We start from the raw sequence: 113,595 nt of genomic DNA on the forward strand, positions 1-113,595 counted from the left end.
GCGTTCCTTCGCGTCATAGATGGGTGATTCCTTCCAGGCGCAGATCAGGTTGATCCACTGTTCGCCAAGACCGTCATGGCGGGCTTCCTTGACGTGCATGTCGACGCAGTAGGCACAGCCGTTGATCTGGGAGGCGCGCAGCTTGATGAGGTGGATGAAGCGGCGTTCGAGGCCTGCGCCCTGGACATATTCTTCCAGGGCGGCAACCGCCTTGTAGGCTTCCGGCGAGGCTTTTGCGAAGTTGAAACGTGCCTGCATGATGGGTTTCTCCTTTAAGGTTAGGGCTCAGCGAGCCGTTTTGCGCTCGTGGGTCTCAAGAAATGCGCAGCCGCGTGCGGCGATGCCGCCATCATCTGCGGCCGACAACTCGCTCAGGACGTCGGCGATACTGATCCTTGCAAGTTCGGTTCGGTAGGCGCGCTCGGCCTTCTGCATAGCAGCGCTGATCTGGCAGGGCTTGGTGAAATAGCGCTGCGGCAGCGGGTTTGGCCCGCGCTGGCGGATTTCTGCACAGCGGAAAGCTGGTGCGGGTCCTTCGACGGCAAGCACGATATCGAGCAGGGAAATGTCCTTTGGCATTTTCGCAAGCCTGTATCCGCCCTTCGGCCCCGGTACCGTGTCGAGAATGCCCGCGCCGGACAACGCCTGCAGGTGCTTCAGCAGGTAACTCGTCGAGACACCATGAAACTCCGCGAGCGCAGCCGCCGACAGCACGCCGCCTTGCGAAAGTCCGGAAAGCATCGCGACGCTGTGGATCGCCTGTTCGACGCCGTCACCCAATTTCATGCCTGGTCCTCTCTATTCGTGGATAATATATATCCATGATTATCCGATATGTCAACAGCCAGTCGAAATCCCGCTTGCCAAGCCTGAACGGCTGGATAGAACAACCGAAAACACCAAGGGGAAAACGATGGCAGAAAAAGCCGCTCTCGCCGGACTTGTGAACTCTTCGTCGGACAGACACTCGCTTTTCGATGACGCACAGGGACTTGTGGCGGGCAGCATGCTTGCTGTGCTCGGCGTCTCGCTTCTCTCCAGCGCCGGCCTTCTGGCAGGCGGCACGGCGGGCATGGCATTCTTGCTGCACTATGCGACAGGCTGGAGCTTCGGCCTCTGCTTTTTTGCGGTGAACCTGCCGTTCTATTATCTCGCCTTCCGCCGCCTCGGTCCCGCCTTTACAGTCAAGACTTTTGTAGCGATCGTTCTTACATCCGTGCTTTCGGACATCGCGCCGCGATTCATCGGGCTCTCGCATGTCGATCCTGTCGCCGGCGCTCTCTTCGGCGGCCTTGTCATCGGCGCGGGCATGCTGGCGCTTTTCCGCCACCGCGCAACGCTTGGCGGCATCGGCATCCTGGCGCTTTATATCCAGGATCGATTCGGCTGGCGCGCAGGCTTCGTTCAGCTTGGTTTCGATGGCCTCGTCCTGGCGCTCTCCTTCTTCGTCGCCAGCCCCTTCATCATCGCCTGCTCGGTGCTCGGCGCCCTGGTGCTCAACCTCACGCTCGCCATCAACCATCGCAAGGACCGCTATATCGCCATGTGAAGCGCGGCCGCTCTTCTATTTCGCGTCGATTTTACTAGTTTTGTCCCGTGGACCAGACCGATTCCGAAGCCCGCGCCGCCTTGCCCGCCCCCTTCATCCGCTGGTTTGCGGAAAAGGGTTGGCGCCCGCGCGCTCATCAGCTGGAATTGCTGGCCCGCGCCGAAGCAGGCCACAGCACGCTGCTGATCGCGCCGACCGGCGCCGGCAAGACGCTCGCCGGTTTCCTGCCGGCGCTGACTGATCTCACCCGCCGCGGCAAGCGGGAGCAAGGCGGTGCCTTCAAAGGCATCCACACGCTCTATGTTTCGCCGCTGAAGGCACTTGCCGTCGATATAGAGCGCAACCTCATGAAGCCGGTGGGGGAGATGGGCCTGCCTGTTGTCGTCGAGAACCGCACCGGCGATACGCCGAACGCCAAGCGACAGCGTCAGAAGCTCAACCCACCCGACATCCTGCTGACGACGCCGGAGCAGGTAGCGCTTTTGCTTGCCAGCAAGGAATCTCAACGTTTCTTCAAAGACCTGAAATATGTCGTCTTCGACGAGCTCCATTCCCTGGTCACGTCGAAGCGGGGCCACATGCTGTCCCTGGGTCTTGCCCGGCTGCGCCGCCTTGCACCACGCCTCAGCACCATCGGCCTCTCCGCCACGGTTGCCGAACCGATCGAGCTGCAGAAATGGCTGGTTGCGCAGGAGGAGGGCAGGCAACGGCACGCTGGTCTCGTGACGGTCGAAGGCGGAGCCAAACCGGACATCTCGATCCTTTCCACGGATGAGCACATCCCCTGGGCCGGCCATTCCGCCAGGTACGCGATTGCCGACATCTACAGGCAACTGACCGAGCATCAAACGACGCTGCTTTTCGTCAACACGCGATCGCAGGCCGAAATGCTCTTCCAGGAACTCTGGACGGTCAACGAGGAAAACCTGCCGATCGCTTTGCATCACGGCTCGCTCGATGTCGCCCAGCGCCGCAAGGTGGAGGCAGCGATGGCGGCCAACAGGCTGCGCGCTGTCGTCGCCACCTCGACGCTCGATCTGGGAATCGACTGGGGTGATGTCGACCTCGTCATCCATGTCGGTGCGCCGAAGGGTGCCTCGCGACTTGCTCAGCGCATCGGCCGTGCCAATCACCGCATGGACGAGCCCTCCAAGGCGATCCTCGTTCCCGCCAACCGTTTCGAGGTCATGGAATGCCAGGCAGCGCTCGATGCGAATTATATCGGGGCGCAGGACACCCCGCCCGTCGGCCGCGGCGCACTCGATGCGCTTGCCCAGCACGTGCTCGGCATGGCCTGCGCCGAACCCTTCGATATGCTGGAACTCTACGATGAGGTAAGGAGCGCCTCGCCCTATGCCGATCTCTCCTGGGAAACCTTCGAGCAGATCGTCGATTTCGTCGCGACCGGCGGCTATGCGCTGCGCACCTACGAACGATATGCGCGCATCCGCAAGACGAAGGAGGGCCTCTGGCGTGTTTCCAATCCGCAGGTTGCCCAGCAGTATCGCTTGAATCTGGGCACCATCGTCGAAAGCCCGATGCTGAACGTCCGGATGGTGAAGCGCGGCCAGACAGGCAAGATTGGCCGCGGCGGCGGCACCCTCGGCAAGGTCGAAGAATATTTCCTCGAACAGCTTTCTGCGGGTGACACCTTCATCTTCTCCGGCAAGGTGCTCCGTTTCGAAGGCATCCGCGAAAACGAGGCGCTTGTCTCCCAGGCTTTCTCCTTTGACCCGAAAATCCCATCCTATGCCGGCGGCAAGTTTCCGCTCTCGACCTATCTTGCCGATCAGGTGCGATCGATGCTCGCCGATCCTGAGCGTTGGCACCATCTGCCGGATCAGGTCCGCGACTGGCTGTCGTTGCAGAAGGACAAGTCGATGCTCCCGAAGCGCGACGAACTGTTGATCGAGACTTTCTTGCGCGGCAGCCGCGCCTACATGGTTGCCTATCCATTCGAGGGCCGCCTGGCGCATCAGACGCTCGGCATGCTGCTCACCCGGCGCCTGGAGCGGGCCGGGGCCAAGCCGCTTGGCTTCGTTGCGACAGACTATTCGCTCGGTATCTGGGGACTTGAAGACATGGGCCTGATGATCCGCGACGGCCGTCTCGGCCTTTCCGATCTCTTCGACGAGGATATGCTGGGTGACGATCTCGAAGCCTGGCTCGAGGAATCGTTTCTGCTGAAGCGCACCTTCCGCAATTGTGCCGTGATTGCAGGCTTGATCGAGCGCCGTCACCCTGGCAAGGAAAAGACCGGGCGGCAGGTCACGGTGTCGGCCGACCTGATCTACGACGTGCTGCGCAGCCACGAGCCGGACCATATCTTGCTACAGGCGACGCGGCAGGATGCAGCGAGCGGGCTTTTGGATATTTCCCGGCTTGGCGATATGCTGAGACGAATCAAGGGGCACATTACGCATCGCGCGCTGGATCATATTTCCCCGCTCGCAGTGCCGGTGATGCTGGAGATCGGCAAGGAGCCAGTTCACGGCGAGGCCCACGATGCCGTGCTCGCCGAAGCGGCCGAGGATCTGATCGCCGAAGCTATGGCTTGAAATTTGCAGGACGGACAAAATTGATGAACCGGCTGGCGCTTGCGCGTGAATTGAACGGATTGGTCCCGATGCCGGGCGTCGAAACCAGTGTTCATGGCGTTGCAGCCGTCTGCGATCCGCTCGGCGCGCTCTACCTGCCGGATGCCGCCATCCTGATTGTTTCCGACCTGCATCTCGAAAAGAGCGCCGCCTTTGCCCGCCGCGGCATGCTGCTGCCGCCCTATGACACGCTGGCGACGCTGACCGTGCTCTGCGCCGTCATCGCCCGCTACAATCCGAAACTCGTCGTCTCCCTCGGCGACAATTTCCACGACCGCGTCGGCTCGCGGCATCTACCGGATGCCTTCCGCTCCCTGATCGAGAACATGGCCCGAGGGCGCGAATGGATCTGGATCAACGGCAACCACGACCCTGACGGCACCATCGATCTGCCCGGCTCTTCGGTCGATGAAATGCACTATGCAGGCCTGACCTTTCGTCACGAGCCGAAAGGTGGACTGCAGAGCGGTGAAATCGCCGGTCACCTGCACCCTTCGGCCACGGTCCGCCGCCGCGAAAAAGCCGTCCGCCGCCCCTGCTTCGCCACCGACGGTGCCCGCCTCCTCATGCCAGCCTTCGGCGTCATGACCGGCGGACTGGATCTCGGCCACAAGGCGATGACGGGCCTGTTCGACAGGCCGTCGCTTGTCGCTCATCTTCTGGGACGGGATCGGATTTATTCGGTGAGGTACGGGAACTTGCGTAGCTGAAGTCGAGCGACCCCTTCGAGGCGCTTGCGGGCGGCCCGTCGTCTGCAAATTTAAACCTTTGACGGCCGCAGCGTCACGGTCCTTGCAAGCTGGCATTGGCCGGCTCCGCGCAAAGGGATGGAATCATCGAAGGGGAATAAAGAACGCAACGGGTCGGCTTCCTCCTGCGAAAGCTCGATGCGGAACCCGCCCCGATGCTCCTTGCGTTCATCCTGGGGCCGATGATGGAGGAATTCCTGCGCCGCACACTGCTCTTGTCCAAAGGTGATCCGAGTGTTTTTCTGACGCGACCGCTGAGCGCCGTCCTTCTCGGTATCGCTGCGATACTGCTCGTACTGGTCGTCCTGCCCGCCGTTCGCAGGCGCAGAGACGAAGCGTTTCAGGAGGAGTGAAGGACGACCACAGGCGCCGCATTGCCGAGCCCGGACCTGTCATTTTCGAAGAGGAGATGATCGGGATTGGGAAGAAATTCCGCTGCTCTGCTCCCTTGAAATCTGCCACGAAGTGCTTTCATGAAGCCGGGGCCGGCCCTGTCGTTTGGAGCCACTATTTCGAGGACACGGATCTTTAATCCCGTGAGGGAGCCTGGCTGCAAACCAGCTAACAGGCCCTGACGTTCCTTGGGCCAATGCGCTCCTCGTCCTGAGGTGCAAAGCCCGCAGGCAAAGCCTCGAAAGTCGAGCATGCCGCCGCGCCATGGAAATCGGAGCTCAATTACACCCTTGCAACTGCTGCTGATAGGTCGATGCCATGTTGGCGAACCTGCGTGCCGTCTTCTGCAACTGCGCATTCGAGCGCCAGTCGCCGCGCTTGTACCCTTTCGGCCCTGAATAGTAGGCGATGTAGAGGCTGTAGGCGTCGTTGAGCTGGATGCCGGTCGCCTGGCTGTTGCTGTAGTGGTACCAGCCGATGAAATCGATCGCATCGGCGAAATTGGTGCGGCGCGCAGCCCAATTGCCGGTTGCCGACTGATAGTGGTCCCAGGTGCCGTCGAGCGCTTGCGAATAGCCGTAGGCAGTCGACGGACGAGTCCAGGGAATGAAGCCGAAAAGCTTCGTGCGTGGCGGGCGGGCGTTCGGCTGGAAACCGGATTCCACATACATCGTCGCCATCAGGATCGGCACCGGCACGCCGTACTCCTTTTCGGCGCGCTCGGCCTCGTGCTGCCAGTTGCTGAAGAAGCCGTTGCGCTGTTCGAAGACGGCGCAGATGTTCCTGGTTTGACGGGGCGCCGTGGCGCAGCCGGCAACGAGCGCCAGCAGCACCAGGGCGAGAAGAGTACGGGTACGCAAAACAGAACCTCTCGTTTTCGAGAGATTACTAACTCGTAAATCTTAATACTCGGTTTTTAGTCAAAGGCGACTTCATGTACAACGCACTCCTGCTTGCCCGGCTGCCGCAAGCTCTGGTCAAATCAGCGGTAAACCAGAACCGGGGTCTTGGAATGGGCGAGCACCTTCATCGTCACGCTTCCGACCATGATTGCGGTGAAGCCTTCGCGTCCGTGCGATGCCATGGCGATCAGGTCGCAGCCGCGCTGCGCTGCCGTGTCGATGATTGCCTTGGCGGGTTCGTGGCTGGTCACCTGGGCCGTATCGCAATCGATGCCGCGCGTTCTGGCCCGCGCAGCGGCATCCGCCAGGATCCGGTCTGCCGCTTGATGGCTGTGCCGGTCATATTCTTCGCGCGTGGATTCCAGCTGATCGATATTCGTGGAAAAGATATGGAACGGTTCAATGACGGTCAGGGCCGTTGCCCTGGCGCCGATCTCCTTTGCAAAGGCAAGCGCCTTTTCGAGCGCATCGGTGGAAAGCTGCGAACCTTCGGTCGGGATGAGAATGTGTTTGTACATGGCTGGCTCCTCCTTCAACGCTCGCATATTGCCGGAGGAACCAGCCTAACACCTTGATCTGCATCAAACTGTCGCGAATGTCGCCATCACGCTGACCCGGCCGGTTCATAACGCAAGATTACCGCGCCGGTCTTCAACGGTTTGGCTTCCAGCAGCTTCAGCGGTAGCTGCGCCGTCGCCGTCTTGAAGTGCGGATTGCCCGCGCCGAGAACCACCGGCACCAGGCAGATGCGGATCTCGTCGACGAGTGCGGCCTTCAGCATCGCGTCGCAGAGTTCGGCGCTGCCGAAGATGAAGATGGTCTTGCCATCCTGCGTCTTGAGCTTTTGAAGCTCGCTAACGGGATCGCTGACGATGCGGGCATTGTTCCAGCCCGGCTCTTTCATCGTCCGAGACACGGCGATCTTTGCGATGTTGTTCATGTATTGCTTGGTCTTGTCGTCCTCTTTCGCCGTCGGCCAATAGGCGGCCATGCCCTCGTAGGTCTTCCGGCCGAAGACGAGCAGGTCGCCTTCCTCGCCCAATTGTTCGGAGTATTTCTGCAGTTCCGGCCCCCAGACCAGATTATGGAAGTCGATGTCCCACGGCTTTATGCCTTCGAAGTAGCCGTCGAGTGTCATCAGATTCCACATAACAAGCCTTCTCATGTCGGTTTCCTCCATGTCACGACAGAACTGGTTTCAATAAGCAACCGGTTGAAAGCTAGATAAACCGATGGCAAAATGCAAGCAGATTTTTGGAGAACAGAAAATGGACGAGCTTCACCGCTCCGGCTGCCCGATCAACCTGACGCTGGAAATCCTCGGTGACCGATGGAGCCTGATCGTCATCCGCGACATCATGTTCGGCAATCGCCGTCACTTCCGCGAACTGCTGCAGAATTCGCAGGAAGGCATCGCTTCCAACATCCTTGCCGACCGCCTGCGCCGCCTCGTGGACAAGGGCTTGCTGACCAGAAACGACGATCCCACGCACAAGCAGAAAGCCATCTACAGTCTTACCGAGATGGCGATCGACCTCGTGCCGCTCTTTGCCCATATGGGCGCCTGGGGCCGCAGACATCTGCCGGTGTCCGAAGAGCTCTCCATTCGCGCCGAGTTGCTGGAAAATGGCGGCCTGCGGCTTTGGGAAGACTTCATGGATGAATTGCGGGCAAAACACCTGGGCAAAGATCTGCAGCCGGGAACGCCCTCGGTGCTCGACCGCCTCACCGAGGCCTATCTTGAGGTCGTTGCAAAAAAGAAAAAGTCCGCCTGATCAATCCTTGCGGAAGACGATGCTTGCGCCCCAGCCGGTCACGATCGCCAGGAACACGGCGAAAATGCCGTAGGGAATGGGCTGTTCATGAGCCGCATCGGTAAGCATCTGCTCGATGCCGGTCTTGATGACGCGCAGCGGCACCGATTTTTGCGTCACGAACACCCCGCTCTTGAAGAGATAGGCACGCACCGTGTGCACGCCGTTCGGAATGTTGGCCGGCAGGCGAAGGCTTGCCTTGAAAAGATTGGAACTGACGAAGCGTACGCCGGTCGGGTCGCGCTCGTAGAGCCCGCCGGTCTGCTGCAACCGCCGGAAGGCGGTGCGGAACTCGCCGAGGCTGCTGCCGTCTCCGACGAAGCCGACGGGCGTCAGCGGGATATGGTCGATGCCGATCCCCTGATCGGTGAGGTTGAGCGGTGTCACCACGTCGTCGATCGAGCGTGAGCTCGACATCGAATAGGAATGCGGTACGCCTTCGAAGGTCATGGAGTCGGTATTGATCCAGATGCCGAAGACGCGTTCCTTCTTGCGCACCGTCGCATCTTCGCGCGGGCCCTCCAAAACAACGACGACGTCGTACTGGCCGACGGCAAGCAAAAGGTTGTCGGTATTGGTCAGCGCTCCGAAGATCGTCAGGTCGGCGCCGCGGAAATCGGAGGTGATGGCGATTTCGCTGCTGGACGTGCCGATCTCCAGCCCCTCGCGCCCTTCTTCGGAATTCTGGCCCGGCAGCAGCATCTGCGCTGCGGCAATTTCCGGCAAGAGGCAGAAGAGAGCGAAAAGACAAAGGCGAATCCGCTTCATCAGTACGGTCCCATCACGACGGAATAGATGTCCGCGGGCGTCACGACCAGCGCCACCGCCAGGCGGATGCCGACGGCGAGAACGAGCAGCCCGAGCAGCGCCCGCAATTGTTCGCCGCGCAGTTTCTGGCCGACGCGCACGCCGTATTGCGCGCCGACGACGCCGGCCACCATCAAGATGAAGGCAAGCACGATATCGACGGAATAGTTGGTCGCAGCCTGCACCACGGTTGTGTAGGCGGTGACGAAGATGATCTGGAACAGTGATGTTCCGACGACGACATTGGTGGGGATGCGCAGCAGGTAGATCATCGCCGGCACCATGATGAAGCCGCCGCCGACGCCCATGATGGAGGTCAGGATGCCGATCCCAAAGCCGAGCGCGACGATCGGGATGACGCTGAGGAAGATCTTCGATTTCTTGAACCGCACCTTCAGCGGCAGGCGGTGGACCCAGTGGTGATGTCCGGGCCTGCGCGGTGTCGGCGGCACGTTCTTGGCCGCGCGGCGCATGGCGTTGATGCTTTCGAGCAGCATCAGACCGCCGACAGTGCCGAGAAAGATGACGTACATCAGCGAGATGATGAGATCGAGCTGACCGACCCGCCTCAACAGCGAGAAGATCCAGATGCCGATCGTCGCGCCCGTAAGGCCGCCGACTAGCAGGACGGTCCCGAGCTTCACGTCCAGCGTCCCGCGCCTGAAATGCGTGATCGCGCCGGAGATCGAGGAAGCGACCACCTGGTTTGCGCCGGTGGCGACGGCTACCACGGGCGGGATGTTATAGAAGATGAGCAGCGGCGTGATCAGAAAGCCGCCGCCGACGCCGAACATGCCGGACAGGAAGCCGACGGCCGCACCCATGCCGAGGATGATGAAGATGTTCACCGACAATTCTGCGATGGGCAGATAGATTGTCACAGCCGACCCCGAATTATACTGCCCCCGCCGGGCAGGTGTCTTTGCGTCCCGTTCGAATGGCGCATCATACGGCGAAATCGTTGCCAGAGGCTTTCGATAAACGACATGCGATCCGCCCATTACGCGAGCGATAAGTTCCGATTAATTGGGCTTTTTTCAGATTTTGTGACGACGGCGGGCGAGCAGTCGACGAAGCGTGGCTCTTGGGCAGCGCACTTTGGCAGGCCTTACGCGACAGGCTCGACAATTCGCCACCGCTGCGTCGGGCAAGAAACGATCGAAATGACCAAATCAAGGCGTGATATCAGCGGCCATGAGGGGCTCCTGGCCGGCGCGAGGGCACCAACGCGGCCCACGTCAGCACAAGGACAGCGCCGAAGAGCAGCATGCCCGTCGAATTTGGCCTCGACGATTGCTGGGGCACGGTTACCGAACAGCTTGCAAGTAAAGTCGAGAAGGGGCGCCTGAGGCTATCTCATCGTCACTGCCCGGCCCGTGCCAGCCCGTGCGCCACGAGCCGGTCGATGACTTCGGCATAACTCACGCCGCTTGCCGCCATTGCCTTGGAATACATGCTGATATCGGTGAAGCCGGGGATGGTATTGATCTCGTTGACCAGGAATTGCATGTCCGGTGTCAGGAAAAAGTCGACGCGCGCCATGCTGTCGCAGCCGACGGCCCTGAAAGCCCTTGCGGCCATATCCCGCATGCCGGCCTCGATGTTCGGCGGCAATTCTGCCGGTATTTTCAGCGCCGCACCGTTCTCGTCGATATATTTTGCATTGTAGCTGTAGAAGCCATGGCTCTCGGCCGGAACGATCTCGCCGGGCCGTGAAACGAAGAGCTTGCCTGCCTTGTCCTCGAGCACGCTGAATTCGATCTCGCGCCCACGAACGAATTCCTCCGCCAGCAGCTTGCGGTCGTGCCGGAAGCCTTCCGCAAGCGCACCGTCGAATTCCTGGCTGGCATGGACCTTTCTGACGCCGACCGACGAGCCCTGCCGCGCCGGCTTGATGAAGAGCGGCAGGCCGAGTTCGTCTTCCAGCGCAAGAAAGGAAGGCTGTGCGCCCTCGTGAAAAGTCACCGAGCGCGCCACCGGCACCCCGGCTGCCTTCAGGAGCTGCTTTGCGATATCCTTGTCGAGTGCGGTCGCAGATCCGAGAATGCCGCAGCCGGCAAGCGGCACTCGGGCAACCTCCGCAAGGCCCTGCACGGAGCCGTCCTCGCCATGCAGGCCGTGAAGGACCGGAAAGAGAATATCGATCGTTGGCAGTTCGTAAGCCGGTCCGCCAGCGGGAATTGCAAACAAGCGTCCGCGTCCGCCCGGTAGGAGGCAGACCTCGGCTCCGGTATCCGGTTTCGCAAGCGTTCCATCCTCGAAGCTGCTCAACAGCCATTGTCCTTGGCGGGTGACGAACACCGGAACGGCGTCGTATTTTTGAGGCTCCAGCGCACGCATCACATTGGTAGCCGAAAGCACCGATACATCGTGCTCGGTCGATCGTCCGCCGAAGAGCACGGCAATGCGCAGTCTGGTTGATGCATCGGTCATGTAATGTCTCCGGAATGACTTGGTGAAAGGACCTAGAAGCCGACGGCGATGCCTCGGTTGGCGAAGAAGCGATCGAAGACTGAAAGCGGCAGCGTCACATGCGCCTGGCTTTCCAGATTGTGTCCTGATGGATTGTGGAAGCGGATGGTTTCGGGTGAGGCCGCCGTCACCAGCACCAGGTGGCCGCCCTTCGACGGCGGCTCACGCTCTGGCCAGCGGATTGCGTGATGCACCGAGGCAATGAAAAACTGCCACTTGGAAAGAAGTTCGGGAATGGCGGCCGTATCGACATTCGTCATTGTCTGCGCGCCCAGCCCGAACCGTTCGGTGACGAACTTGACGAAAGGCGCATAGATCAGCCCCTTGATCGAGGCATCGGCGTCATTGACGACATAGCCGCCATAGGCCGCACAGCCGCGGGCAAGATCGAGCGTCGGATAAAGCTCGCCGCGCGTGGCAAGGATCATCTTGAGGCAGGCCATACCGCAGACATTGACGGCCCAGCGGGCATATTCCTCGATCGTCTGGGCACCGGAATGCCGCCACAGCGGATCGCGCAGGAGCGCAGCAGAGCCATTTGCCACGACTGGCAGCGTCATCTCGGGCGTTTCCCATTGGCTGAAATAGGGCACGTCCGCCCGCCGTATATTCACGAATCCCCCATCGGTGATCAAATCACGCCGGGAAATTCCACAAGCAAAGCGACCCTTTTGCGGCGAACAGAACGGATCCTTCAAAATTGCGGTATGGGCAAGTGCCGCAAGAGCAGGGGTTTTTCGCCTATCTTGGAACGCAGTCCTGTGACCGCCAGGTGGCTGTCGTTTCGGCCTGCCGCAATGCATGCTCGCCGGCGGGTTCGTCTGGACGACGTCTGGAAGCCCAAAGGCGCAGATGATCTCAACAGCCGGTCAAGGAACACCGTCTTCGACCTCGACTGCTGCGCCCCCTCTTGGAGGCACAGGGGACGGTCATCGTCGGTGCCAGAACATTCCGGGCGAACTCTTGAAAAAACAAGCGAAGTCCGAGCGACCAACCCGATCTCAAGCGATCTCGCTTGCTGGCGATTGCTTGCAATCGATGTGAGTTGAGGGAAAAAAGCAGCAATCGGCCCAGGTCAGTTCGACGCTTTCGTTGTCCTTCCGTCAAGCCTTTGTCGTGTTCTTGGCGTTGCGCTCCAGGAGCGCCTTTACCGTGTCGTCGTTGATCCTGCCGCTCGGGTCCTGGCCGACCGACTTCTGGAAGCTCTTGATCGCGGCGGTCGTCTTTGCGCCCATCTCGCCGTCCGCCGGCCCGGCGTCGAAGCCGTTGTTGTTGAGGATCGCCTGAATGTTGCGGATCGCCTTCTTCATATCGATTGTCGAGGTCTTCGTGCCGTTGCTCGCCCAGCCGTCCGGGATTTCGATGCCGTTGGCCTTGTTGTCAAGCGGTTGCGGCTTCCAGGCTTCCGTTGCAGCCCGCGCCTTTTCAAGGTCGGCGGGCTTCATCGCCTTTGCCACTTCGTCGCGCTTGGCACCGGCGTCCTTGTCGCCGCCCTTTGCAGCGATTGCGAACCACTTGTAGCTTTCGCCGAGGTCCTGCGCTACTCCGTTGCCGCGGGCCCAAAGGATCGCCAGGTTGAACTGGCTGTCGGTGATGCCGAGGTCGGCCGCCCTGGTGAACCAGTTTGCGGCTGCCGTGTAATCCTGCTCGCCCAGCGCACCGGAGGCGTAGAGCACGGCCAGATTGTGCATGGCGCTGGCATTGCCCTGATTGGCAGCCTGCTCGTAGAAGGCCTTGGCCCTGCCGATATCGCGTGCGACGCCGGTCCCCTTCTCGTACATGCTGCCGAGACGGTATTGCGCCGGAGCAAAGCCTTTGTCGGCGGCAAGCTGATACCAGCTTGCTGCCTGAGCCTGGTCGGCCGCCAGTCCGTTGCGGCCTTCGGTATAGCGTGCGCCGATCTCGAAGAGGGCGAGCGGGTCGCCGTTGCGGGCGGCCTGTGCCAGCGCCTGCGGCTGGATCGTGTCCGGCACGGATATGGAAGACGGCGCGGGCGAGGCATTCGTCGAAACTGGAACGTCCTTGGGCGAGAACGTTGCGGCATCCTGTGCCGGCGCGCCTGGCGTCAGCGTCGAAGCACCTTCGCCGTCAAGCGGGACGGCGTCGGTCAGGTGACCGGCCGGTGCGGTCTGCATGGCGTCCGGCTCGGTCTGTGCCGTGTCTGCGGAGGGCGATGCTGCGGCCTCGGGGTCTGCAGATTCCATCGGCGTGACGGCTGCGGTCGCTTCCAAGCTCTGTTCCGGCATGGCCGAGTTATTGGCTGCAACGGGGTTCTGCGCGGCGTCCGAAAGCAGCGAGACTTCGTCCCGCGGGGCCTGTTCGCCGCTCGTCAGCGTCCGGGCAAGAGGGAAGGCCATGATGGCGAGCAGCACGGCGCCGGCAGCAAGCAGAAGTGGACGACGGAAGCGGCTGAAGGCGCTGGCGCCGCCGGCAGGCTTTGGTGCCTTGGATTTCTTCTCGGCCTTGACCGGCTGGGCCCTTGGATCGGCTTCCATGGCGGCGGCCTGGGCTGCGCGGCGGGCGGCGGCGATATAGTCGGCGCGTTCGTTTTCGGTTGCCGGCTTTGGATTGTTGCGCGCCGCCGCCTGGCTGGCGCGTACCCGCTCCAGGATCTTCTTCACATCCGGCGCGCCCGAGCCCGGCTCCAGCGGCTCGTTCGATGCTTCCTCGCCAGGCATCAGGTCGACCGGATCGATCGACGGCGCGGGATCGATGACGGTGCGCTCGACAGCCTTCGCCTTTTCGGTCTTCTTGCCCGGAATCAGCCGCTTGCCGAGTGCTGAAAGCAGGCTGCCCTTTGGGGGCGTGGCGGCTCCGGCGGGATTGGTTGCTGCTTCGATCGCGCTCGCGCTCGTATCGGCTGTGGGCGGAAAAGGCGCAGGCACGACAGGCTCGCTGATCGTCTCGGCCGTTCGCAAAAGCGGCGAGCCGCCCTTTTGACCGAAGACGGCCGGTGTCTCGCTTTCCTCGCCACCAGCAGGGACCAGTGCGTAGGGATCGATCTCGAAATCGGCATCTGCGGCGGGCATCCTTGCCGCCGGCCGGTTGCGGCTTTCCATGTCGTCCAGCCGGTCGGCGATCTGCACCAGCGTCTCGTGCAGTGCCTGGAACGTCTTGTGCGTGCGTTCATCGCTGCTGCGGCTGAGCTCTTCCAGATGCCGCAGATCTTCGGCGAGCGCGTTAAGCGCCGACATGTCGGCGGCCGGAACTGCGCCGGCCTGGAGACCGCCGTTGCGGGAATAGGCCTCGACGACGGCTTCGGCCGCCTGGCGGGCGGCCTCGATGATGTATTCGTCGCTGGTTGCCATGTAGTCTTCGATGGCGCCCATGCGGCGGTCGAGCTCGACCGGAATGGCGTCACCGCCGGCGCGCGGCGAGTTCATCAGCGCAGAAAGACCGGCAATCTGGTCTTCGAGGTTCTTCAGGGCACGCGCATCCGTCGGCGGCGCCGCAGTGCTTTCCTCGAGGCGTGCCGCGATATCGCTGAGGCGCCCCTCGATGCGCCGAAATGCAACGTCATCGGTAGCCGCGCCATGCGCAGGCTGCACGTCCATCTGGTCGATGCGGCGCGCAAGATAGTCCAGCCGTTCCGCCAGCACGTCATTGACTGCGCCGCTTTCCAGCGCGTCGATCTTGCGGGAGATATCGGCAAGCGTGCCGTTCAGATCGGCCTGCGGAACCGTCTTTTGAGCACGCTCGAGCATGAAGGAAAGCTGCTCGAGCCGCTCGTCGAGGCGTGCCGTCGCTTTGGTATTGGCGAGTTCCTCGACGCGTCGCGTCAGCATTTCCAGCCGGTCGGCAAGGCCTTCGGCGGGCAGTGCGCGGCTTTCCGCACTGCGGCCCACCATATCGATCTGCTCGGCCAGCGCATTCAGCCGACCTTCGAGGCGATGCATCAGCGCCGGGTCGCCGCTTGCCGCGCTGCGCCCGCTTGCCGCGATTGCACGGCTGATCTCGTCAAGGCGCATATCCATTGCGGCAAACTGCTCGGCCATTGCGCGGTCATGCGGCCGGATCATGCTGCCGAACTGTTCCATCGCGGTGGCGATCGCAATCAGCTTGTCTTCGAGCGCGCGCACCGCCGGGCTCTCGCCCATGCCGCCGATATGGCGCTTGATATCGTCGAGCCGGTAGGCAAGCGACACCAGCTCTTCCTGCAGGCCCGCCGTGTCCAGCGCATGCAGCTGGGTTTCGAAGCCGTCCCAGCGGCGTTCCATGTGGCGGATGGAATCTTCGCGGGCAAGCCCGTCCATCAGTGAGCGCAGCTCTTCGAATTCGCTTCGCAGGTCCGCAGCCTCCGGACCGGCAGAACGGCTGGAGAGCTGGTTTATGCTCTGGGCGAGCCGGCCCATGTCTTGGCGGATGTCGTCGGCGAAATGCGGGTCCTGCGCGCTCGTCTTGATCTCGCGCAACTCCGTTCGCAACGCATCCATCTCGCGCGCCACGCCGTCTGAAATATCGCGCTTCAGGTCCTGGCGCAGGTTGACGAGCGCCTGGGCAATCTCGGTCATCGTGTCGGGCGAGGCACCATAAGCAGGCGCGGCCTGCGGTGCCGGCATGCGCGGGGCAGATGCCGGCTCGCGGTAGGCGGCACGTTCGGCGGCTGCGCGTTCACGACCGGCGTCGAGCGTGCGCTGGCGCTCGCGGATTTCTGCGAGCGGATCAGGCCGGGCTTCCGGTCTCGTATAAGCCGGTTCGTAAGGTCTGCCAAAGCTCTCGCGCTCCGCTGCAGCTGGCTGCGGCCTCGGTTCGCGGCTCGACTTGCCCATCAGGCCTTCGATGCGTGCCTCAAGCCCCTCGATCGTGCGGTTCAGCGCATCGAGCGATGCTCTGTCGGAATGCCGGGGGATATTGGATCGCGATCCGTTCATCTTCCTGCTCGCTTCGTCTGCTCGGGACCCCCGTCAGGGCCAGGCCATTGGCTTGAGAGACCGTTCACCGGAGAAGAGCTTATTAGACTTTTCTCAACTTGAACGGCGTAGCGGCACTCCAAGTAAACGCGAGACTTGAAAAAGGAATGCGGATCACCACTGCTTACCCCGCACCTTTCACGAGACGTGGTAAACAAGCCGTTAACTTCAGTGAGAATTTTTTAATGTTTCGGTAAATCGGCACAGATTTTGAGCTAGATGCGCCGCTCCTTGATGGTGTTCATCACAAAGCTGGTCTCGATCGTATCGACGCATTTCAACCGCGCGATCTTCTCCTTGATGAAGCGCTCGTATTGATCCAGCCCAGCGCTCATCACCTTCAGGACATAGTCGCGCGAACCGGTGACGAGATGGCACTCGAGCACTTCGTCCCAACTGCGTACGGCAGTCTCGAACATCTGGATCTCGTCCTCGTGCTGGCGGCTGAGCCTTACGCAGGCGATTGCCGTCATCGTCCAGCCTTGTGCGATCGGATCGACCAGCGTCGTGTAGCCCTTTATGACGCCCGTCTCCTCCAGCCGCCGCAGCCTTCGAAGGCATGCCGAAGCAGAAAGCCCCACGCGCTCGGCAAGCTCGTTGTTGGTGATGCGCGCATCGGCCGTCAGTTCCTTCAGGATTCGCCGGTCGGTCTCATCAGCAATTTTCTGCGCCATATTTCAGATTGCTCCGCAGGAAGTTGCTTCCAAAGACCTCCTCCTGCGCCAAATAGCAAGAACGTGCCTCCGAATTTGATCTAATTTGCTGTTTGTCCCAATCCATCGGCCTGAGGAGACCGTCAATGACCGCGCCGCACCCTTCGAGAACCCATATCGGCAATCACGCGCTGCATCCGGAAACGCTGATGCTGAACTACGGGTACGATCCGGAGCTTTCCGAAGGCGCGGTCAAGCCGCCGGTCTTCCTGACCTCGACCTTCGTCTTCAACACCGCCGAGGATGGCCGCGATTTCTTCGACTACGTGTCGGGCCGCCGCGAGCCACCGGCAGGCAAGGGTGCCGGCCTCGTCTATTCGCGCTTCAACCACCCGAACAGCGAGATCGTCGAAGACAGGCTCGCCGTCTATGAGCGGGCGGAAAGCGGTGCGGTCTTCTCCTCCGGCATGGCGGCGATCGCAACCACGCTGCTTGCCTTTGTCCGGCCCGGCGATGCGATCCTTCATTCGCAGCCGCTCTATGGCGGCACCGAGACGCTGCTGGCCAAGACGTTCCTCAATCTTGGCGTTTCTGCCGTCGGCTTTGCCGATGGCGTCAGCGAGGCTTCGGTAAGGGCGGCGGCAGAAGACGCTATGTCGAAAGGCCGGGTCTCGGTCATCCTCGTCGAAACGCCCGCCAATCCCACCAACAGCCTCGTCGATGTCGCCATGATCCGTCGCATCGCCGATGCGATTGGAAAAACGCAGGACCACACGCCGATCGTCGTCTGCGACAACACGCTGCTCGGCCCGGTCTTCCAGCGCCCGATCGAACATGGTGCTGATATCTCGCTCTATTCGCTGACCAAATATGTCGGCGGCCATTCGGACCTCATTGCCGGCGCCGTCCTCGGCCCCAAAGCGGTGATCAAACAGGTGAAGGCGCTTCGCGGCTCGATCGGCACGCAGCTCGACCCGCATTCCTGCTGGATGCTCGGGCGCTCGTTGGAAACGCTGCAGATCCGCATGGAGCGGGCCAACAGCAACGCGCGCGCCGTCGCCGATTTCCTCCGCGACCATCCGAAGGTCGAGAATATTCACTATCTTCCCTACCACGATCCGCAATCGCCGGTCGGCCGCACCTTTGCCGCACAGTGCACGGGCGCCGGCTCCACCTTCTCCTTTGACATCAAGGGCGGCCAGCCGGCTTCCTTCAAGTTCCTGAACGCGCTGAAGATCTTCAAGCTTGCTGTCAGCCTCGGCGGCACGGAATCGCTTGCCAGCCATCCGGCTGCGATGACCCATTCCGGCGTCCCGGCAGATGTGCGCCAGCGCATCGGCGTCCTGGAATCGACCATCCGGCTGTCGATCGGCATCGAGCATCCGGACGATCTGATCGCCGATCTGGCGCTGGCACTGGACGAAGCGTAAGGGCAGGCGGCGTCAGGCCGCCGCCGTCTCGCGCACATCATCGAGCAGGAAATGCGCGACGATGTAATTCGTCTTGTAGAGCCTGCCGCTATCGGAGGTGTTCTCGATACTGCCGCCGTCAGCCGGGTGCCAGGCATGGTAATGCGGATTGGTGGTGATCAGCGTGATCGCCTTGCCGGCGAATTTTCCGCCGAGCCGGTAGCGGGCCTCCGCCAATGGCCAGATGCGCTCGTAATCTTCCATCGGAATGCAAACTTTCAGAGCCCGCCTGCTGATTGCCTCGCTCCGCGATCCGTCCTCATGGACGACCGCCGGCAGCGCCAGCGTCACTTCCTCTGCGCCGTCCAGGATGGAATTGAACTCCTCAGGCCACATTCGTCTCATGAAATCGCTCCTCCCAGGGCTCTCTTCGATTGCCAGCGAAATGTAGCGTGTTCGCCCGCAGAAGCAAACGCTGCTTTCAGTCAGCGGCTGCCACTCAAGAGGCCAGGCTGCGCACCGCCTTCTTCAACGCCCTTTCCAGCGAGAGGAATATCCTCGGATCATCCGACTGGGCGACATTGAAGCGAAGGAAGCCGCGTGCTGTCTGCGACAGACTGAAGGCATTGCCCGGCGCTAAGACGACGTTGTCGCCAAGGCAGGCCTGCGCGATATCGGCAGCGTCTATGCCGTCCGGCAACTTGCACCAGACAAACATGCCCGCCTGCGGCCTTATCCATGGCGTGATGCCGAGCGGCGCAAGCCGGGCTGCCGTCTCGTCCATCGCTCTTGAGAGGCGAACGCGCAGTGCGTCCAGATGTTTGCGGTAGCTGCCATCCTTCAAAAGCAGCAGGATCAGTTCGGACGACAGCCGCCCGCCGCCGATGCTGGTCGCCATCTTGAGGTCGGTGAGCGGCTCGATCCAGTCCGCTCTCGCGGCTATGAAGCCGCAACGGACAGAGGCAGAAAGCGTCTTGGAAAAGCTGCCGATATGGACCACACGCTCCAGCCCGTCGAATGCGGCGAGGCGAGGAGCCGGTTCATGCTCGAGATCGGCGAAGATATCGTCTTCGATGATTGTCAGGCCGGCGCGCTCGGCAAGTTTCAATAGGCGGTGTGCCACAACAGGCGAGCACGTGGCGCCTGTCGGGTTATGGATTGACGAGTTGGTGATGTAGAGCCGCGGCCGGTGCTCATCGATCGCCCGCTCGAATGCCTCGATATCCGGGCCGCCGGGCGTCATCGCAACTCCGATGGCGTTCGCCCGGTGAGCGCGCAACAGTGCATGAAAATTGAAGTAGCACGGGTCGTCCACCAACACGCGATCACCTGGCTCGATCAGAAAGCGGCACAGGAGGTCGATTGCCTGCGTGCCAGATTCAGTCAGGATGATGTGGTCCGGAGCTGCTGCGATGCCGCGCTCGCTCATGCGGCGCGAGAGCAGTTGCCTTAGCTGCGGCAGCCCAAGCGGCGTTCCATAATCTGCAAGCACTCGCCCTTCGCCGCGCGAGATTGAACGAAGCGCCTTGCGTATTGCGGCCTGCGGCATCCAGCTTGCCGGCAGCCAGCCGCATCCGGGCTTCAGCAGTTCGGGCGCGTCTTCCAGCGACTGCCGGTAGACCCACAATGGATCGATCGCCCGCTCCAGCTTCGGCCCGATCTTAGAAAGCGTAAGCGGCGCAAGCGGGCTCGAAACGTAGAAGCCGGAACCTGGTCGCGAACGGATCAGGCCTTCGGCGGCCAGCCTTTCATAGGCCTCCACGACAGTCGAAGGCGAAACCTGCATCGTCTTCGCGAAGGCGCGCACAGAGGGCAGGCGGGACCCCTGCACGAGCCCGCGAGATGCGATCCGGCTGCGGATTTCCGCCATGACGCCTTCTATGCGCTTGCCGCCGCGCTCGCGCTCCGCCGACCGTTGATCCATCTGTACTGCATCCGTATCCATAACAGTTTGTGCTTATTGTATAGCACTGTCACTGGCGGTTCCAGCCCGTGCGGCCGATAGCGATGAAAACGCAGGAGCATGGGCGATGGACAGGACCGGCGGCTGGATCAACGGTTTTCTGGGGGTGCTGATCTTCAGCGGATCGCTTCCGGCGACGCGCGTTGCGGTCGCAAATTTCGATCCGCTGTTCCTGACCGTCGCCCGCGCCGCGATCGCTGGATTGCTTGCCTTGTGCTTGCTGCTCGCCTTTCGCCAGAAGCGCCCTGGCCGCGCCGATCTACTCTCGCTGCTTGTGGTGTCGCTGGGCGTGGTCATTGGCTTTCCGCTGCTCACCGCATTTGCACTGAAGCAGATCACGTCGGCTCATTCGACAGTTTTCATCGGCCTTCTGCCGCTGGCGACCGCCGTCTTTGGCGTGCTGCGCGGCGGCGAGCGTCCACGTCCGGTCTTCTGGCTGTTTTCCTGCCTCGGCAGCGCGATCGTCGCCAGTTTTGCACTGATGCGCGAGGATGCCGCATCCCTTGTCGGCGACCTCTTGATGCTCGCAGCGATCATCGTGTGCGGGCTGGGATATGCCGAAGGGGGCCGGCTGTCACGCAAGCTGGGCGGCTGGCAGGTTATTTCCTGGGCGCTGGTTCTTTCGCTGCCGGTCATGCTCGTTCTGTCCCTCGTCGTCATGCCGCCGTCCTTCCCGGATGCGGCAAGCACGTCATGGATCGGTCTTGCCTATGTCTCTCTCTTCAGCATGCTGATCGGCTTCATATTCTGGTATCGCGGCCTTGCGCTCGGCGGTATCGCAGTCGTCGGCCAGCTGCAATTGCTGCAGCCCTTCTTCAGTCTGGCGCTCGCAGCCGTGCTGCTTCATGAGAAGGTGAGCCTGGGCATGTTTGCCGTCACGCTGGCCGTGGTGGCCTGCGTTGCAGGCGCCAAGAAATTCGCGCGATAGATTGGCAGGCGGAACGACGGCGCCGCCTGAACCATCTGGCATCGCGCTAGCTGCGGAATGCCGCTTCAAGCTTGGCGATATCGAGCTTGACCATCTGCAGCATGGCTTCGGTCATGCGTCGCGCCTTGGCGCGGTCCGGGTCGGCCATCATCTCGCCGAGCAGGCGCGGCACGACCTGCCAGGAAACCCCCCAGCGGTCCTTAAGCCAGCCGCATGCCTCCTCCACGCCGCCATTCTGCAGGAAGCCATCCCAGAGCCGGTCAATCTCTGCCTGCGTCTCGCATGCGACGATGATCGAAAAGGAATGATTGAGCGGATCGAGCGGCCCGGCCTCCAGCGCGGTAAACTCCTGATCGCCAAGCCTGAACTCGATCACCTTGCAGCTGCCTTCCGGCCCGCTCGGCGTGTCGGCTGGAACCACGGTCGTGCGCCGGATGGAAGAATTGGGCACCATCGAGACGTAGAATTGGACGGCTTCACTTGCGTCCTTTTCGAACCAGATATTCGTGCTGACCTTGGCCATTGGACAGTGTCCTCTTCTATTTGCTGACAATCGTTGGCAGCCCAAGGACGTTTTAGGGGGAAGTCATCCGACAGCGTGGAGATCTTTCCTAAATTTTGCCCGGATGAAGGATTTGACGTTTACGCAAACGTCAATATTTTGTATGAGACTCTCAGATGCCGGTCCGTCCGGTTGCCGAATTGGAGGAATTCGAACAATGCCAGTCTACAAGGCTCCGGTTAACGACACGCTCTTCGTGCTGAACGACGTGCTGGGCATCGAGCGCTACAACAATCTGCCTGGTTTTGCCGATGCGACGCCGGATATGATCGAGGCCATTCTGGGCGAGGCGGCAAAGGTGGCGGAGGAGGTGCTCTTCCCGCTGAATTATCCAGGCGATCAGCAAGGCTGCAGGCGGGCCGACGACGGCTCGGTCACGACGCCGAAGGGCTTCAAGGAAGCTTACAGGACCTATTGCGAAGGCGGCTGGACCGGTCTTGCCGTGCCCGAGGAATTCGGTGGCCAGGGCCTTCCCTATACGCTGCATGCCGCAGTCGGCGAATATACCTCTGCGGCGAACATGTCGCTGATGATGTATCCCGGGCTGACGCAGGGCGCGATTGCCGCGATCCTCGTTCACGGGTCGGACGAGCAGAAGCAGACCTATCTGCCAAAGATGGTTGCCGGCGAATGGTCGGGCACCATGAACCTTACCGAACCGCATTGCGGCACCGACCTCGGCCTGCTCCGTACCAAAGCAGTGCCGCAGCGTGACGGCAGCTACAGGATCTCCGGCCAGAAGATCTTCATTTCCGCCGGCGAGCACGACATGACCGACAATATCGTCCATCTGGTGCTTGCCCGCATCGAGGGTGCGCCGGAAGGCACCAAGGGCATCTCGCTCTTCATCGTGCCGAAGTTCCTGGTCAAAGCCGACGGCACGCCGGGTGAGCGCAACGCCGTCTCCTGCGGCGCCATCGAGCACAAGATGGGCATTCACGGCAATGCCACCTGCGTCATGAACTATGATGAGGCGACCGGCTTCCTGATCGGCGCGGAAAACCGCGGCCTGAACGCCATGTTCGTGATGATGAACGAGGCGCGCCTCGGCGTCGGACTGCAGGGACTCTCGATCTCGGAAATTGCCTATCAGAACGCCGTCAACTACGCCCGCGAACGCATCCAGGGCCGTTCGCTCTCCGGTCCGAAGGCTCCGGACAAGAAGGCCGATCCGATCATCGTCCATCCGGATATCCGCCGCACGCTGATGACCATCCGCGCCTTCAACGAGGCCGGCCGGGCGTTCCTCCTCTGGACAGCGCTGAAATCCGACATCGCCCACCGCTCGGCGAGCGATGCCGAGCGCCAGACCGCGGATGACATCCTCGGCCTCGTCACCCCGATCCTCAAGGGCGTGATGACCGACAAGGGCTTCGACCACGCCGTCATGGCCCAGCAGATCTTCGGCGGTCACGGTTATATCGAAGAGCATGGCATGAGCCAGTACGTGCGCGACGCCCGCATCGCGATGATCTACGAAGGCGCCAACGGCATCCAGGCGCTCGATCTTGTCGGCCGCAAGCTGGGTCTCAATGGCGGCCGCGCCGTCATGGCGCTCTTCAAGGAGATCGGCGATTTCTGCGAGGAGAACCGCAACGACGAGAAGATGACCTTCTTCACCAAGAACCTGAAGAAGGGCTTGAACGACGTGCAGGCGGCGACCATGTGGTTCATGCAGCATGCAATGGCAAAGCCCGACAATGCCGGCGCCGGATCGACGGATTACATGCATCTCTTCGGCCTCGTCGTTCTCGGCTATATGTGGGCGAAGATGGCGAAAGCCGCAGAAGATGGTCTTGCGGGCGGCGATACGCCGCGCGAAAGCTATCTCAGGAACAAGCTTGTGACCGCCCGCTTCTTCATGGAGCGCATCATGCCGGAAACCGCACTGCGCAGGGCCCGCATCGAGACAGGCGCCGAGACGATGATGACCTTGCCCGCCGAGGCGTTTTGATTGAGTTGCCTTTCTCCCTGCCGGGAGAAGGGAGCCCGAAGGGCCGACGAGGGGCGCGCTGCAGGCGTGGCTTTCTTCTGGCTCCGGCCTTGCCGGAGACCTCGTCGCCCTGTTTTGTTCGGCATTTCTCCCCGCTGGGGGAAGGCAGACACGGAATTCAACGGCCACATGGCCGATAGGGAGATGAGACAATGACCGAGGTTTTCATTTACGATCACGTCCGCACGCCGCGCGGCCGCGGCAAGAAGGATGGTTCGCTGCACGAAGTGCCCTCCGTCCGCCTCGCCGCCAAGACGCTCGAGGCGATCCGCGACCGCAACGGGCTCGATACGAAGACGGTCGACGACATCATCATGGGCTGCGTCGATCCGGTGATGGATGCCGGCGCCGTCATTCCCAAGGCCGCAGCCTTCGAGGCAGGCTATTCGACGCGCACCCCGGGCATCCAGATCTCCCGCTTCTGTGCCTCCGGCCTCGATGCGGTAAACCTTGCGGCCGGCAAGATTTCGCAAGGGGCCGATGACATCGTGATTTCGGGCGGCGTCGAAAGCATGTCGCGCGTCGGCCTCGGCATGTCCGGTGGCGCCTGGTTCATGGACCCGTCGGTCAACTTCCCCGCCTATTTCATGCCGCAGGGCGTCTCGGCCGATCTCATCGCCACCAAATACGGCTTCTCGCGCGACGACGTCGACGCCTATGCCGTCGAAAGCCAAAAGCGAGCCGCCAATGCCTGGGAAAAGGGCTACTTCAAGAACTCCGTCATTCCGGTGAAGGACCAGAACGGCCTGACGATCCTTGCCCATGACGAGCACATGCGCCCCGGCACCGACATGCAGGCGCTGGCCTCACTCAACCCGTCCTTCCAGATGCCCGGCGAAATGGGCGGCTTCGAAGCTGTCGGGATCCAGGCCCATCCGGAGGTCGAGCGCATCAACTACGTCCATCACGCCGGCAATTCCTCGGGCATCGTCGATGGCGCCGCTGCCGTGCTTCTGGGCTCCAGGGCCGGCGGTGAATCGATGGGCCTCAAACCGCGGGGCCGCATCAGGGCCTTCGCCAATATCGGCTCCGACCCGGCGCTGATGCTGACCGGCCCCGTCGACGTCACGCAAAAGCTGCTGAAGCGCACCGGCATGCAGCTTTCCGACATCGATCTCTTCGAACTCAACGAAGCCTTCGCCGCCGTCGTGCTTCGCTACATGCAGGCTTTCGACATCTCGCACGACCGGATCAACGTCAACGGCGGCGCCATCGCCATGGGCCACCCTCTCGGCGCCACCGGCGCGATGATCCTCGGCACCGCTTTGGACGAGCTCGAACGCCGCGATCTCAATACCGCGCTCGTCACACTTTGCATCGGCGCCGGCATGGGAACGGCGACGGTGATCGAGAGAGTGTAGTCGCCGAAGGGCTTCGGGGCTGCCCGCTCGCTTACGTCCGTCGCCCTCGGGCTTGACCCGAGGATCCATCGCCTGAGGGCTGGACGGTCGGTCAATTCCGACTGTGACGGAGGAGAAGGACCCCCAAAAGGTCGCACTGCTTAAAGAGATTGCAAGGGAGAGGAGTCCCGCCATGAACACCTACAAGAACTTCACCGTCAGAACCGACGCCGACGGCATTGCGCTCGTCACCTGGGATATGCCCGGCAAGTCCATGAACGTCTTCACCGAAGAGGTGATGGACGAGCTGAACGCCATCGTCGACGCCACGGTTGCCGATACCGCCGTCAAGGGCGTCGTCATCACCTCCGGCAAGTCCACCTTCTCCGGGGGGGCGGACCTGTCGATGATCAAGTCGATGTTCACCCTCTACCAACAGGAGAAGGCAGCAAACCCGGAAAGTGCCGCACAAAGACTCTTCGATCTCGTCGGCCGCATGACCGGCCTCTTCCGCAAGCTCGAAACCTGCGGCAAGCCCTGGGTCTCGGCGATCAACGGCACCTGCATGGGCGGCGCCTTCGAAATGTCGCTTGCCTGCCATGGCCGCGTCGTCTCCAATGCCAAGTCGGTGAAGATTGCGCTGCCCGAGGTCAAGGTCGGCATCTTCCCGGGGGCCGGCGGCACGCAGCGTGTCGCGCGCCTGGCCGATGCCCAATCCGCCCTGCAGATGATGACGACCGGCCAGTCGCTGTCTGCCACCCGCGCCAAGGCGATGAATCTCGTGCATCAGGTGGTCGAGCCGGACCAGCTCATCCCGGCTGCCAAGCAGATGATCAAAGACGGCCTGAAGCCCGTCGCTCCCTGGGATGAAAAAGGCTTCAAGGCTCCCGGCGGCGGCATCTGGACCCCTGCTTCCGCACAACTCTGGCCGGCTGCTCCCGCGATCCTGCGCCGCGAAACCGCCGGCAATTATCCGGGCGCGCTTGCAATTCTCAAATGCGTTTATGAAGGGCTGCAGGTGCCGTTTGACACGGCACTGAAGATCGAGCAGCGCTATTTTACGCAGGTGCTGCAAACCACCGAAGCCTTCTCGATGATCCGCTCGCTCTTCATCTCCATGCAGGAGCTCGCAAAGGGGGCTCGCCGCCCGGCAGGCGTGCCCAAGGCCGAGCTGAAGAAAGTCGGCGTCGTCGGCGCCGGCTTCATGGGCGCCTCGATCGCCTATGTCACGGCGGCCGCCGGCATCGACGTCATCCTGATCGATCGCGATATCGACGCGGCCAACAAGGGCAAGGCAACCGGCGAAGGCCTGGTGAAGGACTCCATTGGTAAGGGACGACTTACGCAGGACGAGGGTTCCGCCATCCTCTCCCGCATCACCCCGTCTGCCGATTACGCCGATTTGAAGGGCGCTGATCTCGTCATCGAAGCGGTCTTCGAAGATCGCGAGGTCAAGAAAGACGTCATCGAAGCCGTCGAGGAAGTGCTCTCCGATGGGGCGATCTTCGCCTCCAACACCTCGACCCTGCCGATTACCGGCCTGGCGAAAAATTCCAAACGAGCGGAAAATTTCATCGGCGTCCACTTCTTCTCGCCGGTCGAAAAGATGATGCTGACCGAAGTCATCCTCGGCAAGGAAACAGGCGACAAGGCGCTCGCCGTGGCGCTCGATTATGTCGCCGCCATCAAGAAGACGCCGATCGTCGTCAACGATACCCGCGGCTTCTTCGTCAATCGCTGCGTGCTGCGCTACATGGCCGAAAGCTATGACATGCTCATCGAAGGCGTGCCGCCGGCGATGATCGAAAACGCCGCCAAGATGGCCGGCATGCCGGTCGGCCCCCTGGCGTTGAATGACGAGGTCGCAATCGACCTGTCGCTGAAGATCCTCAAGGCGACAGTCGCAGACATGGGCGAAAAGGCGATCGACCCCCGCCACATGGAGCTCGTCTCCCGCATGGTGGAAAAGGAAGGCCGCCTCGGCCGCAAGAACTCCAAGGGCTTCTACGACTATCCTCCGAAGCCCGCCAAGAAGTCGCTTTGGCCCGAACTCAAATCCTTCTACCCGCAGAAGAAGGCAGAGGACGTGGACGTCAACACCCTCAAGCAGCGCTTCCTGGTCACGATCGCGCTCGAAGCCGCCCGCACGGTCGAAGAAGGCATCGTCACCGACCCCCGCGAAGCCGACGTCGGCTCGATCCTCGGCTTCGGCTTCGCGCCCTATACCGGCGGCGCTCTCAGCTACATCGACGGCATGGGCGCAAAGAAGTTCGTCGAATTGTGCGAAACGTTAGCCTCCACTTACGGCGTTCATTTCAGGCCGACGTCGCTGCTGAAGGATATGGCTGCCAAGGGCGAGACGTTTTATGGGCGTTTTGATCCGTATGCGAAGGAGAGGGCGGCGTGATCCGCCTGACAAGCGATGGGCAACTGCCCGGGAGACTTCCATGGCAACGATAGCCGAAATCGTCGTCGAAGCTGAAACCCCCTCGCGCCTTGCTGCCTTTTGGGCGGCAATTCTCGACGGCTATCAGGTCCGTGGCTATGACGAGGCCGAAATCGGCCGGCTGGCCAAGCTTGGGTTCACGCCGGAAACGGATCCGACGGTGATGGTGGACGGTCCCGGCCCGTCGCTCTGTTTCCAGCGCGTCCTTCTGCGCAATTACGACAACAACCGGGTCCATCTGGATATTGCCGTCGATGATGTTCAAGCCGCCGTCGAACGCATTACTGCGCTTGGCGGCAGCCTGCAGCGAAGGGAACCAGGCTATACGGTGATGAAGGACCCGGAAGGCAACCAGTTCTGCATCGTGCCTGGTACTTAATTCGAGCCGTGCAGCGGAACGAGGCTTCGATCTCAAGGAAAGGGATGGCCCGACGAGCGCCGCAGGCACTGCAAATGCGCAGCCACAGTATAGAATGCGAGGCGCTTGCGCGGTCCTGCGCACGTCAAAAGCCGTCGGCGCGATGCCAAGGACGAGGAAGCCTGCTTGCCGGACGGGCGATGAGCATCGATACCGGAGGATTTGTGCCTGAGGAATGAAAAATTGCGTAAGCCTTCGTTCCGCCTTGCGCTGGCGACAATTTTCACGTAGAAGCCCCCACATCGATCTTGCTAGATGGACTTTGTTTCGGCCATTGGTGCCGTTCCTGGCGAACTTCCTCCAAAATCGGTCTTCATCGCGCGTCGGCTTTGGCCGGTGCGTTATCTTCTACGTACGATTTTAAAGGATATCGTCATGAACACAGGTACCGTTAAGTGGTTCAACGCAACCAAGGGCTTCGGCTTCATTCAGCCGGATGACGGCGCAGCCGACGTTTTCGTCCACATCTCCGCTGTCGAGCGCGCCGGAATGCGTGACCTCCAGGAAGGTCAGAAGCTTTCCTACGAGCTCGTTTCCGACAAGCGCTCGGGCAAGATGTCGGCAGACCGCCTCCAGGCGGCCTGAGCCTCGCAGGCTTTGAGAATATCATCTCCGGAACGTGACCACGGATGTACTGGCACGTTTCGTCGAGATGGCAGGAAGGTCGGGTTAGCCCGGCCTTTTTTTGTTTGCGCAAGCGCGATGGATTTCACTCCGCCGCGGCGCGCTTCAGCCCCGAAATCTGCGTGATGAAGGCGCGAAGGGCGGCCGGGCGCACCGGCTTGTGCTGGATGGCGATGCCGTGGCGTTCCGCCTCTACCCTGACCTCGGGCGTCCGGTCGGCGGTCACCAGCAACGCCGGGAGATCGGTCCCGAAGCGCTCCCGCAAATTCAAGATCGCGGAAATTCCGGTCCCGTCGCCAAGATGATAGTCCGCGATGATGAGATCGGGCGCGGGCTGACCCGTGTCGAAACCCGAGGCCGCGGCCAATGAGTGGCTGGTCTCGACCTCGCAACCCCAGCCGGAAATCAAAAGCCGCATGCCTTCGAGGATCTTTGGCTCGTTGTCGATGCAAAGGATCCTCAACCCCTTGAGCGGCTGCGGCAAACGATCGGTCGGCGCTGCGGAGGGGGAAGCAGCGCCGGCCTTGGAAACATCGAGCGGCATGACGATGCGGAAATCCGTGCCCTTGCCGTGCGTCGAATGCAGCTCGACCGGATGGTTGAGGACGCGCGCGATGCGGTCGACGATCGAAAGGCCGAGGCCGAGGCCGGAGGCCGTTTTCGCGCCTTCGTCGAGCCGCGCGAATTCCTTAAAGACGGTGCGGAACTTGGAGGGCGGGATGCCGATGCCCGAATCCATCACCTGGATCACCACCTGGTTTCCCCGCCGCCTTGCGCCGACCAGCACTTTTCCGGTCAGCGTATATTTGATGGCGTTGGACACAAGGTTCTGCACGAGGCGGCGCAGCAGGTTGGGGTCGGAGCGGACCCGCAGCGATGTCGGCATCACGACAAGCTTCAGCTTCTTGGCCCTGGCAATCGGCGCAAAATCCGTCTCGATCCGCTCCAGCAGGCCGGCCAGCGGCACGGATGTCAGGCGCGGCCGCATCGCACCCGTATCAAGCCGGGAGATGTCGAGAACGGCCCCCAGAATGGTTTCGACCGATTCCAGTGCGGAATCGATATTGCGCACGATCGGCCCGTTTTCGGACTGTGCGATACGCTCGACGAGAGCGGAGGAGTAAAGCCGCGCCGCATTCAGCGGCTGCAGGATATCGTGGCCGGCGGCGGCAAAGAAGCGGGTCTTGCCGATGTTCGCTTCATCGGCGGCCGCGCGCGCCTCGCCGAGTTCGTGGTTCACGCGCGTCAGCTCCGCTGTTCGCTCGGCAACGCGCTGCTCCAGCGTCTCGTTTGCCTGCTTCAGCGCCCGGTCGGCCGCAACACGCTGGGTAATATCGGTAAAGGTTGCCACGATCCCCTTGTCCGGCATGGCGTTGGACCGCACTTCGATGATCCGTTCGCCGCCGCCGAGAACGAGCGAGAAGGGCTTGTCGAGTGTCAGGAAATGCCGCACCGTCTGGCCGCGTTCGCCGGCCGGAACGTCACCGCGCTGGCTCAAGATCGCCACGATCTCCGACAGCGGAAAGCCGACACGGCCGACATCCTCCGGCAGGTCGAGAAGCTGGCGGAAGCGCCGGTTCCAGATCGTCAGCTGGTTGGAGCTGTCGAAGACGGCAATGCCCTGGTCCATCTGCGAAAGCGCCGTTTGCAGCATGTCCTGGTTATATTGCAGCGCCTCGCTTGCCTGGTCGAGGAGCCATGCCGTGTCGGCAGAAGCGTCCTCGGTCTTCTGCAGGATCAGCGAAAGCACCAACCGCGCGGAGGAGGATCCGATGGCGCTGCCGAGCAGTTGTTCGGTAAAGTGGATGAGCGCCATGTCGGCCGGCTGGTCGTCCTCCAGCTTGCGGCCGGAACTCTGCTCGTATGTCGCAAGCGATCTCTGCATGCGTTCTTCACCGAGATAGCGCGAGATTGCCGTTTTCAGGTCGCCGACGCTGATGCGGGTCTTCCATCCGCGGGTCGCAAATTGCGAGCGCGACTGCCCCTTCACGAAGATGCCTGCCTGGATGCGCTCCAGCGGACGGGCGTTGCGTGTCATCGAGCCGACGATGAAAAAGCCCGTATTGATAAGAAGGCTCATCGCTGTGGCGTTGACCAGAGGATCGGCATCCGCTGCTGCAAAAAGCGCCGTGCCCGGAAAGATGAAGCTGAGGAAGGCGGTTGCGACATAGGAATAATCCGGTCCGCCGAGCGAGGGCAGAAAGAGCAGGTAGAACCAGACGACGAAACCCGACGTAAGGCCGAGAATGGCGCCGCGTGCATTCGCCCGCCGCCAGACAAGACCGCCGAAGAAGGCGGGTGCGATCTGTGCGATCGCGGCGAAGGACAAAAGGCCGATCGAGGCAAGGCCGGCCGTGCTGTCGGTCGAGCGGTAATAGGCATAGCCAAGCAGCAGGACGGCGAAGATCGCGCTGCGGCGGATGTTGAGCAGGCTTTTGGCGAAATCATCGCGCTGGCCGGCGCGCCCGGCAAGCTTCCGGCGCAGGAAGATCGGCATGATGATGTCGTTCGACACCATGATCGAAAGCGCAACGGAATCGACGATGACCATTGCTGTCGCCGCCGAAAAGCCGCCGATGAAGGTGATCAGCGATACGATCTGCATCTGTCCTGCAAGCGGCAGGGACAGCACGTAAAAGTCGGCATTGCCAGCGCCGCCGAAGGTCAGCAGGCCGCCGATTGCAACTGGCAGCACGAAGAGGTTGATGGCGATGAGATAGAGCGGAAAGAGATAGCCGGCGAGCCGCAGCTGTTTTGCCGAGCGGTTTTCGACGACGGTGACGTGAAACTGGCGCGGAAGCATGATGATTGCAATGGCCGACAGCAGTATCAGCGTAATCCAGCGGCTGATCGGCGTCCGGTAGTCGAGGGTCGCGTTGACCAGCGGGTTGTCCACGCTTTTGCGCCAAAGGTCGGCAGGCCCATCGAACAGAAACCAGATGACGCAGATGCCGGCGGTCAGGAAGGCGACGAGCTTGACCAGCGATTCCATCGAAACGGCGAGGATCAGGCCGTCTTGGTGCTCGGTCGCATCGGTATGCCGCGTGCCGAACATGACGGCGAAGCAGGCAAGCACCAGGGTTGCGATCAGCGGCAGGTCGAGGAAGTAGAGGTTGCCGCTGCCGATGCCATAGTCCGAGGGATTGACCATCGCGGTCACGGTGCTGCTGATCGCCTTCAGCTGCAGTGCGATATAGGGAATTGTACCAACCAGCGAGATCAGAGCCACGATCGTTGCGACCGTCGGATTCTTTCCATAGCGGGCGGCGAGGAAATCCGCGACGGAGGTAAGCTTTTCGGCCTTGGCAAGTTCGATGATCCGCCGCAGCACCGGCATGCCAAGCGTGAAGACGAGGATGGGGCCGATATAGATTCCGGCAAATTCGAGACCGCGCTGCGAGGCGAGTCCGACGCCGCCGAAATAGGTCCAGGAGGTGCAGTAGATAGCAAGGCTCAGCGCATAGACGATCGGCCAGCCGCCGTCCGGTATGCCCAGCTTCTGGCTTCTACGGTCGCCATAGCTTGCGACCGCAAACAGCAGCAGCAGATAGCCGAAGGCAAACGCGATGATGACCCAGCCCTGAAGCATTGAACCTCCACCGGTGCGCTATGCGCCGGCTCTCCGAAAAGACCTCAAGACTAAGGGAAATCGCCTGTCTTGGAAATTGCGATGATCTAGGCATTAAGTCCAAGGCGCAGGAAGGATTTGGTTGTTTGAATTTTGCAATTGAATAATCAATCAAGAGATGTAGCTAATGAAAACAACGGACTGTCCGTGAGAGCGCATCAGAGGGAGACAGATCGGATGCTCAATGAGTTCAAGGCCTTTATCGCCCGAGGCAACGTCATGGACCTTGCCGTCGGTGTCATCATCGGCGGTGCTTTCGGCGGCATCGTCAAGTCGCTTGTCGACGATATCATCATGCCGATCGTCGGTGCCCTTTTCGGCGGTTTTGATTTTTCCAACTATTTTGTCGGTCTTTCGTCTGCGGTCAACGCGCCGACGCTTGCCGCAGCCCGCGCGCAGGGTGCTGTCTTCGCCTATGGCAATTTCATCACCGTGATCATCAATTTCCTGATCCTTGCCTGGATCATCTTCCTGATGATCAAGGGCGTGAACTTGCTGCGCAGGCAGGTCGAGCGCAACGAGCAAAAGGCAGCGGAAGAGGCGCCGCCGCCAGCCGATGTCGCGCTCCTCACAGAAATCCGCGATCTGCTGGCCAAGCGTCCGGCGGTCTGATCGAGGCGTTCGCAGCCCCGGTATCATGCGAGGTTGATTCATAACGAAAATCGATATGGCATCACGCATTCTCATGGGATTTGCGCCGGATTTTGTTTTAAGAAAGCCAAAACCGGAGATCTGCATGTCGATCATGAACAGCCTCAGCCCGCGCGCCGTTTCGGCGCCAGAAAGCGGGATCGTCGAAGTCGTCAATTATGCACGCGGCCGCGACGGCCTGCTGCCGCTGTGGGTCGGTGAGGGTGATCTTCCGACACCGGGTTTCATTAGCCGGGCGGCCATGGACGCGCTGGCAGCAGGAGAGACCTTCTATACCTGGCAGCGCGGCATTCCGGAGCTTCGTCAGGCGCTATCGGATTATTACGGCCGGCATTTCGGCATCGGCCTGTCGGCAGAGCATTTCTATGTTACCGGCTCAGGCATGCAGGCGATCCAGATTGCGGTGCAGGCATTGACGTCGCCGGGCGACGAACTGGTCTATCTGACGCCCGCCTGGCCGAACATCGCCGCTGCGCTGGAAATCGCCGGTGCCCGCTCGGTCGGGGTTGAGCTTCAGTTTGAGGGCGGCAAGTGGGCGGTCGATCTCAACCGTATCGAAGCAGCAATCACTCCGAAGACGAGAGCGCTGTTCATCAATACGCCATCCAATCCGACAGGGTGGACCGCGACGGAGAAGGATCTCGCCGATATCCTTGAACTTGCCCGCAAGCGTGATCTATGGATCATGGCAGATGAAATTTATGCCCGCTATTTCTACGCCGGCACCCGTGCGCCGTCTTTCCTTGACATCATGGCACCGGGCGACAAGGTCATGTTCGTCAATTCCTTCTCGAAGAACTGGGCAATGACCGGCTGGCGTGTCGGCTGGATCGTGTCGCCGCCGGAAACCGGGCAGGTGCTCGAGAACCTGATCCAATATTCGACCTCGGGCGTTGCGCAATTCATGCAGAAGGGTGCGGTGGCAGCCCTCAACGAGGGCGATGGGTTCGTCGAGGCCAATATCGCAAAGGCGGCTCTTGCGCGCGACATCCTCTGCGATGCGCTGATTGCCACAAACCGCGTCGAGACGTTGAAGCCGGACGGTGCACTTTACGCCTTTCTGAAGATCGACGGCGTCACCGACAGCCGCAAAGCAGCGCTGGATATCGTCGACAAGACGGGCGTCGGCCTGGCGCCTGGAACCGCCTTCGGTGCAGGCGGCGAGCTTTTCCTGCGAGCCTGTTTCCTGCGCGATCCGCAACAGGTCAAGGCAGCAGCCGACAAGCTGTGCGATTACATTCTGAAGCTCTGACGCGCAAGGCGTGGCCGTCGCAGCCCGGCCATCTTCAAGGCAAACGGCCATTTGCTAAAATTGTAGCAAAGGCCGAAATCAGCCTCTAACCACATCAGCAAACTTACCGGTTCAAAGGCGTCCGATCGGGCGCCTGATAACAAAATCTGAAAGGAAAAGCCGTGTCAGATGCCTCTGTCGATTAAACAGGGAACAGGGCATGGCAATTTTGGTGACAGGCGGGGCCGGCTACATCGGCAGCCACATGGTCTGGGCACTGCTCGATGCAGGCGAGAACGTCGTCGTGCTCGATCGTCTTTCCACCGGCTTTCGCTGGGCGGTCGCGCCTGCTGCGCGCTTCTATCTTGGGGATATCGCCGATGCCGAGGTGCTGAAGACGATCTTCATCGAGAACGATATCGAGGCGATCATCCATTTTGCAGGATCCGCTGTCGTTCCGGCTTCGGTTGCCGATCCGCTTTTCTATTACGACAACAATTCCGGCAAGACGCGTGCACTGCTGAGCGCGGCGATCGCTGCCGGTGTGCGCCATTTCGTCTTTTCGTCGACGGCGGCAGTCTACGGTCCCCAGAAGACTTCCGACCCGGTCAGGGAAACAGCGCCGCTCAACCCGGAAAATCCTTACGGCCAGTCGAAGCTGATGACGGAATTCATGCTGCGCGACGCTGCTGCCGCCTATGATTTCGACTATGTGGCGCTGCGCTACTTCAATGTTGCTGGTGCCGATCCGCACGGCCGCGCCGGACAATCCACGAGCGGCGCGACGCACCTCATCAAGGTCGCCTGCGAGGCAGCCCTCGGCAAGCGCGACAGCGTGCATGTCTACGGCATCGACTATCCGACGCATGACGGCACCGGCGTGCGCGACTACATCCATGTCACTGATCTTGTCGAGGCTCACCTCAAGGCACTGCAGCATCTGCGCAAGGGCAAGGGATCGTTGGTCGCCAATTGCGGCTATGGCTCTGGTTATACGGTGCTCGACGTGCTGAACATGGTGGTGCGCCTGCACGGCCACGCGTTCAGGATTCATATGGCGCCACGCCGCCCCGGCGATGCCGCAAGTGTCGTGGCCGACGCCACGTTGGCCCATCGCGTGCTGGACTGGACGCCGAAATACGATTCCCTGGAGACGATCGTTCGCAGCGCACTGGACTGGGAGCTGGCGCTGATCAACCGGAGTGTCGGGGAGCTGCAGGGAGTGCACCGCGCCCTTGCCGCGGCTTCCTTCTGAACGCAACTACGCCTGTTTTTCGACGAAAGGCCCACTGGAACGAAGCGCTCCCTCTGTTTATTGATGGGAGGTCAATCGAGGGTGGACGGCGGACATGCAGCACGATCACGAACGGGAAGTCATTATCGAGCGGCGCGGTACTGCGGGGATCATCCGCCTCAATCGGCCAAAGGCGCTGAACAGCCTGACGCTCGGCATGGTGCGGATGATCGATGCGGCACTCGACGAATTCGCGGATGATGACGGCGTTGCAAGCGTGGTGGTGACGGGCGAGGGCGAGCGCGGCTTCTGCGCTGGCGGCGATATTCGTGTACTCCACGAAAGCGGGCGTGAGGGTTCCGATCTTGCAGAGACGTTCTGGCGCGAGGAATTCACACTCAACCACCGCATCGCAAGCTACGCTAAACCCTATGTCGCCCTGATGGATGGCATCACCATGGGCGGCGGCGTGGGCCTGTCCGCGCACGGGCGGCACCGCATCGTGACGGAGCGGACGAGGCTTGCGATGCCGGAAACCGGCATCGGCTATTTCCCGGATGTGGGAGCGACCTGGCTGCTGCCGCGCATGCCCGGCGAGACGGGAACATGGGCAGGATTGACCGGCCAGGAGCTGAATGCGGCGGATGCCATCTATACCGGCCTTGCTGATTTCGAGATCCCGTCGTCGCGGCTCCCGGATGTCATCGACGCGTTGGCGCGGCTTCCTGCCGGGTCCTCGCCGGTTGCCTGCGATGCTCTGCTGAAGCATCTTTCCGGCAAGGCGACCAAAAGCCGCCTGCGGGCCGTTCGGCCGTTGATCGACCATGCCTTCTGTTTCGATCGCGTCGAAGAGGTTCTGGAAGCGCTCGCCGCTGACGAAAGCGAATTCGCCGCCAAGACACGCAAGACGCTGCACACGCGCTCGCCGACGAGCCTGAAGTTGACTCTGCGTCTGCTGAGGGAAGGAAGGCAGAGCGTCAGTCTCGCCGCCTGCCTGAAGCGTGAGCTTGGGGCCTGTATGCAGATATTGAAATCCGCGGACTTTTACGAGGGCGTGCGCGCGGCGGTGATCGACAAGGATCGAAATCCCAAATGGTCGCCTTCGACCATCGAGGAGGTGGACGCAGACGTGCTCGCGCCATTCTTCAAACCGGCCGATCGCCCTCTTGCCCTCTAGCGCCACATACCGCGCATGCGGGCGCCGACATCGATGCGGACTTGGCGCGCCTGTTGCGCAGCGACGCTCTCGCTCTTGACCTGCGGCCAGCCGCAGACCTCGAAAAATTGCAGCAGCGTCGCCGGGATGAAGCGGGTGCGCGAGGCATAAACGTGCCGGTCGCCCTGCATATTTTGCCCGTGCGTGAAGAAGCGCTGCGGGACGACGAGATCGAGACCGTCCCTGGCTCGCGTCATCGCGACATAAAGCAGGCGCCGCTCCTCCTCTATTTCCGCGCTGGTGCCAACGCCGAGATCCGACGGGATGCAGCCGTCGACAACGTTCAGCATGAAGACCTGGGTCCACTCCTGACCCTTGGCCGAATGGATCGTCGAAAGGATCAGATAGTCCTCATCGAGCAACGGCACGCCCGCCTGGTCGCTGGTCGCATCCGGCGGGTCGAGCGTCAGTTCGGTCAGGAAGCGTTCGCGCGACGGATAGCCGCCGGCGATTTGCTCGAGCTGCAGGAGATCGGCCTGACGCGTTGCGGCATCCTCGTGCAGCCGCTCGAGGTGCGGCTGATACCATTCCCGGACAAGGCCGATTTCGGCGGGCCAGCCGGCTTTACCGGATTTCAGCTCCTGCATGACCGAGACGAAAAAGGTCCAATCCTGGCCGGCGCGCGGCGGGGCAGGCATGGCGGCGAGCGCCTGCAGGGGGCTTGGATCCTCCGCCATCTGGTCGAGTGCCCGCTGGGCAGTCGAAGGCCCGACGCCCGGCAGGATCTGCATCAGCCGGAAGCCGGCGACACGGTCGCGCGGATTGAGAGCAAAGCGCAGCGCCGCCAGCATGTCCTTGACATGTGCGCTGTCGAGAAATTTCAGGCCGCCGAATTTCACGAAGGGAATGTTGCGGCGGGTAAGCTCGACTTCCAGCGCGCCGCTGTGGTGCGAGGCGCGGAACAGCACCGCCTGGTTCTTCAGCCGCGTGCCCTCTTCGCGGTTCTCCAGCACCTTTTCGGCAACATACCGGGCCTGTTCGGCCTCGTCGCGCACGGTAACGAGGCGCGGGCGCTCGCCCGATTGCCGCTCCGTCCATAGGTTCTTGGTGAAGCGTTCCGAGGCAAGATCAATAACGGCATTTGCCGCGGCGAGAATGGGTTGCGTCGAACGATAGTTGCGATCGAGCGTGACGATGTCGGCCGGCGGGGAGAACGAGGCCGGGAAATCGAGGATGTTGCGGACTGAGGCGGCGCGGAAGGAATAGATCGACTGCGCATCGTCCCCGACGACGGTCAGCCCATGCCCCTCAGGCTTCAAAGCAAGCAGGATGGAGGCCTGCAGGCGGTTCGTATCCTGATATTCGTCGACGAGCACGTGATCGAAGCGGCCGCCGATATCCTCGGCGATCAGCGGTTCGGCAACCATCTGCGCCCAGTAGAGGAGCAGGTCGTCATAATCGAGGACGTTCTGGGCCTGCTTTGCCTCGACATAGGCGGCAAAAAGTTCGCGGAGCTGCTTTTCCCAAGCAGCACACCAGGGGAAGGCATCACGCAGGACCAGAGGCAGTTCCGTCTCCGAATTCACGGCCCGGGAATAGATCGCAAGGCAGGTGCCCTTGGTCGGGAAGCGGCTCTCCATTTTCGAGAAGCCGAGCTCGTGACGAATGATGTTCATCAGGTCGGCGCTGTCTTCCCGGTCATGGATGGTGAAGGCGGGGTCAACTCCGATCTGCTCGGCATAATCGCGAAGCAGCCGCGCGCCGATCCCATGGAAGGTGCCGCTCCAGGCCAGGGCATCGGCCATGATGCCGGAATTGCTGCCAATGACTTCAGCGCAAATCCGCTCGACGCGGCGTGCCATCTCGGAGGCCGCCCGACGGGAGAAGGTCATCAGCAGGATGCGGCGCGGATCGGCGCCCTTGACGATGAGATGCGCGACGCGGTGCGCGAGCGTATTGGTCTTGCCCGAACCCGCGCCGGCGATCACCAGAAGCGGACCTGCAACATGGCTGCCGGCGGCAAGCGTGCCGTGTTCGACCGCCATGCGCTGCTGTGGATTGAGCTTTTCGAGATACATCCAGCCATCCGTTTGGCCCGCGTGCAACACGGCGCGGGCAGATTAGGCGTTCCTTGAATGTTCTCGATAATGATTCCTGTCAAGCACAAGCTTTAATGAAGGGCAGACACCGCTTCGTTGCTGATGAGTTTCAAGCTCCGATCCGGCTGGCGAATGTAGGTTTCCCCGCACCCGGTTGCCGCTTGAATTGTAGAAGCTGTTGCAAAGGGTTGCCGACGGGGTGATTTCGTCGGTTTGGTTCGCGGCCGCCCGCCATAGGTCAAGATGCCGGCAATGGCCGTGGGCTCAGCGAGGACGAACAAGCGGAGAGCAGAAAGGCCGCGAGAACTGCCGAAACAATCACTTTCATCGGACGCCCCCGGCCGTCGATCCGGATGGGCAACCTCTGCCGCACGCCAAGGGGGGTTGAAAGACAATCTATGATTCCCCCTGAACTGGGCGTGCCCGTATGCAACGGAAGACGGTCTTGGGGTGAAGCCACTGCTGCGGTGGCGCGTGGTCATTTTGGTTCTGGCCGTTGAATTGTCTCTGGTACCGTGTCGTCTTTTCCCCCGCCCTGGTTGAAAGGTTTGACGACCAGGATACTGAGAATGGAGGCGACCATCGCTGCGATAATGACAAGCATCAGTATTCTCATGACAATTTCTACTTAAGCTCACGCGGTTTGGTACAATTCAATTAAACTTCTTCGAGTGAAAGAAAAGTTACAGAAGATTCTCGCGAGAACGAACAAGAAAAAAACGGGAACAAAAACTGCATCTCGCGTGTTTTGGTCGTCTGAATTCAACGCCGGAGACTGTTATGAGGACGACATTCCATCTGGGCGCTGCCGCCCTTCTTGTTGCATCCGCCGCGTTTGCCACACCTGCATCCGCATCACTCGAAACGGATATCGATTATTATTCGGCGTTGCCGCAGGACCAGATTGCCCTCAATGAATATAGCCGCGCGCCTGCCTGTGAGCCGGTCGAGGCGCAATATCTGCCATCCTTCATCCGTACTCCGGACGGCACTATTATCGGCGTTGGCTATCTCGAGATAGAAAGCGAAAGCAGTTGCTGAGGAGCAAGATCAGGAAGATTTGCCCGGACGAGGCTCGCCTGCGCATGACCGAGCGAACGAGCCTCTGACCACCATCATGACGGCTGTGGGGTTTTTATGGGTCCTCAGCATCGGCGAGCAACGCCTTGAAACGAATTTTCCCGCCTGTCTTGCTTCAACAGTTAAACGAACTGAACCGCCGTCTCTGAACGGCACAGGACAATCATTCCAATTACAGTCAGCCGTGGCGCACCCGTCAGTGCAGCTTCAGCTTGGCTTCTTCCGCCGCCGCAAGAAACTCGCAGCGCGCCTCTTCGGCGGTCTTGCGTCCATCGAGCGCCGCGCGGCACGCGCTGCGGGCCTTGAGGTAACGAAGCCCGCGATTTGCGGGCCAAAGATCGGTGAGGCATTTCAGTGCGTCAAACGGGCCGTTCACGGTTCGCGCGTCGGCGTTTTCGAAACCGACCTTGACCGGATTGCCCCATCTTTCTGTCGCCATAGGCGTATTCCTCCGATGTTTACGCCAAAACGCGCATCCAGCCCCTTGCGTTCCCCTCGCTGGGACCGTGCACATGGGTATATTAGCGGGATATTTGTTGTCGGCAATCGGGTTTACTCGCGTCAGACGCGACGGAGGATTGGATTTCTGGCAGAAACGATGCCGCCGGGCAGGTCAAGCTTGTAAGGCGGCCACTTTTGCAATGGCGCGCATGAAGCCAGATTGGCGTCTCACGATCCTATCGAGGAAGCGGCGGGCAGCCGAGCCCGGAGGTTCCGCTTGCCGCGTCATCCTGCTGCCCGGTGGCATTCGTGCAAGCAGGCGATGACGGGATCGCAGGATTGATGCCGCTTGGGTTGATCGTGCTGCCGCTCCTGTTTAGATCGACGGTACCGGGATTGACGGTGCTGTTGGTGATGCCGGGATCCGTGCGGGTCGTGCCTGCGCCGGTACTGTTCAGATTGGGGGCAATGGTCGTGCCGCCGCCGGACCCTCCCTGGCTGCCGGTCGTTTGTGCGAAAGCACTGGTCGCGACCGCCACCACGACGATCGAACTCGCGATGAAGCGAATAAACATGAGAGCATCCTCCATTTTCTGTTGAAAGAACCGCAGTCCGCAGGAGATGGTTCGATCACAAGGAGTTGAGCAGGGCCAATGGCCAGGCGTCACTCTATCGCAGGGGAATAGCAAACGACGCCAACTGAGTTTGATCCCCAGCGCCGACGCCGCCTTCAGAGCTCTATTCGACGAGGGGTTTATGAGGCCGGCCGCTCGCAAGGGGTTGTTCGCGTAGGCCCCCTGCTCGACGGTTACGCCGAAGCGGTTCGAATGGCCCATATTCCGGCCCACATGCTCGCTCGCTCCATCCGGCTGTTTTCCGGTGTTCGCGGGGGGTGCCGGCCAACGCCTAGCGCGCGTCTGGGGTCATCTGCGTTCAATTGTACTTATTCAAGTACCATGCCTGCAAACAGCATAACCATGAACATCATAAACATGGTCAAAGTGAATACGCGAAGGAAGTTTACGAGGGGAGAAGTTTTGATCCGAGAAAGCTGATTGACAGGCACTCCGCGCGGCTTTGTCACCAGCAGTCCCAGCCAGCCGAAAAACGTGAAAACCAGAAACATGGCCATGTAAGGCTCCATCCAATCAGGGACCCTTATGTGAAGACGGCCACGCGCGAATGCTTCGTTGACCGAAAGCAGCGTCAAAGAGGCAAAGAAGCAAACTAATTTCGCGCCCTTAGAAAGATTCATGGTTCCCCCGTGGTCAGAACACTCTCCAGAGCTGCAGAGTGGCAGAATACACGCGGAAATCAAATCTGTTCAAAGGGAGTAGGGCGGCTGGTCGCCGAGATCGACCGGCTAACAAACAAAAGGCCGGGCAACCCGACCTCTCGTCGTCACCGCTGCTAGTACATCCGTGGTCAACAGCGAGAGGGACCGTCTGGATTCAAAGGAGGGGCCGATTTGACAGGGGAGCAAGCCGCCCACCAGCCTCTGTTCAAGAAAAGCAGCCCTCAGGCGTCATCGCCTCCACCTTTGCGATCTGACCATCCGATAGAGGTGTTCCATGAACGTGTCGCCGATCTGCATGATCGGGCGATGTGGGTAGAGTTCGTTGCAGCGCGACGAGCGGCTTCAGCCTCGGCTTCCCATTGCCTATCCCTAAATTGGGTATCTCGAGATCCATAAGCAACAAGAAAGGCGAAGGTCCCGACCTTGCTCCTATCACCCCTATTCCGAAACCCCTTATTTCTTTGGGGAAATCTGGTGCTGCCGAGTGGGATTGAACCACCGACCTCACCCTTACCAAGGGTGTGCTCTACCACTGAGCTACGGCAGCAGGACCAGGACGCATGAGCCGGACGGCTGCAATGCGTGAACGGGGGGCCTATTGCCACAGCTTCTCGACAAGCGCAAGCCGCAAATTCCAACTTCGCATGTATTAAGGCCAGGGCCCTTTTTGCGCGGCGCGGAATCCGCTAAATGTCAACTATGGACGACAAGTTGGAAAATGCTGCAAAGGGCCGCAAGGCGGTGATCGAAGAGCAAGCGAAACTGCGCCGCGAACGCGCTGCCGAAAAGCTTCGCGAAAATCTCGCGCGCCGCAAGCAGCAGACACGGGCGCGCCGCTCCGGCCAGGCGGACGAGACAAGTGGGCTTCCTGCCGCAAAAATGGACGAATCGTAATGTTCGGTTCACGGCGAATTGAAGCATGCCCTGAATTCGTCTAAAGACCCCCATCCCTTTTAAAGGCAGAACTTTCAGAAAGGCGGGCACAGCCCGTAAACCCATATGGATCGTATCAGAATTGTCGGCGGTAATGAGCTCAATGGCATCATTCCGATTTCCGGCGCCAAGAATGCTGCCTTGCCGCTGATGATCGCCTCGCTTTTGACCAGCGACACCTTGACGCTTGAAAACGTCCCTCATCTTGCAGATGTCGAGCTTTTGATGCGCATCCTCGGCAATCATGGTGTCGACGTTGCCGTCAACGGCCGCCGCGAGCGCCAGGAAGACTCCTACGCACGCACGATCCATTTCACCTGCCGCACCATCGTCGATACGACCGCGCCCTATGAGCTGGTCTCCAAGATGCGCGCTTCCTTCTGGGTCATCGGACCGCTGCTGGCGCGCGAAGGCCATTGCCGCGTTTCTTTGCCGGGCGGCTGCGCCATCGGCACCCGTCCGGTGGATCTGTTTCTCGAAGGACTTGCAGCGCTCGGGGCAAACCTTGAAATCGACGGCGGCTACATCAACGCGACGGCACCGAACGGAGGTCTGATCGGCACGCGCTACACTTTCCCGAAAGTTTCCGTCGGTGCGACCCATGTAATGATGATGGCGGCAACGCTCGCGCGCGGCACCACGGTCATCGGCAATGCCGCCCGCGAACCGGAAGTCGCTGACCTCGCCAACTGCCTGAACGCCATGGGCGCGAAGATTTCCGGCCACGGCACCTCGACGATCACCATCGAAGGCGTGCAGTCGCTTTCGGGCGCGCGCCACCGTGTCCTGCCGGATCGTATCGAGACTGGCACCTATGCCATGGCCGTCGCGATGACCGGTGGCGACGTGGTTCTGGAAAACACCGATGCAGCTCTGCTCGAAACCGCATTCGAGACGCTTCGCCGTGCCGGGGCGGAAATCTCGCCGACCAACAACGGCGTGCGCGTCAGGCGCAATGGTGCCGGCATCAGGCCGGTCGATGTCGTGACCGATCCGTTCCCCGGCTTTCCGACGGACCTGCAGGCGCAATTCATGGCGCTGATGACGCGCTCCTCCGGCATTTCGCATGTGACGGAAACCATCTTCGAAAACCGCTTCATGCATGTGCAGGAGCTTGCCCGCCTCGGCGCGAAAATCTCGCTTTCCGGCCAGACGGCGAAGATTGAGGGCGTGCCGCGGCTGAAGGGCGCTCCGGTGATGGCAACGGACCTGCGTGCTTCCGTTTCGCTGGTGATCGCCGGTCTTGCCGCCGAAGGCGAGACCGTGGTGTCGCGCGTCTATCACCTCGATCGCGGCTTCGAGAGGCTGGAAGAAAAGCTCACCCGCTGTGGTGCGATCGTCGAGCGCGTCAGCGAGTAGGGAAGGGCGGCTTTGCGCCCTTTATTCCGGTTGCGCATTTAGCCGCGGCATCCTATTTCCCTTGTCAAACGCATCGCCATTCCGGCGGTGAGCGACAGCCGGGGGTTTTGCCTGCATGACCGATTTGAAGCTTCTTGCGCTCGATAGTGAAGACCTTGCCGTGGTCTCCGCACATATGCAGGACAGCGTCTTCAAGGTCGGGGACATGGCCTGGTCGCCACGGGACGGGCAGTTTTCGATAGCCGCCAACCGCTTTGTCTGGGAAGATGCCCTGAACAAGCGCAAGGGTTTCGAGCGCCACCGGGCAGCGCTGATCTTCAAGCGCGTCCTGGCAGTCCGCTCCACCGGGATCGACCGCAAGCGGCGGGACGATGTACTGTCCCTGCTGTCGGTCGGTTTCGAACAGAAGGGCGAGGGCCCGGATGGCACGATCGAGCTGACGCTTGCCGGGGCGGCCGAGATCGTCCTCGACGTCGAATGCATTGAAGTGCAGCTTGCCGATATTGGTGGGGCATGGGAAACCGCCTCCAAGCCCCGTCACCCGGGTGCGTAAAGACTTCCCCGTGTCGAATTGAGAAGGAACATCTGCTTGGCGATATGGCTGGATCAGGCATCGGACGATTTCGAGCAGCGCTTTGCCGCGTTTTTGACAACCAAGCGTGAAGCTTCGGAAGACGTGAACGCGGCCGTGCGGGCGATCATCGACGACGTGCGCGCCCGCGGCGACGCGGCGCTTGCCGAATATTGCAAGAAGTTCGACGGCATCGATTTTGCCGACGTGCCGATGCGCGTGAGCGAAGCGGAAATCGATGCCGCGGTAAAAGCAGTGCCTTCCGAAGTGCTCGGCGCGCTGAAGGTTGCAGCCGTCCGCATCGAATCCCACCATCGCCGCCAGCTGCCAAAGGACGATATCTACGAGGACGCCATGGGCGTCGGGCTCGGCTCGCGCTGGACGGCGATCGAGGCGGTCGGCCTCTACGTGCCGGGCGGCACGGCAAGCTATCCGAGCTCGGTGCTGATGAATGCGGTGCCGGCAAAGGTCGCAGGCGTCGAGCGCATCGTCATTGCAGTGCCGGCAACGGGCGGTGCGGTCAATCCGGCCGTACTTGCTGCAGCCAAGCTTGCCGGTGTTTCAGAGATCTACCGTATCAGCGGTGCGCAGGCTATTGCTGCGCTTGCTTACGGCACGGAGACGATCGCACCGGTCGCAAAGATCACCGGCCCGGGCAATGCCTATGTTGCCGCCGCCAAACGCCAGGTCTTCGGCACGGTCGGCATCGATATGATCGCCGGCCCGTCTGAAGTGCTGGTGATCGCAGACAGGGATAACAACCCCGACTGGATCGCCGCCGACCTTCTGGCCCAGGCCGAACATGATGCAAGCGCCCAGGCGATCCTGGTCACCGATGACGCCGAACTCGGCAAGGCCGTCGAAGTCGCGGTCGAGCGGCAGCTGAAGACTTTGAACCGTGCGGAAACCGCCGCCCGCAGCTGGCGGGATTTCGGTGCTGTCATCCTGGTGAAGGACCTGAAGGATGCGATACCGCTTGCTAACCGCATCGCCGCAGAGCATCTGGAGCTTGTGGTTGCCGATCCGGATGCACTGCTCGACGGGATCCGCAATGCCGGCGCGATCTTCATCGGCGCCCATACGCCGGAAGTGATCGGCGATTATGTCGGTGGCTCGAACCATGTGCTGCCGACTGCGCGCTCTGCCCGCTTCTCCTCCGGCCTTTCCGTCCTCGACTTCGTCAAGCGCACATCGATCCTCCGGCTCGGTCCACAGCAACTTCGCGATCTCGGTCCGGCAGCGATCGCACTCGCGGTCTGCGAGGGCCTCGACGCCCATGCGCGATCGGTGGCGATCCGTCTCAATCTCGAAAGGTGAGGCATGGCGAAGGGCGACTTCCGGCTCTCAGATATCGTCCTTGACGATACGATCGGCCGTTCGACGCCCGATGTCGAGCACGAGCGCGCCGTCGCGATCTTCGATCTCATCGAAGAAAACAGCTTCGAGCCAGTCGGCCACAGCGGCGGGCCCTACCGGCTGAAGATTTCTCTGGTCGATTCCAAGCTCGTCTTTGCGATCGCTACAGAAGAGGGACTTGATGTTGCGACCCATATCCTGTCGCTGACCCCCTTCCGCCGCCTCGTGAAGGACTATTTCATGATCTGCGAAAGCTATTACGAGGCGATCCGTTCTGCCTCGCCGAGCCGCATCGAGGCGATCGACATGGGCCGGCGCGGCATCCACAACGAGGGGTCGCAGACATTGAAGGACAGGCTTGCCGGCAAGATAGAGGTCGATTTCGACACGGCTCGCCGCATCTTCACGCTCGTCTGCGTGCTCTACTGGCGCGGATGACGGCGATGGCGCCGGCCCCGACCACGGCAGAAGGAAAGGCGCCTGGTGCGATTCTCTTCATGTGCGGACTTAACGCCATCCGCTCGCCGATAGCCGAAGCGATCGCCCGTAGCATCCTGCCCAGGAATACCTATATACGTTCGGCAGGCGTTCGCGCCGGCGAGCGCGATCCCTTTGTCGACGTCGTGCTTGATGAAATCGGCCTGTCGCTCGGGCGTCGCCAGCCACAGACGCTTGACGAACTCGAGGATGATTATTTCGATCTCATCATCACGCTCTCTCCGCAGGCCCATCACGCCGCACTGGAACTGACGCGGTCGAGCGCCGTCGACGTAATCTATTGGCCGACCATGGATCCGACGGTTACAACCGGTACCCGCGAGCAGATTCTTGACGCCTACCGTGAGGTGCGTGATCACCTTGAGATGCTCATCGAAACCCGGCTCGTCAGGAGAAATGGCATTGCGGCGCAATCGGCATGAAACAAAAGGAAGAAAGCCCGATCAACAAGGTTCACAAATGACCCCTGATTGTGTAGTTTCCGCGAAAATTTTGGGGCGGCCCACGCCGCCATCTCAACCGACAGGAAGAAAACCTTTATATGCCTAAAGAAGAAGTCCTCGAATTCCCGGGTATTGTGACCGAACTTCTGCCGAACGCGACCTTTCGCGTGAAGCTCGAAAACGAGCACGAAATCATCGCCCACACGGCAGGCCGCATGCGCAAGAACCGCATCCGCGTTCTCGCCGGCGACAAGGTCCTTGTGGAAATGACGCCTTACGATCTCACGAAGGGCCGCATCACCTATCGTTTCAAATAGGTTTGGCCCGGAAGCCTCAAGGGCTTCCGTTTCCGGTCGAGGGTCCATGGCGCTCACATACAAGCTCATTCTGGCTTCCGGCTCGCCGCGCCGTGTGGACCTGCTCAATCAGGCAGGCATCGAGCCCTCGCGCCTGATGCCGATGGATATCGATGAGACGCCGAGAAAATCAGAGCATCCGCGTTCGCTCGCCCGGCGCCTGTCGACGGAAAAGGCCGAAGCGGCATTAGCCGCGATCAAGGGCGACATGGCCTGGAAGGGCAGCTATATCCTTGCTGCCGACACTGTCGTTGCCGTCGGCCGCCGCATTCTCGGCAAGGCCGAATTCGCCGATGAGGCTTCCGCCTCGCTGCATCTGCTTTCCGGCCGCAGCCACTGGGTCTATACCGGCGTCTGCCTGGTAACGCCCGACCGCAAGATCCGCCAGAAGATTGCCGAGACGAAGGTGCGGTTCAAACGACTTTCCGGTTTCGAGATCGAGAACTATCTCGCTTCTGGCCAGTGGCGCGGCAAGGCGGGTGCCTATGGCATCCAGGGGCTGGCCGGCAGCTTCGTGCAGAAGATGGTGGGCTCCTACACCAATGTCGTCGGCCTGCCGCTTTATGAAACAATCCTGCTGCTGACCGGCGAAGGCTTCGACGTGCATAGCCGGTGGCCTGAGGGCTGAGCCCGGAGGAGGATCACCATGCCCGAAGAGAAAAGCAACGCCAAGGTCGCACCGCTGCGCAAGACGCGCCCTTGTCCGGAATGCGGCAAGCCCTCCCACCGCGACCACTACCCTTTCTGTTCGAACCGCTGTCGCGAGGCCGACCTCTCCCGCTGGCTGAACGGCGCCTATGCCATTCCGGTTGCCGAAGACGAGAAGAAGGCGGACTACGACGACGAAGAGTAGTGCGAGATCCACAGCGAACCCCTTCAATTTGCTTGTGAATCCGCAAAATATCCCCGGCTGGCAAAAAACTGCCATTTGATGCTTGCCATGGCCGGACAAGATGCTATAACCCCGCTCGCTTCCGGGGCGAACCAAGGCCCTGCACTTCTTGCACAGAAGAATGTTCTGCGAAGCATGGATGCCCAGATAGCTCAGTTGGTAGAGCAGCGGATTGAAAATCCGCGTGTCGCTGGTTCGATTCCGGCTCTGGGCACCATTAATAATCTAAAGAAAACAGTGCTTTATCGGCCTCCCTGTTCCCCTTGGTCGCTGATTTCATGTTGCATATGTTGCAATAAATTTCCCTTTATTTTCAACGATTGTCATACGCTCCCGGCAGCTCCACTTGACATGCGCGCGACATATAAACTCACCTAAACCCAACCGTTACCTCTCTTTTCCGGCAATAGGCTTTCTGGCCTTCTCCGCGACATGCCCGCGCCCTCCAAAAGAAAGCCCGAGCCGATCCGCACCGCACCCTGCGAGCCGTCACCGTTGACAATCCCTTCTTTAGCCGCGCCCATGCCGGTGATGCGACCAACCCGAAGCACATCCCGGCGGTCGTGAACATCCGGGAAAGCGCGATCACCATGCTCGCCTCCCGCAATAAGATCGATGCCGCGCAAGTCGCCGCCGCCAGCAAGTTCCGCGCGTTGTGGGAAGCCATGGGAGGGAAAGGCGCCTCCGCCATTGATTACGGCCGGGAGTAATGTCGACGGAGGCAAGGCCCGCGATCCGATCGCCGAGCGGCAGATGAATGCCGCCGATGAATTGCGCCGCGCTCACCGCGTCCTCGGTGACCAAGGCTATTGGCTTGTGTGCCGGATACGCCAGAGCGGGCCATCGCTTCGACGAAGCGCCGCGCCATTGTCGAGGGCTCATGCGCCGGTCGGCCTTTTGATCGTGTTGATTTTCTCATCACAGTGGAAAAATAATCGCTTTTCGGCCAGAGGCCCAGGCTACAGCGCATTTTCCTCTCGGCCGCTTCCCCCGCTGGAAAGTTGTAATCCGATATCGCTATTCGACTTCAAGGGGGGCCGTCTTTATCATTCGAATTCTCAATGGAGGGGGTTTGAGATGAAGGGTTCAACAAAGGCTTTGCTCCTGTCAGCTGCGAGCAGTGGCGTCGTTACGGGCGGTCTGTACGGGTTCGGCCTTAACGCCGGATTTTCTCTGACCATCTGGGCCATTGCCACTCTGTCCATCTACCCAAAGGTATTGCAGGACATGGCAAACGAGAAAATCCTCGATCATGATTGGCCGACGAGGGACGGCGCAGATAAGCGTTAGAGCCGCTGTTTTTCCTGGGCAAAAAAATTCCGCGCGTGAGGGGGGCGCGGGTCCCGTGATCACGCTGCCTCTCAAGTTTCACCCGCCCCCTTGCGTTCCTGCGCTCCTATATGCCTTTTCGGTGACCTGCCGCTATGGTCGGAAGGGCAGAGTTATTCGGTCAGGAGAGATTCGTGTCGACTTTTGCAATTGAGCTCAAGGGTTTCGCCGCAAGCGCGTGGTGCCAAGTCCTTTATCCGCCCCATGACCCCTACATCGAAACCGTCAACTGCAACGGTGAACAAAAGTATATCCTGCATTCAAAAGAATTCGACGGGTGCATTGATGCAGGTCAGGTGCTCCAAATTGCTATCCCGTTCGTACGTCTGCTGAGCGCCTTCATGGACATGCACTTTCAAGGCATTGAGCCACTCACAATTGGTGAATTCGTCCAGGAGCGCAATGACGAGGGCGAGATTTCATGATGCATCGCGGTAAGCGACTGCCGTTCATAGAGACTTATCCCGACCAGGAATCTCCTTCTGCTGTTCAGGCGGCTTTGGCAAAAGCATCAACAGCTCCGCGATCGGTGATCGACGCGATTGAGCATTTTAGTTCCATGCCAGTCATCGATGTTGGCGTGGGACACACGGCAAAGCTCGATAATTGGCATGACCTCTACAAAGCATATGAAGCGCTGGGCAAGGTCTCCGGCTTGGCAAAATACGGTATTCAGAGAAGCCAAGCCGAAAGAGTCAGAAACCAAGCGCAACATTTTCGGCACAACAAGACAACTGCACCGTATGCAGGAATGTCTCTGGATGAGGCGAAGGCCCTTATCATTTTCGGCCTTAAAAAACGCTCTCTCCTTGGTGCTTTAGGTCCTATTCACAGTCATAGCGGGCGGAGGATCGCTGTCCCTGCCTGCCGCTCATTGGGTTTGTTGGCGAAATCGCCGGGGTCGGCCTCCGTTCCTTCGCCCGGAAGTCGTCTTCCGCTTTGCCTTCCCAAGCATGCTCCTCCGCATTACCCTAGCGATATGGCGACAAAATTCTTATACATGGATGAGCAGTACTAAACCCTAACACCCACCGCAACGGGCAGACGTCACGGCGCAAAAAGTGTGTATCGCTGACCGGTGTGCTAATTCCGACCGATCACTTCGGCGAACATAATAGCCATGACGAGCGCGACAAAGATCATTCCCCACATCTCAAGCGTATGGCCTTGAGCGTGCTTCTTTGCCGCTATGAATATGCAAGTGCCACATAGGGTAAGCCAAGCCAGCCCTATCAGCCTCTCAATTGGCAATTCCCAATCCATATTAGGGAGCCATTATGTGCGCCTTCGGTGCGACCGATAGGAGCGCGTTACCGTCACCCGGCTCGCTCTTGCCATATCCAGCGATCGCTAGGCCGATGAATGCCACGACGAATAGAATGGATAGGACGCCGATCCAATCCGCCCGGAGCGTTACGCCAGCGCTTGCCCTTTGAGTGTCGGCTATGTCTGTCATTCCTTAACCCCTTGGCCTTCCCTCCCATGGCGCTAAGATAGATGGTCAGCTGCACCTAATGAACGCGCCAGAATGACGCCGACGGAACATCTAGCGGGCAATCGCCAGCCAATCGCCGCGTCATTTTTGACACTATGTCAGTGAGAGCTTGCCTATGGGAGCCGAAGCGCGTTCAGGATTTGGGACCGTAAGCCGTGTCGTGCCGGTCCTTCGCGTTCATGTATCCAGCCATGGCACTTGCAAGGCCAATCGATAAGCGAACTTGAACTGCGTCCTCCCAGACCGCGACCTGATCGCTTCTTCGATGATCTATGATACGGTAGGTTCCGTTGTTTTCCCGTTCAATTTCGTATCTCATCGCCGCGCCTATCTTGAGCTTCAGCCGACATTAAAGCCGCATTCTAGCTGATTCGCCATTTTGTGACATTATGTCAGTTAGCAGAGACTAATAAACTATCCCCTTTAGTTCACTCTTGGTTGCTTCTAGGTTTCCTTCATACTTCTTTTGGTTGATCTTAACGGTCCCCTAGCGCTGCACTGAACGGCAGTCGGATCAAGTCTTCAATGCCTCTTGATAGCACCAGCCCCGCCCGGATCGCGCGACGCAGCCTCCTGTAATGTGCAAAAACCGTTGCACGGCTGCGCGGAGCGCCATTCCTAGCGCCCCAAATGATCGCCTCGATCCTTCCATAGCATCCGCAATGGTCAGCCCATCGCCATTGAGCCGATTCCGATGACGGCAAGCGCCCCAATCCCTATCAACTTCCAACGCTTGACGTCATAATCCGCTTGTCTAATTGGGCCATAGCCCGCACGGAGACCGCGCCTGACCAGACGCATCAACGCGTGCCCTCCCAAAAGACCATTGGAAGGCTCTGCTCCAGCGGGGAGTAAGCCGCTCGGCATGCACAGTGGTAGTTTGAAAATCCGCGTGTCGCTGGTTCGATTGGCTGGAGAAAGAATGTTTCATGCTGCTTTAGGCGTTTCACCGCGATCGGGGCGACCTCATTGACCAATTTGAGGGGCGGTCCTGAGTGGTCCGCCGCTGGTGGCATCAGACCGCAGGATAGCTATCGGCCCCAACGGCCTCGATTCATTGTACGATTTTTATTCGCCCCTTCATATTCGGATGAAATCGGCAGTAGTAGTCGACAGTGTCACTTGCAGCGACGAGATGGCTTGCCACTTTACCGGGCGGGATAAGGACCTCCCAGCCGCCCTCGACGGTAGCAGTGTGGGCGAAGGGATCCTTATTGATCCATTCGATGATCTCGCCGGCATTGACCTCGATGTCGGCGGGCAGGAAGGCAAGTTTCTCGATCACGACATGGACCGTGCCGTTGTGGGCGCGGGCAAGCGCGCTGCCCGTGAGCACCGCGGCGCCCGTCACGAGAAGCTGCCGGCGGTTGAGAAGGCCAGCCGTCATTTCAGGCCTGCGGCGACATGCTCGGCATGCTGCTGATGGCCCTGGAAAAGTTTCAGTCCGGTTTCCAGCAGACTTTTCAGTTCAGCATTCTGTGTCGAGGGGATGAGCAGGGTTTCGAGCGCGCCATTGACCTGCTTATGGTAGGCAACTTCGCTCTCGATATAAGCCCTGTCGAAGGCGGCGCCATCGAGCTTGCTGAGTTCGGCGCGCTTCCCCTCAGCCGCCTTGGCAAGCGTCTGGCTGGTGGCGTTATCCTCCGGTGTCACGTTCAGCTTCTTAACGAGTACCAGTGCCATCTCGTTGACGGTCTCGTGGTCCTTCTGCATCGACTCGGCGAAGGATTTAACGTCCGGATTCGTCGTCTTCGAGAGGGCGAGCTTGGCGGCTTCCACGTCGATGACGCCGGCACTGTAGGCGATATGGGCGATCTGCGGATCAGTCGGCTTGTCGGCCGCTGTCGCAAGAGGGGCGGTGAGGGCAAGGCAGGCTGCGCCGAGCGCGGCAATCAGGGTTTTCATCGGAGTCTCCTTGGCGCCGCGGTTGGCCGGCGCCTGTTACGGTTGACGCAGCATTAGATGCCGGCCCGCCGCGGAGGTTCCCGTTATTGTGGTAATCCAAGTCTCGCGACAACGGCGCCCGTCAACCGGTCGCAGCGCGCGCCGGCAAAGGGGAAGGCGTCGATGAGCACGGGTCCGATTTTTGCCTCGAGTTGGGTGCGGATGAGCTTGCGAGCGCGGTGGAGCCGCGTCTTCACCGTTGCCGCGGGTATCTCCAGCAGCGCCGCTGTCTCCTCGACGCTCAGGCCCTCGATGGCGCGGGCGACGAAGACAAGGCGAAAGGTTTCAGGAAGCGCATCGGTCGCCTCCTCGACGAGGTGAAGAAGCTGTCGCTGTGCAGTGACGCGCTCCGGATCGGCGGCCGGAGAGGCAAGCGGAAACTGGACGATCTCCGCTTCCGATCGCCCGATCTCGCTGCCGGCGCGTTTCAACCGCTTCTGTGCCCGAAGCCTCATCAAGGCTGAATTGAGCGCAATGCGTGACAGCCAGGTCGACAGCAAGGAATCTCCTTGAAAAGTGTCGAGGCTGGCGAACGCGCGCAGATAAGCCTCCTGCAACACATCTTCGGCATCCGAATTACTGCGCACCACCGCGCGCACGAGCCGGTAGAGGCGCTGGTTGTTGGCCCTGATGATCTGCCGGATGGCCTCCACCTCGCCGCCGGCCGCACGGCGAACGAGGCGTGCTTCCTCTTCGGCGACGGCAGGAAGAGAAACATTCTGTAAAGCTGGCATCGGTATGCTCCTTTCGGGATTCATTTGATGCCTATTTCGCCGGAAGGTTCCCTACCGAGAGTCTGCGGCCGCAGGATCGTCCTGCCAAACATCGGAGGCGGTTTTGTGGTGGCGGCGGCCATAGCTGGAGCAACCCTGCCGCTGGGATCAATGCCTTGGGCCGCATCTTCAGACACCTCAAGCATGCAGGCGGTCGAAACCCGATAACCCAGAAGGAACGGTCGCTCCGCATGCGCTGCGATCACCCGCTTTACTTCGCGGACCACGGCGAGCGGGAACCGCATCCGGTTTTCGAACGTGACGCCCCATGCGTCGTCACGTTGACTGTAATGAGGCGAGAAGAATTTCTGGATCAAGATGCCATGAGCCCCGTGGAGTTTGATGACAAACATTGATCAGGCGCTACAATCTGCATGAAGTCAGAAATGGAATTGATAAATGCGTCATGGTGATTTCAGCGAACTTGCAGCCTTCATTGCCGTTGCCGAGGCTGGCAGTTTCACGCGCGCCGCTGCCAAGCTCGGGCTTTCCCAATCCGCTGTCAGCTACTCGGTCAGAATGCTGGAGCAGAAGCTGGGGGTGCGGCTGATCTCCCGCACCACCCGAAGTCTATCGCTGACGGATGCCGGGCAACGCATGTTGCGAAACCTCCGTCCAGCGTTCGATCACATCGAAAGCGAGATCGCAGCCGTCACCGCACTTCGGGATAAGCCGGCGGGTAGGATCCGCGTCACGACGTTTCGATATGCCGCCACAAGCGTGCTCTGGCCCGTCGTCACCAAGTTCCTGGCGGAATATCCGGATATCGAAATGGAAATCATCCTCGATGAGGGCCTCACCGATATTGTGGCTGACCGGTTCGACGCGGGCATCCGCGTTGGCGAGCAGGTCCAGAAAGACATGGTGGCCGTCAGGATCGGTCCGGACCTGCGCATGGCCGTCGTCGGGTCGCCATCCTACTTCGCCAACCATAACATCCCGCAAACGCCGCGCGAACTCGGGGAACACCGGGGTGTCAGCTACCGACAGATGACCGGAGGCGGATTGTACGCTTGGGAGTTCGATCGCGACGGAGAAGAACTCCAAGTCAGAATGAATGGACCACTCATTCTGAATGATGGTCTCATGCTGGAAGCCGCCGCCTTGGACGGGCTCGCGCTTGCCTACACTTTCGAAGATCAGGTCTCGAAACATATCGCAGACGGCCGACTGATTCGAGTCCTGGAAGAATGGTGCCCGCCATTCCCTGGCTATCACCTCTACTATCCGAGCAGACGTCAGCATACGGCAGCGTTTGCTCTGTTCGTCGAAGCGCTTCGTTTTAAAGGCTAAGGCAGGCGTGGTGCGATGCGTCTGGTCCCGTGCGCGCGCTGTTCGCTTTGCGGCGCGGGGGACCAGATCAGCTCATCATGTGTTGGTCTAGGCAAGACTAAAAGGCATCTGCCGCACCGGCTTGCCTGTCAGGCGCGAGATGGCATTGGCGAATGCCGGGGCCAAAGGCGGCAGGCCCGGTTCGCCCATGCCTGTCGGGGCTTCGGCGCTTGGTACAATGTGGACGTCGAACTCCGGCACGTCAGTGATCCTTGCCACCGTGTATTCGCTGAAGTTGCTTTGCTCCACAACACCATCCTTGAGCGTGATTTCAGAGCCCGCAAGGCAGGCTGAAAGGCCCATGATGGCCGCCCCCTGCACCTGTGCTTCCACTGACCGGGGGTTGATAGCCAGATTGCAGTGAACTCCGGCGGTAACCCGATGCAGCTTCGGCTGTCCATCGACGACGGAGGCTTCCACCACGTAGGCCACCACGGACGAAAAGGATTCATGCACGGCCACGCCCCAGGCCCTGCCTTCCGCCAAGGTCTTGGTTCCATAGCCGCTTTTGTCCACGGCGAGCTGAAGCGCATCGCGATGACGAACGTGCTCCTCGCCAAACATGTTCATGCGGTAAGCGACCGGGTCCTGGTCGGTGGCTCGCGCTATATCGTCAAGCAAGGTCTCCATCACGAAAGCCGTATGGGTGGAGCCAACGCTGCGCCACCAGAGAACGGGCACGTTGGCAACGGGATGATGTACGGTCAGACGCATGGGAAGAGGGTAAGGGTTGCGCATCCCCTCGGTCGTGGCGGCATCGATGCCGTTCTTCACCTGGAATTGCTCGAACACCGTTCCCGTCAATATGGACTGGCCGACGATGGTATGATCCCAGGCGAGCACGTTGCCCTGCTTGTCAAATCCGATGCGCGCACGATGAAGGTGCGTTGGGCGATAGTAGCCACCCTTCATATCGTCCTCGCGGCTCCAGAGCATGCGCACCGGTGCGTCGATCCCTGCCGCTCTGGCGGCCTTGGCTATCTGACAGGCTTCCATCGCCGTGTCGCTGCTGCTCGAGAAGCGTCGGCCAAAGCCCCCACCGGATGTCAGCACGTTTACCACGACCTGATCCGGCTTGAGGTCGAGCACGTTCGCGGCAACACCTGCATCGAGCCCGGCACTTTGGCTTCCCATCCATATTTCGGCACGATTGTCGGAAAGCCGCACCGTACAGTTCAGCGGCTCCATTGCCGCATGAGCGAGGTACGGGAATACGAACTCGGCATCCAAGGTGAGCGGTGCTGTCTCCAGCGGTGCCATATCCGCGTCGAAATGGAGGGGGCCGGGTTTGGTGGCCATTTCGCGAAACTGGGCAAGCTGCTTTTCGCTATCGACCTTCTCAACGACCGATGTGTCCCATTCTACCTTCAGTGCATCACGACCCTGGCTGGCCTGCCAGTATCCGTCGGCGATAACGGTCACGCCCTCGGCACCACGGTCCAACGGAATACGCAAAACAGCTCTCACGCCCTTTATCGAACGTGCTGCACTGTCATCCAGGGAGGCGATCTTCGCGCCGAACACCGGTGGGCGAGCGACAACCGCCGTCAATTGTCCCGGCAGCTTGAAATCGATGCCAAAACTTTGCTGGCCGCTGCTCTTGGCTTTCGCGTCGAGACGCTGAGTTGGCTTGCCGATAATGCGGAAATCCTTTGGATCTTTGAGAGCAATCTTTTGGGGCACCGGCAGGGACATGGCTGCCTCGGCGAGCTCTCCGTAACCGAGCTTGCGGCCATCGGAGGCGAGCACCGAGCCCGTCTCGGTCCGCAGTGTGGCAGCCTCCACGTTCCAGCGGGCCGCGGCAGCAGCAAGGAGCATGGCGCGGACGCGGGCACCGAGTTCGCGATACTGCGTAAAGCTGTTCTTGATCGTGTTCGAGCCGCCGGTGAGATGCATGCCGAAGAGCGGATCGACGTAGGCGGCGTCATTGGTGCCGAGCTGGCTGCGCACCAAGCTCCAGTCGGCATCGAGCTCTTCGGCCAGTATCATCGGCAACGCTGTCTGCACGCCCTGGCCGAACTCCAATCGATTGATCGTGACCGTCACTTCGCCATTCGGTGCGATCTGAACGAATGCAGAGGGTTGCTCGGTAGGCTTCAAACCGGCTTCAGCGGGGTCTGTGGACTGCGCGGCCGCCAGATGGGGGAAAACGCCGACGGCCAAACCGAGGGCTCCGGTCATCTTGAGGAAGCTCCGGCGCGGCAACGCCGGGACAATCGTGGCGCGTCCTCTTTCCAGCAGGTGCTGCAGGGCATGCGGCAGTTGGCTGTAGTCCATGTTCGGGTTCGGCAACATACGGAGCGTCTCCTTTAGACGAGAGTGCTGGCAGCTTCGGCTATGGCTGCGCGGATACGGACGTAAGTTCCGCAACGGCAGATATTGCCTTCCATTGCAGCGTCGATCTCGTCAGCCGTCGGCTGCTTGCCCTTTGGCAGGGACGAGAGGAACGCCGTGGCGCTCATGATCTGACCGCTCTGACAGTAGCCGCATTGGGCCACGTCGTTCTTCACCCAAGCCGCGTGGACGGCGGCACCAACGCGGTCCGTGCCGTCGGTCACCTTTTCGATGGTGGTGATATTCGCCCCCTCGGCCGCGGAAAGGGGTGTGCTGCAGGAGCGGACCGCCTCACCGTCGAGATGCACCGTGCATGCGCCGCAGAGCGCTGCGCCGCAACCGAATTTGGTGCCGGTCATGCCGAGCGTGTCGCGAAGGACCCAAAGGATGGGCATCTCCGGGTCGGCATCGACCTCGTGCTGGCTGCCGTTGATATTGAGTGTAATCATGGCTGGTCGATGCTCCTGTGGTTTCTACGGCTCTACTCCGCCGGAGGCTTGTCTCGTGGTCGGTGGAACCAGTCGTCACCAAGGAAAGCGTGGGCAGCAATTGCCGAAGCGAGCCTCAGAGATGAACATGGTGTCCTGGTCAAATGTACGGTCCTCGGGGCGAAGATACCCCGGCCCGCGGCAGCGGATTAGATTGCGCAAACTGCATGTGGTTAGAAATGCGGCTTCTGAATGCGAGGCGAACGTACGGACAATCACCATCGGGGCGCGTCACCCGCACGGCGAGATTCCGGTCAACCAATGCCATGCCTGGCCGGCCGTTCGCCCCTACTGGGACAGGGACTTCAGGTAGGCGATGATATTCTGCCGATCCTCAGGCTTGGGCACGCTCACAGTCATCGTGGTCTTCGGCACGACATCGCGAGGCGCTGCGAGGAATCGATCCAATGTCCCCTCGTCCCACACCAGTCCAGATGCCTTCATGGCCGCCGAATAGCGAACGCCCTCCACAGTGCCTGCGGTACGCCCAACTATGCCGCCGAGGCCAGGTCCCACCTTCTTCAGGTCGGTGGTCGAATGACAGGCGGAACAGCGCTGAAACGCTTTCTGCCCCAGGGCTGCATCTCCCTCTGCAGCGGCGGAGACTGTTGTTGACAGAAGGACCAGAGAATAGCCGGCTACAGAAACCATCAATTTAGTCATGCGTGTTCTTCCCAGTTGAGCAGGCTGTCAAAGGCCCCGAATGGACGGCGGGCTTCCGCACTTCCGCATCGTTGCTGTCGGCGTTGCTCGTGCACGAGGCCATACGATCCACCGATGCGCCAATATTGGCGTCGATATCGTTGACGTTCACGGATGACGATAACTCGCGAACTGACCGAGGGTTAGGAGCTAATATTTGCATGAGCCTAGAAACGGGATTTCTAAATGCGCGAGGAAAACCGCATTCAGAACTCGAAAAACTCAGAGCAACCCCGCCAGCCCGTTGCACGCATCTGGCAAGCTGCGGCCGAGCCTCTCAATTCCGACCTTGATCAAATCGGGCCTACGGCTCCACAACGGGCTCTAACCGCCGCCGCACTTCGCAATCTGATTCCTAGTGCCGAAGTTGCGAAGAAGGCATCAAGGCGGAGTGAGTGAGCAGGTTGCGCGATCAAGCCGTGACCGTTGTGGCGCGAAGCTGCCGCTTAGATTGTGAGCCGTGCCCGTGTTTTGAGAGGAGAAGCTGGCGGGGTTCTGGAGGCCCCGCCGACTTTGAAGAGACTGCTCCTCACGCAAGAGCGCCAAGCTTTTCCGCTTTCTCAGCGTCCCGCGTCGATGATCATTCCGCCGTCAGGGGTAAGACTGTACCCCGTGATGAACTGTGCATCCTTGCTCGCAAGGAACAACACCACGGGAGCAATGTCGTCTTGCGGCGAGCCGTATCTAGCAAGCGCGTTGGCCGGCGCCGGAATGTTGGCGGCAGCCGCGCCCCAGGTGTCAGCAACTGGCAGAACGTTGTTGACCGTGATCTTGTCGGCACCCCACTCACGCGCTGCGACGCGCGTCAGGGCACGGACGGCCTCCTTCGCCATGTTGTAGGGCGCGTATGGCACCAAGCCGGTAACGCCAGCCATGGAGCCGAGGTTGATGACGCGACCCTCGCCGCTGGCTTTGAGATGAGGATACGCGGCCTGCATCGTGCGTAAGAAAGCGATCGGGCCCGTATCGAAATTGCGCTGGAGTTGCTCGACCGACAAGTCGAGAACGGATGATTGCACTGCGGAGGGGTCGAAGGCGTTGTTCACCAGAATATCGATGCCGCCCCAGGTCATGACAACCGTCTCGATGGCGGCCTTGATCGCCTCGGCATCACTGACATCGGTGGCAATACCCAGCGCGGTCCCGCCCGCGGCTTCTATGTCCGCCACGACAGCTTCGATATTCGCAGGCGTGAGCGACAGCACGGCCACTTTGGCGCCTTCGGCGGCAAAGAGCTTGGCAGTCGCACGGCCGATCCCGCGGCCGGCCCCGGTGACAACCGCAACTTTGCCTTCCAATCGTTTCATGACAGTCTCCATTCTTCAGGTTTATTGGTGCGCCGTAGCTTGAAGCGCGTACGACGACGGGAGATCGCGAGCGTAGTTCTGTGTCGCGAAGGATGTGGCCACCAAGATGAGGCCGATGGCAGCGGGCATGGCACCCTTGATGCTGCGCACGCCGAGATGGGCCAAGCCAGAGAGGATCAAGTGGTAGAAAATGCCTGCATAGGCGAGATCGCTCAACGGCACACCGACGCGGGTCAGGATCGCAAGCGGCCCAAGTATCTTCACGATGATCATGAATGGGACAAGGTGCGCGACGTGATAGCCCAGATCGGCCTGGGCCTTCGCCACGAATTCCCTTCTGGTCAGGTAAAGGGCTGCAGAGGACAGGTACAGCGCTGACAGAAGCACGGTGCTGATCCAATAAGTGTAGGTCATAGACATAGGACGTCCCTCTCGCCGGAGGTGCCGGCGAAATCGAGCGTTGATACTGTGCTTCCGGAAGGCGCGTTGCGTCCGCTTAGAGCAGCTTGTAGGGAACTTGAACGTTAAGATGAAATGGCGCAAGTAGGATGAATAAGAGACAGTCAGTATGAAAAAGCATACCAACGAGGGACACGACTTCAGCATGCAGGACGAGATGCGCCGCGCCTTCGCGATGCTCTCGGGGAAGTGGAAGCTGGAGATTATGTGGCTGCTCCACCAGCGGATTCATCGTTTCGGGGAACTCCGCAAGGCGATTCCTGGAATTACACAGCACATGCTATCGGCGCAGCTTCGGGAGCTGGAAGCGGACGGACTTCTCCTGCGCACGGTGTTCGCGGAAGTCCCGCCTCGTGTCGAATACGAGATGACGGAAAAGGCGCGTGGCCTCGGCCCGACCATGGAGGCCTTGGCGGCGTGGTGGGGGGAGTATGGCAGCACTATTCCGGTAAGGCCCAGCATGCGCGGTCGAAAGCAGAAGGATTTATCGGCCGTGAAAGCCTCGAGACAATCCAAATGAGGTTGGCGCATTCCGGCCGAGCTATCGCACATTTCCTAACGTTCGCGACAGATCGGCCTCAAGACAACATGGGTCAACATTTCCTCGCGGGTCATATAGCCCTTGTCGCTATCGGTGAAGGTGAAGGCCGCGGCCTCCGTGCGAAGGTAGTCGAGATACCGCTGGTCAGAGGACGTAACGGCAGCCTTCAAATCATCCAGCGCCGGCGTTTCTTCTAGGTTATCCGACGTGAAGCCATGCGGGACGCCTTGCAGATGGCCAGCGAATATCCACGAAACCACATAATGATGGCTGATCAATCGAAGCCGCTTCGCAGCTTGCGTTCGGGGCAAAGCTGCTTCCCCAGTCTTCGATACCATTGCAGCCAATGGCCACTTTGAGACCCGGGGTCGAATCTCGAACAATGCTTGTAGGGCGCGTTCCCGCCAGACATTCACCCTTAATCGAAACGTACCGAATGCTAACCTTGATCAGGTGAGCTCGTTGGCTGAGCACACCCAGGTAGAGTGTCTTCTCACCGGATTGAAGGCCGTGATAAAAGGGGCCCATGGGCATCAAGAACTATCTGATCGAAGGCGGTTCCGGCACTGGAAAAACGTCTGTCGCTACCGAACTGGAGCGGCGGGGCTACCATGTCGTCCATGGTGACCGCGTTTTGGCCTATGTCGGCGACCCCGAGACAGGCCAGGCGCTCGCAGGACCACCCGAAGGCGCAGACCGCATCGCTTGGGGATACGCGCACTGGATCTGGCCTGTCGACAAGGTCCGAGCTATTGCTGCCGACACCACCCATCCTGCCACGTTCTTTTGTGGCGGTTCGCGCAATTTCCACAAATTCCTCGACCTGTTCGATAAGGTTTTCGTGCTCGACATCGACGTTGAGACGTTGAACCGACGATTAGATGGGCGGCCGAATGAGCCGGGCTTCGAGCCGCCCGAGCGGGCGCTGGTAATCCGCTACCATCACACTCGGGAATATCTTCCCGTAGGCATCAATATCGACACGGCCGCTACCGTCCCGAGTGTCGTCGACGATATCCTCGCTCAACTCCCCTGAGGCCCTGAAAGTATTGTGAATGGGATGGGAAGCACTCGATTATTGCGGGAAAGACGCTGGCCGCCGGAACGTGCGGCATTGTCGCTTTCGTAGCCGACCGGCAGCTTTCAGAACGACAAACCCGGTGCCTTGACGACCGTCTTGAGGGCGCGAAGCTGCCGAGGCGCTAGACCGCAATCGTCCGAAGCTGCCTCCAATGTGGTGATCCGATCCTGACGGATAGCGAACAGGAAAAATCCGTGCGATACCCAATGACCGCCGTCAGAACTCGGCGTAGGTTTTCCTTGGAGGATGAGAGGCGCAGAGCGGTCATCGGGATGCGTTGCGGCCAGGCCACTCCGGAGCCGCATCCCTACACGCCGCGCGCAAGCGCCGCCGATTGCTGCAAGGTAACGGCATGGCCAAGCGGATCGGCATGGCGATGGGCAAGCAACCACTGCCTGCCTGCCCGCCGATAGACGAGGGTCACGCGCAGCGCCCAATCCTGTGCGGGCAGACCGCCGACTTCGACATGAGCGCGCTCGATGACGGCCAGCACGATCATGTCGGTGCCGACATAGGTTTGAACGATCTCCTGTTTCAGCGTCCCATTCCGGAAGAACCGGCTCATGTCGTCCCAGGTTTTTTCGGTGATGTCAGCCTCCCGCGATGGCGTGCCGCCGAACGGCGACATCAGCGTGAAGTCCCGCGTACGCGGTACAAGCGCCCGGTAGGTGGCGACATCGCCGCGCATCAACGCGGCATTGGCCTTCTCCGATATCCGGGCGAGAGCGGCTACAGCCGCATCCGCCTGGCTGTCACGTACACGTGCGGTAAGGGAACCAGCTCCGGCAGTGAGAAGGGATCGTCGTGAAGGTGACATGACATTTCCTTTCCGAATCTGAATTCTGAAAAGCGCCGATGGCGCCTCTGTGCTTCGGAGATGCCAGTTTGCCGCCGCTGAATCCAATGATATGATTTCAGCAACATGCTGAATGAAATTGATCTATCGCGCGCGGACCTCAATCTCCTCGTGCTTTTCGAAGCGGTCATCGAGGAGAGGCATGTCGGCCGCGCTGCCGCCCGGTTGAACATTTCGCCATCAGCGGTCAGCCACGGGCTTGGACGGCTACGGCGAATGCTCAACGATCCGCTTTTCGTCAAGACGCCTAAAGGCGTGGTGGCGACGGCCCGCGCAATGGAGCTGGCAGCGCCGATTGCCGAGATACTTGCCAGGGTTCGAAGTGTGATTACGACGGCCGAGCCATTTGAGCCGGCAACGTCGAGCCGCCGTTTTACCCTCGGCGCGCCGGACGGTGTTTCCGCCGTCTTCCTGTCTCCGCTCCTTGCCGGATTGAAAAGATCGGCGCCGCACATCGAAATCAGCATACGCCAGTTGCTGCCGGAGGAGGGCGAGAGCTCACCGGCGCGGGCCTGGCGCAACGCCTTTGCCCATCTGGAGTCCCGCGGCATGGATATCGCGGTCATCCCCGCCGATGAAATTCCGGCGCGCTTTCATTGCCTTACCCTCTACGAAGAGGATTTCGTCATTGCCATGCGCGCGGGTCATCCCTTCGCGCAGGACGCGAAGCTCGACCGCTATGTCGAAATGCGCCATATAGTGGTTTCGTTGAGCGGCGATCCACACGGCTTCGTCGACACGGTGCTCGAACAGCACGGGCACAGAAGGCGGACCGTCCTCACGGTGCCGAACTTCATGTTCGCGCTCGCCATCGCCGGCGAGAGCGACATGCTGGTCGCAATCCCCCGCCGCTTCGCGACAATTTTCGCCTCACGCTTTGGCCTAACGACGGTCAACGCTCCTTTGCCACTGCCGCGTTTCAAGCTGAGCGCGGTGGCGCCGCGCGCAGCGATGATGGACGCCGGCCTGAGCTGGCTGTTCGGGATGCTTTCGTCAGCCTGTGAGGTTGACCGTTCTCCAGGGCTGCTTTGACCTGACTGGTATGGCCGCCTCCGGGCCAGATTGATATGCACGGGACAGGTAATGCGCTAACCTGACCGCATCATCAGCCACCGAGAGACGCATGTCCTACCTGTACATTGTCACTGATTGTGAAATTGACGGGCCGATACCCGCCACGCATTCATGCTGTCTTTCGGTTCGGTCGCCGTTTCCAAGCTGGTGAAATCCTTGATGAGTTTGAGGCCGTAATGGATGGCTTGGAGGGCGCGAAGCGCGATCCTTTCACTATGGCATTTTGGCGCGATCATCCGGAGGCTTGGGCCGCCGCAACTGAAAGCTCCCAGCCCCCAGCGCTCGCGATCTCGGCCTTTTGCGCGTGGGTAGCCTCCTTGGGGGAGAGCCGATATTTGCGGCCCATCCAGTGTCGCTCGATGGCCCATGGTTCGATTACTACCTGAAGCGATTTGGAGGTCGCCCACTCTTCGAAGGGCCTTGGGTCTCAGATCGACTGTTCAAACATGCGCCCGGACCTGACTGTAGCAACCCGATCGCAGGATATGAGCCATGCCTCGGGCATCGTGCTTGTCCGTGTTATTACCCATGACTGGAGAGAGCGGCGTCAACCTGATTGCCCTGCACACAACGTCGAAGCCTGCTTCTTTTAGCCCATAGGTCAGGGGCCGAGTGAGGGGCCAGCTCGCAAGCCCCTTCTGGTGGATCGGTTGGCCAAATTCGTAAAGGCGCCGGGGACCAGGTCCGACACGTCCGAAGGAACCGATCGATCAAGCCGAACCTTTCCGTCATGATCATGATGCAGATTGCCACTGCGTGTAAGCGACACGTCCAAACAGCATGAAACACCGTCAACGCCCTTCATCTCGGCCACCCCGAGATAATAATGAGAGCTCGCCCCTTTTGAAGACTGCCCGCCTATACATGCTCTTGGCGCAAGGCGGCATTTGGCCCGCAAGACGAGAGGCGTTAAAAAAGAGCAGTGATTGTGATCATGATGTCGGATCGGGGGCGGCTGGTGCGTCATCGTATCATCAGGTCGGGCTCTCGATCTGAAGGACAACGATCAGGAGAACGGCGCGATGTCTAAGAACACTATTTGTCTATGGTACAACAAGGATGCTGAGGAAGCCGCCCGCTTCTATGCCGACACCTTCCCAGACAGCACGCTCGGAGCCATCATCCGCGCGCCCGGCAATTACCCCGACGGAGAAGAGGGCGACGTCTTGGTCGTCGAGTTCACGGTGGCGGGTGTCGCGTGCATCGGATTGAACGGCGGCCCCACATTCAAGCACAGCGAAGCCTTCTCATTCCAGATCAGCACCGAGGATCAGGAAGAAACAGATCGCTATTGGAACGCCATTGTCAGCAATGGCGGTCAGGAAAGCGAATGCGGCTGGTGCAAGGACAAGTGGGGCGTATCCTGGCAGATCACACCTCGCATTCTCATGGACGCGCTTGCAGCAGGTGGCGAACAAGCAAAGCGCGCATTCGACGCGATGATGACGATGAGGAAAATCGATGTGGCTGTGATCGATGCGGCACGAAAAGGAGATGACGCGCGATGACCACAGAGAAGATCAAAGGACCTGCTTCCTATTTTCCATCAATTGAGAAGAAATACGGCCGCCCGATCGGTGATTGGCAAGCGCTTGTGCGAAAGCACTATCCTGCGAAGCACATGGAACTTGTCGGTATGCTGAAGAGCGAACACGGGATGGGCCACGGTCATGCAAATGCGGTCGTGGCGCATACTCTCGCGGAAGACAGGCAGGTAGCCTCTTAACAGAGCGAGGTGCGAGGTGAACCGTCTTGTCTGCTTCGGCCCGGAGCGGACGAACTGCCGCAACTATCGACTAGACAAGCGCCATCCTTTCACGCATTCTCGCGCGATGATTGCAATCCTAGAAACTCTCGCGGCCGAGCCAACTGCAGACGAGCTTGACCACCTCCTGAAACCACTGGTGGACTTCAATAGCCACTACACCGCGACCATAGCGGAATGGCCTCATCTTGGTATAGTTTTAAGGCAGCCCGAGACTGCTGAGATCGTCGGTGGCCTGTACGCGTTCGATGAACTCAATTGGCTATTCGTCAAGTATTTAGTTGTGCCTGAGGCACTCCGAGGAAAGGGTCTTGGCCGTCAATTAATGGGAGAAGCGGAGCGCATTGCCCGCGAACGGGGGTATCTGGGTATCTTCCTAGATACCTACGACTTTCAAGCAAAGCCGTTCTACCTGAAACTTGGTTATGAGCAGTTTGGGGAACTCGAAGGGGACGAACGTACGCCTCGGCGATTTTTCCTAAGAAAGGTGCTTTCTGCGGAAAACCTGGGACTGGGAACCTAACGCTTTGCCATCGTGTCAGCTATTTGGAACATGACCGCTGCTGGCGCTATCCGGTCGCGGCGCTCTTCCGCTTTCGGACCCTTTGCCGACATTGATGGAGGCAAGCTGAAGGGCCGGTCTGACCGAGACCCGACATCAAATCGAAGCCGACGCACGGGAGCCTGGCGGTTTGTCGATCTCTCGGAGCGTCTCGCGACCCACGAGCGTGGGCGAGACAGAATGTGCCCCGTTGACTCTGAGGGGCAGCGGCCCAATACTGACCGGTTGGCTACTTTTCAGAAACAAGTGACTAGGGAGGAAGCAATGGAAGCCATCAATCGTAGATCCACACTCGCACTCGGTCTTACAATGGCCGCCACACCTCTGGTCGCTTGGGGGACACCAGCAGCCGCCGAGACTTACGGGCCCGATGAGGGTGAGGAGGTCGGTCCCGGTGTCAGAGTTGTTGCGCTTGGTGAGCGGGCTTCGGTCATACCGGCTTATAAAATGGTCAAGCTGCGCGATGTTGTTATCCAACCCGGTGCGAAGACGCCGGACAACGTGATGAAGAACGACATGCTTTGCCACATGACCGAGGGAGAACTTTCGGTTGTTCAGAACGGAAAAACATTCACAGTCAAGAAGGGTGACGTTTGGACCTGCGCTAACGCCGATACGACAGAAGGCACCCAGAACAAGAGCAGTGCGGTCGCGATCATGCGGGTTATCGATTTGATGACCTCATAAGGGAGGCGACGCGGGGAAGGGCGCCAACTCGGCTCTAAGGTAGGCGTCGTGCCGTCATGCGTGTGATCTGCAATGTCCGCAGTTGGGGCGCAATGCGGACAGTAGCGCGACCTATAATTTCGGCGTGAGCATTTCAAAACGGTCTCGAATCGTGGAACAGGTGTCGCCCCCGAGCCGGGCTATCGCGTCGATCATGTCAGGATCCACATGCAGTCGGCCATCCACGGCCCCCTCGCGATAATGGGCATAGACGATCTCGCCCATGATGATCTGCCGTGACTTGCCGAGCTCCAGCGTCACATGCCGTCGGCATTCGAACGACGCGGGCGCTTCAGCGATCCAGGGTGATGCGACTTTCGTACCGGGCATGGCGGTCAGGCCAGCCTGCTTCAACTCATCGACACCACGTGGATATTTGGACCCACAGACATGCATGGCCTCGGCTATGGCGAAGGAAACGATGTTGACCGTGAATACCTCGGTCATGCGGATGTTGTGGCCCGTGTCCTTGAACGACATGTCCGGATTGTTCTCGACGCCAAGCGCCAGGATCGGTGGGTCGGCTGACAGACAGTTGAAAAAGCTGAACGGTGCGGCGTTAACGCGGCCGTTCTCGTCCACCGTGGTCACCAGCGCGATGGGCCGCGGGATGATTGTGCCGATCATCAGTTTGTAGCGATCACGGGCGCTCAGTGTCGTGAAGTCGAACGAAAGCGTCCCGCGGTTTGCAGGTTTTTTAGCAAAGCTTGCCGACATGTTCAGTGTCCTTTTATTCGGGCAGCGTAGGGCGGGAGCAGATCTCGAATATCCCTTTCCGGTTTTGCTTCGAGCATGGCGCGACTCGCCACCTGATCCAGATGACTGTCCATCAATTCGTTGGCACGATTGGCATCACCGTTGGCGAGCGCTTCGACGATCTGACGATGCTCATCGACGCCACAATCCGCCGATGTCGGCCATACATGGCAAGGATCAACGAGCATCGCGACACGACTTCCGTCACATATCGGATCAGCAACTGATTTCCGGTCATGCGGGCGAGCAGCAGGTGGAATTCGCCAGCTAGCCGGATCGACTCGCGTTCATCGACACCAGAGACCTCGTGCTCCTTGTCGACGAACTTCGTCAGCGTCGCGATCTCGGCAGACTTCAGCTTGCCCGCCAGGAGCCCGGTAACTGTGCATTCGAGGCCGCGGCGGACCATGAAGATATCGCGACCTTCTTCGAGCGACGGGTTGGCGACATAAGCGCCCTTGTTCGGTTTCAATTCAACCAATCCTTCCACGGCAAGGCGACCCAGCGCCTCCCGTGCAATGGTGCGGCTGGTTCCGAAAGTCTCCCCGATGGCATCTTCGGGCAGACGTGCGCCAGGTTGCAGTTTCTGTTCGATAATAGCCTGGCGAAGCGCTTCCTGGACGGCTTCGGTGCGCGAGGACGGCATGGCCTTGTTGGCCGTGTCGAGTTTGGTCTCCGGCGGACCCTTGCCCTTGGCGGTCGGATCGTTCACCGAACGAGCCGTGCCGCCACTCTGTGCTTTGCGAATGCTCATTTCCCTACCTTCTTCATTTCCGCCCAGGTTTTCAGAATTTTTGTGGCTTCTTCATCCATATGCTGTTCGTTCGGCATAGTACGCTCGCTCAATAGCGATCCGGCAGCGATGCGAAGCTTGTCGACATCGATGGGATGCCGCTCCCGTTTCGTCAATCCCTCAAATGCCTCGACCTCGCCATGCGACGTCGGGTCAAAATGGGCGAGCGAATGGTTTAGGCATTCACCGACGATTTTCCCGTTCAAAACGACGATGGCACCGAAGGGCTCGGTCCCCGGTTTGGAAAGCGCCTCGCGGGAGAGTTCGACCGCCCTGGCCATGAACTCCTTGTTGTAAGTCATCGTATTTCCTTCCTGGTTTGGTTTTGCTCTTGGGGTTTGTCGATCACGCGGCCTCTGGGAGCAGCCATGCATGCTGCGGCTGCCAGCTAAGGGCCAGCCGCTTTCCGGGTGTCAGATCGAGGGCGTCGATCTCATGCTGCTGCTTCTGAACCCGGAATTCATGGCCGTTGACGTCGAAGAAGATCGTCTGCGTTGAGCCGACGAATTCGATACCGATGACACTGCCGTTGACCCCGTTGGTAACGGAGTCTTGCGCAGCCGGTGTTGAAAGGCTGACGCGGTCGGCGGCGATGACGAACTCACCTTGCCCGCGGCAGTGGAGTTCGATTTCACCGGCACCGTGAACCGACCGAGGGGACCGTCGATCTGAACCTCGTGGCCCAAGCGACCGGAGATATCGCCGCTGACAATATTGTTCATGCTAAATCGTATGCAATAAGGCACACAAAACATGAATGCAAACCGCGTGCCAATTAGCAGAGGTCAGCAATATGCAAATCAAATGGCGGTAAAAGCTTCAAGTTTGACATGCCTTGAACCGCTCATTTAACAATCATTCGCAAGTCTGCCTGCAAAAATCGTATGCAATATGTGTCAGTTAGCATTTTCGCTACGTGCATGCAGATCGGGGTTTGGTGGCATATATGATCGTTGTGGGGACAGTTCGTCGCCCACTTGATGGCGGACGCCCTGCAATGTCCGAGAACGGGCCTTTGCGGACATCGAAATTTGTAATGATTTGCCTTACCGTTCGAAAATTGCGCTGTGATAGGCGTTGCAAGCAAAGAGCGCGTCATAGGCAAGATTGATAGCTTGCGAGGGGACTGCCTTGAAGGCGAATACACTTTTGGCACTAACGGCGGGAATTCACCTAATTTCCCTTCCCGCCGTGGCGGAGTTGAAGCGGCAATCGACCTATGATGATAGGCCGATGGCATGCGCAGCGTTTTACCGGGCCTTGGCAAGAGCCAGTAAGGACACAGGTGATAACGCCAATTCAGATCGATACATGGCCAAGTTTCGGGTTCTGTATGACCAGGGGGTCGAAAATGTTCTCGCTGTGGGTGGGACGAGGGAGCAAGCCCACAAGGCCACCTAAAACTTTGCCGATATCATCGGGGAAATGGCAATTTCAAAGCCCGAGGCGGTGCCTTCGCTGGTAGCAATGTGCAAGCGCGAGTATCCTTGAGCGCGTTTGGCTAAAAGTCAGTTGTTTAGATTGCGGCAATAAAGTCGCAACGACCGCAATTGGCGCGAGCCTGCCGTCGTTGCGCCCGGAGTTAGAAAATGTTCTCGGTGGGAAGTCCGAGTACGAATGAACCCGCGTATTGCGCCTGGGCTCCGGGCTGCATCGGATGATAGCGAGCTCCCTGTATGTCACGGAAGCAGCGCTCCAGCCCGTTCTCTCGATAGAATGCCGCGCCGCCTGCGACCTCCATTGCAAGCTCCGTCACCTCGATAGCGTGCCGCGCGACCAAGGAACGGCCGATCATAACCTCGTTGACGGCTTCCGCGGTCGGTTCGTTCCGAGCAACCACCTCTAACATCCAGCGATGCGCGATCTGTGCGGCCCTTAGAGACGTTTCCATGCGCCCGACCAACCCGATCACATGATCGCTGTTGGCCTTGCTACGGACCATCTTGACTGCGATGTCGCGGGCGCTCTCGGCGACGCCAAGATAAACCGCGTAGATCAGTGGAAACGCGATCATGCCGATGACTTGAAATACTGGATGCCATTGTCCCGCGCTTCTGGAAAATGCGACACTCGCGTCCGGCACGAAGAGGTCTTCGATGATGATGTCGTTTGACCCGGTTCCCCTCATTCCAAGTGCTCGCCACGTATCCTCTATCGAAACCTCTGGCGATGCCATCGGAACGCCGAAATGAATGACGGAGCGCGCGCCGTCCTGTTCTTCATAAACAGCACCGGTCATCAGGATGTTTCCTGCCGCCGCGCCGGAAGTGAAGCGTTTACGCGCGGTAATCCGGTATCCGCCTTCAACTTTCATGGCCTTGCCCGATCCGCCGATCCAGTCCGATCCGCCGCTCGAGAGCAATATGATTTGCTCCGATGCAACACGTCTCAGGAGCGGCTCCACCGCGGCCACCTTCTGGTGCCGCCAGCGCCAAGCGGGGATGGCGACTTGATGGGTATGCATGGAAAAGGCAAGCGCAGTGGACCCACATGCACGAGCAAGCGATTTAAGCATCTCAGAAAGTTCGGGCACTTCCGCGCCCAGCCCCCCCAATTCCATTGGGACGGCTGCCCGCACGAGTCCAGCTTCCTTTAGAAGCGCGTAATTCTCGCCGACGAAGGTGTCGCTCTCGTCGATCGATGCGGCGCGTCGCGCCAAGGTGGGCAGCACTGAATTGGTTAGTTCGACGATGGTCCGACCGTCGCCAAGGTTCTGTGTTGGTTCTGTAAGCCCCAGCATATCAATGCCTCCTGTCTCGTGAGGATTGAAACTCTGCACTCGTTTCACAATTGAGACTAGTACACGAACTGTACTGAATTCCGCGTATGGCTGCGCAGGGAGCGTTTGGCAGATCGGTCGCTTTACAATATCGTGCCTGATCCAGACCGTTGGAGGTCCTTATGGTAGAGCGTGACGGCTACGGGCAATTCTGTCCAGTATCAATGGCGTCGGAAATCCTCTGCTCGCGATGGACGACCTTGGTCGTCCGCGAATTGCTTTGCGGATCGACGCGCTTTAATGAGTTGCGTCGCGGCCTACCAAAAATGTCTCCGGCACTCTTATCAAAACGACTGAAAGAACTGGAACAATCGGGCGTCATTGCGGTGACAAGGAGTGCGAATGGCATGACCGATTACCAACTCACGGCAGCGGGCGAAGAGTTGAGACCTCTGATCATGGGTCTCGGAAATTGGGCTCAACGGTGGATGGAATCGCGACTTTCCTTGAAGAATTTAGACCCTTCTCTGCTCATGTGGGACATGCGGCGGAGCCTCGATACAAGTAGACTTCCGACCCGCCGTTGTACGATACAGTTTCTGTACCCGGAACTTTCAGCCGCGCAAAAGAGCTGGTGGCTTGTGGTTGAAAACGGAAAAGTCGATCTCTGTAACTTCGATCCGGGTTATGATGTAGACCTTCTCGTTGAAGGATCGCTCCGTTCGATGACCGCAATTTGGATGGGCCTCACGACCATACGTCAGGAAACCGATGCAGAAACGCTGAAACTTGAGGGGAACAGGGTTCTCGCGCGCGACATGCAGGAATGGCTCGGTCTTAGTGTTTTCGCCAAAACGCCCCGGATGAGGGCTTGAAACATCGAAGGCGAGAGGTGCTGACGGATAAGACCAAGCAACGAAGATCCCTCACCCAGCCGGAAAATTGGCACGCACTCCTGCAGAAGCCGATGCCCGTTCTTGGGCGCAAGGCCGAAAAGCGAGGCTGGACACTTCTCCCAAAAAACCAACGATTGCGTGGAAAGAAATGGTCTCCAGACAAGCAGTAACTACAATGTTTAATTGGATTTTCGTGGCCCGGCTCTGGGCACCACTAAATCCCCGATGAAAATCAAACCCATGGCCTGGCAAGAAACTGCCGAGTTTGCCGGTTTTATGGCGCGTGGTGTCGAGGCAACGGGCCGGTGACAACCGGTTGAGCAATCGGTGTCGACTCTACGAGAGCTGCGAGCGCAATCGGCGGACGAGCTGGGACCGAGTTCGAGAAGAATCGCTTCGATTAAATGTTGAGGTTCTTGCTCTAGCAATGATCCTCTAGACCGGCATCATGGGCGCAGGGGACTTGCGAGACCTCAACCACCTATCGATCCCTACGCCCGCAGCCTTCCCCGTCGCCATGCACGCCGTCAGCAGATATCCCCCGGTCGGGGCTTCCCAGTCGAGCATTTCTCCGGCGGCGAAGAGGCCGGGGATGGCATTCAGCATGTAGCCATCGTCAAGCGCGCTCCATTCGATGCCACCGGCGCAGGATATGGCCTCACCGATGGGGCGGGGGCGGGTGAGAGGGATCGGCAGGGATTTGATGTGGCTTGCGAGCTTCGATGGATCCTGAAGGTTGGTTTCGTTTGCAAGTTCGCGCAGCAGGGCGGTTTTGACGCCGTCAAGACCGGCGCCTTTGCGGAGGCGGTTGGAGAAGCTGCCTTTCCTGTCCTGCCGGTCGAGATCCTTTGCCAGGCGCTCAGCGCTTCGGCCGGGTGCAAGGTCGACAAGCAGGGATGCGGGCTTGTCGGTTTCAAGCCCGTCGCGAAGTGCTGCGGAATGGGCGTAGACAAGGCTGCCCTCGATGCCGTGGCGGGTGATGACGAATTCGCCGGGCAAGGTGCCGGCGGACGAGGTGGCAGTGACGGACTTGAGCGGCTCGCCCGCGAAGCGGTTGCGAAAGGTCTCGCTCCAATCGACGTCGAAGCCACAATTGGCGGGGCGGAACGGCGCGACGCTCACGTCGTTTTCCTGGAGCCACGGTACCCAGGCGGCATTGGAGCCGAGGCGCGGCCAACTGGCACCGCCAAGCGCCAGCAAGGCGGCATCAGGGTGGATGACAAGATGGCCTTGCGGCGTTTCGAACCCGTAGCCGCCGTCCTCGAATCCGCTCCAGCGGTGGCGTGTCAGGATCTCGACGCCCTGGGCTTCCAGACGCGCGATCCAGGCCCGCAGCAACGGCGAGGCCTTCATGGCTTTCGGGAAGACCCGGCCCGAGGAGCCAGTGAAGGTCTCGGTGCCCAGTCCTTTGGCCCAGTCGCGGACATCGTCGGGCTTGAAGCCGTCCAAAGCGGGGCGCAGCCGGTCGTACGTCTTGCCGAAGCGGGTGACGAAGCGCCCATAGTCTTCCGAATGGGTGATATTGAGGCCGGATTTTCCGGCGAGCAGAAATTTGCGAGCCACCGTGGGCATCGCTTCGTAAATGGCGACGGCGTGACCGGATGCCGAGAGCACCTCGGCCGCCATCAAGCCCGCCGGTCCGCCGCCGATGATCGTGATCTGTTTTTTCTTCATGGCTCGCCTGATACAGGATTCATATCCACGCGTCTCCGGATTTGCGGGAACAAGCGCCTCGTTGCGGGCGACCGGCAAAACCATTAGTTCAGAAGTATATCAACGGAGTGTCCCGGCATGGCCGACCTCAAGGCAAGACCAAGACCCACGGGCGCCACCGCCGTTCTCGGGCGCACCGGCTTTCCGCATGTCACCTCGACGATGAGGGGTGAGCTCGACATCGTCACGAGCCCGTCGCAGCCGGGCTTCAATCCGCTGGACCTGCTTTACGCCTCGCTATCGGCCTGTCTGGTGCTGAGCGCGCGCATCGCCGCAAGCCAGATGGGCGTCCTCGACAGCATCACTGAATTGACCGCTGACGTAACCGGCGAGAAGGCAACGGAAGGGCCTTCGCGCGTCGAGAGGTTCAGGATCGTCTTCGCCATCAAGGGCGATATCGATGAGAACACCCGGCAGGAGATCGCCCGTACAGCGGAGGAAATCTGCACGGTAAGCAACACGATTCGCGGCAATCCGGAATTCGCAACCGTGATTTCCGGCTGAGGCTGCTGGCTTGTCGGATAGTTTTGCCTGCTTTTGTCGTTCCTGCGCTATCGTCGGTGGCCTTCATCTGGTAATTCGCTGTCGATTGCCGCTTTCACTGCTTGCGGCGCAGAAAGCATCGATACCATGGCTCAGGCCGCAATCGTCGAAACCGCACCTTCCAATCGCCTTGCCCTCGCGGCATTGATCCTTGGCGGGGCGGCGATCGGCGGTTCGCCGATCTTCGTGCGACTGTCGGAAGTCGGACCGATGGCGACGGCGTTCTGGCGCGTCGCCCTCGCCCTGATACCGATCTTTATCTTCTCGCTGATTAAGCGTAACGATGCCGGGCCAAAGCCTGAAAAGCTTGCGGATTATGCTCTGCTGATCCTGCCAGGTGCGGTCCTCGCCATGGACCTTGCTTTATGGCATCTCTCGATCACGATGACATCGGTTGCCAACGCGACGCTGCTGGCCAATCTTGCGCCGGTGTTCGTCACGGTTATCGGCTTCCTTTTCTTCCGGGCGGTGGTGACGCGGCTTTTTGTGCTCGGCCTTGCGCTTGCATTGGCCGGCGTCGTCATCCTGAAGGGCGGGCCCTCGGCCTTTAGAAACGGGGATCTGCTGGGCGATGGCGTCGCCATTGTCGCGGCCTTGTTCTATGCCGGCTATATCCTTGCGATCGGCAGGCTCAGAAGCCGGTTCGATACTATCCGCATCATGCTCTGGAGTACGGCGTCTGCGGCGGTCTTCGTATTTCCGCTGGCTTTCGCCTTTGAGGATCAGATCTGGCCGGCCACCGCCTATGGCTGGGCGATGGTTTTCGGCCTCGCCTTCGTTAGCCACGCAGGCGGGCAAGTGGCGATCACTTATGCGCTCGCCTATCTGCCGGCCGCCTTCTCGTCGCTGACGCTGCTGCTTCAGCCCGTTGTCGCGGCCATTCTCGCCTGGGTACTGCTCAACGAAACGATCGGCCCGATGCAGGCGATCGGCGGGGCAGTCGTGCTTGCCGGGATCATGATTGCCCGGCGAGGCTGACGAGATCAGGCGACTGCGGCAGGACGCACGCGGCGCGCGTCGAGGATGGCGAGCGAATCGTCGACGGTTGCGGCAAGGGCTGCCTTTTCCGTATTGCAGGTGCCCCAGGCCTCGATGAAGCTGCTCGTCTTGCCGTAGCTGTTGTCGAGCACGCAGTGATCGGCGCCGATCAATACGCACATGATGTGGCCATGCATGCGGTCGGTGATGACCTGGCGCGCCGAGCCGAGCAAGGCCACACCGCGATCGAAGCGCTGCTGCGCGCGTTCGCGATAGGCAAGCTCCGTCATGCGGGCGCGTCCCCCGATCTTCCCGGACATGAGGCCCTTCAGAATCGCGGTATGCTTGGTTTGCCGCTGGAAATCGGCGGGCTCATCCGGCCAGTCGGATTTGACCGTGCCGGAACGTCCCGTGGCTGCGGTGAGATCCTGGGGAGTTCCGACTTCCTGATCTTCGCGCAGGTTGAGCAGCAGCTCGTGCTGCGGGGCCGGGCGCGCGACCGGGCCGATGCAGAAGGCCATGTCCGGACATAGGCGCGTTTCGCACTGGAACCAGCGGCGCGCGAATTCCAGGCTTTTCTTGTCGCGCACAAGGAGCGTGAAGTTGCCGTGCTGCTCGATTGCTCGGGCCGTGCTGTCGATATTGGCCTGCTCCTTGAAATGGATCGTCTGCGGCATCTGGACGATGGGACGGCCCTTGAATTTTGTCAGCATGCCTTCGCGGAACTGGCGATAGCCCGCCCAAATGTCGCCGAAATTGCCGCCGCCGTGGAGAAAGATGCGGCCGTTGCCTATAGTCGCGAGCATTCGCTCTTCATTGTAGGTGGGAATCTCCGTCACATAGGCCGGTCGCGTCTTGCGGCGGTCGAAATAGGCGAGTTCCCCGAGCCAGATGGCGCTGTCGCCGATATTGTAGTGGTTTGGAAAATCGAGAAGCGCGAAGCGCTCCGCCGGATCGACAAGATCGGAGAGGTTGTTTGCGATCAGACCTTGGAGGCGGTTGATGATCGTGATGTTGGTTTCCTGCATAAAAGCTCCTGTTTGCTGGCCAGGCGGCGAAGCTAGGCCTCGGCCCGTTTGCCGAACGGCAGCAGCGACTTGCCGAGTGCGATATAGGGACGGATGGCCTTTCTGCCGAAGATCGGCAGAAAGGCGAGATAGATGATGGCTCCGAGACCGATGCTGAGGCCGAGTGCCAGCCAGCGGCTTTGAAGGTACCCGGCGATATGGGGATGGGCGAACCAGACGCAGAGGGCCATGACGGCGCTGCCGCAGAAGGGAAGGACGAGCGCCTTGAATGTGCCGGCTGCATCGATGCCGGCATATCTGCTCAGCACATATTGCTGGTAAGGCATCGTCAGCCAGGCGCGCAACACATAGCCTGCCGCCACCGCGAAGATGCCGTAGGGGACGAGCAGCCAGGTGAGGATCAGCGTCGCCGCAAGCTGGAGCGCGGCGACCGAAAGGATCGATTGCGCGCGGTTGACGGCTGAAAGCGCCGAGGATGCGAAGAAGTTCGTGACGAAAGGCACTGACATAAGCACCAGCACGGTGGCGATATCGCCGGCATTTCCCCATTTGTCTCCGAAGAGCAGCGCGATCATATCATTCGACAGCGCGCCGAAGCCGAAGAGCAACGGAATCGTGCCGAGGGCCGCAGCACCGACGATCTTGTTGTAGGCGTTGCGGAAGGCGGTGCGATCGTTCTGCAGGCGCGACAGCGTGACGAGTGAAACGCTGCCGATCGGCGCCAGCACGGCCTGGCCGATCAGTTCGATCAGCCGCCAGGCGATGCGATAACGGCCGACTTCGACAGCGCCATACCAGCGGGAAATGAAGATATCCTGCACGCGGGCAAGCAGCATCCACATGAGCTGTGTCACCACCAGGCTAACGCTGAACAGGAAGACCGTACGGAATTTTTCGAGGTTGAAGCGCAGGCGCGGCATCCACGGGTAAGACACCCAGCCGAGGATGACGGTGACGGCCGCATTGACGGCGGTTTGAGCCACGAGCGCCCAGATGCCCCAGCCGAGATAGGCGCAGACGACGGCCGTTATGCCGGAAAGCAGGCTTGCGGCGATGCTCTGCGCTGCAAGGCTCTTGTGGCCGAAGTCGCGCGCAAGACGCGCATTGTGGATGACCGCAAGCGACGAAAGGGGCAGCAGCGGCGCCAGCCACTGCAGGATACCGGCCACCGAAGGATCGCGAACGAACTGCCCGTAATAGGGAGCGAAGACGAAGACGAGCAACGCGACGACGGCGCTGAAGGCGACCGTTGCCCAAAAGCAGGTGTCGGCGAGTTCCTCGTCGAGGTCGAGCTGGCGGGTAATTGCATCGCCGAGGCCGGCATAGGCAAGCACACGGCCGATCTCGACGAAAAGGCTCGCGAGCGCGAAGGTTCCGAAATCGGCTGGCCCAAGGATGCGGGCAAGGATGACGAAGATGACGAAGGTTGCGACAGTGCTCCACGCAACGCGGATCACCGACCAGAGGACGGACAGCGCCGTCTTCTTCTTCAGGTCGGCATGCGCAACTGCATTATCTGCCATTCAGATTCCAATCGATGTGGCACGCCGGCAGTGATGATCAGCGGCGGATCGCCGCTGGCGCCGCAGAGCGCATGGCGCTCCGCCAATAGGCAAGCATGCCGGTGAAATTGTCGCGAAGCTGGCGGCGGTAGGTAAGCCCCATTTCCTCGCTCATTTTCCGGCCGCCGATCAGTTCCTTGAACGCCTGGCGGATATCCCAGCGCAGCATGCCGCGCATGTTGGAGCGCCGGTCGAACATGTATTTCGCATAGAGCGCGCCGTTGCCGAAGGCATAGCCGGCATGCAGGCGGTGGATGTCCTCGATCTTGCGGCGCCCATGGAAATGCTTGACGACGAGATCGGGAAAATATTCGACGCGGATGCCGGCGTTGGAAGCGCGGTGAATATAATCCGTATCCTCGCCGGAGCGGAACTGCGAGCCGGCGCCGAAGAGCGGGTCGAAGAGGCCGATCGTTTCGCAAAGCGCCTTCGGAAAGGCCATGTTGCAGCCGTGGATGAAGCCGCCCGCGTGAAGCTCGCTGGTCAATACGGCGGGCTCAAGTTCGGTCTTGATGGTGACGGGAAGATCGCGCGCGTCGCCAAGTTCGACGCGTCCACCGCGCATGACGATTTCCGTATCATTTGCGAAGACCGCCTCGATGGCCGTGAAGTAATCCGGAAACACCTCGCAATCGTCGTCCGTAAAGGCAAGGATACGGCCGGTGGCGGCGGCGATACCTGTATTGCGAGCATTTGCAAGGCCGGGCAGCGTTTCGTAGATGAGATTGGTATCGATCGGCGCCGAGGCCGCCCATTTGCTGAAGACATTTGAGGTGTCGTCGCTCGATCCATTGTCCACGAAAACAAGTTCAAGGCGCAAATGACTGGCCTGCCGCGCGGCAATGGCGATGGCATCCAGACAGTTTAACAGGCCATAGGCCCGATTTCTCGAAGAGATGATCAGGCTGATGTCAACAGGCCGAGGAGGCATTGGTTTCCCCTTCTATGATCAATGTGTGCGGACGAAGATAGGCCGCACATCGAGGTTCGGCAAGGATTTTTTGCAGTGCAGCAAAATAGAATAGATGCTGAAAAAATAGAAGAAATGAGGTAATTTGTTGACGAAGACCTTTTGTTTGGCGTGGAATAGATAACCAAATGAAGAAAATGTAATAAATCGTTAACTTTATTGTATTTAATAACTTAGACTATGGAAATTTGTAGTTGTTCCTGTGTTTTGTTGTTCTAATTCTGTGAATAAATAACAAAAATACCTGGATTGGACTCCAATAATATTTGAGATAGGAGGGGTGTGATGTCTCCCTCTTCATTGTCGCAAATGCAGGAAGCAGCGAATTGAGTGACGTCGACCAGAGTTGAGCAGAAATGTCCCGCCGAAAAAGATGCCGGTTGGATTTACATCTGGACTAGACTATCTGGAGCAAGTCCGTTCCAAGAAATCATCAAGCTTCGGAAGTCTTTCCGGGGCGCTATTGCGGGACGCTAGCTTGGCGGTCCTTCTGCAGAAGCCATTTCTGGATGATCGGCACATCTGCATCGCCTAGGTCATGGCCGCCAAAGATGACATCCGAATCGACGGTGGCGCCGGAGGTTTTCAGCCGTGTCTGAAGCTCGCTTGCATATCGTCCATAAGCGTCGGTCTTGCCGCTGATGACGAGCAGGTCCGTGCCCGTAAGGTCGGCATGCGGATAGTCCGTGAGCACCGGCATGGAGCGCAGCAGCACCGCGCGGTGTATCAGGCTCGGATGCAGGTAGAGCAACGAGTTGAGCAGATTGGCGCCGTTGGAATAGCCGACATAGACGATTTTCTTCGGGTCGAGGTCGTAGGATTTGACGGCGCTGTCGATAAAGGCGGCGAAGGCTTCCGCCTCGTTCTTGATGTCGTCCTGATCGAAGGAGAACGGCGTTATGCGCTTGTACCAGCGCGGGAAGCCCTCTTCCGTCGCGCGGCCGCGCACGCCCAGCAGTGTAGCGCGCGGAGCCACCTTATGCAGCAGCGGCATCAGTGTCGTCTCATTACCGCCCGATCCGTGAAGCAGCACGAAGACGCTGCCATCCGGATCCGGTGGCGTATAGAAGCGGTGGACGAAAGGCAGATCGCGATAGTTCACGCGAGGCTCGCCGGGCATGGAAAACTGCGGCAGGACGACCTTCAGGTCCTCAAGACTGGTGATCGCATCCTTTGGCGGCAGGAAGAGCTTGGAACCGAGGGTTTCGGGCGGTTCGTCGACAGTCATGCCGGGCTTGTCGGTTGCAAGCTCGGCCAGCGTGCCACCGGGTTCGCGGGCATACAGAGATCGGAAATATTTGCGGTCATGCGTGCTGGTTGCCGAGGCGTTCGACTTCTCGAGCGCTTCGTGAACCGTCGACAATTGCGCATCGTCGGTGGCGCGGAAAGCCACGTGATCGACCGTGCCTGTTCCCGGTGCACCGGACCAGAAGCCGCGGGCGTTGCGGACATCGATGACGTCGCCCGACTGCGAGACGAGCCGATCGATGGCGCCCTTGCTCACCTGGAAGCGATAGCCGAAGTGACTTTCGAGGAAGCTGCGGCTTTCCTCGGGGACTTCCGTCAGCATGGTGGCGCCGCGGATGCGCTGCACGGCGTGCTCCACCGGCACCGGACCGCCATGCCAGGGGGCGGCACTCTTCAGCTGTCCGTTCCCGGTCAGTTTCACAATGATGTTGTCGGGATCCTTGAGGCGCAGCACCGTCTCGCCGAACTCATCTCCTGGCCCCTCCAGGCGCAGACCGAAACTCATTGCCCGCGTCAGCCAATAGCCGATGCTCGTCTGATCGATGGCAAGCGCGATTTCGCTGATTTGCCCGAAGCCTGCCCGTCCCGGCGAACCATCTTCCCAGGCGAGGAAGGTGACGAGCGAACCTGGCGTGCCGGCCGCGTCACCATAGAAGAGATGCAACTGCGTCGCGTCCTCGAATCCGGCCGTCTGCTTGACGAGCCGCAAGCCCAGGAAGCCTGCGTAGAAATCGACATTGGCCTGCACTTTGCGGGTAATCGCCGTGACGTGATGTATTCCAGAAACCATCGATAGCAGTCCGGATTGGAAAGGAGTGGCGAGCAATGCCAGAACGAGGGCTGATGCGAAAGTCATGCGAGGGCCGTAAAAGATTGCCTTGATTGTTCTACACATAAAACGAACGAATCGCCGCGTGGTTGCAGTTCCAGCGTATCAACTTCCTCCAATGCTTCTTCCAGTTGCTGCAGGGTTGGCGGCTTCACCATATAGGCGAGCGCACCAAGCTCCTTTGCTCTTTGCATATCGCCTTCGTCGCTTGACGTACTGAGGATGCAGACCGGAATGCCGCTGAGCCGCCCATCGGCTGCAAGCGCCCTCAGGACCTCAAAGCCGTCCATGAGCGGCATGTTTATGTCGAGCAGCATCAGGTCCATCGGGGGCTGGTCGGCTATTGCGGCACGTTGCTCGAGCAGCAGCATGGCTTCACGACCGTTGTTTGCCACATGGAGGTTGAAGCTGACTTTCTCGCGGCGCATGAGCTTCAGTTTCAGAAGTTGGATGTCGGCCGGGCTGTCTTCGACAAGCAGCACCTCTGCAAGCCTGCCCGCTCCCTCCGTCACCTGTTCGCCGTGCCGGACGCTTTGGGCCGCAGGCATGGCTGCGGGCGCCGCGGCGGCTGCCTGTGCAAGGGGTATTTCGACGACGAAAACGGCACCGCCGTCGCGCTCCTCGCACCAGATCGCTCCACCATGCAGTTGCGCAATGCGCCGACAGATGGCCAGACCGAGTCCGGTTCCCTCGATGCCACGGCCGACGAGCCGTTTGAACGGCTGGAAAACGAGCTCGCGATGGGCGGGATCGATGCCGGGGCCGTTGTCGCTCACGGAAAGCCGGCACACGCCGCTGTCTACCGTCGCAGCGATCCCGATTTGCGGTGTGCGGTTCTCGCAATAGCGGATGGAGTTCGAGACGAGGTTTTGCAGAAGCTGGATCAGCAACGTCGCGTCGCCCATCACTTCGGGCAGGTCTGCCCGGCTGATCACCGCCTGACGGCTTTCGATCTGGCGATGAAGATTATCTTCCACCTGGTCGAGCACCGCGGCGAGCGAGACAGGCTTCAGCTCCAGCTCGCCGGAGGCCTCGAGCTTGGTGAAGCCCGAAACCTTGACGATCAGATCCTCCATGTGATCGGCAGCGCTCAGCACATAGTCGAAAAGCTCACGATCTTCAGGCAGCAGCGATGGAGAACCGTGCAGGATCTTGGTGAAGGACTTGATGGTTCTCAGCGGTTCCTTGAGGTCGTGCGCCATCGCACGGGTGAAAATTTCAAGGGATTGGCGTTTCTGCTCCAGTTTGGTCTCCAGTGCGCCGTGCATGATGGCGTTCTGAATGCAGCGGTGCAGCCCTTCCGGTGAAAGCGCATCCTTGGTCAGGTAATCGCGTGCGCCGCTCTTCATCACCTCGACGGCAACCGCCTCGTTGCCCTGGCCTGTCAGCATGACGACGTTGGCGGAGGCATCGAGTTCGAGTATTTGGGCAAGCACACCGAGGCCGTTGCGGCCGGGAAGAGAGTAATCGAGCAGGATGCAGTTCGGCCGCTTGCGGCTGATCATCGCGAGACCCTGGTCGCCGGTCTCGGCCTCCGCCAGCGTGTAGGTCGTACCCGCTATACGGCCCAGCATGCGACGGTAGAAGTCGCGGTCGTCCATGTTGTCGTCTATGATCAGTACGGAGCAGGCTTCTGCCAATCGTCACTCCTCCAGGGGCAGTATGGCAATCTCGAACCAATATTCCTTCAGCCTTTGTATGGCCGCAAAAAGGCCGTCCAGGTCGACGGGCTTTTGCACATAGGTATTGGCGCCGAGGGCATAGCAGCCCTCGATGTCGCGCTCGTCGTCGGAGGTCGTCAGGATGACGACCGGTATCTTATGCCAGTGCGTGTTGGATTTGATCGCCTCAAGCGTCTTGCGGCCGTCGAGCCCAGGCATGTTGAGGTCGAGCAGGATCAGACCCGGCCGCGGGCTGATGGTCGCGAGCATATCGAGAGCCTCTTGTCCCGAAGCCGCCCAGTAGATCGGGTTGCGCAGGTTCGTACGCTTGAAAGCGCGCATCGTTGCCTCGAAGTCATCCTCGCTGTCCTCTACGACCAGGATCGGTTGCGTATCACGCTGCTGCATTCTGCTCCTCGCGCTTCCTGCCCAATGTGAAATAGAACGTCGTGCCTGCGCCGACTTCCGATTCCAGCCATATCTCGCCGTTGTGGCGGGCGATGATCTTGCGGACGAAGGTCAAGCCGGCGCCCGTTCCGTCATCTGAATCTTGCGATTTTTCCAGGCGTTTGAAAATGCGGAAAATATCCTCATGGAATTCCTTGGGTATGCCTTTGCCGTTATCTTTAACGAAGAAGACGTTGAGCGCCGTCGTGCCGTCCCTGGCGACGAAGCGTTCGAGATAGCCGATAGTGACGAGCGGATGAGGCTTGTCGTTGTACTTGATCGCATTGGTAATAAGGTTCCGGAAGACTTCGGTGAGGCGCAGCGCATCACAGACCACTTCCGGCAGTTGGCCATCGATGACAACCTTGGCATGGCGCTCCTCCAGAAGCAGTTCCATGGTGGCGATCACATCCTTGATGACAAGATTGATGTCTGTCCGCTTCACCGCAAGCTGCTGCCGACCGATTCGCGAAAAATAGAGCAGGTCGTTGACCAGCTTCTCCATACGCTGGCTGAGCCGCACGAGGCGATTGAGGCGCCGTATGCCATCCTCGTCGAGGACGCTTTCATAGTCCTCCAACAGGAAGCGGGAGTGGTTGTGAAGCCCACGCAGCGGCTCCTTCAAGTCATGCGAAGCGATATAGGCGAACTCGTCGAGGTCGTGATTGCTGCGCTCCAGATCGGCGGTATAATCCTCAAGCTGCGCCAGCGTCGTCTTCAGCCGCTCCTCCTGGGTCACGCGCTCGCTGATGTCGCGCACAATGCCGACGAAGGCCTTCGTTCCTCCGCTCTTCACCTCGCTGACGGAAACATCGAGCGGAAAGGCGACGCCGTTCTTTCGCCGTCCGGAAACCTTGCGCGTGGTGCCGATGATGCGCTGCTCGCCGGTTTCTGCATAGTGGCGCAGATAGCCGTCGTGCTCCGAATGATACGGTTCAGGCATCAGCATCTTGATGTTCTTGCCGATCACTTCCTGCGGCGTGTAGCCGAACATCTGCTCGGCCGCCGGATTGAAACTTAAAACCGTTCCCTTTTCGTCGATCGTGAGCACGGCGTCCGGCGTGCTGCGCACCAAGGCGCTGAAGCGGATGCGTTCGGTCTCGAGGTTCATCCTGTTCCGCACGTAGTAAAAAACGAGCAAAGCAATCAGCCAGAGCATGACGAGGGTGATCGCCCGGTTCGTGACCTCCTGCCAGAAGCCGACATTGTCGTGGCGCACGGCGAAGAAGCCGAGCAGGACGAGGATGGTGCACACGAGGGCGAAGAGAAGCGACGCCTTGCGGTTTCTGAACCAGAGAGCGGTCAGCACCAGCGGCACGTAAAGAATGCCGTTCGCCACGCCAAGCGGCGTATAGAGGTCTGCGGTAAGCCCTGTGAAGCACACGAGCGCGGGAACCCAGAGCGGTATTCGGCCGCGGCTTTCGGGCTGCCGCCACCAGGCACTTGCGAGGAGTCCGGCACCGAAGAGCACCATGCCGATCGCCGTTGGCAACGCCATCGTTGCATAGGGCCCCCAGCGATAGCCTTGTTCCGCATTCGTGACGTAGCTGGTAAGGGCGATCATGCCGAGCGTGATGACGACATAGCTGACCAATTCCTGGACGAGCGGCGCTCGCGCGACCCGCCAATTTTGGGCGGCGATCAGCGACAAGTTGCCCACCAGGAAAATTACCGCCGTATTCGGCCCCATGCCGCCGCCGATCTGAGCGGCAAAATCGGGTGCGATAAGGATATCGGTGAACAGCCGGTCGACGTGATGAACGGTGCGGCCGAAGATGGCGATCTCGACCAGCCGGGCAAGGGCGATGGCAATGACGAACACCGAAAGTGCAGTTGAAGGCACCGATACCAGCCGCCGGCTTGTAACCGAAGTGGCAAGGGCGCCGCCGGACAGAACAAAGCAGAGTGCCGTGTTGAACGCCATCGAGGGAAATTCAGGAACGACAGAAATGAAGATTTCGAGCTGCAGCAGCCAGCCTGCCAGCGCGGTCAGGCCGAGAAGGGCGAGCAGTGAGCCGATACCGGTGGCGGCGGAGCGATAGCGTATCCGCTTTTGCTGCGGATCGTCCTGCAGTCCTGCCGCCGCTGCATTCCACACGTCGTCACGCCTCCCCAGTCACGCGCCAATTTTTTCCGAAATCCCGCAAGACACAATAGGAAAACGCATGGTTGCGCCACTGATTCATCGGTTGGCGGTCTACCGCTGCTATCGAGTGGAGGAAAATCCGGCTAGTGTTGCGAAAACACACAATCGAGGAGCGTTCCGAGACCACCGGATGCAAGCACCGATGCCAGTCATATTTTATATCGATGACAGCAGGGATGATCTTTTCTACCTCGACTATATCCGCAAGAAGGAGCGGGTCTCCGTAGATCTTTTCTGTTTTGCAACGGCGGAGGCGGCTCTTGCCGCCCTGGAGCACCGCAGCGCCGTGCGCGCCGCGCTTCCCGACGTGCTCATCGCCGATCTCTACATGCCCCTCGATAGCGGACTTGCGCTCATTGCAAGGCTTCGGGCGCAAGACCGGTTCAAAACGATGCGGCTTTGTGTCTGCAGCGGATCGGATGCCGAGGAAGATCGGCAGCGCGCTCTGGTTGCGGGTGCTGATTCCTATCTTCAAAAACCCCTCGATTTTGCGGCGATTCTGCATCCCAAAACGTCGCGCTGAAGAAGAGGGCGCGACAAAGCTGCAGATCCGGCCATTGGCGCTGCTGGAAACTGCGATTGACAAGGTCGTTTCAGAATTTCAAAATACACAACCATGGGGAAGAGGAGTGATTAAGCACTGAGAGAGCCGACCGACCCACATTCGCCGCCACGAATTTCAGCCAACCCCTTAGCTGGGTGGATCTATCAGCTCTCTCGCGCTTACGCCGGCATTTCTTCCGCTCTTCATGGATGCTGAACAACGGAATTGCGATACCTAGGTAAGAACTACGACTATCCTGTGTATCACTTGCGGTTGAGAGAATCGATGTCGTTTCCGCTTTCGGGATATTGGGGTCCCCATCCCTTTATCCTCATCAATTGCCTCGACATTTTTCTAACTTCTCGCATCAAGGACGTATATCCCAAGATTTCGGGATAGGATGACTTCGGGAGATTTCACATAGGGATTTTGCTGGAATGACCAACGCTGCGGCGGTTCCATTTCATACAGGGCCCGAGCTCAGCCGGGCGATCAATCGCACCGACTTTTTCCGCCTCTTCAAGGCGGCGGCACAGCACTATCACTTCGACAACTTTGCGCTTGCCCGGATTTCCGAGGCGAACGCGCCCTTCGGCGAACGCGAAATCGTCATCACCAATGTTGCCGAACGCAGGCTCCAGCTTTTCATCCGCATGCTCAAGGAGGCGCTTGGCGCGCTGAAGGCAAAGACCGCGCAATTCCTGACGACGCCGGTCTACGGCAAGTGCGGATCGATCGGGGCCGACCTCGTATTCAACGAATTCAATGGCAATACCTTTCTGCTCATTCCTCTCTTCACGCCGGAGGGGCGGCGCTACTGCCTCGTGCTCAGCGGCATGCGGCCTGAGCCCGATCAAGGAGAAATTGCCGACGTTATGCTCGATGCCATGCGTATTTTCGACAAACTTTACGAGGAAATCTTGACGCAGGAGATGTCAGGGCGCCTGACGCAGCGGGAGGCGGAAATCGTCAAATGGACCAGCGAAGGCAAGACTTCAGCCGAGATCGCGATTATTCTCGGATTGTCGGAGCACACTGTGAATTCGCATATCACGGCCGCCGCCAGAAAGCTTGATGCAGTGAACCGCGTTCATATGGTGGCGATTGCCCTCAGGAATGGTTTGGTTTCGTGACGGGGAAAACAGCATGAGCGCCGAAGCGGTTCCGGGAGATGCCGTCAAGGTCCTGTTCGTGGATGACGAATTCATCGAGTTCAGGTCGCTGAAGAAGAAGATTGGCAGCCTTTCCGAGCCTGCCGTCGATGTCGAATATTCGCAGTCCATCAGCGACGCGCTGGAGAAGGTCAAGGGTGGCCGCTTCGATCTCATCCTGCTCGACAACCGGTTGCTGCCGAATGCCGATTTCCGCGAGACGGTGCCCGAGCTTCGCGGCATCGGCTACACGGGACCGATCGGCGTTGTTTCAACGGACATTTCGGATGGCTATTTCCAGCAGTTTCCGGATTATGGCGTCGATTTTCGGATCGGCAAGGACGAGATCGACGCGCGCACGCTGCAATATATCATCCGCGAATTCGTGAAGTACGACCTGCCCGACTTCTGGAAGGACGACTACACGATCTGATCGAGTTCAGGCGGGCAACCGGATAGTGAAGCGGCTGCCCGTGTGGCTTGAATGGCTGAGCATCAGTTCACCGCCAAGCGCATTTAACAGTTCGCGCGAAACCGTCAGTCCCAGGCCGGGACCGGTCACGGCTTCATGCTGGGGCAGTTTCCAGAAAGGCTCGAATATCCTCTCCTGATGGGCCGGATCGATGCCGCGCCCGTTGTCGGAAATATGGATCAGCCAGTCGCTGCCGCTCCTTTCTGCCGCCAGGTCGACACGGGGTGCCGCCGCACCCCGATAATGCAGCGCATTGGCAAGAACGTTCTTCAGCACTGTCGAAAGAAGGGCCGCATCTGTGTTGAGGGTTGGAAGGTTGTCATGGCCGATACTCGCGTCATGGGCGCCCATCTCGGTCGTCAATTCGGTCCAGAGATCGTCGACGAGCGGGCCGAGTTCCACCGGAGCCCGCGAAACCTGCGGCGTGCCGGCGGCAAAGCTCATCAGCGCCTTGGTGAGGCGTTGGGCAGTCTGGGCTTTTTGAAGGATCGCCGTGAGGCTTTCGTGCTGCTCGCTATCGAGCTTGTCGCCGAGCTCATCCAGGAGGATTTCGGCATACATCGCAATGTGGCGGAGCGGCGATTGAAGGTCGTGTGAAGCCGTCGCCAGAAAACGCCTAATGCGCTCCTCGCTGGTGCTCGAAACAGCAGTTGGCGTTGGACCGGATGACATTGAACACAACCTCCGCTTCTTTGCAGTGAAAATAGAAAGAGGGCGCCGGTTCGGCAACCGGCGCCCTCGGAATGTCTGTATCGAAGACTTATCAGCCGATCGACTTGCGCGGCTCGGTGGCGCCCGGCGGAATGATTTCCGGCTCGGCGCCAGGGGATGCCGCCACTTGCTTGGCGTGGCGGCGGCGCCAGTCGCCGAGGAAGAGCAGGATCGGCGCTGCGATGAAGACCGAGGAGAGCGCGGCCACGGCAATGCCAAACACCATCGGGATCGCAAAGCTCTCGACCGCGCTGCCTCCCCAGATCGCCATCGGAAGCATGGCAAGGAAAGCGGTGGCGGAGGTATAGAGGCTTCGGCCGAGGGTTTCGTTGATCGACTTGTCGATGAGCTCGCGAAGCGGCATCGACTTGTAGAGGCGCATGTTTTCACGCATGCGGTCGTAGACCACGACCTTGTCGTTCACCGAATAACCGACCAGCGTCAAGAGGGCCGCGATGGCCGTCAGGTTGAAGTCGAGCCCGGTAAGCGCGAAGAAGCCGATGGTCTTCGTCACATCCAGGATGAGGGTGGCGATGGCGCCGACGGCAAATGGCCATTCGAAGCGCGCCCAGATATAGACGAGCATGGCCAGGCTTGCGAGAACGACCGAGAGTATACCGGCGACCGCGAGCTCGCCGCTGACTTTCGGGCCAACGACTTCCGTCCGTTCGATCGTTGCCGACGGATCGATCTTGACGATCTCTGCCTTCAGCTGATTGACGGCGGTCGTCTGCGCTTCTTCTCCACCCGGCTGGCGCTCGGCCCGGATAAGCACGTGGTTGCTGTCGCCGAAGGACTGCAGCGCCACTTCGCCGAGGCCCAGGGCATCGAGGCCTTCGCGGAAGGAGGCGAGATCGGCGGCCTGTGCCGTCTTCACTTCCAACTGGATGCCGCCGCGGAAGTCGACGCCGTAGTTGAGGCCCGGTGTGACGAACAGCACGACGGAAATGATGGAAAGGGCGGCCGAAAGCGCAAGGCCGAAGAAGCGCGCTTTCATGAAGTGGATTTGCGTACCGTCTGGAACGAGACTGATCGGAAGCAGCGGCTTGATGTTGATGACCTTCATCTTCGTGCGACGGACGATCGCCATCATCGCGACGCGAACGATGGAAACGGCAGTGAACATTGAGATCATGATGCCGAGGCCCATGGTGACGGCGAAGCCGCGAACCGGTCCGGAGCCGAACCAGAACAGCAGCACGGTCGCGATCAGTGCCGTCATGTTGCTGTCGACGATGGTCGAGTAGGCGCGGCTGAAGCCGGCGTCGATCGCAGCGAATGCCCCGCGGCCCTTGCGGGTTTCCTCACGGATACGCTCGTTGATGAGAACATTCGCATCCACCGCCAGACCGATGCCGAGGACGACGCCGGCAATGCCGGGCAGTGTCAGCGTCGAGCCGATCAGCGTCAGGCCGGCGAAGGTCAAGATCACGTTCAGGAACAGCGCGACGTTTGCGAGCAGACCCCATGCGCCATAGAGGAAGAACATGAAGCCGACGACGAGTGCGAAGCCGATGAGACCGGAGGTCAGGCCCTTCTTGATGGCGTCGCCGCCGAGATCGGCGCCCACGGTGCGTTCCTCGATCACCGTGAGCTTGGCGGGAAGGGCGCCGGCGCGCAGCATTGCCGCAAGCGTGGTGGCGCTTTCAGCCGTGAAGCTGCCGGAAATCTGGCCGGAGCCGCCGGTGATCGGTTCGCGAATGACGGGCGCGCTCAGCACCTTGCCGTCAAGGACGATGGCGAACGGATTGCCGACATTCTGGCGGGTAATATCTGCAAAGCGGGTTGCGCCGGCGCTATCGAAGCGGAAGCTGACGATCGGCTCGCGGGTGTTCTGGTCGAAGCCGACGCGGGCGTCCGAAAGGCGGTCGCCGGAAATTTCGACGCGGTCTTCCACCGGATAGGTATTGCCCTCCTCGTCTTTCATCATGGTCACGCCCGGTGCCGGGGCGTTGTTCGGGGCAAGCATGTGGAATGTCATCTTGGCCGTGGAGCCGAGCAGCTGGCGCAGGCGGGTCGGATCCTGCGTGCCCGGAAGCTGAACGAGGATACGGTTTGCGCCAACGCGCTGGATCGTCGGTTCGGCAACGCCGACCTGGTCGACGCGCTGGCGGATGACCTCGAGGCTCTGTTCGACGGCCGAGTTCACGTTCTGCGTGATTCCGGCCTCGGAGAAGGTCATCGTGATGTTGTTTGCGCCGCGGGCAGCGATATCGAGGTCGGATTGACCTGCGGTAAGGCCAACGCCCACCGGGTTCGCAAGCGTCTGCAGATCGCTGATGGCAGCATCGCGCTGCGTCGGATCCGTGAGCGTCACGACGATCTGGTTCTGGTTGCGGGCGACCGAGCTGGTCGCGACACCCTTTTCGCGCAGCACGCGGCGGGTATCCTGCAGGAGCGATTGCAGGCGTTCCTTCGTCAGTTCCGATTCGTCGACTTCGAGAACCAGATGGGAGCCGCCGCGGAGGTCGAGACCAAGGGAGACCTGATCGTGGGGCAGCCAGGACGGTACGCGGTCGAGGACGTTTTGCGGCAGGACGTTCGGCAACGCCGTCAGAATGCCGAAGAGGATGATCACCGTGTAGGTGAGCACCAGCCATGGTGAGGTGCGCATGTCGTTGTATTCCTTGAATATGCATATACCGGCGCGATGCGCTGGCGGTGTGTCATGTGATTTTGCAAAGGCGCGATGGTCGCGATGTCAAGCCGCAGGCGGGGCTCGCGGCTGATTGCCCGGCAGAGCCGCCGGACGAAGAGCGGTATCGATCGGCGGCAGAGCCGCAGGCGGGCTCCACTTTGCGAATTCGAGACGCGGCGGCACCGGCAGGGGAACCGGGCCAAAATCGTGAAGCGTTTGTTTCGGCGCAACCTTGCGATCGGCGGCGAGAATGCCGCGAACCGCGTCGCGGCCGGTCAGATGGGAGGGCTGCGTTTCCTTGCCGGGCAAGATCAGCGCATTGTTGTCCGAGGCTGGGGGACCTTGAATGACATTGCTGCCGATGAGGAGGCCGATATAGGCGGCAATCGCAAGGACGAGCGTAACCGCGATGCGGGCACTCAACCGGCGTGCATCGAGCCCTTGCCCGTCATCCTTTGCAATCTCGCTCTCAAATCGGATCAAAAGCGTAAAAACCCGTCATTCGCTCTTCGACGGCGCTGCGGCCGTGCCCGGAATTGTATCAGTCCCATGCCCATCTTCATAGGCCGGACTGTCATGATGCACTTGGGCGAGCCGGTCAACCATTCCCATGGCGATTTCTCGCTCGCCCATGATGACGGTATCGGCCCCGTACTGTTTCAACTCATCGACTTCAGCGTCCGAATGGGCGCGGGCGACAATCAGGATCGACGGGTTCACGCTGCGGGCGTATTCGGCAACACGGCAGGCTTCGAAGGCATCCGGGATGGCAATCACCAGGCTGCGCGCGGCGGGAAGATTGGCGAGATCGAGCACTTCGCGCGCGCCGGCATTGCCGAGAACCGTCGCAACGCCTTGCCCAGCAAGTTCCTCGGTCCGCTTTTCGGAAACCTCTATGACCAGGAAAGGCGTGCCCGAAGACTTTAGGTTCTGACCGACGATGCTGCCGACGCGGCCGTAGCCGACGAGGATGGCGTGGCCGGAAAGCGATGTCGGCCTTATGTCGTCTTCGGGTTCGGAGGGCTCGACGAGTGCCTCGGCTGCAGCGGTTATATCGATTGGAGCCTCCTCCCGCTTCGGACGGGAAAGAAGCGGGCGCATGCGGTCGCAGGCGAAGAAGAGCAGCGGGTTGAGGATGATCGAGATGATTGCGCCTGCGAGAATGAGATCGCGGCCTTCTTCCGGCAGCAGGCCGAGATCGACGCCGAGGGCGGCAAGGATGAAGGAGAATTCGCCGATCTGTCCCAGGCTCGCCGAGATCGTCAGTGCGGTACCGGCCGGCTTTTGAAAGAGCAGCACGATGAGGAAGGCGGCGACGGACTTGCCGATGACGATGATGAAGACGGTTGCCAGGACCGGCAGTGGCCTTTCGATCAGGATGTTTGGATCGAAGAGCATTCCGACGGAGACGAAGAAGAGCACAGCGAAAGCGTCGCGAAGCGGCAGGCTCTCCTGGGCGGCGCGATGGCTCAGTTCGCTTTCTGCAAGCACCATGCCCGCGAAGAAGGCTCCAAGTGCAAGCGACACGCCAAAGAGCTTCGCAGCGCCGAAAGCGACGCCGAGCGCGATGGCGAGCACGCCGAGGCGGAAGAGTTCACGCGAGCCGGTATGGGCAATCCGGTGCATTGTCCAGGGAATCAGCTTGCGGCCGAAGACAAGCATGAGGGCGACAAAGAGCGCCACTTTCACCAGCGTCATGCCGACGATGCCGGAAATGCCGAGATCGAGCCCGAGCAGACGGTTGAGGCCGGCCGAAAGCGGTTCGACCGGCCCATGTTCACCACCGCCGATGCTGGCGGCTGCGGGTATCAGCACGAGCGCGAGGACCATGGCCAAGTCCTCGACGATCAGCCAGCCGACAGCGATCTTGCCGCGTTCCGTTTCCACGAGCCGGCGTTCCTGCAGCGCCTTTAGGAGAACGACGGTCGAGGCGACGGAGAGTGCAAGACCAAAGACGAGACTGCCGCCGGTCGACCAGCCCATCATCGCGCCGAGGCCCCAGCCGAGCAGGCTGGCGAAGGCGATCTGGACGATGGCTCCCGGCACGGCTATGCCGCGTACCGAAAGCAGGTCCTTGAGCGAGAAGTGCAGGCCGACGCCGAACATCAACAGGATGACGCCGATTTCGGCAAGTTCGGGCGCGAGGTCCTGATTTGCCACATAGCCCGGGGTGTGTGGTCCAACGAAAATGCCGGCAACGAGATAGCCGACAAGCGGCGGCAATTTCAGGCGGTTGGCGATGGCCCCAAGGATAAACGCCAGCACGAGGCCCCCGACGATCGTCGAAATCAACGGCGTGTCGTGGGGCATCGCTCTCTCCCTGCTCTGGAATTCCTACGTAAAAAGTGACATATATGGCTTATATTGGCCAATATGGGTGGATTGAGATCATGGGTCAAGGCGCCAGGGAGACTATTCTCACGCCCGCTTTATGCCGGGCGGCACGCGGATTGCTCGATTGGACGCAGGCCGAACTTGCCGCCAAGGCCTCGGTTTCGCGCAGTACGATACGCGACTACGAAGGGCTGAACCATGAAATCCATCGCGCCACCGAGGCGCAGCTACGCCTGGCCTTCGAGAAGGGCGGTGTTCGCTTCGTTGAAATCGAAGGAGCAGGCATAGGGCTTTGCCTTCCTCCGGCGGGCAGTCTCTAGCTTTGCGGTCTAAGGCAGCTGGCAGGCGCCTTGTATGCATTGATCGTCCTGCCGCGATAGTAGCCGTCGGCCGGCTCCCAGCTTTTGACCAGTTCTGGCGCCGCGGCTGCGCAGGTCAGTTCGTTGCGCGTGACGAAAAGAACCTGCTCCTGCACATCGGCCGGCAGTGCGAAGTTCTGCTCGTAGTAATTGGCCGGGAAACCTGCGGGCGGACGCGAATAGATCTTGAGCGGTTCGTTCCTGAGCGTATGGAACATGTCGGCGACAAAATCGCGATTGTCGGTGACGACGATTCCAAGTCCGGCCTGCTTGGCCAGTACACCGGCTTTTCGGCTGATTTCGCTGCGGCCGAGGTAGCGCTTCATCGCTTCATTGCCGCCCGGAAGTATCAATTGATGCGCAAAGATCGTCGCAAGTGGAAAGAGGAAGCTCGCAACGGCGCCGACGATGAGTGAAATGTGAAGTCCCTTCGGCCATAGCTGCGTGAGCACCCAGACGGCGAGGACGGTGCCGGCGACATAGGCCGGAACGCCCCAATTTGCCTCGGCCTTGGCGACAAAGGCCTGCAGGGTGATCAAAAGGACGACGGGCATGGAGAGCCAGATGAGGAGCTTTTCCTTCTCGCCGCTCTGGCCTTTGATCATGCGCAACGTCGCCCAAAGCATCGCCAAGAAGATGATCGGCCCGACGACCCCGAACTGTGCGGCGAAGAATTCAAGCGCGCCGCCAAGATTCAGCTGCATCTGGTCCCACTTTGCGATGTCTTCGGTGTGGCGCACCGTGGTCGCGTCGTGGGTGACGTTCCACCACAGGTTTGGTGAAGCAACGGCAAGGGCGGCGGCGACCGAAATGAAGAAATCGCGCCAGGCGATCCGTGCGGCCGGAACTATAAGCAGCCCGATCAGCCCGCCGGGAACGATAAAAAGGATCGCGTATTTCGACAGGAAGGCGCAGCCGAAGGCGACACCCATGACGAGCGCAAGTGCGCCTGAGCGGTTCTCGGTCAGCCTGAAATAGGCCCAGAGGCCGATTGTCATGAAAAACAGAAGGATGACATCGGTGGAGAAGAAGACGGAGGAGAGCGCAACGGCAGGCATCGTGATATAGATGACACCGGTCCAGCCTTCGATTTTTGGACCGGCAACGCGCTTTGCGAACTGCATCAGCAGCAAGGCCGTGGCCATATGCACGAGAGGCCCGCACAGTCGCACCCAGAAGATGTCGGTCGAGCCGGCAATTTCCGTCATTAACCGGATGAACCAGGCAATCATCGGTGGCTTCGAATAATAGCCGAAGTCGAGGTTCTGCGACCAGAACCAGTATTGCGCCTCGTCGACGAAGAAATCCGTCGTGTCGAATTGCAGCATCACAATGCGCCACAAGGTGACGGCGAGAATGATGAAGAGGCCGGTTCTGGCAGTCATGAACAACTTCCGCTGAGCTCAAGGCGCCTGCGATACATCAGAGGAAGAGAGCTGCCAACTGGGCGGCGGAAGAATGCCCACTATGCCGCAGGCGCCAACTCTTTTTAGAGCACGCGCAGGATGAGGCTGTCGCGATTGGCCTCGATCCGGTCGAGCAGGGCGACGGCGGCGAGCGTGGCGATCGCGATGAGGCAGGAACCCAGTCCAAGAACAATCATTGCTCTATCCTTAACGACATCATGTCATGTCTGAGGTGTCGGATATATCACAGAGCTTGCGCGGGACTTGTAGCGCGCCTGCAACTGCGCTGGACTATTTCATTGAACGTGCTCGAAATGCTTGGAAGGGGCGGTTTGCTAAAACGCCTATTAACCTTCAAGCAAGGAATTAACCATAAACATTGCAAGACACGTCGGAATGGGAAGATGTTTGCTCGTTCCCACCAGGCATGAAGCCGTCCCGCCGTACCGGCTCGATCCGGTATCCATCTCTTTTCCGAAACAGATTTGCTGATCGGGATACTTGCGCCCTGCGGTTTGCGCCGTTGGCGGCACAGGCCGTTTCCCTGAAATGCGCTCATCGGATGAAGCACAACAGTTTTTCACCGGACCTTGTCCGGAATTTGGTTGGGGATAGGCATTGGGGCAGGACATGCCATCAGATCAGGCCAAGGGCGCGCAGGCAGGAAGCCTTCGCGATCGTCTGCGCTTTGCCGGTCTCGATGCCGCGCAATGCGAGGCGGTGCGCCGTCACCGGCCGATGCTCGAAGCCCGGTTGAAGAGCGGTCTTCGCGACCTGTTCCAGCGCTTCCAAACCTTCCCCGACGCAGCCTGCAATTTCCAGAATGAGCGTCAGCTCGATCGCCTGCACGATCTTCAGTCCTCGCACTGGGACGTGCTGACTGATGCGCGTTTCGACAGCCTCTATGCAGAGCGCGTCAAGGTTCTTTCCGACAGCCAAAGCAAGATGGGGCTCGATCCGCGCTGGCACGTGGCCGGCCATGGCGTCATGCTGGAGCATATCGTTTCCGGTCTCGCAGGCGAGCTGGCAGGCAAGCCGCTACTGCCGGGCGCCAAGCGGCGCGCGCGAGAAATTTCGCAGATGATGACAGCCATCATCCGTCTCGTCATGGTCGATGTCGAAATCGCCGTTTCGCTGCGCTTCAATGCACTTCGTGCCTCCCAGCAGCGCGCGCTTGCCGAGCAGCGTGAAGACGACAAGGCGCAGGTCGCGCGGATTTTGGGTGACGTGGTCGACGGCCTCGCAGCCCGAGACCTGACGGTGCGCGCAGCCACCGGGGGTGACGAAGCCTACGCCGATATCGCCGGTGCACTCAATGCGGCGCTCGACAATCTTCAGGCCGAATTTGCCTCAATCAGCGAGCGCACGGCAAAGGCCGAACTCTCCACCCGTTCGCTCGCGGCTGCCTCGCAGGGCTCTTCGGAAGATGCTGCCGGTCATTCACAACAACTCATGACATCGGCAGCAGCGCTCGAAGCAATCGCCGGAAGCGTCCGCAACGGCGCATCGGAAAGCCGCGCTGCGGAAAAGGCCGCGGCCTGCACGCGCGCGGCGGCAGAAGAGAGCGGTCTGGTCGTCGGCCAGGCCATCAGTGCGATGGCGGATATCGAGCAGTCCGCTGAAAAGATCGGTCAGATCATTGGCGCAATCGACGAGATCGCCTTCCAGACGAACCTTTTGGCGCTGAACGCGGGTATCGAGGCGGCGCGTGCCGGCGAATCCGGTCGCGGCTTTGCGGTCGTGGCGCAGGAGGTGCGGGCGCTTGCGCAACGTTCTGCCGAAGCCGCCAGCGAAATCAAGAGCCTTGTCACGACGACCAAGGCACAGGTCGATGCCGGGGTTCAGATGGTCGGCCGCACTCAGGATTCCATCGGCAACATCGTGCGGCAGGTAACCGGCATCAATGCGGCAATTTCGACGATTGCAAGCCAGACGGGTGAACACGCCGCAAGCCTCGACACGGTGACAGCTGGCGTCAAGGCGCTTGGCAGGCAGGTTGCCGACAGCGCGGCATCGGCCCACCGCGCAGCCGAAGGCGCTGATCATCTGCACGCGGTGATCCTCGAACTGGGGCAGACAATACGCTCCTTCCGCATCGCCCGGGAAAACGCCCGCATCGACGCCGCGCCGCTTGCCGCTTCGCGCCAACGCAATATCGGAACCGCGGCCCGTCCCTCCACGCTGGACGAGCAATGCGACGAGGAGGATTTCGGGTTCTCCCGTCCGGCTGCGAGTTTCGGAGGCGGCCGGAATGTCTACTAACCTATGGGATTATGACCGCGCCTTACTCTTGCAGGCACGGGACAAGGGGACAAGGAAAAGCTGATGGCAGCAAAGAAGAGTGGGAAGACGCTGAATTTGGCAGCGGTGCTTGACCTCAACGAGGCTTCGGCCTTGCGCGACAAGCTTGTCTCAGCGCGTGGCAGCGATCTTTCGATCGATGCGTCCGCCGTTGAGCGCCTCGGCGGCCTGTGCGCTCAGGTTCTGATGGCTGCGGCGAAGACCTGGAACGAGGACAAACATTCGTTCACCTTCACGAAAGCGTCCGACGCATTTCACAAAACCATGCAGCTGGTTGGCGTCGACATCGACCACCTGCTTGCCAAGGAGATCCGGCAATGAAGAAAAAAGTGCTTACCGTGGACGATTCACGGACCATCCGAAACATGCTTCTCGTGACGCTCAACAATGCGGGCTTCGAGACGATCCAGGCCGAAGACGGCGTTGAAGGCCTTGAAGTCCTGGAAGAATCCAACCCGGACGTCATCGTGACCGATATCAACATGCCGCGCCTCGACGGCTTCGGCTTCATCGAAGGAGTTCGGCGCAACGAGAAGTATCGGGCGATCCCGATCCTGGTGCTGACGACCGAAAGCGACGCTGAAAAGAAGAACCGCGCCCGCCAGGCCGGCGCCACTGGCTGGATCGTCAAGCCGTTCGACCCTGCCAAGCTGATCGATGCCATTGAGCGCGTAACCGCTTAAACCCAGGATTCTCTCCTATGGATATGAACGAAATCAAAGAGATCTTTTTCCAGGAATGCGAGGAACAGCTCGCCGAACTGGAAGCCGGTCTCATGAAAATGAATGATGGCGATCGCGATCCGGAAACCGTCAACGCGGTGTTCCGTGCCGTCCATTCGATCAAGGGCGGAGCCGGCGCCTTCGGTCTGGACGATCTCGTCGCCTTCGCCCATGTGTTCGAGACCACACTTGATTGCGTTCGTTCCAACAGGCTTGAGCCGTCACAGGATGTCCTGAAGGTCATGCTGAAGTCGGCTGACGTGCTTGCCGACCTCACCAACGCCGCCCGCGACGGCGGCAGCGTCGACGAGGGCCGCAGCCGGGGTCTGGTGAAGGAACTGGAAGCGCTGGCGAACGGAGAGCTGCCATCTCCTTCCACAGCCGCTGAAGTGCCGGCGCCGAAACCTGCCGCAAAGGTGGCGCCTGCCCTCGCGGCTGCGGCGCCGGCCCCTAAGGCAACCGATGACAGCGGCTTCCAGCCGATACCCTTCTCCTTCGACGATTTCGGCGACGAGGAAGAGGTCGGTTCCGGTATTCCCGTCTATGAAATTGCCTTCAAGCCACGCTCCGACCTCTATTCGAAGGGCAACGACGCCACGCTTCTGCTGCGCGATCTCTCCCGCCTGGGCGAGATGAGCAGCTACTGCAACATGGACGATCTGCCGGGCCTCGACGATCTCGATGCCGAGGCTGCCTATTTCAGCTGGAATATCACGCTGAAGACGGACAAGGGAGAGGATGCCATCCACGCGGTTTTCGAGTTCGCCGAATGGGATTGCGATCTGAGCGTTAAGGAGGTCGGGGCCGAACCTTCTGTGTCGCCCAACGACGAACTGCCGATGATCCCCGTTCCCTTCGACCTTTCGATCCTGGATGAGGGTGCTGCCGAGGCACCGACGGAGCCGAATTCGGATGCTGCAGCTGCCGTTGCCGCCGCCGAGACGGTCTCAAACGTCACCCAGATGGCAGCCGCCGCAGCTCGTGTCGAAAAGAAGGAAGCTGCTGCTACGGCTGCCGCAAGCGCTGCCGCCGCTGCCCAGAATAATGCCGCAGCCGGCCAGACGATCCGTGTCGATCTTGATCGCGTCGACCGCCTGATCAATCTCGTCGGCGAGCTTGTCATCAACCAGGCGATGCTCTCCCAGAGTGTCATCGAGAACGACACGACCGGCACCTCGTCCATCAACATGGGTCTCGAAGAGCTGCAACAGCTCACCCGCGAGATCCAGGATTCGGTCATGGCGATCCGCGCGCAGCCGGTTAAGCCGGTCTTCCAGCGTATGTCGCGCATCGTTCGCGAAATCGCCGACATGACCGGCAAGACCATTCGTCTGATCACCGAAGGTGAAAACACCGAAGTCGACAAGACGGTCATCGACAAGCTGGCCGAACCACTGACGCACATGATCCGCAATGCGGTCGACCATGGCATCGAAACGCCGGAGAAGCGTGCGGCAGCCGGCAAGAATACCGAAGGCACGGTTCGTCTGACGGCAAAGCACCGTTCGGGCCGCATCCTGATCGAGCTCGCCGACGACGGCGCCGGCATCAATCGCGAGAAGGTTCGCCAGAAGGCAATCGACAACGACCTGATCCCCGCCGACGCCAACCTTTCGGACGAGGAAATCGACAACCTGATCTTCCTGCCCGGCTTCTCGACGGCCGACAAGATCTCCGACATTTCGGGGCGCGGCGTCGGCATGGACGTCGTCAAGCGCTCGATCCAGGCCCTTGGCGGCCGCATCAACATCACCTCGCGTCCGGGCCATGGCTCGGTCTTCACGATGAGCCTGCCGCTGACGCTTGCCGTCCTCGACGGCATGGTGGTCACGGTCGCCGGCCAGACGCTTGTGGTACCGCTGACCGCCATTGTCGAGACACTGCAGCCGGAAGCTGCTGCCATCCATTCATTCGGGGCCAACCACCGCCTGATCTCGATCCGCAACAGCTTCTGCCCGCTGGTCGATGTCGGCCGCATCCTGAACTTCCGCGCAACGCAGGCAAACCCGGTCGAAGGCGTCGCACTGCTCGTCGAATCGGAAGGCGGCGGTCAGCGCGCCCTTATGGTCGATGCGATCCAGGGCCAGCGTCAGGTCGTCATCAAGAGCCTTGAGGCGAACTATACGCATGTACCGGGCATCGCTGCGGCAACGATCCTCGGCGACGGGCGCGTGGCGCTCATCCTCGATGTCGATGCCGTGGTCGGCGCTTCGCGCGGCCAGGCACTGAAACCCGAAATGTCGTTGGCAGCAGCTGGATAGGTCATGTCGCATACCGTGAAAAATCTGAGCCAGGGGGATCGCGAGCTTATCGCGTTCCGCATCGGCGACCAGGAATTTTGCGTCAACATCATGTCGGTTCGCGAAATCCGCGGCTGGACGCCGGCAACGGCGATGCCGCATTCGCCGGCTGACATGAAGGGCATCATCAACCTGCGCGGCGCGGTGCTGCCGATCATCGATCTTTCGGCACGGCTCGGAATGAAGCCCGCCGAGCCGTCGGTACGTCACGTCATCATCGTCGCGCAGGTCCGGCGGAAGGTCGTCGGCCTGCTCGTCGACGCAGTCTCGGACATCCTCACCGTCACCGATGACAATATTCAACCGACTCCGGAAATTACTTCCGACACAGAGCGCCAGTTTGCCCGCGGCATTCTTGCGATCGAAAAGCGGATGATCTGCCTCGTCGAACTGGAAGCACTGTTTCCCGATACCGAAAGCGAAGCTGCATGAATGCGTCGAGTGCAAAAGATCTCAGGCAGGGGAACCCGGAAGAGGTCCTGGCGAGCGGCGAATATCCGCTGACGCGCCGTGACCTCATGGAAATCGCCGCGATGATCTACTCGGATGCTGGGATTTTCCTGAACGAGACCAAGGCTTCGCTGGTCTATTCGCGTCTTTCCAAGCATATCCGCAATCTCGGCCTTTCAGGTTTTCGCGAATACTGCTCGCTGGTTTCTTCGCCTTCGGGCGCTGCGCCGCGCCGCGAAATGCTTTCGCATCTGACGACCAACTTCACGCGCTTCTTCCGCGAGAACCATCACTTCGAGCACCTGCGGGACCACGTGCTGCCGGAGCTTCTCAGTCGCGCCAAGACGGGCGGGCGAGTCCGTATCTGGTCGGCGGCATCTTCCGACGGGCAGGAGCCCTATTCGATTGCGCTGACGGTGCTTTCGATGATGCCCAATGTCGCCGACTACGATTTCAAGATTCTTGCGACCGACATCGACCCGAAGATACTGAATCTCGCTCGGGCCGGCTGTTACGACGAGACGGCTCTCGAAACCGTATCGCCGGCCATGCGCAAGCAGTGGTTCACGGAAGTCAACATGGATGGGCGCCGCAAATTCCAGGTCGATGACCGCCTCAAGCGCCTGATCACCTACAACGAGCTGAACCTGATGGCGCAGTGGCCCTTCAAGGGCAAGTTCGACGTCATCTTCTGCCGCAACGTCGTGATCTACTTCGACGAACCGACGCAGATGAAGATCTGGTCGCGCTTTGCCGAACTGCTGCCGGAAGGCGGACATCTTTACATCGGCCATTCTGAGCGCGTTTCCGGCGAAGCAAAGCACGTCTTCGACAATATCGGCGTTACCACCTATCGCCACACCACGAACGGATTGGGGAGAAAGGGATGAGCGCACCGGCAAGAGTTCTCGTCGTTGACGACTCTCCCACGATGCGTGGGCTGATCAGCGCCGTCCTGAGTTCCGATCCGGACGTCAATGTCATCGGCCAGGCGGGCGATGCGCTGGAAGCGCGCGAAGCGATCAAGAAGCTCAATCCCGATGTCGTCACGCTCGACATCGAGATGCCGAACATGAACGGTTTGGAATTTCTCGAGAAGATCATGCGGCTTCGCCCCATGCCGGTCATCATGGTCTCCACCATGACCCACCGCGGCGCCGAGGCCACGCTCGCCGCGCTCGAGATCGGGGCCTTCGATTGCGTCGGAAAGCCTGCCCCAGGCGAGCCGCGTCCATTCGGCGATCTGGCCGAGAAGGTCAAGGCTGCCGCGCGCACGCAGCGCCAGTTCGTGCAGCCGCCAGCTGTTCCGGTTCCGCCGGTATCGGTCGCCGATTTCCGGGTCGGCCGCAAGATCGTTGCGATCGGTTCGTCGACCGGCGGCGTCGAAGCGCTGATCGCGGTGCTGCAGAAGTTCCCGGCCAACTGCCCGCCGACGGTCATCACCCAGCATATGCCGCCGGCCTTCACGAAAAGCTTTGCCGACCGCCTCAATCGTCTCTGTGCTCCGGTCGTTGAAGAAGCGAAGGATGGCGCACGTTTAGAGATTGGTAAGATTTATCTGGCACCAGGCGGAGAGCGTCATTTACAGGTCGCGAATGCGTCCGCACCCTGTTGCCGTCTCGTCGAGCGCGATCCGGTAAACGGCCACCGTCCCTCCGTCGACGTTCTCTTCGATTCCGTTGCCGAACTTGCCGGACGCAATGCGGTCGGCGTGATCCTGACAGGCATGGGCCGCGATGGTGCGGCTGGCCTCTTGAAGATGCGCCATGCCGGCGCACGCACTCTCGGACAGAACGAAAAGACTTGCGTCGTCTATGGGATGCCGCGAGTGGCCTATGAACTCGGTGCCGTTGAGCAGCAGCTGCCACTGAATGCCATCGGCGAAGAAATACTGAAAATGACAGCCGCCCGAAAGGAAGGAACAGAATAATGTCGATTGCGGAGAAAATCAAAGTTCTGATCGTCGACGATCAGGTCACGAGCCGGTTGTTGCTCAGCGATGCGCTGACCCAGCTCGGCTTCAAGCAGATCACGGCTGCCGGCGACGGCGAGCAGGGCATGAAGATCATGGCCCAACAGCCGCATCATCTGGTGATCTCGGACTTCAACATGCCGAAGATGGATGGTCTCGGTCTGTTGCAGGCCGTACGCACCAATCCTGCAACCAAGAAGGCTGCCTTCATCATCCTGACTGCTCAGGGAGATCGTGCTCTCGTGCAGAAGGCCGCCCAGCTCGGCGCCAACAACGTGCTTGCCAAGCCCTTCACCATCGAAAAGATGAAGGCGGCGATCGAAGCCGTGTTCGGAGCGCTGAAATGAACGTCGAGGCGGCAGCCCGCCGCGTTCATATCATTCAAGGCGAATGGAAGGTCCTGAATGATCCGACCGCGGTTTTGACGACCATTCTTGGTTCGTGTGTGGCTGCCTGTCTGCGCGATCCCGTGGCAGGTGTCGGTGGTATGAACCACTTTCTGCTCCCAGGCACGGGCAACACGGCGATGAGTGGCGGGGACGCGACGCGCTATGGCGTTCACCTGATGGAATTGCTGATCAACGGCCTTCTGAAGCAGGGCGCGCGCCGCGACCGCCTGGAAGCCAAGATTTTCGGCGGGGCAAAGACGATCTCGACGTTCTCCAATGTCGGCGAACAGAACGCTGCCTTCGCCATGCAGTTCCTGAAGGATGAAGGTATCCCGGTCGTCAGTTCCAGTACCGGCGGCGAACACGGCCGCAAGCTGGAATACTGGCCGGTTTCGGGCCGCGCGCGCCAGTACCCGCTGACCGGCGCTGAAACGCAGAAGACGGTGGCTCTCGAACAGCGACCTGTCGCCCCCCAAAAGCCGGTCGAAACAAGTATCGAGTTTTTCTGATGACGAGGGTTTTTCTATGACTTTCAGTGGAACGATAGAGGTGCCTTCGCCGGTCGAAGCGCTTCCGGACATCCTCATGCGTATCGTTTCCGAACTGCACGATGTCGCCTATCTCATCGAGCGCATCGAGCCGCAGCTTCTCGAAATCGGTGGCGCCGATGTCCTGCACTCGCCCGACAGCATGAAGATCATGCAGGGCATCGATCTTGCCGTCCAGAAAACCCGCGGTCTTGCTGAATTCATTGACACGATCACCGGCGAAATTCCGCAGAGCTGGGCTGTCGACGTCGCGACCGCGCTCAGCCTGGTCAAGCTTGCCGAAATGCAAAAAGCGCTCGGCGGTGCCACACGCCACGGCCATTCCCAACCGCTCAGCAAGGCTGCCGGCGACTTCGATTTCTTCTGACTTGAAAGCTCCCGAACTGCCCTGACGAAACGCTCGCACAAGTTTCGCCGTCTATCAACAAATGAGGCAATAAGCCTGTTTTGTCTTTGACGGATCGTGCGAGAACAGAATGAATCTGTTAAATCAATTAGTTCAACTCATTAAGAACTTGGGTTCGCTCGGGCGGACACGCTTGTTGGCGCTCGCTGGCGTTGGCGTTTTTTCAATTGCAATTATCTTGGCTGCTGCCTTTTTCGTTAACAAGCCGGCGCAGGAAACGCTCTATGTCGGCCTTGATACTCCTGACCTCAACCAGATCAGCATGGCCCTTGCGGAAGCCAATATCGGCTTCCAGGTCGGTTCGGACGGCTCAAGCATTACCGTGCCTGCCGGCATGACGGGCAAGGCCCGCCTGCTGCTTGCCGAGCGCGGCCTGCCCAACAGCGCGAATGCAGGCTACGAACTCTTCGACAATGTCGGCTCACTCGGCCTCACCTCCTTCATGCAGGAAGTCACACGCGTGCGGGCGCTCGAAGGCGAAATTGGCCGCACCATCCAGTCCATCTCGGGCATCACCGCCGCTCGCGTCCACATCGTCATGCCGGAAGTGGGAAACTTCCGTAAGGCGGAACAGAAGCCGACAGCCTCCGTCATGATCCGGGCGAGCGCTGCGGCAGGCCGAAGTGCCGCCACCTCGATCCGCCACCTCGTCGCCTCGGCCGTGCCTGGGCTTGATGTCGATGACGTGACGATTCTTGATTCCGCCGGCCAGTTGCTCGCATCTGGCGACGAGGCAAGCAACAGTTCGCTGAACCGCTCGCTCAACATCGTCCAGAACGTCCAGCAGGAAGTCGAATCGAATATCGACAAGGCCCTGGCTCCCTTCCTCGGCATGGACAATTTCCGCTCCAGCGTGACTGCCGATCTCAACACGGATGCGCAGCAGATTCAGGAAACCGTCTACGATCCGGAATCAAAGGTGGAGCGCTCCGTGCGCACGACGAAGGAAGCCTCGCAGTCGCAGCAGAAGCAGTCCGATAACGCAACGACCGTCGAGCAGAATGTTCCGCAGGCCGCACCCGAGCAAGGTGGCAGCAATAGTCCGGAATCGCAGGACAAGTCGGACAAGAAGGAAGAGCAGACCAACTACGAGATCAACAGCAAGACGACGGCCACGACGCGCAACAGCTACGAGATCGAGAAGCTCTCGATCGCCGTTGTCGTCAACAAGGGTCGTATCGCCCAGATGGTTGGCGAACCTGTCGATCAGGCCAAGATCGATGCTTATCTAGCCGAGATGCAGAAGATCGTTTCTTCAGCGGCCGGTATCAGTGCGGATCGCGGCGACGTCGTCACCGTGACGGCGATGGACTTCCTCGAGAACCAGCTTCTCGAAGATGCCGCCGGCGGCGTTCGCGTCATCGATATGCTCAGCCGCAACCTGGCCGGCATCATCAACTCGCTGGCCTTCCTGGGCGTCGCCTTCGTGGTGGTCTGGATGGGCGTGCGGCCTCTGGTGCGCAGCATCAGCAGCAGCGGTGCGGGAACCATCGGCGACACGTCTTCAGAAAGTGTCGGCCTGGAACTGCCTGACTTCGCTCCGGCCGGCGGAGCGGCTGGCGGAGGCGCGCTCATGGACGGGTTCGGCTCGGACTTCGGCTTCGACAGCACCGAAGACCTGCTCAGCCTGGGCGACGACGACGGAAACTTCAACCGCCGCGTCAAGGAGGGCCCGGAGCGGAAGCTCGCGCGAATGGTCGAGATCAACGAGGAACGCGCGGCAAAAATCCTCAGGAAATGGGCAGTGGACAACGCCGCGTGAACGAAAGGCCGGGAGACCGGCCATTCTTGACCTTTTCAACCACCCGCTTGCCCGATCACGGACTTGTTATCGAAAGCTGCCGCGGGGCCATATTTTGCACATGATTGAATGGGGCATCGATTATTTGCCAGATCAAGGCGGGTGCGTAAGTCGCTCTTTGCATAATTAAAGATCAATCGCTTGGCGGTACGCCTGCTGAAGCCAAAAAACTTACTCGGCAAATACATATTCATTTGAGACGCGCCGCTTAGGCGAATTTGTTCTCGATAGTCAGAACAAGGTCGTCGATGTTTGAAGTAGATATGAATTGTGGCGCAGAAGTACTTATATGGCGCTGGCCCGAACGGAGTGTTGTTTGCGATATCGAGAGAATCACAATAGATTCCAGGCCAGCTAATCAAGCGATGTCTGAGCGCGAATCACGCGCACGGAAAGCGGCAAGAGTAAATCCCAAGAACTCAGATATGGTAGTTTCTATCGTCTGACTTACCCTTGGGTGATTCGTTTAGTCATTGCCGCAGGCCGCGACGGCCCTGCGCAGACACTGCCTTGCAGGAACGGGCACTCAGCTGCGGGACGTTGCCGATGGATATGCGCATACTGCTTAAGGGCGAAAATCAGGCCGCGAACTTTGTTGGTCTCCAGACCGTCAATCTTTGCTCTCGCGAGGAGCTTATTGGGCAGCTCAGCGAAATTGCCGTTAGCGGTAGATTGCAGCTCGCGCTTCGCACGCTAACGGACTACGTCGGAGCGTCGCATTACCTGCTGGCACGATCAGACCTCATACAGGAGGCCGGCCTCGATTTCATCGTATCCTCGGACTGGCCGTTCGATCTCGTGAAGGCCCTGGCGACGTCACTGACGACGAGCTATGCACGCACGACCGAGCTCGAAAAGTGCATGCAGCTCTTCCAGCCGAATTTTACGCTTCTGCCCGACAATGCCGAGGTGCCGGATGGCGCCAGCCGCCAGTATTGTTCCTTGACCTTGAATGTCGGCCGTTCGCGGCTGTCGCTGATGTTCCTTTTCGATGACGGCTTCATCCTGTCGCCGGAGCGGCTGAGGGACGTGGGCCTTCTTGCAGGCTATCTCGCAAGTTCGCTCCGGTGCGGAGGCGCCCGGCCGGAGCGCGATTTCGAGCTGACGGAACGGGAACTCGAATGTCTCTTCTGGATCGCCGAGGGCAAAACCAGCGATGAGATCGCGATGATCCTGGGCATCTCCCGCAATACGATCAACAACTACATTACGAGCGTCATGCGAAAGACGGCGACGAAAACTCGCTCCGAGGCCATAGCGTTTGCGGTGAGAAACAATCTCGTCTGAGGGGAATTTATGGGGCATTCGTCAAACAGGGCGATGGGTAGTACCGAACACATACGCAGCGTGCGCCTGAACAGGCTAAGCAGCCGCTCCGACCTCTTCCCGCGGCTGGTCGCGATGCAGAAACTGGCGGATGCCCAGAATTTTGCAGTCTACCGGATGAGCGGCTCGGGTCTGCCGGTGAAGCAGCGTCTGGTCTGCGAACTGGAAAACTGGGGACCTTCGGCAGCGGCGGCCTCAAGCAAGGCCCTTGTGGACAGTTACGGCGACGCGCTGCTGGACCATATCGAAAAGTCCCTCCTGCCTGTGTCCTGGGCTGGCGGCCATGATCGCGCCGCGCCCGGCTCTGCCAGTTTCGCGCCGTTCATGGCCCGGCTGATGGATGGCATTCTGCCCTTTTCAGGCCTCGCGTTTCCGGTGCGGCTCGGTGCTGCAGGAAATGGCTTCGTCGTCTTTACCGGCGACTATCTTGATCCCGGCAGCGACATGATCGTGGAGCTTCACGGCCGCAGCTGCCAGATCATGATGGATCTGCTCTCGCTGGACGAACGCCGCGCGGCGGCGGCGGAAGCGTTGAGCGAACGCGAGATCGCTTGCCTGCAACTTGCCGGCGACGGACGCATCAGCGAAGAGATAGCAGACAAGCTCGGCCTTTCGGTCCATACGGTCAATGCCTACCTCGGCTCGGCGACGATCAAGCTGGATTCGGTCAATCGCATCCAGGCAATCGCCAAGGCCATTCGCCTCGGCTACATCAGCTGACAAGCGCGGGCCGGGCGGACCAGCCGGGCTCTTTACGCTTCATGTCGGAGGGATCCATCAGCCCGCAAGCGCCTGCAGCGAGCGGGTATTGTACCGGCTTTCGCGCAGGCTTCGTTCGAGAAAGGCCGTGTTCACGTCTGGATCGGCAGACGGTTCATGGAAGGCGATGTGATTGATGTCGATGCCAGCATGCTCCTCGGCCAGGGTCAGCTGCGCATAGACCGTCACGCCGTGCGGCTTGATCTCGAGATCGAGGACGACCTCAGGCTTGCCACCCCATTCTAGCGTGTAGTTGCCTCCAAGTCCGAAATTGACCGTGCCAGGATGAAAGAAGAGCTCCGCGGCAGACGCCACCAGATCGGCGATGCTGCCGTAATACTCGAAGCGCAGCAGCGAAATCAGATCCGAAGCGTCGAGAAGCCGAAGCTCGGTCGCAACCGGGCTGATGGCTTCGGCAAGAATTCGTTCACGCTGAGAAGAGTAGGGGCATTTCTTCATTCGGCTTATCTTACCCGTTTGTTCCTGGCGTCGGCGGCATATACCCGGTGAATGAGCTCTGCCACTGCCTTGTAGAATACTGATGGGATGACACTATCGATCGAGACTTGCGCAAACATGGAGCGTGCAAGGGGTGGATCTTCGAAAACCGGAATTCCGTTCTTTTCGGCTATCTCTCTGATTTTCAAGGCAATGAGGTCCTGACCCTTGGCGAGAACCACTGGCGCATCGTTTTCTTCGCGCACGTAGCGCAAGGCCACGGCATAGTGCGTCGGGTTGGCGATGACGAGCGTGGCGCGGTCGACATTGGCAATCATGCGGCGGCGAGCACGGTCTCGCATCAGCGAGCGCTGGCGACCCTTCACGAAGGGGTCGCCCTGAGCCTGCTTGTTTTCCTCCTTGACTTCATGGCGCGTCATCTTGAGTTCGCTGAACCAGTGATGCCGCGACCAGAAGAAGTCCGCGATCGCAACGACGGCCGTCGCCAAAAGCACGACCAGCACGATCTTGCGCATGATCGTCATCGTCCGCTCGAAGAAGGTTTGCGGGTCGGAGAACATCGCGTCGATCGCGTTGAAATATTCGCTCTTCAGCACGAAGAACATGATCACGCCGACGATCAGGATCTTGAAGAGCGACTTGCCGAATTCGACCAGGCCAGGCAGGCTGAAGATGCGCGAAAAGCCCTTGGCCGGAGAAAGGCGCGACAGCTGCGGACGGATGCGTTCGAGAACCGGAGTGGGAAGGTTCTGGCTAATGGATGCCACGACGCCGAAGGTCATGAACAGCAGCATGGCCGGCGTGAGCAGCACGGCGCTCACCCAACCGAGATGCACGAAGAGTGACATCGCGTCCGGCCCGGTCTCGATCTTCCATTGGTCCGGCTGCTCGAAGATGTCGCGGAGCGATTCGCTGACGCGGCTGATGCCGTCAGGCAGATAGAAGGTCAGATAGATGAAGGTCGCAAGAACAGTGGCAAAGATCGGCACTTCGCGAGAGAAGGGCGTATTGCCCTTCTCTGCCGCGTCGGCCTGCTTTTTTGCTGTCGGGGCTTCTGTTTTGCTGTCCTTGTCTTCATCAGCCAAGTCCGCGGCCCTCCATCAATGGAAAGGGCCGCAGCATGGCGCGGCCCGTTCTGAAAAGCGTAGTCTTGTGGTCGATCGCGATCAACGCTGTGAGCTGCCTCTCGTCGGGTTGTCAACAGAAGCAGACGCTTAGGCGGCTGCCGGCGCTTCGCTCCCCGTCTCCTTGAGCTGGATCTGGCCGGAATTTGCCAGACGAATCGCTTCTTGGGCGACAGCACGCCGCGCAATGGCGATCTCGCGGGGATTGATGCCGACAGTGCCGCTCTGCAGGTCCGATTCGATCATTCGTCGCTGGCGCGGGCTGATCGAGGACAGAACGGCTTCGCGGATTTCGGGCGACGCGCCGCGCAAGGCCATGGTCAGAATGTCGGCGGAGATATCGTTGAGCAGCATGACGCGGCTGCGCTGCGGCATGAAGAGAATGTCGTCGAAGAGGAAGATCTTCGGGCGAACCTTGTTGACGGATTCGCGGCTGATCGACTCCAGCGACGTGAGCAATGTATCGACCTGCGGCTTGTCCATCTCGTTCATGAGTTCGGCAACCTTGTTCGAGCCGACCGAATTCTTCTCGGCCTCGACCTCGGCCAGCAGCGTCATCACCTGCTTTTCGATGATCTGCGCCACCTTGGGGCTGACGGATTTCAGGTTGACGGTACGGTTCATGATGTCGGCGCGGCGGCTGTCGGGAAGCTGCATCAGCACCTTGGCACCGAAGGAAGACGGCATCATCGAAAGGATATAGGCGACGGTCTGCGGATGTTCGCGCAGCAGGAACTTGCCGATGAAGGCCGGGTCGCCCTCGCCGAGTCGGTCCCAGATTGAGGTTTCGTATGCCTGGAATGCGGTGCGGCGACCAAGAAGGCTGTCCACCTCGTCCGGTGTCAGGCCCTCCTCGAGAATGCTCTCGATGGCCTTGGCATTGTCCATAAGGCCGGCGCCTTCGGTGAAAAGATCTTCGAATTCGGCTACCAGACCAAGAAGCTCATCCGGCGGAATGGCCCGCAGAGCCTGTGCGGAGGAGATAATCGTCTGCAATTCGGCCTGGGTGAAATACTTCAATAGCCGGCCTGCGACTCCCTTCCCCATAGCGAGGAGTACAGCCGCTGCCTTTTCAGCCTGGGTCAACGGTTTCCCGGCAAGTGCGCCGCCGAAATCGTCAAAGTCCATCATGGTCTAACCTCTCCGCCCCTAACCGGGGTCAGGCTTTTTTTGTGCTCAAAACTTCTATCAGCTTAACCCCGAAGCGGGTGTCGTCATTCTCGAGCACGGTGATTTCGCCACGTGCGATCTTGCGGCCGTTCACCATGATTTCAACCGGCTCGCCAATTTTCTTGTCGAGGGCGATGGTCGCACCTTCGTTGAGATTCATCAGGCCGGAAACCTGCATGCGGCTGCTGCCGAGCATGATCTGGACGTCGATCGGAATGTCCATGATCAGTTCGAAGTTCGAAGACAGCGCGCTGCCAAGCGGTGCCGGTTCGGCGCTTGCCGCCGACAAACCGGTATCGCCGAAATTCGAAGAACCGCCAAAGTCGCCGCCGCCCAACTCGCTGCTGTCGAAGGATGTCTCGGCTGCGCCATCGCTTCCAAAGTCGCCGAAGGCCGCCAGGTCGGTGCCGGTTCCGCCGCCGAATGCATCGGCCTCTTCGCCCAAGTCCGCGAGTCCGCCGTCCGAATCCTGCTTCAAAACCCCGCGCAGATCATCGATCGCCTGGTCGAGGTCGGCTTCGTTGCCCGCAAGCTCCAGTGACAGATCGTCGTTCTGTTTAGTTTTTTTCGTAGCCATGAAATCACTATTCCAGTTGAAACTTGCCTCAAACTGCCGTTGCAGCCGAAGGGAGGGGAGCCGATCAATTCATCAAATGCCGGATGAGTTCGTCGTCGGAGCTGATCGTATCTTTGACCCTGACGGTATAATTTTCGCCGGAACGCCCGAACTCGCACACATACAATTCCTTGCTGTTAGCACTGACCTCGACACGGACGTCGCCGGTATCGCGGAACGGAATGACATCGCCCGGCGCGAGCCTGGAGATGGTGCGCAGCGTCAGATCCTGAAGGCGGATTTTCGCGTCGAGCGTCACATTAGAACGGTGGACCTGTTCGGTGAGCTGTTCGGTCCACTCCGTGGACTTGGCGGACTGGTTCGTTGCCTTCGGTGCTGAGATCTGCGTCTTCAGCAGTGGCGCCTGGGGCACGATGACCGAGAACTCGGACGCAATGCCCGAAAGCGTGATTGACATGTTGATGGCCGAGGCGAATTCGTCTGCCATGTCGCTGGAGGGATGGGCGCGCAATTCATGCGGATGCGGCGGCCCAAGACTGGGTTCGAAGCCGCCCGGCGCATTGACGGCGGAACGCAAGACATTGGCGATCTTCTCGAAAACCATGACCGCCAGTTCAAGTTCGATGACCGAAAGCGATCTATCGGCCGGCTGCTCGATCGTATCGGAGGCAGCCCCAAGCAGGTTTTCCATCAGTGTGATGACGAAGCTGTTGCCGCAGGAAAAGGTGATATTCTGCGACCAGTTGCGCAACGTCGCCTCGACGAGGGTGACGTTGGTGTCGAGGTCGGCGATCAGATCGTTCTTGTAGCCGGAACTGCAGCCGATATAGGCAACAGCGATATCGAGCCCGGTTTCACTCTTGAAGACATCCGGCAGGAATTCGCGATAGACCTCCGACAATGAAGCGCAGAGCTTTTCTATGGTCGCCCGGTCGCCGAGGCGTCCCGTCAGCTTTGCAAGAAGGACCGGATCCATTGCCGGTCTTTGAGGGGAAATGTTGCTCATGGTCTTTTAGGCCGCCTTGTTCTCGCCACCCGGGTTCATCATTTCCTGTTCGACCGCGTCGATTGATGGGCGCTCGTAAGCAGAAATCGTCTTGCGGCCGTATTCGAGAGCCACCTGCGGTACCGAGCCGTTCATGTAGGCAAGCAAGGTCTGCTTCACGATGACATAGAGGCGATGCTGCTTCGTGCGCACCACCTTGATCTGGGAGACGAGCGGCGAGCAGAGGCAATAAGACAGCAGAATGCCGAGGAAGGTGCCGACGAGCGCCGAACCGATCAGGTGTCCGAGGACTTCCGGCGAATCGTTGATGTGCGCCATGGCCTTGATGACGCCGAGAACGGCGGCGACGATACCGATCGCCGGAAAAGCGTCGCCCATGATCTGGATGGCGTGATACGGCTTCATCTTGTCGTGCAGGATCGTGTTTATCTCTTCGTCCATCAGAGCCTCGATCTCATGCGAGCGGGCATTGCCGATAATGATCAAGCGGACGTAGTCGCAGATGAATGCCGTCAATTCCTTGTTCTTCAGGATCGTCGGAGCCGAGAGGAAGATCGAGGATTCGGCCGGATTGTCGATATGCGCCTCGATTTCGTTGCGTGATTTCGTGCGCAGGTCGCGCATCAGCGAATAGAGAACACCCAGCGTATCGAGGTAATTCCGCTCCTTGGGCACCGTATGCTTGAAGGCTTCACCGAGCGCCTTTGCAGAATCCTTCACCACCTTCATCGGGTTCGCCATGATGAAGCTGCCCAGGCCGGCGCCGGCGATGATGACGAGTTCGAAGGGCTGCCAGAGTGCGCCGACATGGCCACCCATCGCCATGAAGCTGCCGACGATGCAGCCGCAGGTAATCACAAATCCGATAATGATATTCATCGTCAGTCCAAACCTGAACGTTGTTTTCAACCTCAGGGATAGGGTTGCTGGCTTGCGTGAGGCTGATGGTTGGCGCCCATCCGCATGCCAGCTTCGCGCAAGGATTTGCCGTCAGCTTCGAGGTGACCAATGGAACCGATTCGTCCGTTTCTGAGATGCCGCTCAGTTAAACCGTGGTCGAACAAACGACGGGACCCCGTCTTCGTTGCGTTCATCGCCAATGCCAGGAGCCTACCATGCAATCCGGTCTTTATGTTTCCTTGTCATCCCAGATGGCACTCGAAAAGCGCCTGACGACAATTGCGGACAATATGGCCAACGTGAACACGACCGGATTTCGCGGGACGGAAATCAAGTTCAATCAGTTGCTGAGCGACACCGACAACAAGCTCAACGCAAAGGTTGCCTTCGTCTCGCAGGGCAACGACTATCTGTCCGGCGACAGCGGGGAGCTGCAGCACACCGGCAACATGCTGGACTTTGCCATCAAGGGTAACGCCTGGTTTGCACTGGATACACCGGCGGGTCAGGTTCTGACCAAGGACGGCCGCTTCACCATGAAGGATACGGGCGAGCTCGTGTCGATCCGCGGCTACCCGGTTCTCGACGCTGGCGGCGCGCCTATTCAGCTGAACACGGCCGGTGGCGAGCCCAAGGTCGGCAATGACGGCATGATCTACCAGGGCGGGCGGCAGGTCGGCTCGCTCGGTCTCTTCGAAGCCGATATAACCAAGGGTTATCTCCGCTATGAGAACAGCGGCGTGATGACCACGCAGACGCCGCGGGCCGTTACCGACCGGTTCAATATCGGCATCGAGCAAGGCTATCTCGAAAACTCCAACGTCAACGCGATGCACGAAATCACCCAGCTGATCGAAGTCAACCGTGCCTTCGAGAGCATCGCCTCGCTGACGGCAGACAGCGAAAGCTCCTTCAACGAGGCCATCAAGACTCTGGGTGGCAGCCGTTGAGCGGAAGGT

At 60.0% G+C, this 113,595-nt stretch carries 110 protein-coding genes, 2 tRNA genes and 4 pseudogenes (1 of these 116 only partly in view); 59 read left to right on the top strand and 57 right to left on the bottom strand.

Annotation, left to right across the window (positions count from 1 at the left end):
• Both AM571_RS02895 and AM571_RS02900 read right to left on the bottom strand, forming a co-directional pair.
• Positions 1-258 carry the 5' portion of a carboxymuconolactone decarboxylase family protein gene (locus tag AM571_RS02895; protein WP_074060105.1) on the bottom strand. The gene continues 204 nt to the left of window position 1, outside the view, so the window shows 258 of its 462 coding nt (coding positions 1-258); it begins with the start codon at positions 256-258; its stop codon lies off the left edge, out of view.
• 27 nt (positions 259-285) lie between these two features.
• Positions 286-786, bottom strand: a complete 501-nt coding sequence (locus tag AM571_RS02900) for an RrF2 family transcriptional regulator (RefSeq protein ID WP_074060106.1) — start codon at positions 784-786, stop codon at positions 286-288.
• Between the two features lie 127 nt (positions 787-913).
• Between AM571_RS02900 and AM571_RS02905 the strand changes: the two genes are divergently transcribed.
• The 4 genes and pseudogenes from AM571_RS02905 to AM571_RS02920 form a co-directional block, all read left to right on the top strand.
• Positions 914-1,549, top strand: a complete 636-nt coding sequence (locus AM571_RS02905) for a YitT family protein (protein ID WP_074060107.1) — start codon at positions 914-916, stop codon at positions 1,547-1,549.
• A gap of 47 nt (positions 1,550-1,596) precedes the next feature.
• The gene (locus AM571_RS02910; RefSeq protein WP_074060108.1) at positions 1,597-4,107 is read left to right on the top strand and encodes a ligase-associated DNA damage response DEXH box helicase; all 2,511 of its coding nucleotides are present in this window, start codon (positions 1,597-1,599) and stop codon (positions 4,105-4,107) included.
• A gap of 23 nt (positions 4,108-4,130) precedes the next feature.
• Positions 4,131-4,856, top strand: coding sequence for a ligase-associated DNA damage response endonuclease PdeM (pdeM, locus tag AM571_RS02915; protein WP_074060109.1), 726 nt, complete (start codon positions 4,131-4,133; stop codon positions 4,854-4,856).
• A gap of 152 nt (positions 4,857-5,008) precedes the next feature.
• Positions 5,009-5,248, top strand: a pseudogene (locus tag AM571_RS02920) (tripartite tricarboxylate transporter permease); the annotation flags it as partial.
• Between the two features lie 318 nt (positions 5,249-5,566).
• Here AM571_RS02920 and AM571_RS02930 read toward each other — a convergent pair.
• The 3 genes from AM571_RS02930 to AM571_RS02940 all read right to left on the bottom strand — a co-directional run bounded on the left by AM571_RS02930 (position 5,567) and on the right by AM571_RS02940 (position 7,355).
• Entirely contained in the window at positions 5,567-6,148 is a 582-nt protein-coding gene (locus AM571_RS02930; RefSeq protein ID WP_074060111.1) for a transglycosylase SLT domain-containing protein, read from the bottom strand.
• A gap of 122 nt (positions 6,149-6,270) precedes the next feature.
• Positions 6,271-6,708: a universal stress protein gene (locus AM571_RS02935; protein ID WP_074060112.1), complete on the bottom strand. Its 438-nt coding sequence runs from the start codon at positions 6,706-6,708 to the stop codon at positions 6,271-6,273.
• An 86-nt stretch (positions 6,709-6,794) separates the two neighbouring features.
• Positions 6,795-7,355: a dihydrofolate reductase family protein gene (locus AM571_RS02940; protein WP_074063043.1), complete on the bottom strand. Its 561-nt coding sequence runs from the start codon at positions 7,353-7,355 to the stop codon at positions 6,795-6,797.
• Between the two features lie 103 nt (positions 7,356-7,458).
• Here AM571_RS02940 and AM571_RS02945 point away from each other — a divergent pair, with 103 nt between their 5' ends.
• Positions 7,459-7,965, top strand: a complete 507-nt coding sequence (locus AM571_RS02945; RefSeq protein WP_074063044.1) for a winged helix-turn-helix transcriptional regulator — start codon at positions 7,459-7,461, stop codon at positions 7,963-7,965.
• Here AM571_RS02945 and AM571_RS02950 read toward each other — a convergent pair whose 3' ends face one another.
• The 6 genes from AM571_RS02950 to AM571_RS02975 all read right to left on the bottom strand — a co-directional run bounded on the left by AM571_RS02950 (position 7,966) and on the right by AM571_RS02975 (position 16,867).
• Positions 7,966-8,763: a TIGR02186 family protein gene (locus AM571_RS02950; protein WP_074063045.1), complete on the bottom strand. Its 798-nt coding sequence runs from the start codon at positions 8,761-8,763 to the stop codon at positions 7,966-7,968.
• A gap of 8 nt (positions 8,764-8,771) precedes the next feature.
• Entirely contained in the window at positions 8,772-9,692 is a 921-nt protein-coding gene (locus AM571_RS02955; protein WP_074063046.1) for a sulfite exporter TauE/SafE family protein, read from the bottom strand.
• Between the two features lie 481 nt (positions 9,693-10,173).
• Positions 10,174-11,244, bottom strand: a complete 1,071-nt coding sequence (locus AM571_RS02960; protein WP_074060113.1) for a D-alanine--D-alanine ligase family protein — start codon at positions 11,242-11,244, stop codon at positions 10,174-10,176.
• Positions 11,245-11,276: 32 nt separating this feature from the next.
• Positions 11,277-11,843, bottom strand: coding sequence for a hypothetical protein (locus AM571_RS02965; protein ID WP_420493376.1), 567 nt, complete (start codon positions 11,841-11,843; stop codon positions 11,277-11,279).
• Between the two features lie 543 nt (positions 11,844-12,386).
• On the bottom strand, positions 12,387-16,154 hold the full coding sequence (locus tag AM571_RS02970; RefSeq protein ID WP_074060114.1) for a peptidoglycan-binding protein: 3,768 nt from the start codon (positions 16,152-16,154) through the stop codon (positions 12,387-12,389).
• A gap of 254 nt (positions 16,155-16,408) precedes the next feature.
• Entirely contained in the window at positions 16,409-16,867 is a 459-nt protein-coding gene (locus tag AM571_RS02975) for an Lrp/AsnC family transcriptional regulator (protein WP_074060115.1), read from the bottom strand.
• A gap of 125 nt (positions 16,868-16,992) precedes the next feature.
• Here AM571_RS02975 and AM571_RS02980 point away from each other — a divergent pair, with 125 nt between their 5' ends.
• A complete protein-coding gene (locus AM571_RS02980) occupies positions 16,993-18,276 on the top strand; it encodes a cystathionine gamma-synthase family protein (protein ID WP_074060116.1) in 1,284 nt (427 codons plus the stop codon).
• A gap of 12 nt (positions 18,277-18,288) precedes the next feature.
• Here AM571_RS02980 and AM571_RS02985 read toward each other — a convergent pair whose 3' ends face one another.
• Positions 18,289-18,660 (bottom strand): hypothetical protein, encoded by a 372-nt coding sequence (locus AM571_RS02985; RefSeq protein ID WP_074060117.1) that lies wholly within the window; start codon positions 18,658-18,660, stop codon positions 18,289-18,291.
• Positions 18,661-18,754: 94 nt separating this feature from the next.
• The gene (locus tag AM571_RS02990; protein ID WP_074060118.1) at positions 18,755-20,179 is read right to left on the bottom strand and encodes a PLP-dependent aminotransferase family protein; all 1,425 of its coding nucleotides are present in this window, start codon (positions 20,177-20,179) and stop codon (positions 18,755-18,757) included.
• A 106-nt stretch (positions 20,180-20,285) separates the two neighbouring features.
• On the opposite strand from AM571_RS02990, the gene AM571_RS02995 reads away from it, so the two are divergent.
• A complete protein-coding gene (locus tag AM571_RS02995) occupies positions 20,286-21,146 on the top strand; it encodes a DMT family transporter (RefSeq protein WP_074060119.1) in 861 nt (286 codons plus the stop codon).
• A gap of 46 nt (positions 21,147-21,192) precedes the next feature.
• Here AM571_RS02995 and AM571_RS03000 read toward each other — a convergent pair whose 3' ends face one another.
• The gene (locus tag AM571_RS03000) at positions 21,193-21,669 is read right to left on the bottom strand and encodes a VOC family protein (RefSeq protein WP_074060120.1); all 477 of its coding nucleotides are present in this window, start codon (positions 21,667-21,669) and stop codon (positions 21,193-21,195) included.
• Between the two features lie 196 nt (positions 21,670-21,865).
• Here AM571_RS03000 and AM571_RS03005 point away from each other — a divergent pair, with 196 nt between their 5' ends.
• The 5 genes from AM571_RS03005 (at position 21,866) to AM571_RS03025 (ending at position 28,490) form a co-directional block, all read left to right on the top strand.
• On the top strand, positions 21,866-23,662 hold the full coding sequence (locus AM571_RS03005) for an acyl-CoA dehydrogenase C-terminal domain-containing protein (protein WP_074060121.1): 1,797 nt from the start codon (positions 21,866-21,868) through the stop codon (positions 23,660-23,662).
• Between the two features lie 191 nt (positions 23,663-23,853).
• Positions 23,854-25,062, top strand: a complete 1,209-nt coding sequence (locus AM571_RS03010) for an acetyl-CoA C-acetyltransferase (protein ID WP_074060122.1) — start codon at positions 23,854-23,856, stop codon at positions 25,060-25,062.
• A 172-nt stretch (positions 25,063-25,234) separates the two neighbouring features.
• Positions 25,235-27,448 carry a 3-hydroxyacyl-CoA dehydrogenase NAD-binding domain-containing protein gene (locus tag AM571_RS03015; protein ID WP_074060123.1) on the top strand — a complete coding sequence of 738 codons (2,214 nt, stop codon included), beginning with the start codon at positions 25,235-25,237 and terminating at the stop codon, positions 27,446-27,448.
• A gap of 40 nt (positions 27,449-27,488) precedes the next feature.
• Complete coding sequence (locus AM571_RS03020; RefSeq protein WP_074060124.1) at positions 27,489-27,866, top strand: VOC family protein; 378 nt, start codon at positions 27,489-27,491, stop codon at positions 27,864-27,866.
• Between the two features lie 414 nt (positions 27,867-28,280).
• The gene (locus AM571_RS03025) at positions 28,281-28,490 is read left to right on the top strand and encodes a cold-shock protein (protein WP_022718262.1); all 210 of its coding nucleotides are present in this window, start codon (positions 28,281-28,283) and stop codon (positions 28,488-28,490) included.
• A gap of 124 nt (positions 28,491-28,614) precedes the next feature.
• On the opposite strand, the gene AM571_RS03030 is transcribed toward AM571_RS03025, so the two are convergent.
• Entirely contained in the window at positions 28,615-32,118 is a 3,504-nt protein-coding gene (locus tag AM571_RS03030) for a PAS domain-containing hybrid sensor histidine kinase/response regulator (RefSeq protein WP_074060125.1), read from the bottom strand.
• 216 nt (positions 32,119-32,334) lie between these two features.
• On the opposite strand from AM571_RS03030, the gene mscL reads away from it, so the two are divergent.
• The 4 genes from mscL to AM571_RS03050 all read left to right on the top strand — a co-directional run bounded on the left by mscL (position 32,335) and on the right by AM571_RS03050 (position 36,450).
• The gene (gene mscL / locus AM571_RS03035) at positions 32,335-32,769 is read left to right on the top strand and encodes a large conductance mechanosensitive channel protein MscL (protein ID WP_074060126.1); all 435 of its coding nucleotides are present in this window, start codon (positions 32,335-32,337) and stop codon (positions 32,767-32,769) included.
• Positions 32,770-32,893: 124 nt separating this feature from the next.
• Positions 32,894-34,060 (top strand): pyridoxal phosphate-dependent aminotransferase, encoded by a 1,167-nt coding sequence (locus AM571_RS03040; protein WP_074063048.1) that lies wholly within the window; start codon positions 32,894-32,896, stop codon positions 34,058-34,060.
• Between the two features lie 199 nt (positions 34,061-34,259).
• The gene (gene galE, locus AM571_RS03045) at positions 34,260-35,294 is read left to right on the top strand and encodes a UDP-glucose 4-epimerase GalE (RefSeq protein ID WP_074060127.1); all 1,035 of its coding nucleotides are present in this window, start codon (positions 34,260-34,262) and stop codon (positions 35,292-35,294) included.
• 94 nt (positions 35,295-35,388) lie between these two features.
• The gene (locus AM571_RS03050; RefSeq protein WP_074060128.1) at positions 35,389-36,450 is read left to right on the top strand and encodes an enoyl-CoA hydratase/isomerase family protein; all 1,062 of its coding nucleotides are present in this window, start codon (positions 35,389-35,391) and stop codon (positions 36,448-36,450) included.
• Here the strand turns inward: AM571_RS03050 and AM571_RS03055 are convergent.
• On the bottom strand, positions 36,447-38,507 hold the full coding sequence (locus AM571_RS03055; protein WP_074060129.1) for an ATP-dependent helicase: 2,061 nt from the start codon (positions 38,505-38,507) through the stop codon (positions 36,447-36,449). The genes AM571_RS03050 and AM571_RS03055 overlap by 4 nt on opposite strands.
• A gap of 801 nt (positions 38,508-39,308) precedes the next feature.
• On the opposite strand from AM571_RS03055, the gene AM571_RS03065 reads away from it, so the two are divergent.
• Positions 39,309-39,569 (top strand): hypothetical protein, encoded by a 261-nt coding sequence (locus AM571_RS03065; protein WP_074060131.1) that lies wholly within the window; start codon positions 39,309-39,311, stop codon positions 39,567-39,569.
• A 235-nt stretch (positions 39,570-39,804) separates the two neighbouring features.
• On the opposite strand, the gene AM571_RS03070 is transcribed toward AM571_RS03065, so the two are convergent.
• From AM571_RS03070 to AM571_RS03085, 4 genes are all read right to left on the bottom strand, one after another.
• Positions 39,805-40,047 (bottom strand): DUF982 domain-containing protein, encoded by a 243-nt coding sequence (locus AM571_RS03070; RefSeq protein WP_074060132.1) that lies wholly within the window; start codon positions 40,045-40,047, stop codon positions 39,805-39,807.
• A gap of 238 nt (positions 40,048-40,285) precedes the next feature.
• The gene (locus AM571_RS03075) at positions 40,286-40,624 is read right to left on the bottom strand and encodes a hypothetical protein (RefSeq protein WP_074060133.1); all 339 of its coding nucleotides are present in this window, start codon (positions 40,622-40,624) and stop codon (positions 40,286-40,288) included.
• A 368-nt stretch (positions 40,625-40,992) separates the two neighbouring features.
• Positions 40,993-41,304 carry a hypothetical protein gene (locus AM571_RS03080; RefSeq protein WP_074060134.1) on the bottom strand — a complete coding sequence of 104 codons (312 nt, stop codon included), beginning with the start codon at positions 41,302-41,304 and terminating at the stop codon, positions 40,993-40,995.
• 514 nt (positions 41,305-41,818) lie between these two features.
• A tRNA-Thr gene (locus AM571_RS03085) sits at positions 41,819-41,893 on the bottom strand.
• 152 nt (positions 41,894-42,045) lie between these two features.
• On the opposite strand from AM571_RS03085, the gene AM571_RS03090 reads away from it, so the two are divergent.
• The 13 genes and pseudogenes from AM571_RS03090 to AM571_RS03150 all read left to right on the top strand — a co-directional run bounded on the left by AM571_RS03090 (position 42,046) and on the right by AM571_RS03150 (position 50,101).
• A complete protein-coding gene (locus tag AM571_RS03090; protein ID WP_074060135.1) occupies positions 42,046-42,240 on the top strand; it encodes a hypothetical protein in 195 nt (64 codons plus the stop codon).
• Positions 42,241-42,345: 105 nt separating this feature from the next.
• Entirely contained in the window at positions 42,346-43,638 is a 1,293-nt protein-coding gene (gene murA, locus AM571_RS03095) for a UDP-N-acetylglucosamine 1-carboxyvinyltransferase (RefSeq protein ID WP_074060136.1), read from the top strand.
• 115 nt (positions 43,639-43,753) lie between these two features.
• A complete protein-coding gene (locus AM571_RS03100; protein WP_074060137.1) occupies positions 43,754-44,191 on the top strand; it encodes a DUF2948 family protein in 438 nt (145 codons plus the stop codon).
• A 36-nt stretch (positions 44,192-44,227) separates the two neighbouring features.
• Positions 44,228-45,526, top strand: coding sequence for a histidinol dehydrogenase (gene hisD / locus AM571_RS03105; protein ID WP_074060138.1), 1,299 nt, complete (start codon positions 44,228-44,230; stop codon positions 45,524-45,526).
• A gap of 3 nt (positions 45,527-45,529) precedes the next feature.
• A complete protein-coding gene (locus tag AM571_RS03110; RefSeq protein ID WP_074060139.1) occupies positions 45,530-46,003 on the top strand; it encodes a UPF0262 family protein in 474 nt (157 codons plus the stop codon).
• Positions 46,000-46,485 (top strand): low molecular weight phosphatase family protein, encoded by a 486-nt coding sequence (locus tag AM571_RS03115; protein WP_420493364.1) that lies wholly within the window; start codon positions 46,000-46,002, stop codon positions 46,483-46,485. The genes AM571_RS03110 and AM571_RS03115 overlap by 4 nt, the downstream gene beginning before the upstream one ends.
• Before the next feature lie 119 nt (positions 46,486-46,604).
• The gene (gene infA / locus AM571_RS03120) at positions 46,605-46,823 is read left to right on the top strand and encodes a translation initiation factor IF-1 (protein ID WP_003545338.1); all 219 of its coding nucleotides are present in this window, start codon (positions 46,605-46,607) and stop codon (positions 46,821-46,823) included.
• A gap of 46 nt (positions 46,824-46,869) precedes the next feature.
• Complete coding sequence (locus AM571_RS03125; RefSeq protein WP_074060141.1) at positions 46,870-47,490, top strand: Maf-like protein; 621 nt, start codon at positions 46,870-46,872, stop codon at positions 47,488-47,490.
• 18 nt (positions 47,491-47,508) lie between these two features.
• A complete protein-coding gene (yacG, locus tag AM571_RS03130) occupies positions 47,509-47,715 on the top strand; it encodes a DNA gyrase inhibitor YacG (RefSeq protein ID WP_074060142.1) in 207 nt (68 codons plus the stop codon).
• Between the two features lie 180 nt (positions 47,716-47,895).
• A tRNA-Phe gene (locus AM571_RS03135) sits at positions 47,896-47,971 on the top strand.
• Between the two features lie 262 nt (positions 47,972-48,233).
• Positions 48,234-48,603 (top strand): annotated as a pseudogene (locus tag AM571_RS37225) (hypothetical protein); the annotation flags it as partial.
• Between the two features lie 614 nt (positions 48,604-49,217).
• Positions 49,218-49,508, top strand: coding sequence for a hypothetical protein (locus tag AM571_RS03145; protein WP_074060144.1), 291 nt, complete (start codon positions 49,218-49,220; stop codon positions 49,506-49,508).
• A complete protein-coding gene (locus AM571_RS03150; protein WP_074060145.1) occupies positions 49,505-50,101 on the top strand; it encodes a hypothetical protein in 597 nt (198 codons plus the stop codon). Before AM571_RS03145 ends, AM571_RS03150 begins: the two co-directional genes overlap by 4 nt.
• 246 nt (positions 50,102-50,347) lie before the next feature.
• Here the strand turns inward: AM571_RS03150 and AM571_RS03160 are convergent, their stop codons facing one another.
• From AM571_RS03160 to AM571_RS37235, 6 genes and pseudogenes are all read right to left on the bottom strand, one after another.
• On the bottom strand, positions 50,348-50,539 hold the full coding sequence (locus AM571_RS03160) for a hypothetical protein (RefSeq protein ID WP_074060147.1): 192 nt from the start codon (positions 50,537-50,539) through the stop codon (positions 50,348-50,350).
• 705 nt (positions 50,540-51,244) lie between these two features.
• Positions 51,245-51,445, bottom strand: coding sequence for a DUF1515 family protein (locus tag AM571_RS37230; RefSeq protein ID WP_081377020.1), 201 nt, complete (start codon positions 51,443-51,445; stop codon positions 51,245-51,247).
• A 187-nt stretch (positions 51,446-51,632) separates the two neighbouring features.
• The gene (locus AM571_RS03175; protein WP_081377021.1) at positions 51,633-51,965 is read right to left on the bottom strand and encodes a cupredoxin domain-containing protein; all 333 of its coding nucleotides are present in this window, start codon (positions 51,963-51,965) and stop codon (positions 51,633-51,635) included.
• Positions 51,962-52,483, bottom strand: a complete 522-nt coding sequence (locus tag AM571_RS03180) for a DUF4142 domain-containing protein (RefSeq protein ID WP_074060149.1) — start codon at positions 52,481-52,483, stop codon at positions 51,962-51,964. Before AM571_RS03180 ends, AM571_RS03175 begins: the two co-directional genes overlap by 4 nt.
• A gap of 83 nt (positions 52,484-52,566) precedes the next feature.
• Positions 52,567-53,256, bottom strand: a complete 690-nt coding sequence (locus AM571_RS03185; RefSeq protein ID WP_155774406.1) for an RNA polymerase sigma factor — start codon at positions 53,254-53,256, stop codon at positions 52,567-52,569.
• Positions 53,257-53,450: 194 nt separating this feature from the next.
• Positions 53,451-53,639, bottom strand: a pseudogene (locus AM571_RS37235) (NADH:flavin oxidoreductase); the annotation flags it as partial.
• A gap of 55 nt (positions 53,640-53,694) precedes the next feature.
• Here AM571_RS37235 and AM571_RS03195 point away from each other — a divergent pair.
• Positions 53,695-54,588 (top strand): LysR family transcriptional regulator, encoded by an 894-nt coding sequence (locus AM571_RS03195; protein WP_074060151.1) that lies wholly within the window; start codon positions 53,695-53,697, stop codon positions 54,586-54,588.
• Positions 54,589-54,675: 87 nt separating this feature from the next.
• Here AM571_RS03195 and AM571_RS03200 read toward each other — a convergent pair whose 3' ends face one another.
• From AM571_RS03200 to AM571_RS03220, 5 genes are all read right to left on the bottom strand, one after another.
• Positions 54,676-56,922: a xanthine dehydrogenase family protein molybdopterin-binding subunit gene (locus tag AM571_RS03200; RefSeq protein WP_074060152.1), complete on the bottom strand. Its 2,247-nt coding sequence runs from the start codon at positions 56,920-56,922 to the stop codon at positions 54,676-54,678.
• Between the two features lie 14 nt (positions 56,923-56,936).
• Positions 56,937-57,410: a (2Fe-2S)-binding protein gene (locus AM571_RS03205; RefSeq protein ID WP_074060153.1), complete on the bottom strand. Its 474-nt coding sequence runs from the start codon at positions 57,408-57,410 to the stop codon at positions 56,937-56,939.
• A 327-nt stretch (positions 57,411-57,737) separates the two neighbouring features.
• Positions 57,738-58,112 carry a c-type cytochrome gene (locus AM571_RS03210; protein WP_074060154.1) on the bottom strand — a complete coding sequence of 125 codons (375 nt, stop codon included), beginning with the start codon at positions 58,110-58,112 and terminating at the stop codon, positions 57,738-57,740.
• Positions 58,113-58,711: 599 nt separating this feature from the next.
• Positions 58,712-59,458: an SDR family NAD(P)-dependent oxidoreductase gene (locus tag AM571_RS03215; protein WP_074060155.1), complete on the bottom strand. Its 747-nt coding sequence runs from the start codon at positions 59,456-59,458 to the stop codon at positions 58,712-58,714.
• 21 nt (positions 59,459-59,479) lie between these two features.
• The gene (locus AM571_RS03220) at positions 59,480-59,878 is read right to left on the bottom strand and encodes a DoxX family protein (protein ID WP_074060156.1); all 399 of its coding nucleotides are present in this window, start codon (positions 59,876-59,878) and stop codon (positions 59,480-59,482) included.
• Between the two features lie 148 nt (positions 59,879-60,026).
• Between AM571_RS03220 and AM571_RS03225 the strand changes: the two genes are divergently transcribed.
• The gene (locus AM571_RS03225; protein ID WP_074060157.1) at positions 60,027-60,437 is read left to right on the top strand and encodes a winged helix-turn-helix transcriptional regulator; all 411 of its coding nucleotides are present in this window, start codon (positions 60,027-60,029) and stop codon (positions 60,435-60,437) included.
• 35 nt (positions 60,438-60,472) lie between these two features.
• Here the strand turns inward: AM571_RS03225 and AM571_RS03230 are convergent, their stop codons facing one another.
• Complete coding sequence (locus AM571_RS03230; RefSeq protein ID WP_237358525.1) at positions 60,473-60,769, bottom strand: DinB family protein; 297 nt, start codon at positions 60,767-60,769, stop codon at positions 60,473-60,475.
• Positions 60,770-60,984: 215 nt separating this feature from the next.
• On the opposite strand from AM571_RS03230, the gene AM571_RS03235 reads away from it, so the two are divergent.
• Entirely contained in the window at positions 60,985-61,494 is a 510-nt protein-coding gene (locus tag AM571_RS03235; protein ID WP_074060158.1) for a nucleoside kinase, read from the top strand.
• Positions 61,495-61,846: 352 nt separating this feature from the next.
• On the opposite strand, the gene AM571_RS03240 is transcribed toward AM571_RS03235, so the two are convergent.
• The gene (locus AM571_RS03240; RefSeq protein WP_074060159.1) at positions 61,847-62,356 is read right to left on the bottom strand and encodes a YybH family protein; all 510 of its coding nucleotides are present in this window, start codon (positions 62,354-62,356) and stop codon (positions 61,847-61,849) included.
• 105 nt (positions 62,357-62,461) lie between these two features.
• On the opposite strand from AM571_RS03240, the gene AM571_RS03245 reads away from it, so the two are divergent.
• The 5 genes from AM571_RS03245 to AM571_RS03265 all read left to right on the top strand — a co-directional run bounded on the left by AM571_RS03245 (position 62,462) and on the right by AM571_RS03265 (position 66,483).
• Positions 62,462-63,427: a LysR family transcriptional regulator gene (locus tag AM571_RS03245; protein ID WP_074060160.1), complete on the top strand. Its 966-nt coding sequence runs from the start codon at positions 62,462-62,464 to the stop codon at positions 63,425-63,427.
• A gap of 1,064 nt (positions 63,428-64,491) precedes the next feature.
• Positions 64,492-64,977: a VOC family protein gene (locus AM571_RS03250; RefSeq protein WP_074060161.1), complete on the top strand. Its 486-nt coding sequence runs from the start codon at positions 64,492-64,494 to the stop codon at positions 64,975-64,977.
• Positions 64,974-65,195 carry a DUF4287 domain-containing protein gene (locus AM571_RS03255; protein WP_074060162.1) on the top strand — a complete coding sequence of 74 codons (222 nt, stop codon included), beginning with the start codon at positions 64,974-64,976 and terminating at the stop codon, positions 65,193-65,195. The genes AM571_RS03250 and AM571_RS03255 overlap by 4 nt, the downstream gene beginning before the upstream one ends.
• 16 nt (positions 65,196-65,211) lie before the next feature.
• Complete coding sequence (locus AM571_RS03260; protein WP_237358526.1) at positions 65,212-65,757, top strand: GNAT family N-acetyltransferase; 546 nt, start codon at positions 65,212-65,214, stop codon at positions 65,755-65,757.
• Between the two features lie 303 nt (positions 65,758-66,060).
• Positions 66,061-66,483 carry a cupin domain-containing protein gene (locus tag AM571_RS03265; RefSeq protein ID WP_074063051.1) on the top strand — a complete coding sequence of 141 codons (423 nt, stop codon included), beginning with the start codon at positions 66,061-66,063 and terminating at the stop codon, positions 66,481-66,483.
• Positions 66,484-66,594: 111 nt separating this feature from the next.
• Here the strand turns inward: AM571_RS03265 and AM571_RS03270 are convergent, their stop codons facing one another.
• From AM571_RS03270 to AM571_RS03295, 5 genes and pseudogenes are all read right to left on the bottom strand, one after another.
• Entirely contained in the window at positions 66,595-67,239 is a 645-nt protein-coding gene (locus tag AM571_RS03270; protein ID WP_074060164.1) for a flavin reductase family protein, read from the bottom strand.
• 2 nt (positions 67,240-67,241) lie between these two features.
• Positions 67,242-67,924, bottom strand: a pseudogene (locus AM571_RS03275) (GntR family transcriptional regulator).
• A 104-nt stretch (positions 67,925-68,028) separates the two neighbouring features.
• A complete protein-coding gene (locus AM571_RS03280) occupies positions 68,029-68,373 on the bottom strand; it encodes a hypothetical protein (RefSeq protein ID WP_074060165.1) in 345 nt (114 codons plus the stop codon).
• A 43-nt stretch (positions 68,374-68,416) separates the two neighbouring features.
• Positions 68,417-68,701, bottom strand: coding sequence for a TOBE domain-containing protein (locus AM571_RS38320; RefSeq protein ID WP_081377130.1), 285 nt, complete (start codon positions 68,699-68,701; stop codon positions 68,417-68,419).
• Between the two features lie 952 nt (positions 68,702-69,653).
• The gene (locus AM571_RS03295) at positions 69,654-70,811 is read right to left on the bottom strand and encodes an acyl-CoA dehydrogenase family protein (protein ID WP_074060166.1); all 1,158 of its coding nucleotides are present in this window, start codon (positions 70,809-70,811) and stop codon (positions 69,654-69,656) included.
• A gap of 161 nt (positions 70,812-70,972) precedes the next feature.
• Between AM571_RS03295 and AM571_RS03300 the strand changes: the two genes are divergently transcribed.
• Positions 70,973-71,665 carry a winged helix-turn-helix transcriptional regulator gene (locus AM571_RS03300; protein ID WP_074060167.1) on the top strand — a complete coding sequence of 231 codons (693 nt, stop codon included), beginning with the start codon at positions 70,973-70,975 and terminating at the stop codon, positions 71,663-71,665.
• A 456-nt stretch (positions 71,666-72,121) separates the two neighbouring features.
• On the opposite strand, the gene AM571_RS03305 is transcribed toward AM571_RS03300, so the two are convergent.
• Positions 72,122-73,360, bottom strand: coding sequence for a TIGR03862 family flavoprotein (locus tag AM571_RS03305; RefSeq protein ID WP_074063052.1), 1,239 nt, complete (start codon positions 73,358-73,360; stop codon positions 72,122-72,124).
• A 117-nt stretch (positions 73,361-73,477) separates the two neighbouring features.
• Here AM571_RS03305 and AM571_RS03310 point away from each other — a divergent pair, with 117 nt between their 5' ends.
• Positions 73,478-73,903: an OsmC family protein gene (locus tag AM571_RS03310; RefSeq protein WP_074060168.1), complete on the top strand. Its 426-nt coding sequence runs from the start codon at positions 73,478-73,480 to the stop codon at positions 73,901-73,903.
• A 126-nt stretch (positions 73,904-74,029) separates the two neighbouring features.
• Positions 74,030-74,920, top strand: a complete 891-nt coding sequence (locus AM571_RS03315) for a DMT family transporter (RefSeq protein WP_074060169.1) — start codon at positions 74,030-74,032, stop codon at positions 74,918-74,920.
• A 5-nt stretch (positions 74,921-74,925) separates the two neighbouring features.
• Here the strand turns inward: AM571_RS03315 and AM571_RS03320 are convergent, their stop codons facing one another.
• The 7 genes from AM571_RS03320 to AM571_RS03350 form a co-directional block, all read right to left on the bottom strand.
• Complete coding sequence (locus AM571_RS03320) at positions 74,926-75,948, bottom strand: polysaccharide pyruvyl transferase family protein (RefSeq protein ID WP_074060170.1); 1,023 nt, start codon at positions 75,946-75,948, stop codon at positions 74,926-74,928.
• A 32-nt stretch (positions 75,949-75,980) separates the two neighbouring features.
• A complete protein-coding gene (locus AM571_RS03325; RefSeq protein WP_074060171.1) occupies positions 75,981-77,471 on the bottom strand; it encodes a lipopolysaccharide biosynthesis protein in 1,491 nt (496 codons plus the stop codon).
• Positions 77,472-77,508: 37 nt separating this feature from the next.
• A complete protein-coding gene (locus AM571_RS03330) occupies positions 77,509-78,441 on the bottom strand; it encodes a glycosyltransferase family 2 protein (protein ID WP_074060172.1) in 933 nt (310 codons plus the stop codon).
• 499 nt (positions 78,442-78,940) lie between these two features.
• On the bottom strand, positions 78,941-80,584 hold the full coding sequence (locus AM571_RS03335) for a VOC family protein (protein ID WP_196776304.1): 1,644 nt from the start codon (positions 80,582-80,584) through the stop codon (positions 78,941-78,943).
• Positions 80,581-82,197 (bottom strand): response regulator, encoded by a 1,617-nt coding sequence (locus AM571_RS03340; protein WP_074060173.1) that lies wholly within the window; start codon positions 82,195-82,197, stop codon positions 80,581-80,583. The genes AM571_RS03335 and AM571_RS03340 overlap by 4 nt, the downstream gene beginning before the upstream one ends.
• Positions 82,198-82,200: 3 nt before the next feature.
• The gene (locus tag AM571_RS03345) at positions 82,201-82,626 is read right to left on the bottom strand and encodes a response regulator (RefSeq protein WP_074060174.1); all 426 of its coding nucleotides are present in this window, start codon (positions 82,624-82,626) and stop codon (positions 82,201-82,203) included.
• Positions 82,613-84,763, bottom strand: coding sequence for a PAS domain-containing sensor histidine kinase (locus AM571_RS03350; RefSeq protein ID WP_074060175.1), 2,151 nt, complete (start codon positions 84,761-84,763; stop codon positions 82,613-82,615). Before AM571_RS03350 ends, AM571_RS03345 begins: the two co-directional genes overlap by 14 nt.
• Positions 84,764-84,953: 190 nt before the next feature.
• Between AM571_RS03350 and AM571_RS03355 the strand changes: the two genes are divergently transcribed.
• From AM571_RS03355 to AM571_RS03365, 3 genes are all read left to right on the top strand, one after another.
• Positions 84,954-85,334 carry a response regulator gene (locus tag AM571_RS03355; RefSeq protein WP_074063054.1) on the top strand — a complete coding sequence of 127 codons (381 nt, stop codon included), beginning with the start codon at positions 84,954-84,956 and terminating at the stop codon, positions 85,332-85,334.
• Between the two features lie 458 nt (positions 85,335-85,792).
• Positions 85,793-86,488, top strand: coding sequence for a response regulator transcription factor (locus AM571_RS03360; RefSeq protein WP_074060176.1), 696 nt, complete (start codon positions 85,793-85,795; stop codon positions 86,486-86,488).
• Positions 86,489-86,501: 13 nt separating this feature from the next.
• On the top strand, positions 86,502-86,939 hold the full coding sequence (locus tag AM571_RS03365) for a response regulator (RefSeq protein ID WP_074060177.1): 438 nt from the start codon (positions 86,502-86,504) through the stop codon (positions 86,937-86,939).
• Between the two features lie 6 nt (positions 86,940-86,945).
• On the opposite strand, the gene AM571_RS03370 is transcribed toward AM571_RS03365, so the two are convergent.
• The 4 genes from AM571_RS03370 to ybaL all read right to left on the bottom strand — a co-directional run bounded on the left by AM571_RS03370 (position 86,946) and on the right by ybaL (position 92,637).
• The gene (locus tag AM571_RS03370) at positions 86,946-87,650 is read right to left on the bottom strand and encodes a sensor histidine kinase (protein WP_074060178.1); all 705 of its coding nucleotides are present in this window, start codon (positions 87,648-87,650) and stop codon (positions 86,946-86,948) included.
• A 91-nt stretch (positions 87,651-87,741) separates the two neighbouring features.
• Positions 87,742-90,303, bottom strand: coding sequence for a protein translocase subunit SecD (gene secD / locus AM571_RS03375; RefSeq protein ID WP_074060179.1), 2,562 nt, complete (start codon positions 90,301-90,303; stop codon positions 87,742-87,744).
• Between the two features lie 87 nt (positions 90,304-90,390).
• Positions 90,391-90,810 (bottom strand): hypothetical protein, encoded by a 420-nt coding sequence (locus AM571_RS03380; protein WP_074060180.1) that lies wholly within the window; start codon positions 90,808-90,810, stop codon positions 90,391-90,393.
• 15 nt (positions 90,811-90,825) lie between these two features.
• Positions 90,826-92,637: a YbaL family putative K(+) efflux transporter gene (gene ybaL, locus AM571_RS03385; protein WP_074060181.1), complete on the bottom strand. Its 1,812-nt coding sequence runs from the start codon at positions 92,635-92,637 to the stop codon at positions 90,826-90,828.
• A gap of 35 nt (positions 92,638-92,672) precedes the next feature.
• On the opposite strand from ybaL, the gene AM571_RS03390 reads away from it, so the two are divergent.
• On the top strand, positions 92,673-92,981 hold the full coding sequence (locus AM571_RS03390; RefSeq protein ID WP_074060182.1) for a helix-turn-helix domain-containing protein: 309 nt from the start codon (positions 92,673-92,675) through the stop codon (positions 92,979-92,981).
• Here AM571_RS03390 and AM571_RS03395 read toward each other — a convergent pair.
• The gene (locus AM571_RS03395; RefSeq protein ID WP_074060183.1) at positions 92,978-94,405 is read right to left on the bottom strand and encodes an ArnT family glycosyltransferase; all 1,428 of its coding nucleotides are present in this window, start codon (positions 94,403-94,405) and stop codon (positions 92,978-92,980) included. The two genes, AM571_RS03390 and AM571_RS03395, sit on opposite strands and share 4 nt — an antisense overlap.
• 651 nt (positions 94,406-95,056) lie before the next feature.
• Here AM571_RS03395 and AM571_RS03400 point away from each other — a divergent pair.
• The 13 genes from AM571_RS03400 (at position 95,057) to visR (ending at position 107,361) form a co-directional block, all read left to right on the top strand.
• A complete protein-coding gene (locus AM571_RS03400) occupies positions 95,057-96,688 on the top strand; it encodes a globin-coupled sensor protein (RefSeq protein ID WP_074060184.1) in 1,632 nt (543 codons plus the stop codon).
• Between the two features lie 63 nt (positions 96,689-96,751).
• Positions 96,752-97,048 carry an STAS domain-containing protein gene (locus tag AM571_RS03405; protein WP_074060185.1) on the top strand — a complete coding sequence of 99 codons (297 nt, stop codon included), beginning with the start codon at positions 96,752-96,754 and terminating at the stop codon, positions 97,046-97,048.
• Positions 97,045-97,410: a chemotaxis response regulator CheY1 gene (gene cheY1, locus AM571_RS03410; protein WP_003570362.1), complete on the top strand. Its 366-nt coding sequence runs from the start codon at positions 97,045-97,047 to the stop codon at positions 97,408-97,410. The genes AM571_RS03405 and cheY1 overlap by 4 nt, the downstream gene beginning before the upstream one ends.
• Before the next feature lie 17 nt (positions 97,411-97,427).
• On the top strand, positions 97,428-99,710 hold the full coding sequence (locus tag AM571_RS03415; protein ID WP_074060186.1) for a chemotaxis protein CheA: 2,283 nt from the start codon (positions 97,428-97,430) through the stop codon (positions 99,708-99,710).
• A gap of 3 nt (positions 99,711-99,713) precedes the next feature.
• The gene (locus AM571_RS03420) at positions 99,714-100,181 is read left to right on the top strand and encodes a chemotaxis protein CheW (protein WP_074060187.1); all 468 of its coding nucleotides are present in this window, start codon (positions 99,714-99,716) and stop codon (positions 100,179-100,181) included.
• On the top strand, positions 100,178-101,089 hold the full coding sequence (cheR, locus tag AM571_RS03425; protein ID WP_074060188.1) for a protein-glutamate O-methyltransferase CheR: 912 nt from the start codon (positions 100,178-100,180) through the stop codon (positions 101,087-101,089). Before AM571_RS03420 ends, cheR begins: the two co-directional genes overlap by 4 nt.
• Entirely contained in the window at positions 101,086-102,129 is a 1,044-nt protein-coding gene (gene cheB, locus AM571_RS03430) for a protein-glutamate O-methylesterase CheB (RefSeq protein ID WP_074060189.1), read from the top strand. The genes cheR and cheB overlap by 4 nt, the downstream gene beginning before the upstream one ends.
• Positions 102,129-102,518 carry a response regulator gene (locus tag AM571_RS03435; RefSeq protein ID WP_022718672.1) on the top strand — a complete coding sequence of 130 codons (390 nt, stop codon included), beginning with the start codon at positions 102,129-102,131 and terminating at the stop codon, positions 102,516-102,518. Before cheB ends, AM571_RS03435 begins: the two co-directional genes overlap by 1 nt.
• Positions 102,515-103,069, top strand: coding sequence for a chemoreceptor glutamine deamidase CheD (cheD, locus tag AM571_RS03440; RefSeq protein WP_074060190.1), 555 nt, complete (start codon positions 102,515-102,517; stop codon positions 103,067-103,069). The genes AM571_RS03435 and cheD overlap by 4 nt, the downstream gene beginning before the upstream one ends.
• Before the next feature lie 16 nt (positions 103,070-103,085).
• Positions 103,086-103,475 carry a chemotaxis protein CheT gene (gene cheT / locus AM571_RS03445; RefSeq protein WP_074060191.1) on the top strand — a complete coding sequence of 130 codons (390 nt, stop codon included), beginning with the start codon at positions 103,086-103,088 and terminating at the stop codon, positions 103,473-103,475.
• A 109-nt stretch (positions 103,476-103,584) separates the two neighbouring features.
• A complete protein-coding gene (gene fliF / locus AM571_RS03450; RefSeq protein WP_074060192.1) occupies positions 103,585-105,276 on the top strand; it encodes a flagellar basal-body MS-ring/collar protein FliF in 1,692 nt (563 codons plus the stop codon).
• A gap of 585 nt (positions 105,277-105,861) precedes the next feature.
• On the top strand, positions 105,862-106,602 hold the full coding sequence (gene visN / locus AM571_RS03455; RefSeq protein WP_074060193.1) for a transcriptional regulator VisN: 741 nt from the start codon (positions 105,862-105,864) through the stop codon (positions 106,600-106,602).
• 9 nt (positions 106,603-106,611) lie between these two features.
• Positions 106,612-107,361 carry a transcriptional regulator VisR gene (gene visR / locus AM571_RS03460; protein WP_074060194.1) on the top strand — a complete coding sequence of 250 codons (750 nt, stop codon included), beginning with the start codon at positions 106,612-106,614 and terminating at the stop codon, positions 107,359-107,361.
• 57 nt (positions 107,362-107,418) lie between these two features.
• Here the strand turns inward: visR and AM571_RS03465 are convergent, their stop codons facing one another.
• From AM571_RS03465 to motA, 6 genes are all read right to left on the bottom strand, one after another.
• On the bottom strand, positions 107,419-107,859 hold the full coding sequence (locus AM571_RS03465; RefSeq protein ID WP_074060195.1) for a hypothetical protein: 441 nt from the start codon (positions 107,857-107,859) through the stop codon (positions 107,419-107,421).
• 5 nt (positions 107,860-107,864) lie between these two features.
• Positions 107,865-108,944, bottom strand: coding sequence for a flagellar biosynthesis protein FlhB (flhB, locus tag AM571_RS03470; RefSeq protein ID WP_074060196.1), 1,080 nt, complete (start codon positions 108,942-108,944; stop codon positions 107,865-107,867).
• A 129-nt stretch (positions 108,945-109,073) separates the two neighbouring features.
• Positions 109,074-110,114, bottom strand: coding sequence for a flagellar motor switch protein FliG (gene fliG, locus AM571_RS03475; RefSeq protein WP_074060197.1), 1,041 nt, complete (start codon positions 110,112-110,114; stop codon positions 109,074-109,076).
• A gap of 28 nt (positions 110,115-110,142) precedes the next feature.
• On the bottom strand, positions 110,143-110,730 hold the full coding sequence (gene fliN / locus AM571_RS03480) for a flagellar motor switch protein FliN (protein ID WP_074060198.1): 588 nt from the start codon (positions 110,728-110,730) through the stop codon (positions 110,143-110,145).
• Between the two features lie 64 nt (positions 110,731-110,794).
• Positions 110,795-111,736, bottom strand: coding sequence for a FliM/FliN family flagellar motor switch protein (locus AM571_RS03485; protein WP_074060199.1), 942 nt, complete (start codon positions 111,734-111,736; stop codon positions 110,795-110,797).
• Positions 111,737-111,742: 6 nt separating this feature from the next.
• Positions 111,743-112,615: a flagellar motor stator protein MotA gene (gene motA / locus AM571_RS03490; RefSeq protein WP_074060200.1), complete on the bottom strand. Its 873-nt coding sequence runs from the start codon at positions 112,613-112,615 to the stop codon at positions 111,743-111,745.
• A 236-nt stretch (positions 112,616-112,851) separates the two neighbouring features.
• On the opposite strand from motA, the gene flgF reads away from it, so the two are divergent.
• Entirely contained in the window at positions 112,852-113,586 is a 735-nt protein-coding gene (gene flgF / locus AM571_RS03495; protein ID WP_074060201.1) for a flagellar basal-body rod protein FlgF, read from the top strand.
• Positions 113,587-113,595 lie beyond the last annotated feature (9 nt).

Origin of the sequence: Rhizobium etli 8C-3 (genome assembly GCF_001908375.1) — a bacterium.
In the GTDB taxonomy this organism is placed as follows: domain Bacteria; phylum Pseudomonadota; class Alphaproteobacteria; order Rhizobiales; family Rhizobiaceae; genus Rhizobium; species Rhizobium etli_B.

Bases quoted from the DNA above. Each gene is read 5' to 3' on its own strand.
- AM571_RS03405 (WP_074060185.1), top strand. From the start codon at position 96,752: ATGGCAGCAAAGAAGAGTGGGAAGACGCTGAATTTGGCAGCGGTGCTT.
- AM571_RS02995 (WP_074060119.1), top strand. From the start codon at position 20,286: ATGGACAGGACCGGCGGCTGGATCAACGGTTTTCTGGGGGTGCTGATC.
- AM571_RS03305 (WP_074063052.1), bottom strand. From the start codon at position 73,360: ATGAAGAAAAAACAGATCACGATCATCGGCGGCGGACCGGCGGGCTTG.
- AM571_RS03370 (WP_074060178.1), bottom strand. From the start codon at position 87,650: ATGTCATCCGGTCCAACGCCAACTGCTGTTTCGAGCACCAGCGAGGAG.
- AM571_RS03180 (WP_074060149.1), bottom strand. From the start codon at position 52,483: ATGAAAACCCTGATTGCCGCGCTCGGCGCAGCCTGCCTTGCCCTCACC.
- AM571_RS03365 (WP_074060177.1), top strand. From the start codon at position 86,502: ATGAGCGCCGAAGCGGTTCCGGGAGATGCCGTCAAGGTCCTGTTCGTG.
- fliF (WP_074060192.1), top strand. From the start codon at position 103,585: ATGAATCTGTTAAATCAATTAGTTCAACTCATTAAGAACTTGGGTTCG.
- cheT (WP_074060191.1), top strand. From the start codon at position 103,086: ATGACTTTCAGTGGAACGATAGAGGTGCCTTCGCCGGTCGAAGCGCTT.
- AM571_RS03010 (WP_074060122.1), top strand. From the start codon at position 23,854: ATGACCGAGGTTTTCATTTACGATCACGTCCGCACGCCGCGCGGCCGC.
- AM571_RS03160 (WP_074060147.1), bottom strand. From the start codon at position 50,539: ATGACAGACATAGCCGACACTCAAAGGGCAAGCGCTGGCGTAACGCTC.
- AM571_RS03215 (WP_074060155.1), bottom strand. From the start codon at position 59,458: ATGAAACGATTGGAAGGCAAAGTTGCGGTTGTCACCGGGGCCGGCCGC.
- yacG (WP_074060142.1), top strand. From the start codon at position 47,509: ATGCCCGAAGAGAAAAGCAACGCCAAGGTCGCACCGCTGCGCAAGACG.
- AM571_RS03030 (WP_074060125.1), bottom strand. From the start codon at position 32,118: ATGCTTCAGGGCTGGGTCATCATCGCGTTTGCCTTCGGCTATCTGCTG.
- AM571_RS03195 (WP_074060151.1), top strand. From the start codon at position 53,695: ATGCGTCATGGTGATTTCAGCGAACTTGCAGCCTTCATTGCCGTTGCC.
- motA (WP_074060200.1), bottom strand. From the start codon at position 112,615: ATGAATATCATTATCGGATTTGTGATTACCTGCGGCTGCATCGTCGGC.
- AM571_RS03220 (WP_074060156.1), bottom strand. From the start codon at position 59,878: ATGTCTATGACCTACACTTATTGGATCAGCACCGTGCTTCTGTCAGCG.
- AM571_RS03435 (WP_022718672.1), top strand. From the start codon at position 102,129: ATGTCGATTGCGGAGAAAATCAAAGTTCTGATCGTCGACGATCAGGTC.
- cheY1 (WP_003570362.1), top strand. From the start codon at position 97,045: ATGAAGAAAAAAGTGCTTACCGTGGACGATTCACGGACCATCCGAAAC.
- AM571_RS03080 (WP_074060134.1), bottom strand. From the start codon at position 41,304: ATGAATCTTTCTAAGGGCGCGAAATTAGTTTGCTTCTTTGCCTCTTTG.
- AM571_RS03070 (WP_074060132.1), bottom strand. From the start codon at position 40,047: ATGGCGACAGAAAGATGGGGCAATCCGGTCAAGGTCGGTTTCGAAAAC.
- cheB (WP_074060189.1), top strand. From the start codon at position 101,086: ATGAGCGCACCGGCAAGAGTTCTCGTCGTTGACGACTCTCCCACGATG.
- AM571_RS03355 (WP_074063054.1), top strand. From the start codon at position 84,954: ATGCCAGTCATATTTTATATCGATGACAGCAGGGATGATCTTTTCTAC.
- AM571_RS03055 (WP_074060129.1), bottom strand. From the start codon at position 38,507: ATGTATCTCGAAAAGCTCAATCCACAGCAGCGCATGGCGGTCGAACAC.
- AM571_RS02965 (WP_420493376.1), bottom strand. From the start codon at position 11,843: ATGACGCTGCCAGTCGTGGCAAATGGCTCTGCTGCGCTCCTGCGCGAT.
- AM571_RS03335 (WP_196776304.1), bottom strand. From the start codon at position 80,584: ATGACTTTCGCATCAGCCCTCGTTCTGGCATTGCTCGCCACTCCTTTC.
- AM571_RS03400 (WP_074060184.1), top strand. From the start codon at position 95,057: ATGCCATCAGATCAGGCCAAGGGCGCGCAGGCAGGAAGCCTTCGCGAT.
- AM571_RS03240 (WP_074060159.1), bottom strand. From the start codon at position 62,356: ATGTCACCTTCACGACGATCCCTTCTCACTGCCGGAGCTGGTTCCCTT.
- AM571_RS03295 (WP_074060166.1), bottom strand. From the start codon at position 70,811: ATGCTGGGGCTTACAGAACCAACACAGAACCTTGGCGACGGTCGGACC.
- AM571_RS03420 (WP_074060187.1), top strand. From the start codon at position 99,714: ATGTCGCATACCGTGAAAAATCTGAGCCAGGGGGATCGCGAGCTTATC.
- AM571_RS03300 (WP_074060167.1), top strand. From the start codon at position 70,973: ATGGTAGAGCGTGACGGCTACGGGCAATTCTGTCCAGTATCAATGGCG.
- AM571_RS03075 (WP_074060133.1), bottom strand. From the start codon at position 40,624: ATGTTTATTCGCTTCATCGCGAGTTCGATCGTCGTGGTGGCGGTCGCG.
- AM571_RS03345 (WP_074060174.1), bottom strand. From the start codon at position 82,626: ATGCAGCAGCGTGATACGCAACCGATCCTGGTCGTAGAGGACAGCGAG.
- AM571_RS03485 (WP_074060199.1), bottom strand. From the start codon at position 111,736: ATGAGCAACATTTCCCCTCAAAGACCGGCAATGGATCCGGTCCTTCTT.
- AM571_RS03115 (WP_420493364.1), top strand. From the start codon at position 46,000: ATGACGGCGATGGCGCCGGCCCCGACCACGGCAGAAGGAAAGGCGCCT.
- AM571_RS03360 (WP_074060176.1), top strand. From the start codon at position 85,793: ATGACCAACGCTGCGGCGGTTCCATTTCATACAGGGCCCGAGCTCAGC.
- fliN (WP_074060198.1), bottom strand. From the start codon at position 110,730: ATGGCTACGAAAAAAACTAAACAGAACGACGATCTGTCACTGGAGCTT.
- AM571_RS03200 (WP_074060152.1), bottom strand. From the start codon at position 56,922: ATGTTGCCGAACCCGAACATGGACTACAGCCAACTGCCGCATGCCCTG.
- AM571_RS03225 (WP_074060157.1), top strand. From the start codon at position 60,027: ATGAAAAAGCATACCAACGAGGGACACGACTTCAGCATGCAGGACGAG.
- cheD (WP_074060190.1), top strand. From the start codon at position 102,515: ATGAACGTCGAGGCGGCAGCCCGCCGCGTTCATATCATTCAAGGCGAA.
- AM571_RS03235 (WP_074060158.1), top strand. From the start codon at position 60,985: ATGGGCATCAAGAACTATCTGATCGAAGGCGGTTCCGGCACTGGAAAA.
- AM571_RS03270 (WP_074060164.1), bottom strand. From the start codon at position 67,239: ATGTCGGCAAGCTTTGCTAAAAAACCTGCAAACCGCGGGACGCTTTCG.
- AM571_RS03320 (WP_074060170.1), bottom strand. From the start codon at position 75,948: ATGCAGGAAACCAACATCACGATCATCAACCGCCTCCAAGGTCTGATC.
- AM571_RS03415 (WP_074060186.1), top strand. From the start codon at position 97,428: ATGGATATGAACGAAATCAAAGAGATCTTTTTCCAGGAATGCGAGGAA.
- AM571_RS02905 (WP_074060107.1), top strand. From the start codon at position 914: ATGGCAGAAAAAGCCGCTCTCGCCGGACTTGTGAACTCTTCGTCGGAC.
- AM571_RS03015 (WP_074060123.1), top strand. From the start codon at position 25,235: ATGAACACCTACAAGAACTTCACCGTCAGAACCGACGCCGACGGCATT.
- AM571_RS02975 (WP_074060115.1), bottom strand. From the start codon at position 16,867: ATGGCGCAGAAAATTGCTGATGAGACCGACCGGCGAATCCTGAAGGAA.
- murA (WP_074060136.1), top strand. From the start codon at position 42,346: ATGGATCGTATCAGAATTGTCGGCGGTAATGAGCTCAATGGCATCATT.
- AM571_RS03020 (WP_074060124.1), top strand. From the start codon at position 27,489: ATGGCAACGATAGCCGAAATCGTCGTCGAAGCTGAAACCCCCTCGCGC.
- AM571_RS03315 (WP_074060169.1), top strand. From the start codon at position 74,030: ATGGCTCAGGCCGCAATCGTCGAAACCGCACCTTCCAATCGCCTTGCC.
- AM571_RS02980 (WP_074060116.1), top strand. From the start codon at position 16,993: ATGACCGCGCCGCACCCTTCGAGAACCCATATCGGCAATCACGCGCTG.
- AM571_RS03100 (WP_074060137.1), top strand. From the start codon at position 43,754: ATGACCGATTTGAAGCTTCTTGCGCTCGATAGTGAAGACCTTGCCGTG.
- AM571_RS03255 (WP_074060162.1), top strand. From the start codon at position 64,974: ATGACCACAGAGAAGATCAAAGGACCTGCTTCCTATTTTCCATCAATT.
- AM571_RS03280 (WP_074060165.1), bottom strand. From the start codon at position 68,373: ATGACTTACAACAAGGAGTTCATGGCCAGGGCGGTCGAACTCTCCCGC.
- AM571_RS03065 (WP_074060131.1), top strand. From the start codon at position 39,309: ATGAGGACGACATTCCATCTGGGCGCTGCCGCCCTTCTTGTTGCATCC.
- AM571_RS03000 (WP_074060120.1), bottom strand. From the start codon at position 21,669: ATGGCCAAGGTCAGCACGAATATCTGGTTCGAAAAGGACGCAAGTGAA.
- AM571_RS03175 (WP_081377021.1), bottom strand. From the start codon at position 51,965: ATGACGGCTGGCCTTCTCAACCGCCGGCAGCTTCTCGTGACGGGCGCC.
- AM571_RS02990 (WP_074060118.1), bottom strand. From the start codon at position 20,179: ATGGATCAACGGTCGGCGGAGCGCGAGCGCGGCGGCAAGCGCATAGAA.
- AM571_RS03205 (WP_074060153.1), bottom strand. From the start codon at position 57,410: ATGATTACACTCAATATCAACGGCAGCCAGCACGAGGTCGATGCCGAC.
- AM571_RS37230 (WP_081377020.1), bottom strand. From the start codon at position 51,445: ATGCCGAGCGGCTTACTCCCCGCTGGAGCAGAGCCTTCCAATGGTCTT.
- AM571_RS02900 (WP_074060106.1), bottom strand. From the start codon at position 786: ATGAAATTGGGTGACGGCGTCGAACAGGCGATCCACAGCGTCGCGATG.
- flgF (WP_074060201.1), top strand. From the start codon at position 112,852: ATGCAATCCGGTCTTTATGTTTCCTTGTCATCCCAGATGGCACTCGAA.
- AM571_RS03040 (WP_074063048.1), top strand. From the start codon at position 32,894: ATGTCGATCATGAACAGCCTCAGCCCGCGCGCCGTTTCGGCGCCAGAA.
- AM571_RS02940 (WP_074063043.1), bottom strand. From the start codon at position 7,355: ATGAGAAGGCTTGTTATGTGGAATCTGATGACACTCGACGGCTACTTC.
- AM571_RS03005 (WP_074060121.1), top strand. From the start codon at position 21,866: ATGCCAGTCTACAAGGCTCCGGTTAACGACACGCTCTTCGTGCTGAAC.
- AM571_RS02985 (WP_074060117.1), bottom strand. From the start codon at position 18,660: ATGAGACGAATGTGGCCTGAGGAGTTCAATTCCATCCTGGACGGCGCA.
- AM571_RS03325 (WP_074060171.1), bottom strand. From the start codon at position 77,471: ATGGCAGATAATGCAGTTGCGCATGCCGACCTGAAGAAGAAGACGGCG.
- AM571_RS03025 (WP_022718262.1), top strand. From the start codon at position 28,281: ATGAACACAGGTACCGTTAAGTGGTTCAACGCAACCAAGGGCTTCGGC.
- AM571_RS03310 (WP_074060168.1), top strand. From the start codon at position 73,478: ATGGCCGACCTCAAGGCAAGACCAAGACCCACGGGCGCCACCGCCGTT.
- cheR (WP_074060188.1), top strand. From the start codon at position 100,178: ATGAATGCGTCGAGTGCAAAAGATCTCAGGCAGGGGAACCCGGAAGAG.
- AM571_RS03250 (WP_074060161.1), top strand. From the start codon at position 64,492: ATGTCTAAGAACACTATTTGTCTATGGTACAACAAGGATGCTGAGGAA.
- AM571_RS03395 (WP_074060183.1), bottom strand. From the start codon at position 94,405: ATGACTGCCAGAACCGGCCTCTTCATCATTCTCGCCGTCACCTTGTGG.
- secD (WP_074060179.1), bottom strand. From the start codon at position 90,303: ATGCGCACCTCACCATGGCTGGTGCTCACCTACACGGTGATCATCCTC.
- visR (WP_074060194.1), top strand. From the start codon at position 106,612: ATGGGGCATTCGTCAAACAGGGCGATGGGTAGTACCGAACACATACGC.
- fliG (WP_074060197.1), bottom strand. From the start codon at position 110,114: ATGATGGACTTTGACGATTTCGGCGGCGCACTTGCCGGGAAACCGTTG.
- AM571_RS02945 (WP_074063044.1), top strand. From the start codon at position 7,459: ATGGACGAGCTTCACCGCTCCGGCTGCCCGATCAACCTGACGCTGGAA.
- AM571_RS03050 (WP_074060128.1), top strand. From the start codon at position 35,389: ATGCAGCACGATCACGAACGGGAAGTCATTATCGAGCGGCGCGGTACT.
- AM571_RS03125 (WP_074060141.1), top strand. From the start codon at position 46,870: ATGGCGCTCACATACAAGCTCATTCTGGCTTCCGGCTCGCCGCGCCGT.
- AM571_RS02960 (WP_074060113.1), bottom strand. From the start codon at position 11,244: ATGACCGATGCATCAACCAGACTGCGCATTGCCGTGCTCTTCGGCGGA.
- AM571_RS03185 (WP_155774406.1), bottom strand. From the start codon at position 53,256: ATGCCAGCTTTACAGAATGTTTCTCTTCCTGCCGTCGCCGAAGAGGAA.
- AM571_RS03150 (WP_074060145.1), top strand. From the start codon at position 49,505: ATGATGCATCGCGGTAAGCGACTGCCGTTCATAGAGACTTATCCCGAC.
- pdeM (WP_074060109.1), top strand. From the start codon at position 4,131: ATGAACCGGCTGGCGCTTGCGCGTGAATTGAACGGATTGGTCCCGATG.
- AM571_RS03210 (WP_074060154.1), bottom strand. From the start codon at position 58,112: ATGACTAAATTGATGGTTTCTGTAGCCGGCTATTCTCTGGTCCTTCTG.
- mscL (WP_074060126.1), top strand. From the start codon at position 32,335: ATGCTCAATGAGTTCAAGGCCTTTATCGCCCGAGGCAACGTCATGGAC.
- galE (WP_074060127.1), top strand. From the start codon at position 34,260: ATGGCAATTTTGGTGACAGGCGGGGCCGGCTACATCGGCAGCCACATG.
- AM571_RS03090 (WP_074060135.1), top strand. From the start codon at position 42,046: ATGGACGACAAGTTGGAAAATGCTGCAAAGGGCCGCAAGGCGGTGATC.
- AM571_RS03265 (WP_074063051.1), top strand. From the start codon at position 66,061: ATGGAAGCCATCAATCGTAGATCCACACTCGCACTCGGTCTTACAATG.
- AM571_RS03245 (WP_074060160.1), top strand. From the start codon at position 62,462: ATGCTGAATGAAATTGATCTATCGCGCGCGGACCTCAATCTCCTCGTG.
- AM571_RS02935 (WP_074060112.1), bottom strand. From the start codon at position 6,708: ATGTACAAACACATTCTCATCCCGACCGAAGGTTCGCAGCTTTCCACC.
- AM571_RS02970 (WP_074060114.1), bottom strand. From the start codon at position 16,154: ATGAACGGATCGCGATCCAATATCCCCCGGCATTCCGACAGAGCATCG.
- visN (WP_074060193.1), top strand. From the start codon at position 105,862: ATGGATATGCGCATACTGCTTAAGGGCGAAAATCAGGCCGCGAACTTT.
- ybaL (WP_074060181.1), bottom strand. From the start codon at position 92,637: ATGCCCCACGACACGCCGTTGATTTCGACGATCGTCGGGGGCCTCGTG.
- AM571_RS03465 (WP_074060195.1), bottom strand. From the start codon at position 107,859: ATGAAGAAATGCCCCTACTCTTCTCAGCGTGAACGAATTCTTGCCGAA.
- AM571_RS03110 (WP_074060139.1), top strand. From the start codon at position 45,530: ATGGCGAAGGGCGACTTCCGGCTCTCAGATATCGTCCTTGACGATACG.
- AM571_RS03330 (WP_074060172.1), bottom strand. From the start codon at position 78,441: ATGCCTCCTCGGCCTGTTGACATCAGCCTGATCATCTCTTCGAGAAAT.
- infA (WP_003545338.1), top strand. From the start codon at position 46,605: ATGCCTAAAGAAGAAGTCCTCGAATTCCCGGGTATTGTGACCGAACTT.